This window comes from Psychrosphaera haliotis (assembly GCF_009728465.1).
GTDB classification, from domain to species: Bacteria; Pseudomonadota; Gammaproteobacteria; order Enterobacterales; family Alteromonadaceae; genus Psychrosphaera; species Psychrosphaera haliotis.
On record NZ_WOCD01000003.1, the window covers coordinates 1,038,087 to 1,153,429 of the forward strand.

A 115,343-nucleotide genomic window follows, 5' to 3' on the forward strand; every position below is an offset into this window, starting at 1 on the left:
GGCGTAGTCTGTATTAACCCCATGCCTACTTTCACCTTTATCAAATTGTTTGACTGACAAATTTAAAAGATTTTCTAATGCACCATGTGCATCTGATGCGATTGGCACTTCCATATCAAATTTACGGTTTCTCGGCAAAACTCTGGGCATAGTTATTTAAACTGTCGGCATGACTTTCGTTTAATTGTTGAGCTAGTTCCCAAAGAGGCCACCTTAATTCATTGGTTTCTTGAAGGCTTTCCGACATTGACAAGTAAGGGAATACCTTTTGAATTGAGCTTTCAAACTGTTTGTATCCAAAATCTTTAACCCACGTCCTTTCTTCTGAAGCTCTTTCATTATCAACAATGAAAAAGCATTTCATCGATTTTGGTTGTCCTTGTTTCCAAGCTCCAAGGTTTATTGCCAGTTGAGTCGTGTATAAAAATACATATAACCTGAGAAAGTCGGTAATTGAATTGAGAAAATACTTCGGTTTAGAGTTTAAGAACGCCAGATCTTTGGCAAACACTTCACTTAAAAAAGGAAGAAATGGGCGCTCTGAAGCCTTGTCAGTTACTGAACCAGAGACGGTCCCTTGCACTACAAATTTATTAAATGTAGCTACAATTTCTCTTTCCAGAAAATTTAGTTTTGTTTCTGGTTTTTCTGCGATGTAAAAATCTTGTAATAAGTTTAGGAAGAATTGCCCCAACCTAGAGGCTGGTGATTTAGATTTTTCTTCTTTTAGTTTAAATAACAATAGTTCTGGAGATATCTCATACAGATCATCTTCTTGAAAATACATAGACTGAATTTCGTTCCAAAACTCTGGCTCATCAAGCTTGAGTTTAAAAGATTTTTCGCATTCGTTTTTGAATTTTTCTAATGAATTGCCCGTTACATTGATTCGGTAGCTGTACTTAACAAAATAACCAAGGACATTATTCCAATCAAAAGAGTTTGCTCCTTGTTGCTTATTCGCAATAAGTGGGTACCCTTTTGCAACTGCATTTCCAGGTTTTAAATCCGCTTTTAATTTAAACATCCATTAAACTCCACTTACTTCTATGTATTCATCATCACTGTTGGAAAGTTTATAACGGCTAGCATTTTTAAATATCAAAAGAGAGTTTGAATCTGCTGCAATATCTTTCACCTGATCAACTAGTTCATCTAACAAAACGACTGTGTTTTTATCATGCTTATTTGGTCTATAACCCTTAACAATATCTTCCATAAGATTGAGTAAATTAATGTTCACTGGTATTTCGACTGATTTTTCATTTAACTTAAGAAAAACAGAAAAGCTTGAAGATGAAAACTCAGTGGCAGATTTAATCCTATCAAGATCAGGTTTCAGTTCGATTTCTGCGACAACCTGAAAGCCATTGTGGACTGATATTAGAAATTGACCTTTGTCTAAATTATTTGCATTTCGATTGTTGTATTTTCTTATCGAATCCACGACAGTATTTCGATAAAAGGCAATAAGTGAAGTTCTGTCTTTAGGATCGCCAGAGTAGTTATTATGACGGTTCCACACCGATGAATATCTATCCAGTAAGCTTTCAGAAAAATCTTCATAGAATTTTGTGTGGTACTGATTGCTAAAGTCCGTGTTTTTTAGCAAGTAAAAAAGTCTCAAATATGAATATGGCTTTGGCTTATTCGGTTTTCGAAGACCAAAAACAGATTTTAAGTCCTCTAGGTACTGTTGGAAATTCGAATCCGGGAGCCCTAGGCTATGAGCCAAAACAAACTTATCAATATTATTCGTTCTGTGATTAGCTGGATCAAACTCAATAATTTTTGAAGATAGTTCGTTGTCAGACTCTTCAAATAGATTGTCATACAAGTAACCAGGCGTATTTGGGTTTCCATTACCTAGTAGTAAAGTGTGAAGAAAATCTAATAAAGTTCTGGCTGTTAAAAACTGATCTTTCATTAAGCGGGCTTTAAACAGCACATCAATAATTCGCTCTTGTACTTCAGGTATACAAAGCAATCTGTAGTTAGCGCAAAGCCTTTTATTTGGTGATAAAGATTGCACTTCTTTATCGAAATATTGTCTGATTAAGTTGTTTTCAGGGGAAGTAATCTTCTTTAGTATTTCTCGCACAAAAGCAGATGCATGACCATTTTGACTTAGCTGAAATTTAGGGTAGCTTTCAAAATTTAAAAATATGTGATCTTCCGACGTCTCTTGTCCATCTAAGAAGTGTTTTATGGACTCTACAATTTTTGTGTTATTACCATCTTGAGCATAGTTACCTAACATCCCAATATTTATTCCAATGACTAATGGACGTGTTGATAATTCGAAGTTTTGAAAAAGGTTATCTAGCGTTTGTATGGCATTAGAATTTGGATCAAAGCTATGAGTAGCGTCTAAATGGAAGTCTGCTCTATTCGAGTATTCTTGACTATATCTTGTCAATATTTCTGACTTTCCATCACCACTGCTGCCACAAAGAAATATAATTTTTTTATCACTAGAGGACAACGAAGTTAGGCTTTTCTTAAAGTCTGATTCGATATCTGTTTCTATGTATAAATACTCTTTTACTTCATCAAGAGAGTTTGAAATGGCTTTTTCGCGTTCAGTAGAGACTGCATATGGGGAGGACTTTGATAGTACGCTCAAAACTTCCTGTAACCTCATAAAAAACTCCCTTTTTTAATTTAAGTCTAAAAGTGTACTACTTATGCAGTCGATACTGAATATAAATAGATAACTATCGGATTAGAAAACACTTTTTAGAATAACATCATTAGGTTCCAAAATTCGAGAAAAATCAGTTTCTAAATGAGGGATTTTTAATATCCAATGTTGGAACTTTAAACAGACACTCGTTCAATCAACACGTAACCTGCCATATGAATATATAATTTACAATGAGGTTTACGACAATCTTGGAGGAAGAGAGAATTTTTAAAAGTGTAGTTCTCGAAAAGAATGGAACCTATAATTTCAATTGATGGTGCTAGGTCAGTGTGAGTAAGCTATCTATTCGCTCCATAAGCATTTATATCGAGACTTAGACTTCTAATCGATTAATAATAGTCTTTTTTTTAATATAGCGTTGAGCCATTTTTCGTTCTCTCGGCCAGGCCTATTGTCACTAGTAATCCAAATATCTTCTATTGCTATAGCTGGTAGACCTTGAAGTAATTGCTGAAGAGAAGCTTCATTCATATCAGTAAATTTACGCCCATTTTGAGATCGTTCACTGTCCCCGTATTTAAAACTCACGTACATAACTCCACCATCTACTAAATGTATTTCTAGATTTTTAATAGACGATTTCAAGTTTGATTTAGGAACATGCAGGAGCGACGCACAACACCAAATTCCATGTGCCTGAACAGAATTAAGGTAAGTATCAAATGTTGATACTTTTACTTGTTGTTGAATCAACTCGCTGGCTTTTTTTGTTAGCTCTTCTGAAGCATCAAATGCATCAACTATATAGCCATTCTTTTTAAAATAAAGAGAGTCCCTGCCACTTCCGCAACCAGCATCAATAATCAATGTTCCAGGTACGACATGAGGTAAAAAGCGCTGGTAAATATTTTCCATATCTACTTCTACGGTAGAATCAAAAAATGCCTGTGCATTCAAATTATAAAACTCGTTACTCACGTGCGTTTCCTTGTTAATTACAGCAATTATTACAAACTATGGGCTTTTGGGAATTAGTTTGAGCCAGAGCTAACCTGTACTTTGCCATTGTTCATTTTAAACTGCAAAAAGATGTTGTATCAAATACTGAAACAACCTCGCAATATTAAGTACTTTTGATTGTTTTTTTGCCTTCGTTACTCAATAAAAATTTAAAAACTTTTTACTGAGTAAGTATTGGTTATTTATATCGAATATAGTGATTGAATATAAAATAAATACCTACTAAAGGTAATATTGAAAAATAAATTTTGCTAAGAATCATTTCAACATCTATGGTTATTCAACGGCTAAAAACAACCTAGTTGGCCGTTGCAGTAGTTTCTATAATTTAGGGTACTACAGGGAAAGGCAATGAGATATTCAACGTTAAAATACATCTCCATATTCGTCATATTTTTAGCAATATCTGGAGCAACAAAAGCCAGTGTTATTCTTGACGTATCTGGTAACGGCGACTCTGGTCAGAGCGTTTCAGCTGGTGAAGCGGTAGCAGTGTCTTTTTCTACTACTGCACAATTTAATAACGTATCTATTACTGCACCTATCGAATGTTTTGCTTGTATTGGCAGCATCTGGCTTCACCCCACGGCACTTGGTTCCACAGCACCATTAACTCCTATATCAGCTTTTGCATTTAATTCATCAAGCAACAACCCGTTTATTGTTGGCGTTAATTTATTGCCTGATGATTACTTTTTAATACTTTCTATAGATAGCGGATTTGCCACTTGGTTAGGTAGTAGCGTGCCCAACGTAAATGCAGCCACGTCTATTACAAGTGGGCCTACGTTTTCGTCTTCACCCACCGGTTTTGTTCCAACTTCTACGTTTAACATCCTTAATTTTAACAGTGCACTGCATTTCACTGTCAGTAACATTTCGGCGCCATCTAATGTGTCCGAACCTACTGGCCTCGCCTTACTATTTACTGCGTTTATTGTTCTAACGGTTCGAGCCCGAAAGAAGACCCGTTAGACAATTTTACTCAAGCAATATTCAAAAACTTTTCTAGTCGTACCTACTAACTTTAACTTAGAGGCCATCAACATGGACTTAAATGGTTGGGATTCAGCTTATGCTGTAAATCTTAGTTACGTAAACGCAATATTGAGTAAGCCTGCAAATATTGTGTCGCAGTTTAATCAAAAGCAGGATGCTATTAACATCGCAGGTTGTTTTAGTGGCTGGGAAATCGTCGCAGGTGGCTCTGGTCAATTATTGCATTTAGAGTTAAAAATTGCGTCAGGTACATTAACCGGTTTAGGAAATACGGCAGACTTAGCAAAGGTAAGCGCTAAGTTTGAAGTGAATTTGTCATTTTTACCTACGGATTTACCTAATAAAACAAAATTAGTTTTAAATCTAAAATCTGTAGGAAAAGAAGATGAACCTTCCAAGCCCGGCGTTATAAAGCCATTAAACGGCTCCGTCATTGATCCTAATGGAGAGTTATCCTTCGCACAAAAATCCATTTTATTGCCAATGTTGGCTCAGTTTTTAGTAGATAACGACGACAATATTACCTTTGCTTTTGCCAATGTAAATGCGGTGTCACCCGACAAATCGAGCTCTTGGTTAGCCCCAACTTCCTGCGCTTACAATTACTATAAAACAGGCAATGGTCAGTTATTTTTAGTTGTCTTTGCCGTAACAAACAACAAAAGCCCCTCAGGCCTAAAATTAGAGGTCGACTCAAACTTGGTGAGCGGAACTGGCAATGCCTATTACGGAATTTCACAAGCCATGTTTTTAGAGCACGTTGTTCTGCCAAGTATGACTAAGGTGTATCCCGGAAATAAGCAAGACGCGTTTAGTTTTGACGCCAAAAACAATGCAATTATTAACAAAAAACACATTTCATTGCCTGGAAAAAAGTCTGGCGCAATTACTTACTATCCTATTATTACGTCTTTGAAAATAACCCTTTCCGCATCAAAGATAAAAACAGTCGCGTCTGGTTCATGCGACCTAAAAATGGGTATGTCTATGACGTTTTCAGTAACGAGCAATTGCTCATCCTCATTTGACGGGAGCTCGGGTAAATTAACCATAAAAAAAGATGCTCATCCTTCCACTAGCCATGATGCACATATTCCTTGGTACGACTACTTAATGGGACCAATACCCGATTTAATTATGGCGATTGTCGTTCCTATTGTTGCTGATGGCATTGCCTCGGGGCTCGACGCATCAATTAATACCTCTTTTTGTGAGATAGGCCCATTACTTTTAGATTGGCCCGGCATGACTCACTTTGAAATAGCCGGCGGAGAGTTAAATGCCGGTTTCCAAATGTTTGGCAATGTTAGCTAAACAAAGACCGCCACTACATAAAAGGATAAACAACATGAATGTAGATAGCACACAAAAAGTTTCATTGATTGAAGGGCTAGCCAATACCGATGTAATACACATGAGGTTTCCGCATTTAACCAGTAACCCACCTAGAAAAACATTTGCAAAATCGATGGCTCTGCTTGGCAGTGGCGCAATTGCAGATACTTACAATTGGGATACGGTTTATGCCATTAAGTTTCCCGATGCAAATATTGGGTTAGCAAAAGAAGGTGCGACTCCTAAAGACTTTTCAACCAGTGCAGACGGAGCAACGGCGTCAGGAACATTTAATCCATGGCAACTTTCAGGCGGTGCAGGGATTTTGCTTCACATGACTATTCCAATTGACAAAGGCAATACAGTTTATCAAAACACAACCTATCCAATGGACGGTGCTGTAGCCACTATTGAACTGGAGTTAAAGGCTTTAGCGGGAGTCAGTGGCAATAATGGTACGCCCAATGATGTCATTCCCGATGCGACTAAACCAGTCAGTGTTACTAATTTAACGAATGTACCCGGCGATCCTTCTTTTATCGTAAAAGCCGTGATGTCTGGTCTAATAGAAAAGTGGCTAACGGACAACTTAGTTGACTTTAAACATGCATTTTCAACAGTGACTCTAAATGAAACCGCCGACAAAGATCAATTTCAATGGATGAAACCAACAGGTTTAGGTTGGGCTGTATCCGCACAGGGCTCATTGGCTGACAATGTATTTGGCATGTTGTGCATGACAGAAAAACGAGCCGTTCCCAATAGTATGCAAATTTCCCCTAACGCTATTCCATCGGGCCAAAGGGCAGGCTTTTTAATTGCGCAAGACCGCGTTTTAGAAAAACTAGTTAAACCCGGCGTAAACTCTTTATTTGAAGGTTCTGTAGTGGGTGACTTTGAAGTGGTGAATGATGGAACAATGCTTAGAAATGTGAATACCGTATATATGGATCCGGTAAAGCTTGGCGCTGGCACTTATAAACCAAAACTTGAACCTGGGCATTTTCAACTAACGTTAGAAGCCAACGAAATTAAAATGGAATTGATAAAAGCGGAAGTAGATTTTAGTCCCGGTATTAAAATCATGATGGACTACACAGCATTTTCCTCTATGGAGCTCGCGCTTAATTCAAAGGGCGAACAAATCATTGTTTATAAAGAGGCCTCGGCACCAATCATTGATCACAATGTAGAGGTTGCTGCATGGGTCACATGGGCGACAGTCGCAGCATCTGTATTAGCGGCAGTAGCCACACTTGGATTTGGCTCATGGGCTAAAACGGCTATTGAACGTGTGGTAATTAGAGTTATAGCCGTTGTTATTGTACTTATTGTGGGTGAGTTGATTGCCAATATTGGCACTATTATTACGGCTGTTGCCGAAGGAGAAAAAGACAAAATACCACCCGTTACATTGATGGTAGCTAGCGCGACCGATCCCATTGTTTGGCCAGATTCTAAGAACTTTTTAATTACGTCTGCCGGGCTAAACGTTTCAATGCAGTTTGGTGGCAATCCACAATTTTCATAAATCACAATTTTAATAGGGGCATGTTATGGAGCAACAAGTAAAAGGTAGAGAATTTGACGCGCTGTTAAATCCAGCAGAGTTAATTACCGAGTTCAAGTTTCCTTCTTTATTGCAAAAAACAGCCAAAACATTTGTGGCCCCTAAGTTAACATCTACGGCTAATGCTATTGCACGCACCTATGGTTGGGATACAGCTTTTGCCATTAGAATGCCAGATGCGAATGCAGCTATTATTGCCCAATCAAGCTCGCCTAAAACATTTTCACAAAAGGCTCCTGATGGCTCTTGCTCAGTAAATGGCGATTTTGATGACTGGCAAATAAGTGGTGGCGCAGGCATCGATATTCACTTTTCGACACCAATTAAAACAGGTTCATTAAACTATAACGGTAAACAATATTCTCTTGAAGGCGCAGAGGTGCATATTGAAGTTCAGTTAAATTATCTCCCATCAAAAGAAACGAACAGTAAGCAAACTGCTATGAGTAAACAGAGTAGCAGTGAAAACAATGTAGATTTAGTCACTCGCTTTAAAGCCCCTGAAAACGAACAAGTAGTCAGTGTGATCAATTTTACCGCCCCCAACATTTCAGATTTTGTCGCGAACGCGCTAGCCGCCTCTACATTGCAGCTATGGTTCAATAGCAATTTAACACTTTTCACTCATGTTTTTAGCGCTGTTAACTTAAATACAAAGGTCGACAAAAAACAGTTTCAATGGCTAGCTCCCACTTCTACTAGTTATGCATTTTGCGCAGGCTCCACCGCCAACGACTCTATTTTAGGCGTGCTGTGCATGACAGAAAATCGATCAAGCGCAGGCATTGCGTCACAACTATCGCCCAATGCCATACCTAAAGGGGCGAGGTCAGGCTTTTTAATCTCACAAGAACGGTTTTTAACTGAGATGGTATTACCTGGATTGCCTTCCGCATTTCCAGGCTCAACGCAAAGCGACTTTGCACTTTCGGACGACAAAAGCAGCGTAATAAACACAACCAATATTAAAACAAAAACGGTAGAGCATGCAGGCACGACCTACCACCCAGAAGTTACGTCATTAGAAGTGTCAATTAACGAAAATGAAATTGTTGTGCACTCCATTACTCGTGTTGATATCGCCTTGGGTACATACGCTGAAATTACGGTAACGAGTTATCAAAATATTGAAATTGCCGATAAACCAGATGGTTCACAAACCTTGGTATACAAAGAGTCTAGACCGCCAATTAAAGACCATACAACAAAAACAACCACCTCCGGCGTCGCACAAAAAATAATATTAGAACTGGCGTTAATTATAATCGGTGTGATTTTGACGATTGTGACTGAGGGCGCATTTTTAGTAGTGGCTTTAATTATTATTGCATTGCTTATAGGTTTAATTGACGCAACTCCTACTCTCATTGCTGACGCAGTAGGAAATAAAGTAAGCAATGACTCGCCATCTCTTGCGCTATTGACTTTAAATTGCACAAGCCCCACTTGTTGGCCAGGAGGCAATACATTTAAATTAACGTTCGCAGGAATGAATGACTCTTTGCAGTTAGGTGGAAACCCCGGTTTTATTTAGGTGTTTTTCTATTACCATTATCACTTCTGAATATGGTTTCACTTGCGACATCTTCAGAAGTTGATCATGATTTTGGTTAACGTAAAAAACCTGTTCTGGAGCTAAGTCTGCAGTTGGCATTAAGTCGCTGACCCATGATGGCTCCGAAGCTAACACGCTATAAAACTGTGTTTCGTTTGTGTTTTTATATTCGTCGAGTAGCACTCTCCACTCAATAGCATTGTTATGAAAATCTGCCTCAGAAAGTTGAAGCAACGTCATTAGTCCTTGAAACCAGTTTGAAATCTTGTCCGACTCTACATCATAGGGCGCATCAAGTAGAAAAACCGTTATTGCACAGTTCTTAATTTTGCTAATGGGCTTGGGGATTTTCTTATTTTCATAGTCCAACAATAGTGTAGGTAGGCAATTAGTCGCAATAAAACCACCTAAACAATGCCCGATAAAAATCAACGAGTTATATTCGATTCTGCATGCATGTGCTAACGCAATTTTACAATTGGCTAGCACTTGTTTAAATGACTCTGCTTCTTTATTTCTGTAAAACAAGAGGTCAACAGGATACTCAAGCAAGGCAATATTTGAGTTTGGAAACAAGTTTAAAAGTTGATTACAAAATGCTGAATAAATAATGTTGCTACACTGGTTTTTATTAGCCGCTTTGCATTTAGAGTTTTTAGTTTTCACCACTTTATATGCCGTGCCACCTAACCCCTGAATAAAGACAACTAGCTCCTTGGCTGTATCCAACTTTTGTAAATAATGAAGCGAAATATTCGATTTTGAATCGACTGATGCAGTGCAGCACATATTTTTAGTTAACAAAAATCGCTGTCCTTATATAAAAAGCGCTCTGGTCCACCGCGATCTGGAATCATATTCGGTTGTTTATTTTGAATGCAACTCCAATGAAATTGAATGCGATTGTCAGGTAGCGCAGTCCCTAACTGGATAGCTTGCGCCCAACTTGAAATCACCTCCAGAGCATGTTTATTGCTTAATATGTGTGTTGCTCCATTTCCGTAAAAATGAATAAATAAGCTATTGTCAGAAACCGCCTTAGGCATACACTGAAGGTTTTTTAGGTATTTTATTTTGGGTTGCGCAACATTGTCTTTTTGCAACAATGAGATTAATGCCTCTTGTTCTCCAATTCCGTTCCATACGCCGTTAAAAAAGAGCCGCTGCCTCTGTTTATAAGCCTCGTTGAGTAAGCTTTTTGAGCGCTCTGTGCTCCTAATTAAAAACACACCGGTATTTAGCGGCATTTCCAACAAACACTTCTCTTTTGTCCAATTAAGCTCAGACAAAAAACACTGGGGCATTGAGATATAAAGTCATAATCGTCGTCACATAATGACCTTAAATCGATATGCATATTGGCGATGAGCGTATCACTGTCGGCCCACACAACCCATTCGTAGTTTTCTAATGCCTTAAGAATTAGAGGTATCTTAGCCCAACATATATCACAGGTATCATCTCGCTCAATTTCATCGATGTAGTCAATGTGATGTTGAGCACAGTAGGCTTGGTGATTTTCCATGGATATCTTGCCTAACTCACTGTATTTGTAGGTATGCTGAACTTGAGGCTCTACATTGAAACTAATGAAGGCCAATCTCGAAGGGTTCATGTGCGTGAACTAATGAAACAAAGTTTGGTATTGTTGAATTGTTATAAATTTCGGCTGAAATGGTGCTAGTGATGCTTTTAATGGCTCTGGAACGTCACCAGCACAGTGCAGTTCAGATGGTTTGGCTAGCTTGTTCAATTCCGTCAAGGCGGGACCTATTTGTAAAAGGTTTTGTTGAAGTTCATCAATGGTTTCGACAGCCAATTCTAAACTAATTTGAGTGTTTCCAGGGCTGTTAAAAGTGCGAAGTTTATCGTTATTTAGTTTACTAACAATCGCATTTACTTGGTCGCTGTTTTCAGCATCAAATGAAAAGTTACATTTTAATATAGTATTCATTGTTTTATCCTTTAGTTTGCGTAAAGGTCCCTACTTTACTGCGTTAGGACGGTTCTTACTCTATACTTTACCCTCACACACAAGTTTAGTTTAATCATCGCTAGTTGTAATAATTTAGAAGTAAGCGCTGTACTGATTGCAAAAGCTGCGCATTCTGTGTCCACCTTTTTATTAAGGAAGCAGAAAATGAAAAAAGGTCTTATCAAATACATATCCACCCTAACTATTATTGTAGTATCAAACTCCGTTTTTGCTGAAACAGAGCCAACACAATTCAAAGAAAAATTTTTAACGATGTCATTAGACTATTACTATTCATCTTGGACACCTACAGGTATTGACGGTGTCGATTATCAAACCATTGAGTTAAATGTTGCTGTGGCAGAGCTTAATTTTGAAGCCTCTATTGCAAAAGTGAATAACAAAATAGGCTTTCAATTACCTATACCCAAAACAATTAAGTATATGTGGACCCCTGAACAAGATGCTCAACAGGCGTTTTTATTGCAATCTAATGAGAGTGCAACGGGTGATGAAGCATTGGAAAAGTTATTCGTTGATCTTCCACTTTATAAGTTCTCTGACACAACTGAATTACAATTTCAGTACGACAAAGGTACATTTTTATCTTCACTTACCTTGGAAGAAGATAAGCAGTACCTAGAGTTTGGAGGGAGTGAAACCACTATTTTGGAAGGCTCTGTGTTAAATCAACAAACTGATTTTGAAAAATTCACTGGGTTAGCGGAGTTTAACTTTGGCGACAACGTATATTTAGCGGGTGGGTTATTTGCTATTCAATACAAAAAACCCTACTCACTCACCATTGACGGAATTACTGACTCACAAAAGATCTACGATACTAAGTTTGAGGCCCAGGGTTTTGCATTTCAATTTAAAAGCGAATTAGTAAATACCAATGACTTTAAAGTTAGAATTAAAGTACTAATGCATTATGGCCCCGGTGATATCAAGTTTTCTGATACAGAGTTATTAGCCGACAATTTTGAAGACTTTGAAGATACGGCTCTCATTTTTATAACAAGTCACATTAGTGGTGAGGCAGCCATAACTGGTAACTTGCATTGGGATTTTTACCTAGGTTATGACTATTATGACTTTCATAAAGCTCAAGTAGGTCCTGACGGCTCTATTTCATCTAGTAAATTTGCTGGCCAACTAGATTTAAATATAGATAGTGTTTTTTATGCCGGAACTGGTCTTAAGTATTACTTCTAATACGTTTTAACTTACTAAAGTTTAGGAGCCTGAACCAAGGCTCCTCTTTTAATTCTTAATCAGTCTCTATCATTGTCGCATTCAGCTAGCTCTGCGTGCTCTTCTGGCATTTGATTAGTTACCCATTCAAAAGACTTTGACAATATACACAGCTCAATGACTGCGCCCACTAAAGATACAAGTGCAATTAATAATTCATAGCCTAAAGGGGTTAAAGCTGAACCTTCTAATACTGAAAGGAGTGTTGTAACTATTGTAGTTAAAGCCATTGGCACAAGGAAAATCACAAAGTACAGTGGTAACGCATATGGTTTGGTGGCCGCCCAAGAAGTATTAAAGTTAAAGTAACGTCCAACGGCTGCACCTGGCAAAATAAAGCTGATTCTTGAAAACACGTAACCAAACACAAATATTCCTGCCCAAACCAGCAGATTAAAGCCTAAGTACTCGGTTGTTGGTAATTCAATACTTGCAATATTTGTCACCAATGCCCCTAAACCAACGGCTAAAATAGTACCCACTATAAGTGCAAAAGTTAGTTTTAAGCCGGCCACAAAAAAGTCTGCTTCAGACTTTCCCCAGCGGAACGTTGATAATTGCGTTACCTCATCTTTCGGACACAAAAATATTCGATGGCAAGCCACACCAGCTAACACACTAGCGGCGGTCATAAGTATGAATGAAAAGAAATTTAAAAAGCCGTTTTCGTTAGTTACCGATAAGACGGTAATTAACATAGACACTAATAAATATGGCCAGCCCAAACGTAAAATTAGGGCAGCATTTTCAAAAGGTAAACGGAAGCTACTTTTTAGTATTTGAAAAACAGGCAGTGACTTTACTGCGTTGTCATTAGTATGAGTATTCATAACATCCTTGTTTTTATGCTGTTAGAGATTGCTGTTAAATGCTGCCGTTAAATTGCTAAAACGGCAAATACTCACTGGACTATAAACAAATTTTTATGCTTTTTCACCTAACAAATGAACAAATTCAATACCTTGAGGCAAGCTAGTTAACACGTTTTTTGTCGCACCTAGTTGGTTAGCTTGGCCTTTTACTTCCGCTAAAGTAATGCGTTTAATTGGGTGTTTGTTTGGGTTTAAACCGTGCAGCGCCATTAAACTTAAAGCACTTTGCAGTGGCGACAAGCTTGGATTGTAAGCGCAGTTTTCAGCATATCGGCCAATAAACTTCGTTCCGCCATCGCATTCAATCATTACCGCACTTGGGTTTTGAGTGTAAGGCGCATACGACGAATTTACGGCGCGCAGTAAGTCTTTATCAATTGCGTCAAAAACAATACCGTTGTCAATGCTATCAAACAGCATCACATTGCTGCCTAATACTTCTGGCGAAAACGGGTCTGGCAACAAGTCATCTAAGCTGACATTTTTACCTGCAATGTTCATTGGCATTAAACGCGCGTCTCTGACTTCATTAATAAACTGTCGGCAAAATCCACAAGGTGCAGCGTTTATGATCATCGCGGTAATTTTTGACTCGCCATGATGCCAAGCGTTGTTTATTGCGGCTTGTTCTGCATGCACAGTTAAGTTTAGTGCCTGCCCTGCAAATTCTAAATTCGCCCCAAAATAAAGGTTAGCTACAGCTTCCTGGCTAAGCTGGTCGTGGCTAGTTTGGCTTTGGCTTTGGCTCTGGCTAAAATCGTTTTGCTTAAGTTTCGCCTTGGGCAATGGCCCCTGCGTGAAATTTGGAAATAGGCGCGATAGCAAAAAATTCGCAAACCGGTAACAGCAGTTTTTTTATTTGCTCAAAAGAAACAGCATGTTGTTGCATTAACGATAAAACTTGATGGGATTTTAATACACCGCCTTGAATGGCGATCATTTCGTGAAGGTCTTGTAACTCACATTGGCTTAGTGAGCTTTTTTGGTCTGTTGCGTTGCAATGATTCATAAATAAAATGACGTTGCTTAAGGCACAGTACTATAAATAAAAATGCCTAAGGAGTGAAGTGAAAGTTTACCTAAAAGCACTGACCTTAATGCTTTCGAGGGTTTTCTGGGCAATTTTAAATAAAATTTGTACCTAGCTTGAATGTAGTAGATTGAGGCAATAGATAACAAACAGCCTTTATATTAGTACTGCTTTTTAAAATAACCTCACCTAGTTAATGGTAGCGCGTTACTCCCTGTGCTGAACTTAAGGCTACACGAGTTTAAAACTGAGTGTTTTCACTTCCTAAACATAAAATAAAGGTTACAATTTATTAAGTTTTGCTTAACAAACCTTTTACCAGCTTTATCAAAAAGCTAGATAATAACCTTGGAGTCGGTGTGAATTTTATTAAACGTTCGGTCATGTTGTCAGTTTCACTTGTTTTAAGTGCGGCAGCCAATTCAGCCATGAGTGCGGCAGCCAATTCAGCAGAGAATTCAGCAAAGAATACTGCAGCCATTTCAACTGAGAACTCAGCAAAGAGTGCGGTAGAAGGTTCGGCATGGTCTGAATTTGTAAAAGTAGCCGATTACATTGAGATTAAAGCTGATCGCGTGGGTGGTTCTGAACAAGAGAAACAAACCGCAGAGTGGATTGCGTCGGAATGGAAAAAGGCGGGTTATGACGTCACAATGCAGCCATTTAGTTACAAGCGCCGTTCTAAAACCTACAACTCGCAAAACTTGTCTATTGATATTAAAGGTCAGTCGGACAAGCTATTAGTGGTTGCTGCGCATTACGACTCTGTTGGTGTGAAGTCTGGCTCACAAGGGTTAATTGATAATGGTTCAGGTGTGGCGGCATTGTTGTCATTAGCAAACTTGCTAAGTGATGGCACAACGTTACCTTACACAGTTCGCTTAATTGCTTTTGGTGCAGAAGAGCGTGGTTTACAAGGTTCAGTAGCTTATGTAAACAGCAACGATACCAGCAACATGATAGGCATGATCAACTTAGATACGATTATTGGTGGCGACAAGTTGTACGTACACAGCGCACATTCAAAACCTTACCGCTGTGACTACATTAAAGAAACCAACTACGTAAGTGGCACTGAGCTGCGTGAAGGTATTAGAACGGTTTCAAAACAACTATATCCAGACACGCCTCATTTACTGCATCAAGAATACAAAGGTTACCCAGAAGGTGAAACAGGCGCTTGGTCTGATCATTCTCCGTTTGCTTGCAGCGGCGTAACCACAGCTTACATTGAGGCCACTAACTTTGCATTAAAAGGTAAGCGCGGTAATGACGGTTATTCACAAGTGGCTGATAAGGCTTATTGGGACTGCTTTGATGAGAAAAACTTAACCAGTTGTAACCGTGATGATGAAAAAGCCTGGGGCGAAATTTGGCACACTAAATTTGATAAAAAGAGTGCACTATTTCCAGTGATGAAAGATCACTTAAAAACCCAGCAGCAACAAAACGTGAAGGTGCTACTGGAGTTTGTGAAACAAGCGAATAACTGGGTTAAGTAAACTCTCGTTTAAAGCTGTCTTTGTAACGGCGAGACAACATCAGTGTTTTGCCGTTTTTTAGTTTAACTTCGCTATCACCACTCGCTTGTGGCGTAATAGACTCAACCATATCGAGTCGAATAGCGTGCGAGCGATGGATTCGGCAAAAACCGCGTTCACTCAGTTGCTTAGACAAGGCGGTGAGCGTGCTTCGAATTGGGTAAATACGCTGATTAATGTGTAAATTAACGTAATTGCCCGACGACTCTAACCACTCCACGTCTTCAATATTTATAATAAATTCTTTGCCTAACTTTTTTACCAACAAGCGGTCTAAGTTCATGGCCGGTTTGTCGCTATTGTCTTCGCCCTGAGCAATCGGATTAGCTTCACCTTGTAGCTGAGCAACAATAAACTGATAACCTTTAATAACAATCACAAAAAAGATAAAGCTCCACAGGTCTTTTCGATACTCATAAATAAGTTCAAAACCCACTTGCCCAAAATCATAATCGCGACTGGCCAGTGCATAAGCTATCTCGCGCATGCCAACCATTAGCCCAACATGACTGAGTGAAAACAGGACTGATATCACCAAATAAAACAGTATCGACCGTTTAATGTGCTGCCATTGAAACGGGTATTTTTCCAACAAATAAACAATGGCAGGAAACAAGAGTAGCGAACTAAAGCCACTTGAGTATTCCCAAACAAAGGGCTCCCAAAGACTAAATGGCAACTCGTCATATACGCGGCTTTTTTCCATGATCACCGAGGTTGCCAAAACGGTGGCATTTATTAAAAAATAGGCAAATAATGCACTAACTTCATACCTTAATTTATAACGCTGAAAGTGAGATAAGTAGTTCATTTATTATGTTCACAAGTGATTGACCTTATTACGATATATGATTCCGCCGTATTATTCCCGATATTCTGCAAGTAATTCGTCACACTCAGCCACCGTTTATCCCTGGAGCCCGTCACCAAAGACCTAAAGCCTTTTATACCAACAAAGCTATGACACACTGATGTTATAAAAAATAGTACATGGAGCGAGCACTTAATGATAACTAGCATCAACAATCTAACCAAGTTTATCAAATATTACTTTGTACCAAATCGTGTCGATTTGCTCACGCGACGTTTCGATTTAGACTGGTTACGAGTAGGCGTGTTTGGGCTCCTGATCTTTTTTCATATTGGTATGCTTTACGTTGAAAACTGGGGCTACCACTATAAAAGCCAATACCAATGGCAAGGTTTAGAAATGGCGATGTTATTGGTTTCACCCTGGCGAATGGCAATTTTGTGGTTGATATCGGGCATCGCGATTCGTTTTTTGTTGGTGAAGGTATCTATTCGTCGTTTTATTTTTCTGCGTTCAATTCGCTTGTTATTGCCTTTGTTGTTTGGGATCTTGGTTGTTGTGCCACCACAACTGTATGTTGAGATGACTCAAAAAGCCGGACTCGAGATGTCATACTGGCAATTTATGCTGGAATTTTTCTCTGCGGACACCACATTATTTAACGACTTTCAGGCCGGAATTTGGCCTCATATTGATGTTAATCACTTGTGGTATTTGCGCTCGTTATGGCAATACTCACTGGCGTTAGTTTGTTTACTGCCGATTCTTAATGCACGCTGGCTTGAACAACTTTTTGCTTGGGTATTGCGTCAACATTGCGTTGTGGCCATTGCAGTTATGACGCTGCCTATTTTTTTATTACAAACATTCTGGGATCCCGACCAGGTTCGTTACCCGCTTGGCTTCACCTTTATGCTTTACGGATATGTGATTGGTTGGTCACCGCTATTTTGGCAACGCATAAAAGCAGGTTTGCCTCAGTTACTTATAATCACCCCTTTGGTTTTGATTAGTTTTGTTTGTTTTTACCAATTGATGTGGCTGCCTTATGGCGACACGTCGCATCCTGCATTACAAACGTTGGGCCTTGTTAGTTATAGCCTTTCTCGAGTTCTGGGCGCACTAACGTTATTGTCGCTGGCGTATACCTACATGAATGTTAAATCGGACAAACTTAACTATTGGTCAGAAGGCGTGTACACCTTTTATATCTTGCACCAAAGCATTTTGATTGTTGCTGCCTATTGGTTATCAAGTTTTGATTTGGGCTTTTTGGGCGCGGTGTTTGAGCCTATAGCAGTGATAGTTATGACAATAGCGGGATGTTTAGGCAGTTATGAAGTGATCAGACGAAGCAGCCTTCTTCGCCCCTTATTTGGTATGAAACAAGCGGTGGCTTATTCAGAGAATACCAGAACATTAGGGTACGTTAGCGCCAGCGTATTAATTTTACCCCTAGCGCTAACCTTACTGCTTTAGCTAATTTGATTTGGTGCTTAAATACCTAGTACTTGGTATTTACCGGTTAGTTGGTATTTACCGGTTAGTTGTATTTAATTGGTATCTAGCTGTATTACTTGCTAGGTAGTTCAAAAGTTAGCTTAAATGTTACCGGAACTGATGTTGCGATTGACGGTAAGCCAGCAATTTTTTGCAATGCAGCAATGCCTTTAACTAAGTCAAACTCTGCAGCATTAACTAACACTGGCTTTGTATTGTAGATAGTCACTGTGGTTTCACTTGTTTTAACAACATCTGAGTGAGCGACTAAGTCTTGTTTTTGACCATGAAGCTCAACGGATACAGGCACATGACGGTGAAATGATTCGCCTACCTTTAAGTTTTTAAGCGCAGATAAAGAAACTTCTGTTTGTACTAATGCTTGCGCGTATTTTTCTACATGAAATAACATCGACTTCATACGTTCGTTACGAATATCAATGCCCGTTTCTACGCTCGCTAAGTCAATAGTGACGCTTGCTAAACCTTGTTCGTTTATCTCACCTGACAAAGACTTAAATTCGTGAGCTTCAATAACAAAGCCACTTTTAATTGAAGTGAATACCAACTTAGATTTTTCAGGAACTAATGTATAAGACGATTGAGCGTGAGCCGAAGTGAAAAGCAAAAGCGCAGCGATGATAAAGTGTTTCATAATGGTTCCTTATTAGAGTTCTTTACTAGCGCTCATTGATAGAACTCCGTACGAGAACTAATAGTTAAAGTTCATAACTGAAGCCCAGGACTAGAGCTCTGTGTTTTGTGATGAATAGTTCTTGCGACGAATAATTCAGATTCAGAGGATACTAGCGCTCCGCCACAAAAGATCAACCCCAAAAGCATTTAGTGCATTTTTTAACCACGCCTGTATGCTAACTTTCACGCTTTGCTTTTTAATCGCTCAATAAGGACATTGTTATGCGCTCAGCACGCCTAAAACGAGAGGCACTCGTTACATTCGCATCTAAACTAAACACGCTATTGTTGTCGGCACTTTTATTATTAAGTGCCTTTACTTCGTTTTCCTCAATTTCAGCCACCAGCTCTGATAAAAATTACAGCGCCCGTATTAACGGCGTCACCGACTTTTTAATAGAACGAGCTCAAGGTACGGCCTTATATTTATACGAGCAAAGCATTCGCGAAAATGAAAATTTACAGTGTTATTTCCCCACCACCTACGAAACACTAAACAGCTATCAACAAGGCACGTTAAAAATATTCATCAGCTCTAAAGCCCAGTGGCAAAACACCATGCAAAATGACATGGAGACTTTATTGGTTCGAAGTTTTGCCAAAGAGATTGAAGACAAAGTGGGATTTGGCAAAAAGCAGGTGCCTATCGCCAATACGGTGATAAATATCATGCAACAATTAGAGCTAAAATATACCACTAAAAATGGGGCTACGGCTTATACTCCGCTTACGTTAAGCATGTTAGATGCCGACGCTAATTCAACTAAAATACAGAAAGCGTTTTACCAGCCCTTTGAAGAACTAATAGCAACTTTAAAAGTATTTGAAGACTACACACCCAACGAAAATGGCCAAATATGTGACCTTCCTCGCTTTAATTACCTACAGTTTGAAAACAAAATCAAAGGGTTAACTTCATTACCTAATCGCCTGCAAGTCTGGCTAGAACATGTGAAAAAACACAAAGCAGATTTACGACCTTCAACCCAGCTACTGACTCAATATCCTTCTACAGATAAGGCATGGCAGGCAATTTGTAAGATTGCCAATACCAAAAATCCAGCTTCTTGTGCCAACGTTGACGACTTTGTTTCGCAATTAACCACGCTGTATAGTTTACCAACTGATTTTGACCCGGCTCTTTATTTACAAAATGACATAGCCGTATTGCCCAACAGCGGTGAGTTTGCAAAATTACTGGCTGATTACAAAAATATGATCAAGCCTATTCAGCAGTTATACAAAAATATCAAGTCGATACAAGCAAAGGCCGACGGCACCAGACCTTCCACCTCAGAGTTAGCACAACAAGCCTTGGCTTTAATAAAAAAATGGTGGGCGGTGCAACATGGAAACAACGCTGGCGTAAATACTGACGCTCATAATCAAGCACTGTGGAAGCTCTCAAAACATATTCAGTTTTTTGCTTTATTGAGTGACGCGAATACCGCCGATGAAGTTAAAGGTATCTTATCGACCTTCGCCTTGCCTCAAACTGGTTTTTGGCAAAAGCGAGACTCGCACTCTCACTTAATGGTCACCTCCTATTTTGGTGCCGCTTATAATACCCAATCAGCAACGGTTGATGAGGCTAATAGTAAAAATCACAACAATGGTTTTTACGTGCCAGTTGGTTTGGAATACACCTTTGACAAAGATTGGCTAGGCCTTAACGAGGGAGCCGTAAGCCTAATGGTATCGCCCTTTGATTTTGGTTATCCAATCAACTTAAAATTGAATGGTATTGAGCAAGACTTTGAAGTGGATGAGATTTTTGCGCCGTCGATTTCCATTAGTTATGGATTGCAAAAGTGGCCATTGGTATTAGGTGTGGCTTACCAAAAAGGCGCTAAATTTAGCGCCGATTCAGAAAGTGAAAATAGAACGTTGTTGTTTGTGGCATTTGATATGCCGTTGTTTAACTTAATGTAACAGCTACTCTAATTACTACAATGAGTACTTGGCGCTGAATTGCAGGTACATGGATTCAGCGTTTTGATCTGCCATTTCAAAGCTACCTACTTCAACTCCAAGTGCTAATTTAGGCGTGTAATTTTTAAATACGTTTACACCCCAATGACTGCGATCAGCATCTGACTCTTCAGTGGTAATGTTGCCGTAAAATGCTGAACTACGCGTGTCGTCGTTCCAGAAATGACGGTAAGCCACCATGTAACTTGTGGACTCTTCAACTTCTTCGCCTACTAGGTCTTTAGCTGCCGTTACACCTACATAACGTCCTACATTACCCGTGTGAATTTGGAAGCGGAAATCGTCTTTGCCTGTGGTTTTAATTTTACCTGCTACTGATACACCAAAGGCGCTTTCACTGTTGTTCATTTCCGTATTTAGCTGTCTAAATAAACCCGCCACTGACACATTACCCCAGTCACCTTTGAAGTTATATTTAGCCACAACATCTGGCATTGCATCTTCGTTTGGATTACCGCCGTAGCTTTCTGGGTTTTCTAATGCAAATTGCCAGTTGCCATTGGTATAACGAACCTGGTTATTTCGCACAAAGGCTTCACCCACCATTGGGCCTGCAAAGTCTGCAGTTTCAGCAAGTGCTGAGGTATTCATAAAAGTGGTCCACGTTTGGCCAATCAATACGTCTTTGTATTTAATAAACGCATGGCGTAAACGAGGGTGAGATGAATTAGAAATTATTTCATTACCGCCGCCACCATAAAAGTCCATTTCAATAAAACCGGTTACGTCACCGTTGGTGTAAGTGGTATTAATTCTTGATTCGTTGGCAAACATTTTAAACTGCGAAGCGTCTTCTGGTAAAACAGAACCCGAGCCAATCCAAAAGTCTCGGTAACCTACATCGCCGTCTACATATCGGCCGTCGATTTTTATAAAGCCGCCAAACTTAATTTTTTGATCGTCGCCTAAGTCAACTTCAAAGGCTGCGTTTGCAGCTGCACTGCAACCAAGTCCTAACCCTAACATTGACACCAAAAGTAGTTTGTTTGTGTTTTTCATCTTCCTTCCCCAAGTTTATTTATTATTTTGAGGAGCAAGACCCAACACTCACTTGCCTCCTCTTTACTGCATTACAGTATGTTATGGCTATATAAAGACACAATTAGTCTTTAGTCTATTCGACTATGGTCTAATACCTTTTTTAGACCTAAACCTTTAAAACAGTTACGATGAATTTAGGTGATAGTTTAAACAAAGGTAATTGACATGACTGCTAGCTTGTATCCCGTTGCGGATTTCGAATATAAACACGACAACGCACTTTCAATGGAAGAGTACAAAGTGCTTTATCAATCTTCTATCAATCACCCAAATGAGTTTTGGGGCGAACAAGGTTTGCGCCTTGATTGGATGAAGCCATATACCAAAGTAAAAAACACCTCATTTAAAAAAGACAACGTTTCCGTTAAATGGTTTGAAGACGGCACATTAAATGTCAGTTCGAACTGTATCGACCGTCACCTGCCAACTCGCGCTAAAGACACCGCCATTATTTGGGAAGGCGACTCTCCTGGTGTGGATAAACGTGTGAGCTATCAAGAATTGCACGACGAAGTTTGTAAGTTGGCCAATGGCCTGAAAAAACTCGGCGTTAAAAAAGGCGACCGTGTCATTATTTATATGCCAATGGTGCCTCAAGCTGCGTATGCCATGTTAGCCTGTGCTCGAATTGGCGCTGTGCATTCAGTTGTTTTTGCAGGTTTTTCTCCAAACGCCATTGCCGACAGAATTATAGATTGTGGTGCTAGCGTTGTTATCACCGCCGATGTAAACAAACGTGGTGGCAAGCCATTACCACTTAAGGAAAACGTTGAAGAAGCGCTTGAGCGTGAAGACGTTAATTGCATTCAGCACACTGTGGTATTTAACAACGGTGCGCCAATTAACCCACTAGCAAACACACAAGTATGGTGGCATGACTTAGTTTCAAACTGCGCCATGACTTGTGAACCAGAAGAAATGAACGCTGAAGATCCTTTATTTGTGCTTTACACCTCGGGCTCTACAGGTAAACCAAAAGGCTTAGTTCACACTTCTGGTGGTTATTTAGTGTGGGCGTCAATGACCCATGAAAAAATATTTAACTACAAACCAGGTGAAGTGTATTGGTGTGCCGCCGATGTTGGTTGGATTACAGGCCATACCTATATTGTTTACGGACCGTTAGCCAATGGCGCAACAACGGTTATGTTTGAAGGCGTTCCCACGTACCCAGACGAACGTAGAATTGGTCAAATTATTGATAAACATCAAATTAGTATTTTGTATACCGCACCTACCGCTATTAGAGCGCTAATGTGCAAAGGCGATTTAGCCGCACAAGATTCAACACGCGACTCACTAAGATTACTTGGTACCGTTGGCGAGCCAATAAACCCTGAAGCATGGCAATGGTATTACGAAAAAGTAGGCGAGAAAAAGTGTCAGATTGTTGATACGTGGTGGCAAACTGAAACGGGTGGCGCGATGATCACGCCGCTTGCTGGTACTACTGATTTAAAACCGGGCTCAGCGACGTTACCGTTTTTTGGTGTGCAACCTGCACTCGTCGATAGCGACGGCAATGAATTAGAAGGCGAAGCCGAAGGTAATCTTATCATTAAAGATTCGTGGCCTGGACAAGCGCGCTCTATTCATGGCGATCACGAGCGTTATGGACAAACTTACTTTTCAGCTTACGACAATGTGTATTTCACAGGCGACGGCTGTAAACGTGATGCCGATGGGTATTACTGGATTACTGGCCGCGTAGATGACGTGTTAAATGTGTCTGGCCACCGCTTAGGTACTGCTGAAATTGAAAGCTCGTTAGTGGCGCATGAAAAAGTAGCTGAAGCTGCCGTTGTGGGTTATCCGCACGACATTAAAGGCCAAGGTATTTATGTTTATTTAACGCCTATATCGGGTACTGAAATAACGCCTGAACTGACTAAGTCAGTACGTGATTGGGTTCGCCATGACTTAAGCCCAATTGCCACGCCAGACATGATTCAGTGGTCACCTGGCCTACCAAAAACGCGTTCTGGTAAAATTATGCGTCGTATTTTACGTAAGGTAGCTGCAAATGAGCACGATCAATTAGGTGATATTTCTACCTTGGCAGATCCGAGTGTGGTTGATAACATCATTGAAAATAGACTAAATAAATAGCAGTTTTTGCTTAGATTCGGCTCAAATACGGCGCACTTATGGCTCACTTTTTAATTGCAGATGATCACCCTTTATTTCGTGAGGCACTTATTGGTGCCTTGCGTTTGCAATTTGCTGACTTAGAAGTGGCCGAGTCGGATTCGTTAGAATCTACCATTCAACAAATTGATCAAAACCCTGATCTTGATTTGGTGCTATTAGACTTACACATGCCGGGCAGTGGTGATCTGTACGGCATTATTCGTATCCGCGAAGACTTCCCTGACATTCCTGTCGCCGTTATTTCTGGCTCTGAACAGCTTGATGTGATTTCAAAAGTAATGGGCTTTGGTGCCATGGGATTTATTCCTAAGTCATCACCGTCGGCGCAAATTGCTAATGCCATTAACTGTATTTTAGAAGGCGATAGCTGGTTACCAGAAGGCATGGCTGGGAAAATTAAAGCGCTAAGCAAGGACGATCTTGATTTAGCCAATAGAGTTGCTGAACTCACGCCACAACAATACAAAGTGCTCTATTTATTACACGAAGGTTTGCTTAACAAACAAATTGCCTACGAGTTGCAGGTAACGGAAGCGACCATCAAAGCTCACATTACCGCAATATTCCGCAAGCTCGGAATTAACAGCCGCACTCAGGCGGTATTGCTTGCTGAGAAACTCCAACTAAGTCCTGTTGAGCCAGCGTAGCCTTATACCTGCATACCTATCTGCACCTACATACCTTATCTATACCTACATACATACCTATACAGGTCTGTCCAAAGACAGCTAGCTAAATAGCTATTCTGCGTCGCGTTGTGCTTTTTGAATAAGGCTTTTTAACCACGACTTTAATGGCGCCGGTTTTAATGGTTTTAACATGTGTCTCACCCCAAATGCATCGCACTGCGCTTTTAACTCTTCGTCTTTCATGGCTGTCACTAATGCAGCTGGAATGGCATCTTGAAAGTGTGAACGAATTGACTGAATAAGCTCTAAGCCGGTTATGTTTGATGGCACTAGCTGATAATCCACCAGCAATACATCGGGCTTAGTACAGCTTGGGTTTGTGCTATCTGGTGCGCAACTGGCTAAAAAGTCACTTACTTGCTCAACACTAGAAAAACACAAACACTGGCATTGCCATTTCTCGAGTAAGGTTTTAGTGGCGTCTAGATTTTGAATTTCATCGTCAATGCAAATAACGTTAAGTTGATTAAATTGACTCGATTCTAATTGCTCAAATTGATTGATTTGCGTGGTTAAACTTTCTGATCCAAGCGGCACAGTAACGCCAAAACACGAACCTTTACCAACCGTAGATTGCATTTTTATTGGCGACTTAAGTTGTGAACTCATTCTTTCCACCACACTAAGTCCAAGCCCTAAACCTTTGGCGCTACCAGTGTGCGTGCGGTAAAAGGCGTCAAATACACGGCTGTGTTCAGACGCTGAAATGCCCTCACCTGTGTCCCATACTTCTATTCTTATGCCTTGGCCGGCTTTTCGTAAGCCAATTAAAACCTTACCTGAGCCGGTATACTTCACCGCGTTCGATAAAAAGTTTTGTAATATTCGACGTAAATAAGTGGCATCACTGTGAACCGTCACATCTTGCCAATGTTGCACAAACTCCAATTGTTTGTCAGCGCATTGTGCCGAAATCTCATCACATAACGGCTTTAATACTGTACTCAATTTAAAGTGACTAAAGCTTGGTTTAAGCGCGCCTTGCTCTAGTTTCGAAATTTCCAATAGCGTTGATAGTAAGTCTTCCATTGCCGACAGCGACTGATCCACTTTGTTTAACGTACCGTGTTGTTCTTGATTTAATTCGTCTTCACTTAATGACGACAAGTACAAACGGGCGGCATTTAAAGGTTGTAATACATCGTGGCTGGCAAGCGCTAAAAATCGAGTTTTAGAGGCATTGGCTTCATCGGCTTCTTGTTTGGCTTTTTTCAGCTCTACGGATATCTCACTAATTTCATTAACACGTCGCTGTACCGTATCCGTTAAATTAATGTTGGCGTCTTTGAGTGCTTTTTCCGTTTCTATAAAGCCGGTAATGTCGTTAAAACTGGTAACAAATCCTCCATTTGGTAATGGATTGCCCACCATTTCTATAACCTTTCCATCGGCACGACGTCTAATAAAGGTATGGCTTTGACCGCTTTTTAAATGCGACAAACGCTTACTAACCAGCTCATCAACTTCGCCATAACCACATTCACCGCGCTCGGCGTTAAATCGAATAAGCTGCTCTATTGGCAAGCCTACTTGCACCATATGATCAGGGTAATCAAATAACTCCAAATAACGTTTATTCCAGGCTACCAAATTTAAGTCATTGTCCACCACGCTAATGCCTTGGCTTAGATTTTCTAACGAGCTAAATAATATGGCTTGGTTATTTTTTAAGGCTTGCGTGGTGTCATCAAAAAAGTTAACCACGTCTTCTACGTCCAGCTGCTTGCCCGACAGTACAATGTTAACCAATGACTGCGCAGATGAGGCACCTAACACACCACCAAGCATACGTTCGCAGTAATTCACAAACTGATGCGTAAGTTCATCGTTGTCATCCAGCGTTAGCTTGTTTTCCTGTTCATATTCCAGCAACAACTGTTCGCTGCGCTCATTGCCTAAAAAGGTCATCAATAAGTCGTTTAAGTCTTTTACTTTGGCTTGCGTATGACGAAGTTTTTGAGCTGACAAATCAGCTCGTTTATTTGGATGAACAAACGCCGTCGCTTGAATTTTATCGATTAAACGTTCATTGGCGAATATTGAAAATAAGTAATAACCCAGCGAATTGGCGATTAAAGAGATGATCACACCTTGGCTAATAACCGAGCTGTGACTGCCTGCATCATAAGAAGAAGCGAGCGGCATCAATAGGAACATTAACCAACTTAAAAAGCCCATTAAGAGTCCAGCGTAAACTCCGTTTGCATGTCCTTTTCGCCAATATAAGCCACCTAAAATTGGCGGTAACAATTGGATTACCAAAGAAAAGGCGATGAGACCGATGTTGTGTAACGAGGTTTCTTTGGCCCAGACAAAGTAATAAGCAAAAGACAAAAATAGAATAGCGCCAATGGTGACTTGTCGTAACTGAACAATACGGTGTTGGTATTTTCCCTCGGCCAATATTTTTTGTTGTTCACGTTTTAAAACTAACGGCATAAATACGTCGTTGGTGATCATCGTACTTAACGTTAACGTGGCCACAATGATCATGGCACTGGCGGCAGAAATACCACCAATAAATACCAATAATGTTGCCCACTCATTACCTGCAAATAGCGGTAATTGCATGGTAAAAATGTCTCTACTAACGCCGCTGTCTGCTAAAAAATGATTCCCTGCGGTGGCAATAGGCACAATGGCAATAATCGTCAGCAATAAATACAGCGGGAATAACCAACGTGCCGTGTTCAGATTTCGTTTATCTGAGTTGTCCACCACCATGACGTGGAATTGTCTTGGTAAACACAAAATGGCGGCAGCAGCCATAAAAGTTTGTACCAAAAAGTCGGTTGTGATCATTGTTGACCACTGCCACTGCGAGGTTACTATTTCTGGGTTTAGTGTGGTGCTTATTGTGTTAGTTGTCGTGTTACTTATCGTGTTACTTATCGTGGAGTCCGTTAATAACATATAGGCGATAACAGCAGAAATAACTAAGCCAATTAACTTAAAAATGGACTCAAAGGCGATGGCAAATATTAATCCAGAGCGATATTCCGTTACGTCGGCTTTTCTGGCGCCATACAAAATCGAAAACAACGCAATAACAAAAGTAGCGACAAAGGCGGAGGTGGCTTGCTCCGATTGAATAGAAGAGATGACTGAAAACGCACTAAAGCTAGCGTTAATGGCTTTTAGCTGCAGCGCGATGTAAGGAATAATAGCGAGCGTTGCAATGATAGTGACAATGAGCGCCGTTTGTTGGCGTTTGCCGTAACGTGACGATATGAAGTCGGCAACGGAAGTGACATTCTGCTTTTTACTCACCGTAACCAGTTTTGCCAAAATAGGATAACCAAAGGTGAATAATAAAATTGGTCCTAATAAAATAGGAAGAAACTGCCAACCTTGAGTTGATGCGGTTCCAACCGCGCCAAAGTAGGTCCAACTGGTGCAATAAATACCTAAGGCTAAACTATAAATGACTGGGTGATGCGTTACTTTTTGCGATAACGCGCCACCTTTGTCGCCCCATCTGGCCAGCATAAACATGATGCCAACGTAAACAATGGAAGCAGCAAATATAGCAAAAGTCATATTACATCCTTTAAGGTTAATGACGTTAAATCGCGTTGAGACATCATTGCTAAATAAAGCTCCGCTGTCGCTATCGCATCACCTAGAGCGTTATGCGCTGTATGATTTGGTAAATAGAAACGTTGTCGAAGATTTTTTAACGTTAGGTCTCGCGGTTCAATAATAAAGCCTTTTTTACGCAGTGACTGATTTGCTAATAACAAGGTATCAACCATGACAAACGGCGGTTTAATGCCGTATAAATGCAAACAAGCTTTTGTTAAAAAGTGACGTTCTATTTTATTAAAATGCACCAACATTACTTTACCAGCTAACTTTAATAACAGGTCGTTTACAACGAGCTCTAAGCTTTCTCCCTGCTGGCTTTCTTGCTCCGTAATTTGATGAATACAAACATTATCATGTTCTAACTGTTGTTCAACATCAATAACTTGGTGATATCGTTGTGCCAGTTTAATTTGATTGCCTAACATGTTTACACAACCAACACTGAGTAGCTTATTGCGATTTGCATCTAGCCCCGTTGTTTCAAAATCTACCGCCACCATTGGCAATTCAATTAAAGGCGTAGTTAAGTCTGGTAGCGGCGTTGATAAATACGCCCTAATGCCCGCATAAATATCGGTTTCTAGATCAGCTAAGTCTTCGTCGGGTAACGTGTGAGCCAACATGTCTTTAAATTGCTCGTTTAGCGCTTGCCTCTGTTGTTCAAACTTTTGTTTTTGCGGCGTAAAAAAGTTCTTCAAATTCATCACTAATACACCACTTGCCTTGAATCTTGTAACTCTTTAATAACCCTAAACGCGTCCTTCAAATGGCTTCGCTGCAATCTTGATATGTCTTTGGGCGACAAAAAGTTACTTGGTTTTTTCTGTTGTTGTATTTGCAATGCGTTAAGTTCTAAACGCAACTGAATAAGAAATTCGTATGCCGCTATCAGACTTCGCCCTGCTTGTTTTGACAATATGTGACTGCCTTTTGCGGCCTGCAGCCGTTCAAGGGTGGAGTTTTCTTCAATGCCTAATGCTAAGGCGTAAATGCGAGCTAAATCAACAATAGGCGCGATGGCATTGTGTTTTAAGTCCATGGTGGATTTGTTTTCACCTGAAGAAATAAGAACAAAGTCTCTGAAAAAACCCAGAGGCGGTTTATTGCCTATGGCGTTGCGGCTCAAATGTGCAATAAACAGTGTGCTCTGCTGAGTCATTTTTAATACGCGATGTTTGATATTCAGCAACAGTGTTTTGTCACCATAAACTACATCTAAATCAAAAAATACGCTGCTATTTAACAAGGCTTGAGGGCTTGGTGACGATACCCACTTTTCAAAATATTGTTGCCACTGTTTGGCGCTTTGGCACCAATTGGGATTACTCGCCATAATATTGCCTGGGCAATAAATAAACCCGCATTCGTTTAAGCCATCACAAACATAGTCCGCCAGCTCAGCAAACCAACGCTTGTCTGCTTCAGTGGCGTCATCACTATATACAATGGCATTGTCTTGATCGGAAAAGGCCAATTGCTCACTGCGCGCTAATGATCCTGCACACAACCATGCAAACGGCACGGATGGCGAACCCAGTTTCTGCTCCGCCAATTGAATTAAACGTGTGGTGATGCCTCTCGACAAGGCACTAATACTTTTAGCAATGGGGGCCGCTGCAATACCAAGCTTAGTTAAATTAACCTGCAGTTGAGGCAACATTTGACCAATTCGAGCTAACTCAGAAACCGACGTTGCTTTACGGATTGCACTGGTTAAATGCGCGGCATTTTGCCCTTCTTTATGCATTAAGTCAGTTAGCGTTAACATACCGTATAACTTACCAGACTTAGTTACAGGCAGATGATGTATGCCCTGCTCTATCATGGTTAACAAACCATCAAAGGCTATTTGTTCGGCTTCAATGGTTAGCATGTCTGTGGTCATGATTTTATTTACCGACGTGGTTAATTCTAAACCTGCAGCAACGGCTCTTGAGCGAATGTCTTTGTCGGTAATGATGCCTACATGAACGTCTTGCTTGGTGATCACTAAACTTGAGTAACCCAGTTCTGTCATTTTAATGGCCGCTGACTGTATAGACTCCAGATGTGCAATGGTGGCCGCAGGCGTATGAGCAAATTCTTCAACCGTCATGCTGTTTAATGGCGACGCGCTCAGCTCATTAAGCTGCTGGGCTGCAACTGAGTCGTGTATGCGTTGATTAGGATCTTTTAACCAGTGTGACAAAATGTCAGGATAATCGGCCAATACCATTTTCATTTCATTCAAAGGCACGCTGTAAACTAAAGAGTCTTGGTCCACCAGCCAGCTTTTTTGCTGATTAGAAAAGTCCACATTATTGATGACGATCACATCGCCTTCGCCATATTTAGAACGAATAGCGCCTTTTACTTTTTGTTGGACTATGCCTTTTCGGACCACCACAAAAACACCACATTGCCGTGCGCTTGTAAACGCCGTTTGTAAGCTGTCGTGCTGCCTTAAATAATTTATAGAGAAGAGTGAAACCAAGGAAACAAGGGCGGTTTTTGGTAACTGATCAAAAGGGGGAATTTGCCCAATAAAGTCAATTTGTTCGCTAAGATCAACACTCATGTCTGTCCCTTTGAAATTATTTTTGTTCTTTAGCCTACTGTTTTAGGCGCTTTGCGAGCAAATGGCAACGAATATCTGACCACCTTAGACTAAAGTTTAATACCTTTGTTGAACCCCTTCTTGCTAAGTTAGGCTCAGTCATTTGTATATCGATTAGATGTCAAACAGCAATTGGGTGGGCGACGGTTGATGTACAAATTCTAACTTTGTTTAACAAAGATTAATTTGGAGCATGTCGTGGAACATAAAACAACATATTGGCAGGAAAATCTGCGCTTAATATTTATATGCCTCATCATATGGTTTGTTGTCTCATATGGATTTGGCATTTTGCTGGTTGAACAACTCAACGAATTTAGACTTGGTGGTTACAAACTTGGATTTTGGTTTGCACAACAAGGATCTATTTACACATTTGTTGGTTTAGTTTTTTGGTATACAAGGCAAATGAATAAACTTGATGCCAAATACAAGGTGGAGGACGAATAATGGAAGAATTAAAACTCTATACCTACATTGCGGTTTTTGGGTCTTTTGCCCTTTATTTCGCAATTGCATGGTGGGCTCGCGCGGGTTCAACTAGTGACTTTTATGTGGCTGGCGGCGGCGTAACTCCACTTCAAAACGGCATGGCAATTGGTGCTGACTGGATGAGTGCGGCGTCATTTATTTCCATGGCTGGCTTAATTGCCTTCTTAGGATACGGCGGTTCGGTATTCTTAATGGGTTGGACCGGTGGTTATGTATTGTTAGCCATGCTTCTTGCTCCATACATGAGAAAGCACGGTAAGTTTACCGTACCTGAGTTTATTGCTGACCGTTACTATTCAAGAACCGCACGTATTGTTGCTGTTGTTTGTTTAATTGTAGCGTCGCTTACTTATATCATTGGCCAAATGAAAGGCGTTGGCGTTGCGTTCTCTCGCTTCTTAGAAGTTGATTACGACCTTGGCTTATACATAGGTATGGCCGTTGTTTGGGTTTATGCCGTGCTTGGTGGCATGAAAGGCATTACTTACACGCAAATTGCACAGTACTGTGTACTGATTTTTGCTTACACTATTCCTGCCGTGTTTATTTCATTGCAACTGACTGGTAATCCAATTCCGCAGCTTGGTTTAGGTAGTACCTTGGCCGATGGCAGTGGCATGTATTTATTAGACAAACTTGATTTAGTGGTCACTGATTTAGGCTTTAAAGAATACACCACGGATAATATGGGCGGCACTTTAAACATGTTCGCTTACACCTTATCGTTAATGATTGGTACAGCCGGTTTACCGCACGTAATTATGCGATTCTTTACGGTGCCTTCTGTAAAAGCAGCACGTTCATCTGCAGGTTACGCGTTAGTATTTATCGCTCTGTTATACACAGTAGCACCTGCTGTTGGTGCAATGGCTCGCCTTAACCTTATGAACACGGTAGAGCCAGTTGCTGGTCAAAACTTAGAGTATGCCGAGCGTCCTCAATGGTTTAAAGACTGGGAAAAAACAGGTTTATTGCAGTTCGAAGATAAAAATGGCGATGGCAAAATCCAATACACAGCAAATGCTGAGACTAATGAAATGACCAAGGTTGATCGTGACATTATGGTATTGGCGAACCCTGCTATAGCAAATCTTCCTAACTGGGTTATTGCACTGGTTGCCGCAGGTGGTATTGCAGCTGCACTATCAACCGCTGCAGGCTTATTGCTAGCGATATCCTCCTCGGTTTCCCATGACTTAATGAAAGGGGTGTTAACACCTAACATTTCTGAAAAAGACGAGCTCATGGCCGGACGAGTCGTGATGACCATTTCCATTATTGTCGCAGGTTGGCTGGGGTTAAATCCACCAGGCTTTGCTGCCGGTACCGTTGCGTTGGCCTTTGGTTTAGCCGCATCGAGTTTATTCCCGGCATTAATGATGGGTATATTCTCTAAAAAGATGAGTGGCACTGCTGCCGTAGCAGGCATGTGTGCAGGTCTAGGTGTAACTATGCTGTATGTATTCCAACATAAAGGATTCATGTTTATACCAGGCACTTCATTTTTAGGTGGATTAGAAGAAAATTGGTTCTTAGGCATTTCGCCTAATGCCTTTGGTGCTGTAGGCGCTATCGTGAACTTTACCGTTGCATTTATCATGCTTAAGTTTACCGGGCCTGCACCACAAGAAATCCAAGACATGGTAGATAACTTCCGTGTCCCTCATGGAGCTGGAAAAGCGCACGCACACTAAACATGTGTTTTTACCCTTTGGCTTCCCATTTGACTCTACATTTGGGAAGCCTTTTTTTATTTCTATATTTACTAATTATTCCCGTTTACAATTCAAGCATAATAACGAGGTTAAAATATGAATAAACACACCAAAATGGCGTTATACGTGGCTCCAATCTTAATATTAGGCGGTTATATATTGTCTGACATGTGGGTGGAAAACCAAGCGGCTAAAGACAAAGTCATTGTATTGCAGCAACAAGGTCCTTGCGATGTGATTGAGCAAATGTGCATATTAGAGTCAGGCGACTTACAGCTAAATGTGTACGACAAAAACGGCGAAACTTATGTAAATTCAACCTTTGCGTTAGATGCCGCCACGTTATTTACCGTTGACGACAATAATATAGTGACCGAATACCCTCTTCTACAAGATAACAATGCGTTTTACTGGAAGCATAAAACCACCTTGAACCAGCAACTTACTAAAGCCGGCGACACACAAAAACTGCGCGTTATTGCAGAGATTAAAGGTGGCAAATACATCAGCGAATTCACCACCAAAAAAAGCTAAATTAACTAGATTATTTAACCAGTTCCACTTTGTATAAGTCTTCGCGTCTGTCTTTGAGGTTTCGAACTGTACCTTCGCTATGAAGAATTTTCAATTTATCCATATCTAAGTCGCTGAACAGTAACATCTCAGTATTTGGCGTTGCTTCGTTTAGCGTCGCATCGTGCGGGAATGAAAAGTCTGAAGGTGTTAAGACCGCTGACTGCGAATACTGAACATCTAAACTTTCCACTTCAGGTAAATTACCCACTGAGCCTGCAATCACTACATAACATTCATTTTCGATGGCTCGAGCTTGAGCGCAATGTCTAACTCTAAGGTAACTGTTTTTGGTGTCTGTCCAAAATGGTACAAACAGAATATCTAGGCCTTGTTTGGCTAATATTCGCGACAACTCCGGAAATTCAACGTCATAACAAATTTGTATTCCTACTCGTCCTGCATCCGTTTCAAATACTGCGATTTTATCGCCACCTTGGATAACCCAGTCGTTTTGTTCATGCGGTGTTATATGAATTTTTCGTTGCTCGTCTATTTTTCCGCTGCGATGACAGAGGTAACTGACATTATAAATTTTGTCGTCTTCGGCCAGTGGCATTGAACCGGTAATTATATTAGCGTTATATTCTACGGCCATGCGCGACATGGCGTTTTTAAAGGTTTCGGTAAACTCAGCTAAATACCGAATCGCTTCTGTTTGATTGCTTTGTTCCGTAAGGCCCATTAGTGGCGCATTAAAAAACTCTGGAAACAAGATAAAGTCGCTTTGGTAGTCAGAAACCGTATCTACAAAGTACTCAACTTGTTTGAGCAATTCTTCTACTGATTCTACACAACGCATTTGCCATTGCACCGCACCCACTCGCACAATAGATTTTGTAGATTCTATTACGGTATCGGTAGGCTCAAACATGATGTTGTTCCACTCTAATAAAGTGGCATAACCAACAGAGCCCTGATCTTCAGGTAGATATTTTTTTAATAGTCGTTTTACTTGGAAGTCGTTTGATAATTGAAAGCTTAAGATAGGGTCGTACAACTCTTTATGATCGACTTTTTCAATATACTCCGTTGGCGACATTTCACTACTGTAATTGTGATACAGCGGAATTCGACCACCCGCTAAAATAGCCCTCAAGTTGTACTGTCGGCACAGCTCTTTTCTCGCATCATATAAGCGTCGTCCCAACCTCATTCCTCGGTGAGTTGGTGATATCACTACATCTAATCCGTACAGCGCGTCTCCTTCTTCGTCAGAAAAAACACGGTCATGACCATCAACAATATCTTCGTAAGTGTGTGGATTGGAAAAGCGCGCATAGTCAACTTGAACGCTGAGCGCGATGCCCACTAATACGCCATCATCAACAATACCAATTTGCCCTTCTGGGAACTGATCTATCAATCTAAAAATAGTATGTGACGGCCATGCACCTCCAAGGTCTGGATAAGCACGATCCATTAAAGTCTTAATTTCTGGATATTGACCTTTGGTAAGGTTACAGATCTCTAAATGCGTTTTCTCTGCCGCCATTATAGCTCCAATTAAAAAATTTTATCGATTGCTCCAATAATAGAACAACTTTCTTTAGATCCTTAAATAAAACTCAGATCTTTCAAATATATATGGAGATATTATTGAAGAAATAAAGGCCTTAAATGTGTCCAGTATTTTTACACATAAATCTGTTTATTTTTAACACACCAGTGTGGTCAAGGGATTGCCATTTGGCGCTGATATTGCTTATCGAAGTATAACTTTAAAGATAAATAGTTATTTGCACAAACAAGGACATAATAATAATGAAAATGTTAAAAACACTACTAACCACAGTAGTAGTATTTTTTGTTTTATCACTGCAAGTTAAAGCTGACGTAATTTTAACGGGTATGGGTGGTGAAAACGGACTCGGTGAAGTAGCTACACCGATGGTTGACGATGGTTCTAGTAATGAGTTGAACTTACCGTTTTCCGTTAACTTCTTTGGTGAAACTTATGAGTCGTTTTTTGTGAATACAAACGGAAACTTAAGTTTTGTTGGCGGATTCAACGGCTTTCAAGGGTCTTCTTTTGACCAAGCAACCCTTCCTATAATTGCGCCATTTTGGGGCGATGTGAACATCAACTGCGGTGGTGGAGAGTTTGAAGGTGATAGCTCTTCAACTGGCGAATGCGGAAACATATATATAGGTGCTCCTGCTGAAGGTGTTGTAGCGGTAACGTGGCACGAAGTTGCTGAATTCGGTAACTCTGAATCAGGTGAGCGAAATACTTTCCAAGCAGTTTTGATTGATCGCTCCGCCGATACTGGCACAGCGGGTGACTTTGATCTTGAGTTTCGTTATGAAACATTAGAGTGGAGTGACAATGCCCAAGCTGGATTTGCCGCTGGTAACGGCTTCATTGACGAGTGTCGAGGTGGTGATTGTGAATGCCCAGGCGGTGACTGTGATTGTCCTTTTGGCGATTGTGAATGCCCTCCTGGAGAGTGCGAACCTAACATCCCTCAAAGTGTTCCTGCTCCTCAAATGGCAGAAGTTACGCAAGTAGAAACTAGGTTAGAGGATCTGCCTGTACTAGAGGAAACACCTGTGCTTGAAGAAGTGGAAGTGGAAATGACAACGTCATATTCATTACCGGGTGCATTGACTGATGACGTAGTTGATTTAGCGAATACATCAAATACTGGCGAAGAAGGTATTTGGAGCTTTTCATTCCGTGATGGTCAGTTCTTAGAGCCGGGCGTAACTCCTGAAAACCCAATTATGCCAATTTCTGAAGGTGAAGATGGTTGGGCATTTGACTTTGACGTTGATTTTGACGAAATCGTATTTATCGACCCTGACGTTGCCGTTGGTTACGACTACTTTGTTGATAGCGGCTCTAACTTTGCGTCAGTTATTTTACCTGACGGTTTTAATGCTAACTACGAGCTTTGGTTAATGGGTGCAAACGGCTGGGAATTTTCTCAGTTCTTAGATGCAAACTTCCGCCACTTCTTTGGACCTGATGGTGTTTCTCAATTCCGTATTTTAGGTATTGATACGTCAAATATGGTTGACCCTACTGACCCTACTGCGTTTGTTACTGGTCTATCATTCATTAATGCTGGTAATCAACAAGTTCGCCAAGTAGCTCTTACTGAGTTTGTTCCTGATGCTACCAATGTTGATGAGCCTAACCCACTAATGCTTTTATTGGTTGGTTGTGGTTTTATTGCATTACAACGCAGAAGAAAACTAAAAGCAGCGTAATTTAACGTTGTTAACAGAAAAGGAACTTCGGTTCCTTTTTTTATGCCTGAAATATAAGCGGTTCCACAATTTGCTTAATGAAAATAATGCAAACTCTCACTATAAATGCTAAAAACACCTCACTGACTTTACTTCGTCAAACAACAAAAATTACCCACCGAAGAGGCTCACATGAAATTTAAATTAAAGCACTTTGCATTTACGGCCATTGCCGCTAGCTTTTTAGTTGCTTGTTCTAAAGCACCAGAACAAAAACCGATGCGTTAGGCTCACCATTAACTGTTGAATACATTGGCGACAAATCACGACTAGATATTTATCATCCGGTTGAATTAACTGCCGACTTAAGCCACTTGAGCAAAAAGCAGCAAGAAATGCTAGGCGTTCTAATTGACGCATCTGAAATTATGGATGACTTATTTTGGATGCAGGCATTTGGTGAAGATAAAGCCTCGTTTTTAGACAAAATTAAAGATCCAAAGGTTCGTGCGTTTGCTGAAATCAACTATGGACCTTGGGACAGACTAAACGGCGACAAGCCATTTTTATCTGGTTACGCTGAAAAATTCCCTGGAGCTGAGTTTTACCCTGCGGATATGAGCAAAGCTGAATTTGAAAAGCTTAAGTTAGCCGACAAAGATGGTTTATATTCAATTATTGAGCGCAACAAAAAAGGTAAGCTTGAGATTGCTCCTTATCATCAAGAGTATCAAGGTGAAATGCGTCGCGCGGCTTCGTTGTTAATAACAGCAGCTTCTTATGCAGAAGATGAAGAATTCAAAAACTATCTAACCATGCGTGCAGAAGCGCTTGTTACTGACGAGTATCAAGCATCAGACTTTGCTTGGATGGATATGAAGAACAACCCAATTGATGTTGTCATTGGCCCTATTGAAACTTATGAAGATCAGCTGTTTGGTTATCGTGCCGCTTTTGAATCTTATGTTCTTGTTAAAGACATGAGCTGGAGCGAGCGATTAGCAAAATACGCAGCTTACTTACCAGAATTACAGCAAGGTTTGCCTGTACCTGCAAAATACAAAGCTGAAACGCCAGGATCAGATGCAGACTTAAACGCCTATGACGTGATTTATTACGCGGGCCATTCAAATGCCGGTAGTAAAACAATTGCGATTAACTTACCAAATGATGAAGAAGTTCAGCTTAAAAAAGGCACACGTCGCCTGCAGTTGAAAAATGCTATGCAAGCTAAGTTTGATCACATATTAGTGCCTATTGCAGAGCAACTAATTGTTCCAGAACAACGTAAAAACATAACGTTTACGGCGTTTTTTGCAAATACCATGTTCCATGAAGTTGCCCACGGATTAGGCATCAAACAAGTTATTGGTACAGGTCAAACTGTACGTGGCGCGTTAAAAGAACATGCCTCAGCACTTGAAGAAGGCAAAGCGGACATTTTAGGTTTGTACATGATTCGCCAATTACTTGAAAAAGGCGCTATTGATGAGGGAACACTTGAAGATTATTACACTACCTTTATGGCGGGCATTTTCCGTTCAGTTCGTTTTGGTGCGAGTTCAGCTCACGGTAAAGCAAACATGGTTCGTTTTAACTACTTTAAAGAACAAGGCGCATTCAGCCGTGACGAACAAGGCTTTTACAGCGTAGACATTGAAAAAATGAAAACGGCGATTGACGGCTTATCTAATATTATCTTAAAGCTACAAGGTGATGGCGATTATGACGGTGTTGCGAAATTAGTAGCCGAAAAAGGACTAATTAACACAGACCTTCAGGCTGATTTAGCTAAATTGACCAAAGCCAACATCCCTGTGGATATTACCTTCAAACAAGGCAAGCAAGTATTAGGGCTTTAATCACCCAAATCTAATTAGTTTACCTATTTTCTAAGCCTTCCTCGTGAAGGCTTTTTATTGTCTAAAGCCTTTATTATCTGAAAGGTCTAATGTCTAAAACTCGTTCTGTTTAAAACCTTTACAACTTGAACAAAAAACAAACACCAAGTGTCTGAAATATTTACACTTTTATTTATCACATTTGTTTTTAACAAAAAACTAAATTTAAACCGATTTAAAAACAACAACTTAGTTACGAATCCTGAACCTTAATATCTGTGGCCTAAAATTTGCTCAGGTGATACCAGACAAATTCAAACAATCACATTTACTAAAGGGATTTTCATAATGAAAAAACAATCGCTTTCCTTACTTGCAGGTTTAATTATTGGTGCCTCGCCAATGTTAGCAACTGCTGATCCTATTCTTACAGGTTTTAACCACGTAGGTTTAGATGCCAATATTTCTGAAGACTTTGGCAGCGAAGTTCATGGCCCATATGGCGGTTACGCTTATACGCACCAATTTTTAGGTAACTATTTGATGAATGGCACTGAATACAGCCATTTTAATATTGGTGTAAATGGATCAGTTGGTTTAATAGAAGCAAGCGAAGGATTTGGTTGGGGTGTTGCAAATTTTGATGCTGCGTTTACACCTTTTTTAAGTTCAATTGATACATTCTGTAATGATTGCGGCTCTATTTATATGGGCATGAGCGATGACAGAACTACAACAGCTATAACTTGGTCTAACGTAGCTCAAGCTATGGGTGACAGCGATGCCAGAAACACTTTTCAAATGGTTGTTATAGATCGTAGCGGTATGCCAATACCGGGCAACTCGGGTGGATTGGGCGGTATAGGTCCACAGGACCTACCTTTAGTATCGGATTTTGATATTGAATTCAGATATGGTGAGCTTTCTTGGAATGGTTTAAATGGCGGCGCTGGCGATACAGTTGCATTTGCGGGTATTGTGCCTGATGCTAATGATATTTCTAGTATCGTTCACTTACCAGGTTCAGGCACACCAGATGTAAATGAGTTAGCTAATACTACAAATGTTGAAGGCGGAGAAGCTGGCGTTTGGCGTTTTGAATATCGCAACGGTGAACTTCAAGATCCTGGTTTTAGTGCACCAGCTCCAACTGGTAGTACAGGTACTGGTACCGCTGATGACCCTTTTATGCCAATTGAAAACGAATCAGATCTTCCTGGTTGGGCGTTTGAAATAATCGTAGGTCCAGAAGAAGTTGTATTTATAGACCCTGAAGTGGCTATTGGTTATGACTACTATGTCGACAATGGTGAAAACTTTGCGTCAGTTATTTTACCGACTGGTTTTGACGATAACTTATTCGATCTATGGTTATTAGATGCAAATGGAGACTGGATACTTCAAGGCGACCTATTAACTGGTGGTGTTGAATACTTCTTTGGTCCGGATGGTGTATCTGCGTTTAGAATCATGGGTATTGATATTACAGGTATGCTTGATCCTAATGACCCAACTGCTTTTGTAACGGGTGTTTCATTTGTTGATAATGGTTCAGGCCAACCTCAACAGCAATCTATTCGCCAAGTAGCAATTGCACAAGAAGTTAACGATGTGAGCGAACCAAACGGTTTAGCTTTAATGCTATTAGCATTAGGTGGAATTGTTGCAATGTCACGTCGTAAAAAGAAATGCATCGCATAAGCTACATATAGTTTATTTCGCCAAGTAATTCCTTATGAGTTACTTGGTTGCGAGACTAAATTGAAGTATAAAGGGGCTTGTCCCCTTTTTTAATGGATTAAATATGAAGTACACATTCATCACTCCCCTACTTATCGCTATTCTAACCTTTAGCAACTTTGCATTTGCAAGCAATCAAGCAAACGATTCTCAACCACGTGGGTTCGGAAATTGGCAGTTAATTTGTGATAAAAAGCCTTGTTTTATTAATCAGTCTTTAATTGCATCAAATGGCAAAAAATCTGGCATTGTTGGATCTTTAAATATTACTCGCATTCAAAATGACAGAACCATGTTAACTATTAAGTTAAGTAAAAATGCCCTTCAGAGCGCAGGTATTGGAATAAAGGTTGATAACCATAAAGACACCCGAGTAAAAATATTGGGTTGTGACGCAAAAGTTTGTCAAACCAACGTTTTAGTTGATGAGCAATTGCAGTCTGAGTTTGAAAGTGGCAGAGCGCTGCGCATTGTTTATTTTGACAACAACACCAAAAAGCAAGTCACCTTACCTTTTACCCTTAATGGATACTCTGAAGCCTTTAAGGCGATGAATTAGTCTAGTATTTTTAATTCCTGTAATAAATTTGTTCAAAGTTCTGTAATTTTTGATTAAATTATCGTAGCTTGTTTTTTGGACATAACAATTACAATAAGGTTTTAAAATGGACAACGCATCAACTTCGGTAATGCAGCGAATTTTAAATAAGGTAGAGATCTGGGGTAATAAATTACCAGATCCCGCTGCATTATTTATCTCTTTACTGGCAATAGTTTGGGTTTTATCCTGGGCGCTTTCGGGAATCGATTTTAACGTAATAGACCCTCGCTCTGGCCAAGATCTGGTTATCAATAATCAGCTTGCTGGGGATGCAATGACCCAGTTTTTCTCTTCTATCGTGACCAACTTTTCACACTTCCATCCCGTTGGCGTTGTATTAGTAGCAATGCTAGGTATAGGCGTTGCCGAATACTCTGGATTTATCAATGCTGGCTTAAGAGCATTATTGTCAGTCACTGCTAAATGGCTTTTAACGCCAATGATTATTCTTATTGGTATAGTTAGTCACTCTGCCGTGGATGCTGGTTATGTATTAGTAATACCTCTTGGTGGTGTTATCTTTTATGCGGCAGGCCGTCACCCATTAGCTGGTATTGCAGCTGCATTTGCTGGTGTATCCGGTGGTTTTTCTGCTAACTTTGTTCCTTCTGCTTTAGACCCAATGTTGCAAGGCATATCGCAGGCCGGCGCTCAGTTATTGGATCCTACAATTACGTTAAATCCATTAAATAATTACTTCTTCACTACTGTCTCCTCTATTTTAATTACCGGTTTAGGTTGGTTTATAACCGATAAAATCGTCGAGCCTAAGCTTCAAGCAAATAAGTTAGACGGTGACCTATCTGATTTACCTACTATGGATCCTCTTACGGACAAAGAACGCAAAGCATTACGTTTTGCACTAGCGTCTATTGTTGCTAGTTTTGTGGTGCTTTTTGTTACAGCGTCTTATGAGACATCTCCATGGCGAGCAGAAGATGGTTCATTAACCTCTTTCACCGCACCTTTAATGAAGTCAATTGTGCCATTAATATTCCTATTGTTTTTAATACCGGGCTTAGTCTACGGCGTGGCTATTGGTAGCATCAAAAACAGTAAACAGTTTATTGAGGGTATGAGTAAAGCAATGTCTGGCATGGGCTATTATTTGGTCATCATGTTTTTTATTGCACAGTTTATTTATGCTTTTGGGCAATCTAACTTAGGTATATTACTAGCGGTCAAAGGCGCTGGTTTCTTAAAAGCGCTTGCGTTACCTGGTGGCGTAACCATTGCGGGCATTATTTTCCTAACCGGATTTATTAACTTATTTGTTGGTTCAGCATCGGCAAAGTGGGCACTGTTAGCGCCTATATTTATACCAATGTTAATGCAGTTAGGTATTTCGCCAGATTTAGCACAGGCGGCTTATCGTATTGGCGACTCGAGTACTAATATCATTACTCCTTTAATGCCGTACTTCCCATTAGTGGTGGTATTTTGCCAACGATATGTTAAAAACGCCGGAATAGGTACGCTAACCGCCATGATGTTACCGTTCTCTGTTTGTTTCTTAATTGCATGGACACTGTTTTTATTAGCTTATTGGGGCCTAGACATTCCTCTGGGTATACAAGCTAGCTACGACTATGCGCCGAGCAATTAAACAAGGCCTATAGTTTAATCCGTTAACTATATAAATATTAGGTGCTTTTCAATTCTTGATTAGCGCCTTTTTTACTCTCTAACTTCTTTTAATGTTAAAACTTATAGCGCATGGAAAAAGTCATATTCCTAGGTTCTAATGAAGGCGTACCTGGAGTTTCATTGCCCTTACCTCTTGCTCGGATAGGATAGAGCTTGTCTTCATCCCAAACATTATTGATGGCAAAAACGAAATTTAGGTTTTTATTGTAGGCCCACTTTGCAGAAAGGTTTCCCCAATCTAATCCAGACTCTTTTGAGTTAGTCCAAGGCGCCCACCAGCTGTTCAGAATGACATGCTGATAAGATAAACTCACCTCGTCACTTGCTCGCCAAAACCCTTGATACCGGAAAATGCCTTCAGGTAAGCCATTAGCTTTTAAATTGTTTTCTGATCCTGCAACCGGTGACTTCATTCCTAACTCAAACCCATCGGCACTAACAACGTCGTGTGTGCTATAGGATATTTGATGCCGCCAGTTATTTCGCTTCCAGTTAGCTAATGCTTCTAGCCCTCTAATCTTAAGTGTCCCTGGTTGATTCGCATAATAAAAAACGCCTCCCCAATTACCAACAAAGTCAGAGCCAATAGCTGCACCGGGTGTGCCATTACGAGTTGATAAGGTGAGTATGTAATTGTTGATTTCATTGGAAAAGGCCGTGACTTCATAACTTAGATATTTATCTATCACCCCTTTAACTGAAAACTCAAAACTACGAATTGTTTCAGCACGTGGTGACTCAGCATTGGTCACTGCTCGTCCAGTAGTAGAAGATGTCATGCCGGAACTTTCTAAATACATCAGGTTATTTTCAGACAATAAACCATCGCCTAAAAAGCCTCCCGTGTAGTGAACCCCAGGCGGACCGTTAAAACCTCGTTGATAAGTAAGCCGGTATACGTTTCTACGAGGTTCATGTTGATATGTCAAACTCATTCGAGGTGTAAATTGCTTACCCCAGTTGTGGTTATAGTCATTTCGAAAACTAAGGTTCGCCTGCCACGACGAAGACCAAATGGCATTTAGTTCGCCTAGTATGGCTTTATTGGTGTAGCTACTAGGAAAGAGCCATTTGTTGGTTTTGTTCACATTGGTCGACAAGTCCGATGTTTTGTTAACAATAAAATTGTCGCCCTGCCAATTTTTACTACCCGTTTTTATATGCTCCAGCTCAGCCGCCAATAACCAACTTATCCCTTGATTATTCTCCCGTGTATAAAGCCTAGCTTGAGCAAAACTACGTTGCTCATTAGCCCCTGCCGTTGTTTGCCCAGAATAGCGGTCGTATAGGGCATAATCATCATTTTGAAAATTTGCTAATAACTTTACCGTGAGTTCATTATTTAATGGGTAATAAATATCGCCGGCAATAATAGACAAGCGTTGCTCAACTTGGTCTCTATCTTTAGTCCAGTTATATAAATCCCTTTTTTGTTGATGGTGCTGAAACCAAAGAGTCCAATCAAAATCAGACACCCTAGCTAGCATTCTAATTGACTCAGCATTATTCAATTTTGTGCCTCGGTCTGCCGCAACTGAAGGGTGTGAAGAGTCACCTTCCATAACCTCATTCGCCCAACCTTTGTGAGGTAGGGAAAAACCGTCTAGCGCTTGAGCGGAACCAATAAATTGATAATTAAGGCCATTGTGTTTTATGCCCGTCATGCCACTCACTGATTGCCATCCTGCCTCTCCAGCCGCAATATTTACTTCACTTTCTTCCACTAGCTTGGTGATAACATTAATTACGCCCATTTGCGCGCCCTGACCAAGAGTGACACTGCCTGGACCACGAATAACTTCAATTCGCTCTATATAATCCAAACCAATTCCGTTTAATACATTATCTGCAGGGCCCCAAAACCAGTCAGCATTTATTCTCACACCATCAATGAGTAACAGAACCTTACTGTTGTTATCAGGCGCGAGGCCTCTAAATGAAGCAATGGTGTCGTCTTTGTCTTCTGCTTTAAAATATCCAGGTACATAAATATTAAGAAGGTCACTTAAGGACCGTCCATTCGCTAATTCAATATCACTTTGGCTAATAATGGTGACTGAGGATGGTACAAAGTTTTGCCTCGATTCTGTGCCAGCACTTACGCTTACTTTAATGTCCAATAGCTCTTCTAAACTCATTTCAAAATAGTCTATTTTGTCTGCTGCAATTTGCGCTTTGCTTGGCTCTGCTTTAACTACTAAAGAAATGGAAAATAAACATAGTACAAATGTCATAGACAGTATTAGGAAAACAGTTTTTAATGAGAGGCGAACGGTTTTTATCATAAAGTTTCGCTAAAAAAATACGTTAACTTTAATAGTAGGAAATGATTGCCGTTTTACAAATTTCAATATCGGTACAGCGGCTCGACCAGTATTAGCTCATTGATAGTTATGCACTTTCTGAAAAAATAAATGTTCTTTTTTTAAACAGCTGAGTCTGCTAGATTACATCTAATTATAACTCCTTGGTTATCAGCTCTTTTATGGGCGTTAGTCTAAAAATAAGGACATATCATGAGAATTTCACAGACCGTTTGTTTATTGGCTATCGCCTTGGTCGCAGAAAATGTAGCGGCTGATACTTTAGTACATGCTGGACGCTTAATTAAAGCGAACAACTCCAATGTCAAAACAGAAGTCACGGTAGTCATTGATGGCAATAAAATAAAAGCTATTGAAAGCGGTTATAAAAAGCCGTCAAACGCAGACACTGTCATTGATTTAAAAGACTACACCGTCATGCCAGGGTTAATGGACATGCACACTCACATTAGCTCTCAACATAATGGATTAGCAAGCTATCTTGAAGGTTTTAAACTTAATGAAGCTGACTATGCATTAAAAGGTGTGGTTTACGCTCAAAAGACTCTAGATGCTGGCTTCACAACGGTTAGAAATTTAGGCGATAGTTACAACGTGACTGTGGCGCTAAAAAAAGCGGTAAGTAGTGGCATGATTAACGGACCGAGAATTTACACAGCAGCAAAATCTATTGCCACTACTGGCGGACACGCAGATCCTACCAATGGTCGAGCGATGAGTATTACCGGCGATCCGGGTCCTAAAGAAGGCGTGATAAATGGCATTGCAGAAGCACGAAAAGCAGTAAGACAACGCTACAAAGATGGTGCTGACTTAATAAAAATTACCGCAACAGGCGGTGTACTTAGTGTAGCAAAAAGCGGTCAGAACCCGCAGTTTATGACCGATGAACTTGAAGCCATTGTTGAAACTGCAAAAGACTATGGCATGACGGTTGCCGTTCATGCGCACGGTAAAGAAGGGATGAAGCGCGCCATTGAAGCTGGTGTAGATTCGATTGAACATGGCACATTCATGGACGATGAAATATTTAAATTAATGAAAAAGCATAATACCTACTATGTGCCAACGGTAATGGCTGGAAATTGGGTCGCAGAAAAAGCAAAAATTGACGGTTTTTTCCCTGCATTAGTAAGACCTAAAGCGGCAGCAATAGGACCACTCATTGAAAAAACATTTGGCCGGGCTTATTTAGCTGGCGTTAACATTGCGTTTGGTACTGACTCCGGCGTTTCAGCTCACGGCGATAATGGTTTGGAGTTTGAGCTTATGGTTAGAGCAGGCATGAAGCCTATTGATGCAATTAGAAGCGCGACGTTTCATGGTGCTAAACTTCTCAACATCCTTGACGAGGTAGGCACTATTGAAAAGAATAAACTTGCTGATATTGTGGCCATCAAAGGCAACCCGCTTAAAAATATAGCACTAATGAAAAACGTCAACTTTGTAATGAAAGACGGCAAGGTTTATAAATTTGAAAAATAGGAAAAACCCTTAATAAATTGGCTTAACTTTCCAATCAAGTAATGGTGTTTTATCGGACTCTGAACAAATCCAAATAGTTACCCGAACAGTGTCCTTTAAAACCCCCTCTTCACTCTCAATTGCTTTCCAGTCTGATTTAGTAAAAGCTTGGCCACTTAACCTAAACATGCTTAACAGTTCACTCTCGTTCTCGAATGAAGCTTTAAAGTGCTCAACAGTGCCATAACTGGTATTTAGGGTTAGGTTTATTACACTTTCCCCCCTCGTATATGTGCTCACTTGGCCATCCCAAGATGTTAAATTATCTGGATTACATTTTACAAAACTCGGTACTTTTAACCTTTTATCTGGTTCAATAGCATGACTAGAGTAACTGCAAGTCAGTGCCAAGAGGCTACAAATCATAACAAGGCTTTTATTCATCTGGCTTCTTCAAATTTCTCAATTAAAAAAAGGCACCGAAGTGCCTTCATATTTTATTATAAAAATATAGCCTTATAGACCACGGTATGTAATTGACTGTTGATCAGCTCGAAGCGATTGACCAAAAGAAAATTCATACATACACGCATCGTCTGTATAATCCATAAAGTTATTTATAGGATCAGAGCCCGCTGCATTTTTGCCTTTTGTACAGCTATCGCGACCTGTTGGACAACCATATGCAGGACTCTTTTCTGCTGGTGTATCGCTAACGTAGTCACCACTGCCACTGCATCCACCTTGGAAGGTATGGTAAAGACCAAGCCAGTGGCCTACTTCGTGCGTACCAGTATCACCTTGGTTATATGGTGCGGCACTGCCTCCTGGCAAAGTTTCAAATAAAACCACTACACCATCATTCATTGGTCTTGAAGCATAGTCAGATGGGAATGTTGCCCAACCCAGCAAGCCATCGCCCATATTATTTGTATAGAAATTTAAATCGCCCGCATCACCTTGGCGAAGTGTTGATTTCATTGCGGTTTCAGCTTGTGTGCCATACCCAGCTGTAAACCATGCATTATTTACAACTGTTTGACTGCTCACTAAATTGAATGTAAATGGGGTATTTGCGTATGCGTTGTTCAATACATTCATTTGTGATGAGATATCACCTGCAGACAAACCGCCATTACCATTTGAATCAGTGATAATATGGAAATAAACATCAATAACAACCGACCCTACTGCGCGAGGTTGGTCTCCGCCATTGTCACCACCGCCACCTCCACCAGGTTTGCCTTTAGCGGCCGAATTAGATCTTAAGTTTTTGAAATGCTTTTCTTTCATTTCAGCTTCTTTTTGTGAAGGGTGCTTAGTACCGCATCTTAGAAATGAGGCATTTTCATTTGCGTGGTCAAACGCTTTGTCATTAGCTGCGTGTAACGTCGCAGAAGAACCTGATGCTAAAGCTAATGCGACAAGTAATTGAATGGATTTTGTTTTCATGTTTTACCCTTTTTTTTTTCATTATTATTGATGTGAGTTCGCACCAGGTAAATAACACCGAGACCGATGCAGCTCAAAAATCATACTAGCCAATAATCGAAAAAAGGCAAACCTTTTCACAAACTTAGATAGAGTGGAATAATAAACCATGAAAAAACTCAACTTGAGTTTGTTTTTCTAACTGTAATAAAACTGTAATCTGCAGACTCTACAGAGATATCTACTTCCACCTCTTCGTTAAAGTAAGTGGCCCCACCAATAATTAATCCCTTTGCTAGTGGTTCTAAGCTATTTTCTGAGATATATCTCATTTTTATATGAGTTGGTGATTCTTCAATCGTCTTGAATTCTGGTAGTTGAGCGTCAGGGTAAAGCTTTTGCACTTCCACGTGAATGTTTGAATCTAGAATCGACAACACTTCTATCACCGATTTTTTTCCTCGCACAGCCTGGGGATGATACTCCGCTAATTTAGGAAATAAATAGACGCCAAAGCTCTCGACTAATTCACCCACAGGAATGCCAGTATGAGCAGAGAGTGTCGTAACAATAGCAACAACTTCACCCGGAGAATAAAAGCCAACTGAGGTATAAATTGCTTTAGACTCTAGGTTTGCTTCTTCGAGTACAGTTTCTGTTAACTCCAAACCCACTTCTTGTTCCATCATTTCAATTAAATTCGTGAAAATAACGCCTAACATATAATTCCTCCGCTCTAAGTATTTATGAGTGTAGACGAAATAAAATTAAAACATTAATCGAGCCTGTCAGATTATTGATGTGTTAAACTATGCTTAATTAGAAAAACATCATTCAAAAAAGTTGAAGTAGCGAACACTATGCAAGGTAATTTATTTGTTGTTTCGTCACCAAGTGGTGCCGGAAAGTCCAGTTTAATTTCAGCGTTATTAGAACGTCATAACGATATGAAAGTATCGGTGTCACACACCACTCGCCAGCCTAGACCGGGCGAAGAAAATGAAGTTCATTATCACTTTACAAACGTTGAAGCCTTTAAAGATTTAATATCAAAAGACGGCTTTTATGAATGGGCAGAAGTGTTTGGTAATTATTACGGCACTTCTAAACAAGCAATTCAGGATCAGCTAGACCAAGGCATTGATGTATTTTTAGATATCGACTGGCAAGGTGCGCAACAAATGCGTGAAATTCGCCCGGACATCATTACTCTGTTCATTTTGCCTCCTTCTAGAGAAGAATTAGAGAGCCGTTTAAACAAACGTGGCCAAGACAGTGCCGAAGTTATTGCTAAACGCATGTCACAGGCACAAAGTGAAATGTCTCACTATAATGAATATGACTTTTTGTTAATTAATGATGATTTTGAAGAAACACTTAATAACTTTGAAAAAATAGTGCTAACTCATCGCTTAAAAACAAAGAATCAGTACAGTAAAAACAGTCAACTGCTCACTCAGCTATTGGCTAAAAGCTAACCTTGGTGTAATATTACGCCCCTTAATATTTTTTTGCCTCATTGGAGATACTGAATGGCTCGCGTAACTGTTGAAGACGCTGTTGAAAAAGTAGGAAATCGTTTTGATTTAATTTTGGTTGCTGCTCGTCGTGCACGTCAATTAGCAACTCAAGGTAAAGAGCCTCTTGTTGACGCTGGCAATGATAAGCCAACTGTTACTGCACTTCGCGAAATTGAAGCTGGTTTAATCACCAACGACGTAATGGATCGCCAAGATAACGAAGCTGAAACAGTTCGTGAAGCAGAAGAAATGGCAGCCGTTGCTGCAATCGTTGGTAACGAATAAGTAACAAACGAGCAATTTCTTTATAGCCAACATGTTTTTTTAACGTGTTGGCTTTCCTTCCTAATTTTCTTTAGTTTATACTCAATTCCTATCTAATCGTTTTTTACTGAGTCGTTCGGTGTATTTATTTGAAGGTTTAAAACAACAAATTTCGGCCTATTTGCCGCCAGAGCAAGTTGCTATTGTGCAACGTGCCTATGTAGTTGCGCGTGACGCCCATGATGGCCAAATGCGATCCAGTGGTGATCCTTATATTACTCACCCTGTCGCTGTGACTGTTTTACTTGCAAATATGAAGCTAGATCATGAAACATTATCTGCTGCTTTAATGCATGACGTTATTGAAGACACACCTGTTTCTAAAAAGGATTTAGCCGATGAGTTTGGCGATACTATTGCTGATTTAGTTGAAGGTGTATCAAAACTCGATAAGCTTCACTTTAAAGACAAAAAAGAATTCCAAGCTGAAAACTTCCGCAAAATGGTTATGGCCATGACGCAGGATATTCGCGTTATTTTGATCAAGCTTGCTGACCGAACCCACAACATGCGAACGCTTGGGGCTTTACGACCAGATAAGAAACGTCGTATTGCCAAAGAAACCTTAGAAATATATGCCCCAATTGCCAATCGACTTGGTATTCACGAATTTAAAAACGAACTAGAAAATTTAGGCTTTGAAGCACTTTATCCAATGCGTTCTAGAGCCCTAGAAAACGCAGTAAAGCAGGCTCGTGGTAACCGTAAAGAAATCATTCATAACATCCAGTCAGAAATTGAAACTCGCCTAGCAGAAGTAGGTATTCCTGGTGATGTTAAAGGCCGTGAAAAGCACTTATTTAGTATCTATAGAAAAATGTTAAACAAAGAATTAATGTTTAACGAAGTCATGGATATCTACGCCTTTAGAATAATGGTTGATGACATAGACACGTGTTATCGAGTGTTTGGTGTAATGCACAATCTTTACAAGCCAATTGAAACCAGATTTAAAGATTATATTGCGATTCCAAAATCAAATGGTTATCAGTCTCTGCATACGTCTCTTATTGGCCCTCATGGTATTCCCATTGAAATCCAAATTCGTACCAAAGAAATGGACGATTTGGCGGACAAAGGGATTGCAGCTCACTGGGCATACAAAGGTGCTGGTGATAAAACTGGTAACTCAGCACAACAACGCGCACGTCAATGGATGCAAACCTTACTTGAGCTGCAACAAAGTGCAGGTTCGTCATTTGAGTTTATAGAAAACGTTAAAACGGAAATGTTCCCAGAAGAAATTTATGTATTTACCCCAGACGGGAAAATTCATGAGTTACCAATGGGCGCAACACCTGTAGATTTTGCTTATTCAGTTCATACCGATGTTGGTAATACTTGTGTTGGCGCTAAGGTTGATCGTAAACCACACCCTTTAAGTCGACCATTAGATACCGGTCAGACGGTAGAAATTATTACTTCGCCTAATGTGAAGCCTAACGCCAACTGGCTAAACTTTGTAGTCACTGCCAAAGCCAGACTTGGTATCAGAAACTACCTAAAACATCAGCGTGCCAATGAAGCCATAAACCTTGGCCGTCGACTATTAAAGTCTGCATTAGGTGAAACACAAATTGAACAAGTAGAACCAGAAGATATGATTAAGCTTCTGGGCGACTTCAATTTAAATACCATTGAAGATCTATATAGGGAAATTGGCTTAGGTAACTTAATGGGATTAACCATAAGTAACCGCTTACTTAACTCTGATAAAGAACAAGCCAACAAAGTTGATCATACGCCTATTGCTGGTGCAAAAGGTATGTTGGTTACGTATAGTAAATGTTGTCACCCAATACCTGGTGATGAAATTGTTGCTCACGTTTCACAAGGTAAAGGCTTAACTATTCACAGAGAAGACTGTCCCAACTGTCGTAACTGGGAAAAAGACGCCGCTAAATTCTTTAAAGTAAAATGGGACGATGCTTCCGATAGAGAGTACGTAACCACTTTAAAAATAGAATTGATCAATCATCAAGGTGCACTTGCAAAAGTAACGCACTTAATCTCAAAGAGTAACTCCAACGTAGAACATATATTTACAGAAGAAAAAGAATCAAATATATATGCGATTACGGCTGATGTGACGGTTAAAAACCGAGTTCATTTAGCACGAGTTATCAAAAAATTAAGAACTATGCCGGACGTCCAGCGGATAAGCCGCAAGTAGTTCAGTCAACAGGATTTCACCATGACACGTATTGTTATTAACACAGATGCGGCACCTGCCGCTATTGGCACTTATAATCAAGCCATTAAAGTAGGCACCACGGTTTACCTATCTGGTCAAATTCCACTGGTTCCAGAAACCATGGAAGTTGTCTCAGAAGACTTTGAAGCGCAAGCAGAACAAGTTTTTAGAAACCTGAAAGCAGTTTGTGAAGCCTCTGGTGGCTCAATTGAAGATGCCGTGAAGCTCAACATTTTCCTAACGGATCTTGGTCAGTTCGCCAAAGTAAATGAGATTATGGCGAAATATGTGGCCGAACCATTCCCAGCAGAGCAGCAGTTCAAGTTTCAGCGTTGCCAAAAGACGTGCAAATTGAAATTGATGGTATTTTAGAGCTATCTGACGTTTAAGCATTATTAGGAATACACATGACACCAGAGCGCTTTAAACGTATTACTGAAATACTCGACAAACGTCAGCCTGATTTAACGGTTTGTATGGAACAAGTCCATAAGACTCATAACTTATCAGCCATTATAAGAACCGCCGACGCCATTGGTATTCATAATATCCATGCGATATACACGACTGAAAGCCGATGGTTATCTGGTGGTCGTGCTTCGGGCAGTCAAAAGTGGGTAAAAGTGACTGAACAACCTGACACAGCAACGGCAATAAAACAGTTTAAAGCACAAGGCATGCAAGTCTTGGCCACTAATCTATCTGATAGAGCTAAAGACTTTCGCGAAATTGATTATACAAAACCTACTGCGCTTATTTTGGGCCAAGAACGTGACGGTATTTCAGATGAAGCACTAGAGCTCGCTGACCATCATGTTGTAGTACCAATGTTTGGTATGGTTGAGTCATTAAATGTAAGTGTCGCTGGTGCGTTAATTATGTATGAAGCACAGCGCCAACGCTTAGTGGCTGGTATGTACGACAAACCAATAATTAGCGAAAAAATACGTCATCAAATGTTATTTGAAGGCGGGCACCCAATTTATGCCGAGTTATGTGTAAGAACAGAAACACCTTATCCGCCACTGGATGAAGACGGCCAAATTGATGCACCAAAATCTTGGTATACAGAATTAAAAGATAAATATAATCTATTACCTGCGGATAAAAAGTCACGTCGTGTTGATTTTACGCATACGGATCAGACATTTGAGTTTGAACCAAACTCTATTGCCGATAAATGTAACTAATGGAATAACATGGCGCTAACGTCCTTATCTTCAGTGCCAATTACCACGCTTAAAGGTGTTGGCCCAAAAGTCGCAGAAAAACTAACAAAACTAGGCATTCATAATATTGAAGATGCCCTGTTTCACCTACCTTTACGCTATGAAGATCGTAGCCGTGTTTACCCAATCGCAAATACCGTAGTTGGCACCCATGTGGCAGTGGTAGGGCAAGTCACATCTTGCAATATCCAGTTTGGCCGAAAACGCATGTTAGTCGTTAAAATTGGCGATTCGACTGGCGGCATGACGTTACGTTTTTTTAACTTTTCCGCAGCCCAAAAAAACTCATTAGAAGATGGCACTTGGATAAAGTGTTTTGGTGAGATCAGAGGCGGCAAATTTGGACCAGAAATTCTTCACCCTGATTACGTTAAAATAGACGGCCCTGACGACATAAATGTAGACGAGTCTTTAACGCCCGTTTATCCAACTACTGAAGGCGTAAAGCAAGCTTCTCTTAGAAGTATTACCGAACAAGCCCTGTCTCGATTAGAAAAGTATAGAGTTGAAGAGCTGATCCCTTTTGAAAAACTACCAAATAGCTATTCATTAGTTAAGGCGCTGCAAATTTGTCATCGCCCGCCTATTGATACTGACGTTTCATTATTAGAATTGGGGACTCATCCGGCCCAGCAACGTTTAGCGTTTGAAGAATTATGCGCATACCAGTCTAGTATGTTGCACCTAAAAAAAGACACTCAGCAAGTGTCGGCGGTGCCATTTCCAAAAGATAACAACTATGTAAATCAGTTTTTAAGTTCACTGCCTTTTTCGCCAACTGGTGCTCAACAACGGGTTGTTGCAGATATTACCAACGACCTTGCAAAGCCATTGCCAATGATGCGATTAGTGCAAGGTGATGTAGGCTCTGGTAAAACTTTAGTGGCCGCATTGTCGGCATTGACCGTTATAGCCCAAGGTTATCAAGTGGCTTTAATGGCACCCACTGAAATATTAGCAGAGCAACATGCCCACAGTTTTAAGGCTTGGTTTGAACCACTAGGGATTAATGTTGCTTGGTTAGCCGGTAAGTCAAAAGTAGCCGAAAAACGAGCGGCATTAGAAGTCATTGGTGATGGCTCAGCACAAATGGTCGTAGGTACTCACGCCATTTTTCAAGACCAAGTAGAGTTTTCAAAACTCGCCTTAATCATTATTGATGAACAGCACCGCTTTGGCGTGCATCAAAGGCTGTCATTAAGAAACAAAGGCGCTATTCATACTCAAGGTACAGTGATGTATCCGCACCAACTAGTAATGACGGCAACGCCAATTCCAAGAACCTTAGCAATGACAGCCTACGCTGACTTAGATTGCTCCATTATTGATGAGTTACCACCTGGTAGAACGCCTATAACGACCGTTGTAATGCCAGATACTAAACGAGATAAAGTAATTGAACGCGTTGAACACGTTTGCCTTACTACGGGCCAGCAAGCCTATTGGGTTTGCACGCTTGTAGAAGAGAGCGAAGCATTACAATGCCAGGCTGCTGAAGATGCCGCCGTAGAATTAAAAGAGTTATTACCAGAACTAACGATAGGCTTGGTGCATGGCCGCATGAAGGCCGATGAAAAACAGGCTGTTATGCAAGCGTTTAAGAATGGTGATGTTAATTTGCTGGTTGCAACTACCGTTATTGAAGTAGGTGTTGATGTTCCAAATGCCAGTCTTATGATTATTGAAAACCCAGAACGACTTGGTTTAGCGCAATTGCATCAACTCCGAGGGCGTGTCGGCCGGGGTGCTTTACAGTCTCATTGTGTTTTACTTTATCACTCACCGTTATCTCATACTGCGCAGCAACGTTTAGCTGTATTGAGAGACTCCAACGACGGCTTTGTTATTTCAGAAAAAGATTTGGAAATAAGAGGCGCGGGTGAAATTTTAGGCACACGCCAAACAGGAGTCGCGGCATTTAAAGTCGCAGACTTAGAGCGAGATGCAATATTATGTGAACAGGCTATCTTAGTAGCGCAAGATCTATTATTGTTACGTCCAGACAAAATTAATCTTCTAATTGTTCGCTGGTTAGGAGAAAAACAGCTGTATGGTAATGCTTAAGGTTGATATATTCCAACATATAAACAATACTTTAAGTTCGTTGTTGAAATAGTTCACGTTAAATAACAATATTATAAATATAATAAAGTAGAGGTTCATGAAAAAAGTTCTTATTGTTGAGGACAGTTTACCCATAGTGGCACTGCACAAGAACATTGCCATCAAAGCGGGACTTGAGCCAGTTATAGCGATGACATTTAGTGAAGTAAAAGCGTTATCAAGCCAGTTTGATGATTTTTTCTGCGCTATTATTGACTACAGCTTACCTGATGCGCCAAATGGCGAGGCTATAGATTTTATTCTAGATGCAAAAGTACCAAGCATAGTAATGACGGGCATGCTAGATGATAATATACGTGAGCATATTCTCGGGTTACCTGTTATTGATTATATTACAAAAGAAAGTAAACAAGCCTTTCATTACCTCTTGTCTCTGTTAAAAAAGCTTCAGACCAATAACAAAATAAAAATACTTGTCGTTGACGACTCTGGCAGTGCTCGGGCCTACGTTCGTGGCTTATTACTCCGTCATAATTTTGATGTACTGTTAGCAAATTCCGGTAAATCCGCACTTAATGTTCTTAAAAATAATCCTGATATTAAACTGATCATTACTGATAAAGAAATGCCAAATATGAATGGTATTGAACTGTGTAATGAAATTAGAGCAACTCATACAAAAGATGATGTAAGCATTATTGGCATCTCAGCAAATAGTTCGCAATCTCTCACGGCTAAATTTATAAAAAATGGGGCCAATGACTTTTTACAAAAACCATTTTGTTTGGAAGAGTTTTATTGCCGAGTAATACAAAACATAGAGTATATTCAAAGTATTGATACAATCAGAAAACAGGCTAATACTGATTATTTAACTGATTTGGCTAATCGTCGTTATTACTTTAATAGCGCTCAACCAATTATGGATAGTTTGGATACAAGTACAGTCGCGATGATGGATATTGATGATTTCAAGTCCATTAATGACAATTATGGCCATGACGCTGGTGATATTGTTTTAAAAACTATTTCGAGTTTAATCAAGTTACACTTTGAGCCTAAATACCTAGCAGCTAGATTAGGTGGTGAGGAGTTCAGTATTTATTTTCATGACTTAGAACTCGAAAAAGCGGTCAATATGCTAGAGAATTTTAGGCAGGAATTAGAAAAAACTAAAATTAATGTAGGAAGTGAGCTCATCAGCTGTACTGTTAGTATTGGTGTGTGCCAAGATAAAAAAGATAAATTAGATAGTTTACTTATACTTGCAGACCAAAAGCTGTATAGCGCAAAAGAAACCGGCAAAAATAAAGTGGTCTTTTAATAACACCACTTTCATCTTCATTAAAAACAGTCAAATCAATCTAAAATAAACTTACTCTGTCTCTGCGCCTTTTTTACTTTCCAATAAGGCTTTTAGGTCAGACATTTCTTTTTCTAATAAATCTAATTTTGCACGTGTTCTTGCCAATACTTGGGTTTGAACATCAAACTCTTCTCTACTGACAACATCTAACTGCGACAATTTATTTTGTAGAACCGTTTTTACTTTTTCTTCTACGTTGTCCGCCATTGTCTTAACACCTGCAGGTAATGAATCTGCAACTTGTGAAGCAAACTGCTCTATTTTTTTAGCGTCAATCATCTTTAACCCTTAATTATTTTGCTTGGCTTATTGTAATTGCTGGAATAAAAAAGGCCAGCATTGCTGACCTTTAATTGTGAAACACACTAAGTCTTTTATAAATACTTAGGTTGTTTTACGCATTTAATTTACCAAGTGATCATTGCTTGTAAACCGCCGCCTACGTCATCTAATTCAGGCGATGCTTGCAAACCTAAATCAAATTGAACGCCACCTAGGAAAACACCAGCACCAACCGTAATTAGGCCATCACTTTCATCTGTAGTTGAATTACCAACTTTATCAGCAAAATTATGGCGGTAGCCCGCTCTCAACTCTAAAAAGTCATAAGCATTTATTACTGCACCAACACTACCATACTGACTACCACGGAAAAATTGCTCGCCATTGGCAAACTGTGGTCCTTTAGATTCCGTTAAGTCTAAATCGGCAGCTAAACGAATCCAGCCGTGGTTATAACTTGTTCCAATTCTAACTTGGGTTTCAACTTCGTATATTAACGACTCTTGTCCTGCTTTAAGTGATTCTTGACGTGACTCAATGTCTTCACCAACAATATTCTTAACGGTAACGCCAATACGCCACTTATCCATTGAGTCCATAGATAAAATTGCACCTAAGTCAGCGGTAACAAAATCTTTTGAACTGCGGTACTCATCGCCATCAATATCATCTTCATCAAAATCAGATGATGCTGATTGATAATCAAAAAGCTCTAAACGAACCGTTTTAACCGTTGCACCAACACTCAGTTTCTTTTCTGAGTCTAACTGCCAATTTGAAGCTAATGTTACGCCGGCTTCCGCCCAACCAATCGCCGCAAAACGAGCTTTAGACTCTAATGAATCTTCATCAAAGACAATGGTTTGTGTATCTTGATCAAAAATGTCGCCATATTCGTTTTGTATCGTCGTTTGTTGAAGTTTAGCTTCTTCTGCTAAGACTTCCGCTTCCACGAACAATACTTCTGCTTCATCAGCCAACTCTTGGGCTGCATCAATATCATCTTGTGTCGCAGTGCCGCTGTTTTCGAGTTGCTCTACGTCTGATTGAAGTTGGTCATAACGAGCTTCTAAACGAGTAGCTTCGTCGTAAAAAGGACGAACGTCGCTAAGAAGCGTCTGACCTAAATCTGTATATCGGCGCAATAAGTTAATATCACTAGAAGAGATATCCCCCGTGCCACCTACATCAAACTTCGCCATTGCATTAAATGAAACTGCTACACGCTCAAATGCCATCCCAAAACCAAGGTTGACACCAAAGCTGCCTTGCAAACCAGCTCCGTCTAATTGTTCAAAATCGTTAACAATGCGGTTGGCCGTGTTAATGGTATTTTGTAGATTTTGAGGATCACCTTCTAGTAAGTCTGAATCATCCAAATCTTCAAAGTTATTAACTTCGTCTTCCAGACTTTCAAAAAGATCTAAACTATCACCGTCATCTTTTGTATCCGCAACGCGTCCTGTTCCATTTAAAACAAGAAAAAAGTCATTGTCAGTGCCTACTGCTGTGCCTAATAATGCTGGGTTATAATTAGCCGCAGAAGACCAATGTGCATATGTAAGGCCTGCGCCACCGCTTCCTAGGTTTCTTGCTGATTGTATAAAACTGTCTACTGCTAGTGCAGACGAGCTGAATAAGCCTAAAGTAATGGCCAAAGATACTGCTGATTTTTTCATGATAAATCCTCTTTTCATAGATGACAGCGTTTAATCCACTTCATTGTAGTCGATTTATTGGTCACTACATAAGCTAAAATTTATTATTCTTTCCCTAGAATTCTCTAATGCGAAAGTAGGCTTTACTTTGGTATGATTGCGGCCTTAACTACAAGGTGACCAAATTAATGCGTTTAAACCCCGAACAAGACTCTGCTGTTAAATATGTGAACGGACCGTGCTTAGTATTAGCCGGTGCTGGTTCGGGTAAAACTCGTGTCATTATCAATAAAATTACTCACCTCATTGAGCAGCATGGCTATAGTGCAAAACATATTGCTGCCGTTACGTTTACCAATAAAGCCGCAAAGGAAATGCGTGAGCGAATCGCCTCTTCAATGGATAAGAGTAAAATAAAGGGCTTAAGAATTTCGACGTTTCATACTTTAGGTTTAGACGTCATCAAAAAAGAAATAAAAACTCTTGGTTTTAAGCAAAATTTCTCGTTATTTGACGACCAAGACTGCTTTTCATTATTAAAAGAACTCACAGAGCCAGAGTTAAAAGAAGACAAAGAAAGTATTTACCAGCTGATCAATCGCATTTCCAGTTGGAAAAACGATCTTATATTGCCTAAACAGGCCATGGCCGAAGCAACGGACTCAGAAAACGCGCTTTATAGTGAACTTTACATGCGCTACCAAAACCAATTAAGAGCGTATAACGCGTTAGACTTTGATGATTTGATTTTAATCCCTACCCTGTTATTCAAAAACAACGATGAAGTAAGAGCAAGGTGGCAAGATAAAATACGCTATTTACTGGTTGATGAATATCAAGATACCAATACCAGTCAGTACGAATTAGTAAAGTCTTTGGTTGGTAAGCGTGCCCACTTCACTGTAGTTGGAGACGACGATCAGTCTATATATTCTTGGCGTGGCGCAAGACCTCAAAACTTGGTTCTTTTAAGCAAAGACTTTCCAAATTTAAACTTGATCAAACTAGAACAGAATTACCGTTCCGTTGGTTGTGTATTGCACGCGGCAAACGTGTTAATTGATAAAAACCCCCACGTGTTTGATAAAAAGTTAAAAACCAATATGGAATACGGCGAGCCAATTCGCATTATTCAAACTAAAAACGAAGACAATGAAGCAGAACGCGTTATTGCTGAAATCATTGGCCACCGTTTTACCAATAAAACAAATTATGGCGATTACGCTATTTTGTATCGTGGTAATCACCAAGCACGTATTTTTGAGAAAATGCTTACCTCTAACCGAATTCCCTACAAGATTAGTGGCGGTACGAGCTTTTTTTCTAGAGCCGAAATTAAAGACATCATGGCGTACTTGCGTCTGTTAGTTAACCAAGATGATGACAATGCCTTTTTACGGATCATTAATACGCCGCGTCGCCAAATTGGCCCAGCAACATTAGAAAAACTGGGATTACTCTCAAACGACAGACATTGCAGTTTATTTGAAGCGGCCTTTGATAATGCCTTTTTAGGTATGATTAATGGACCATCAAAAAGTGCGATTCAGTATTTCACTCGCTGGTTTGTTGAATTAAGTGACCAAGTTTTGCGTAGCGATCCAAAAGAAGCCGTTAAAGATCTTATGAAAGGCATTCATTACGAAGACTGGTTGTTTGAAACTAGCTCGTCGCCTAAAGCTGCTGAAATGCGCATGAAAAATGTGAGTGAACTATATAGTTGGGTAACACAAATGCTCGACGGTGATGACGAGCACGAGCCACTTACTCTAGCGGAAGTTGTGAGCAAACTGACACTTCGCGACATGATGGAACGCAACGAAGAAGAAGAGGCAAATAATCAAGTTCAGCTTATGACTATGCATGCCTCCAAAGGTTTGGAATACCCATATGTATTTATGGTAGGTATGGAAGAAGGTTTGTTGCCACATCAGTCAAGCATTGATGAAGACAATATAGAGGAAGAACGTCGACTAGCATACGTTGGAATAACTCGCGCACAACAACGCTTATTTTTAACCTATGCAAAAGAGCGTAGACAGTATGGCGAAACAATAATGACAGAGCCGTCACGGTTTATTGAAGAGCTTGATCAAAAAGATCTTCGCTGGGAGAAGCTAGGCCAGGTCGTTCCAGAAGCTGTAAGAAAAGAAAAGAATAAAGCGAACATTGCTAACCTTAGGGCTCTACTTAAAAAGTAATCTCATTCACTGGTGCGATTAAAATACATATGCCACCCTGCACCGACTTAGGTGCAGACACAAAAAAGGCTCCTATATAGGAGCCTTTAATCAAATAATTTAACAGCGAGTTACTTAGAGCCATCAACCATATAGGTGATTGCTAACTTTATTTCATCGTCTGAACACGCAACACAACCACCTTTAGCCGGCATTGCATTAAAGCCGTTGATAGCGTGTTTTGCTAATACTTCCATACCTTGAGCAACACGAGGTGACCATGCGCCAGCGTCACCCATTTTAGGCGCGCCCATAATACCTGCACCATGACATGCTGCACATGCACTTTGATAAACCTGTTCGCCTGAACGAGGGCCACTTGGTTTAGCAGCAACAGGTTCCGCACCTGCAATATATACTTGGCCAACCGGCATAAGACGTTTTTCAATTTCAGTTTTTTATCAGTTGACGCGTTTGCTGTCATTACTGCAAATACTGTCACTATGGTCAAAAGCATTTTGATCATTTTTAATTCACCTTCTTGGGATAGAATTTTATACTATGCACATTCTACCTATTGATTAAGCCCTTGCAATATATAACCTTAGTAAATCACTATAAATTTTAGATAGAATTCAAATTTAACATTAAAAATATAGCAGTGATCTTTCTATTTGTACTAAAATGATCGCACTAGTTTGCATGCAGCCTAAGTAAACTAGGGCACTATGTGAACAATAAGAAAGGATCCTAAAAAAAGATCAGTTTTTTTCTTAAATTTACTGGATCAATTTAATATTCGCGTGTAAATTAACAATCCGCTCGAAGTTGATCGATTTTGAGCTTTCTGAATGCCTTCTATTTTTCTCTGGTATTCGCTGTAGAACAATAATAATAAAAAGCGGAACACTGCGTAGTTTTTCAAGATAATGTTCCTGTTGGCCAATAAGTTTATTAACAAACTGTTTGCCAAGGTTTATTGTACTTATCAACTAAGTTATCCACAGGAAGTGATAGTTATTAACACTTGCTGACTTTCTGCACACCTCATATATATGGCGACTTTGCAATCTTTATGGCATTCTTATTCACCTATTTATCCAAAGCGACTCGGAAATAATCCACATGACAAAACAAGACTTATCATCAGCTTATAAGCCTCTGGTATTAGTTGACGGCTCTTCGTACTTATTTCGTGCATATCACTCTCCACCGCACCTTACCAACTCAAGAGGCGAAGCCACTGGCGCCATCTACGGCGTAGTTAACATGCTTAAAAGTCTTGTGAAGCAATATTCACCTGAAAGAATGATCGTGATCTTTGATGCCAAAGGCCCAACGTTCAGAAATGAAATGTATAGTGAATACAAAGCTAACCGCCCTCCTATGCCGGATGACTTACGTTATCAAATTGAACCTTTACACAAAATCATTAAGGCGATGGGTTTACCATTAATCGCTATTGAAGGCGTTGAAGCTGATGATGTAATTGGCACGATAGCGGATGAGCAATCAAAAAAAGGCAATGACGTTTTAATTAGTACTGGCGATAAAGATATGGCCCAGTTGGTTAACCCTCATGTCACATTGATCAATACCATGACAAATACAGTTATGGATCCCGATGGCGTGGTAGGTAAATTTGGAATTCCGCCAGAGTTAATAATTGATTACTTAGCTTTAATGGGCGACAAAGTAGATAACATTCCTGGCGTACCTGGTGTTGGTGAAAAAACAGCGGTGGCGTTAATTCAAGGTTTGGGCAGCATAAAATCTATTTATGAAAATCTTGATAAAGTAGCAGGTCTTGGCTTCCGTGGTTCAAAAACCATGTCTAAAAAGCTTGAAGAACATAAAGACCAGTTATTACTTTCGTACGAATTAGCCACGATTAAACTAGACGTAGAGCACGGTATTAGTGACGAACTAATGCATTTAGAACAGCCTAATAAAGAGCAACTTGCTGAGCTATTTAAAGAGTGTGAATTTAAACGTTGGTTAAAAGAAATTTTATCCGGTGACGATGCACCAAAAGCGTCAGCACCTACTAAAGGCAAACCTACAAGCCAAGCTGAATCGACTGAAACTGAAGAGTCAGAACCAGTTGCTTCAATTACGGTTGATCATAGCCAATACAAAACTTTGTTTACTATGGACGAATGGCAACAAAGCCTAACCGAAATAAAAGAAGCGGGTTTAATTGCTTTTGATACCGAAACAACATCGCTTGATTATATGGAAGCACAGCTTGTTGGGTTTTCATTTGCTTATGAATTAAATGGAAAAATTCAAGCGACTTACGTGCCTTTAGCGCATGATTATGAAGATGCTCCTGAGCAAATTTCACTAGAAGACATTTCTGCGAGCTTATCAGAGATGTTAGCTGATAAAACCATTAGCAAAGTAGGTCAGAACTTAAAGTACGACATTAATGTGTTAGCGAAATACAATATGGTTATCAACGGTATTGTTGGCGATACTATGTTGCAGTCTTATGTTTTTAACAGTACCTCTACTCGACACGATATGGATAGCTTAGCGCTTAAATATTTGGGTCATAAATGTATTTCATTTGAAGAGATTGCAGGTAAAGGCGCAAAACAAATCACCTTTAATAAGGTTCCGTTGGAGCAAGCTTCACCTTACGCTTCTGAAGATGCAGACATTACGTTACGTTTGTACCAATACTTTACAGAACAACTTAGAAAAGAGCCGATACTAAACTCTATATTTAGTGATATTGAATTACCACTGATGCCTATTTTGTCAAAAGTAGAACAAAACGGTGTGCTTATTAATGCCGACCATCTTCACGACTTAAGTGCAGAGTTTGCTGGCAAGCTTCAATCATTGGAGCAACAGGCTCATGAAGTTGCTGGCGAAGTATTTAATTTAGGCTCTCCAAAGCAACTACAAGAAATCTTATTTAACAAATTAGAACTTCCAGTTATTAAGAAAACGCCAAAAGGTGCGCCTTCTACTGCAGAAGATGTGCTTCAAGAGTTGGCTCATAAATATGAATTGCCAAAACTCATTATTGAGTATCGTGGTTTAAGTAAGTTGAAGTCCACTTACACAGATAAACTACCAACAATGATTAAGTCTGCAACTGGGCGCGTGCATACGTCTTACCATCAAGCCGTTGCGGCCACTGGTAGATTAAGCTCAACGGATCCAAATTTACAAAACATTCCAATTCGAAATGAGAATGGCCGTCGAATTCGCCAAGCTTTTATCGCGCCTGAAGGTAAAAAGATTGTTGCGATTGATTATTCTCAAATTGAATTGAGGATCATGGCACATTTAAGTGGCGATAAAGCGTTACTTGACGCCTTTGCAAACAATTTAGATATCCATAAAACAACAGCGTCTGAAGTATTTGCGACACCATTTGAAGAAGTCACTACGGAGCAACGCCGAGCTGCTAAAGCCGTAAACTTTGGGCTTATTTACGGTATGTCTGCATTTGGTTTAGCAAATCAGTTAGATATTGCCAGAGGACAAGCTCAAGATTACATCAATAAATACTTTGAACGTTTTCCTGGTGTAATGGAATACATGGAGACCACCAGACAAAACGCGTTAAGTAATGGTTATGTTGAAACCGTATTTGGTCGCAGACTGTATCTACCTGACATTAGTGCTAGAAACAATATGCGCAAAAAGGCCGCTGAACGCGCTGCTATTAATGCGCCAATGCAAGGAACGGCTGCCGACGTAATTAAAAGAGCAATGATGGCGGTTGATAAATGGATTGTTGAAAATGCTGCAGATGACGTAACTATGGTTATGCAGGTGCACGATGAACTCGTTTTTGAAATTAGCGCAGACAAATTAGATTCAATATTGCCTCACTTAATAAGTGAAATGGAAAATGCTGCGGATTTAGACGTGCCACTCACTGCTGAAGCAGATCAAGGTGACAATTGGGACGAGGCACATTAGTTAATTGCATAAAAAAGCGTGAAAGGTATTTAAACCATTCACGCTTTTTTGTCATTCAAACTGTAATTAATTTACAAAAACGTAAATCCACTTTCAAATATCGCTGTTCAATAGGTAAACACGGCTATAAATATTAATATTTGTTAAACAAGTCGATGAATTTTACTTCCGCTACAAAAAGCTAACTCTCTGTTTGCATTAACTTTTGTACACTATTTAAGCAACATCCTTGCAAAGCCTTATTATATATAACTAAAAAACTTTTAAAAAAATTAGAGTATATACTTTACTTTAGAATCTGAATGGTTATTATAGTTATGTCTCTCGAATGAGTTGACCCTGTTGATATTTGACATTTAATAGCCTCTCCCCTTTCGCTATGACCGATGCTCGTTGAGCGTCGGTTTTTTTTTGCCGTAAATTAGTTACAAAAAAAGAGCGTTTCCGCTCTTTCTTTAAAATCACTGCATATTAAAACTAATTTTTAATTAGTCCGCTTTTGGCGTGTCTAGGTCTGGCTCGTTAGATGCAGATTGATCTGAAACTTCAATTGCTTCCGCACTTGTCTGATCATCGGCTGCTTCGCCTTTAATCTCGCCTTCAGTTTCGCCAGCTTTAGGCTCAACAAGTTCTGCGGCATTTAACCACTTATCCAACATACGAGATAATTGCACAATGCCTTGCTTTTTCAGCGATGAAAATAGCTCAACAGTCACATCACCCTGGAAGGCTAAAGAAGCTTCACGAATTTTAATAATTCTGCTTTTTGTTTACCTGACTTATATTTATCAGCCTTAGTTAACAAGACTAATATTGGTAACCCTACTTCTACTGCCCAATAAATAAGGTTCTGATCCAGTTCCTTCATTGGGTGACGAATATCCATTAAAACTACAAGACCCTTAAGGCACTCACGCTTTTCAAGGTATTCATTTAATGACTTTTGCCATTTAAGTTTCATTTGCAATGGTACTTTTGCAAAACCATATCCTGGTAAATCAATTAAACGACGGTCTTCTTCCTCAAGATTAAACACGTTGATTAACTGAGTACGACCTGGCGTTTTACTCGTTCTTGCTAAACCAGTTTGTTGCGTTAATGTATTTAACGAACTAGATTTACCTGCATTGGATCTTCCAGCGAACGCAACTTCATAACCAGTATCTGGTGGAAGGCGACGAATGTCTGGTGCAGACGTAAAAAATGAAGCTTTTCTGTAATTAATAATCGATTTTGACACGGATAATCCTCTCGCTGTGAAACTGAACGTTAGAAATTCAACAACTTGTATCAAATATAACGTCGAAGAATCTTTCACATTGTGGCATTTGGTGTAGAATATGGCTAATTATACTCTTTGCGTGAACTGCTTCATAGCCAAAGGATTTAGAATAACTTAAATAATAGAGATACTAATATGAGAAATATTGCATTATCACTTACTATGCTATTCGGACTCATCGGTTCAGCTCAAGCTACAGACGGCGATGTTGAAGCAGGTAAAACTAAATCAGCAACCTGCGCCGCTTGTCATGGCCCTGATGGAAACGCCACTATTGCCATGTACCCAAAAATTGCAGGCCAGCACGCTGGTTATATATATAAGCAATTAAAAGAATTTAAACTTGCTATGGAAACAGGTGGCAAAGAAGGCCGTATGAACGCCGTAATGGGCGGTATGGTTATGCCACTTTCTGATCAGGACATGAAAGACTTGTCGGCTTACTTTGCGTCACAAACGATGACAGCAGGTTCAACTCCGGAAGACGTAATTCCAGCTGGACAAGCTTTGTATCGCGGCGGTGATATGGAACGTGGTATTCCTGCGTGTCAGGCATGTCATGGACCAAGAGGTGTAGGTCAGAGCCTTGCTGGGTTCCCAAAAGTTTCTTTCCAGCACCCAGAGTATATCAAATCTCAACTTGAACTTTTCCGTTCAGGTGAACGTGCCAACGACAAGAATGGCATGATGCAAGACATTGCAGTGAAACTTACAGATAAAGAAATCGACATTATCTCTAAGTATATGGCTGGTCTTCACTAGTCTTTTACTGTTGAAAAAAGCACCTACGGGTGCTTTTTTTATATCTGTAATCCGAAACCTGTTTTAAATCACCTTTCTAGTAAGGTTTTTTCTGATCTAAATACAGATTTTTACCGTAATATCTTAGCTAACTCCCGTCCTATATAAGAAAATCCCTATAAAATTGTAAGACATTGACCATTTTTTCTATGAGTTATTTCTTAAAAATACAACCGTATATTTACTAAGTCATTGTTTAATATAAAGTTCATTTTTTAACCAACATACAAATGTAAAAAAATGTTAATTAATGCTTGAGTAATCGATCAGGTCAGGTAAATTATACCTCGTTGCCACGTAACGGATAACAAAACGGATTAGCCCCAAGGAAGTGGGAGTGGTAGTAGTAGTATTAGTATTATTAGAATTGCCCAGTTGGCAAACACGGATGAACCAAAAAAGTACCAGTGAAGGTCAATAAAAATATAAATACATACATGGAATGTTAAATAAAAAAAACACGGATAATTAGCATTAGTGACAAGACAAGGTGTCGTGCGTTCGGAAGGATTTCGAAATAAAATAGGAGAAGTGTCAGATTTTTATTTGAACACTTGCTAGAATTAGAGGCGATAGCGGTCACACTGTCGCCTTTTTTATTGCCTAAAATTTGGCAAGTCAGTAGAATCCGCAATCCAAACTTCTTTCATCTATTTATCCTTAACGTGGGGACTCCATGACTCGTCAAAAAAAGAGCAGAAAAATCGGTAGCATTGGCACCAGAAAACAAGAATCTCGTCCTGCTGATACTAAGCAACCACGCCGCAGCAAGAAGCCCAAAGGCCAACCATCTGGCAACAGGAATAGCCTTATTGAGGAAAACGTTGTAAGCACGCCTCAAAATCAAGACAAAAACACGAATCCAAAATTGGGCAGTAAAAAACCAATCAGTTTATTGCCACAAGATAAGCCGACAGTAAAAGAGCCTAAAAAGATTGATCATTCAAAGTCGAAACCTTCTGCTAAGTTAACAAAAGCAGAACCTGAAGAATTAACTCCGCAACAAGAGTTAAACAACATTGAAGCGGATGAGCGCTTAATAGCTCTTGTAGAGCGAGTTCAAGACGGTGAGTTGTTATCAGGTAAAGAAGCTAAATACTTTAACAAGCAGATGGAAAGACTAGACGAGCTACTTGAAATCCTAGGCATTGACCCAGATTCAGATGAAGAAGAGGAAAGTAATGAGCTTGATGCTCTAGAAAACCTTGGCGCTTCTGAGTGGGACGACTTATTAAAAGACGAGAAATAATTAACTATGTGGTACGCGATAATCGCTCTAGCTGTTTTAGTTGTTGCAGGCCTGGCTTTTTATGCCGGCCAACTTTTGTGGAAAGTTAAAGCCCAAAAAGAAGCACAGCTAGAAGAGCAAAAGAAAAAGCTAACCTATTTAACTGACAGCATTTCTCACATTGCCAAAGCGATGCACGCCAAACAGTGTGAGTATTCTGAAGGTGTATTGAGAATCTGGGTTTTATTAGATCACTACAACTCAGCTCAACAAGAGCCAAAAGATTACAAAACTATTTATCCTGGTTTTGCAGGCTTGTATGACGTGGTTAAAGATATGCCTACTCATGAAGCTAGAAAAAAATTCAGTAAAAAAGAAATTTTTGAAATGGACTCAAAGCGCTGGCAAGCTGAAAAAGACCTTGAGCAACAAATTGATACTGATCTAGAAATACTATTAAAAGAGTTTTAAGAAAGTATTCCGTCCTAAAATAGGTTCAAACTTCTTTCAGGATAAATAATAAATAAAAGGGCACTCGATGCCCTTTTTCATTGATACTTTAGGACTTTTTCCTACGCGCTTTTCCTAGCCAATTTAGTTAGTTTCACAAGCTCAACTCGAATGTCATCCATTGCCCTGCACTCTCTTCTAAACGTGACAAAAACCAGTCGCTCATCAGCTTTGATATAACAACCTTCGGTATGTACCGACAACATTTGAATGTGGTTGTTTACGCTTACACCCATAGAGTTAAGAATATCAATCATTGCCACTTGGTGATCTTCATTCATGTGCTCCACAACTTGCAACTCTTGCTCTTCGGTCCAAGGTTTAGAAACTGCCGACCCATTCGTTTTGCTCTAACCAAAAAATCTTACCAAAACCGCCAATATAACGAACACGCTTTACTTCTAATTTCCAAATAGCAAAGTCATGTGCCTTTTCATAACTTTTAGATTCAGGGAAGTGAGTAACAAACTGTTTAATCATTTCTTTCTGTTTGGTATTGGTTACTTTGTGACAATCTCCAACTAGCGTTGCGCGGGCATTTTCGTTTTGGTCGCCTTCCGCCGCTGCTACAAATACCGTCAAACTCACTTTTGAGTCTTGAGCCATATTTTTTGAATGCTGGGCAATATCACTAATATAGAAATATGCGTTACCTTCGCTATCTAACATAAACGGAGTTACCGAGCCAAAAGGATAGCCAGCCATATTCTTTGATATTGTTGATAACACACCAGACGTTGCATGTCTGACTAATTGTTTTGCTTCGCTTAAAGCTTGTTCTCTCATTGTTAGTGCTCCGTAAATTCAGAAAAAATAATTGGGGTACGTGAATCAGGATGCTGAATAACACGCATTGATGTTTTATATGCCTTGGTCAATCGTTCTTCAGTAAGTACCGATTCCGGTGTTCCGGTGTGTTGCAGTGTTTGTTGGTCTAATAACCAGACTTGATCAGCGTAAGTACTTACCAAGTTCAAATCATGTAAAACCACAATTGCGGTATTGCCCGCAGAGGTGAACTTTTTAACTAGTTTTAATAGTCGATGCTGATGTCGCACGTCTAATGCAGAGGTTGGTTCATCAAGTAACATCAACTTCTTAGTAGATTGTCCTTCAAGTGCATCAAGTTGTGATAAACACCTAGCAAACTGTAAACGTTGCAACTCTCCACCAGAAAGCTGGCTGGTATTTCGGTCTAAATGAGTATCCAGCTCTACATAAGATAAATACTGAGATACTTTACTCAGCTGTCGACTCTTCGGCTCCACTTTATGAAATCGTCCCATCGCAACAATATCCACTAAACCAAAAGCAAAAGGGATCTGGTGTTTTTGAGTCATCACCGCTCGGTGTTGAGCCAACCATTCCAAACTGGCGTTTTTGATATTTACTTTGTTAGCGTTTAGAGGTTCGAAATGCACATCGCCTTTATATTTTATTTCTCCCGCTAGGCTATTCAATAGTGTGGATTTACCTGCACCATTTTCTCCAATAATAGCAATGAGATGCCCCGCTTCAGCTTCAGCGGAAATATTTTTGATAAGTGTACGCTTGCCAATATCCACAGAAAGATCACTAATCTTAAGCATGTTTGCTCCTTTGCTGAATAAGTAGATATAGAAAGAATGGCGCACCGATGAGGGCGGTTATAATTCCAATAGGTAATTCCGCTGGTGATATGACGTTTCGAGCAGCCCAATCCGCTAACAATAACCCTGCTGCGCCAATAGCCATACTTAACGGCATCACATAGGTAATTTTAGGGCCGACAATCATGCGACTAATATGAGGAACAATTAAGCCTATAAACCCAATCATGCCCGTCATTGATACTGTCGCTCCAACTCCAATAGCAGTAAAGATGACGGTTTTATGCTTTAACTTGGATACATCCAAACCCAAATATTTAGCTTCTGATTCTCCAAGCAATAACACGTTCAACTTTTTGTTTAATGAATACAGCCCAACGATACTAATTAACATAAGCGGCAGAGCGTTAAACAACGTAGACCAAGTAGCGCCAGCCAAAGAGCCCATAGTCCAATAATTAATAAGCCTTAACGCGCTATCATCTGCATAAAAACTAACGAGGCCAATAACCGCAAATGCCAACGCGTTTAGAGCAACACCAACCAAAATTAAATTGGTTACATTAATTGCACCACCTCTTGTTGAAAGCATTGCCACCAAGGCTGTTACAGAAAGTGCGCCTATAAAGGAAGCTATAGGTAACCAAAACGCCACATCAATATTGTACTGATAACCAATACCAATCATCATTACCGCAGCCACAGCAGCTCCTGCCGTAACGCCTATAATTGAGGGATCTGCTAAGGGGTTTCTGCACAAGGCTTGTGTTGCCGTACCGGTTTGCGCCAATACCAAACCAACTAGCATGGCCAAACAAAATCTGGGAAGTCGAATTTCGGTAACAATATTAATTTGTAGGTTAGTGAATTGTTCAAACGAAACTAGGGTGCAGCCAAGCTATCGCGAGTTGCCAGTCCCAGCCTGCGGGCCCAAAGCCTAAAGATAACAATGCGCCTAGCAAAATAAGTGCACCACTACTTAACATTGCTGTTACAAACAATCGCTGTTGGGCATTGTAAAATTGAGCTACGTTTTCCATTACAACTCTCGAGTAAAGTTTTCAATCGCTGTTAATGACTGAGCTATTCGCGGTGTAATTGCTAAACTAAGCAAGCTATCAAGGACTAAAACATTACACGATTGCGAAACTGTCAGAAGTGACAAACTTGGATGCTTACAAATCTCACTTTTTCCGCCCATTGAAGCCGCTACATGACTTGGTACTAATAGAAAATCAGGTTTCATCAGCACCAATGACTCTAAACCCACTGGTTTAAAACCTTTATGACTGTCAACTGGGTTGGTAATTCCCAATGAGTTAAACAGGAAAGTAGGTACTGTTTCTAAGCCTGCAACTACAGCACCTCGGTCACTTAAGGACAACAATGACACTGCGGTTAATGACTTGTTGGTTGAATTGAGGCTTTTACGCTGAGTCATATTTAAAACGTCTAGTGAGGCCTGAATATCACTGATCATTTTTTCAGATTTAAGAGGTTTGCCTAAACGCTTACCCAGCTCTTTTATGAGGTTAAAAAGCGACTCAATATCAACGGGCTTTTTAAAATGGGTCACAGTAACACCCGCTTGCTTAATGAGTGTTAAGGCCTCTTTTCTACCAGCGCCTTCCAAAACTAACATTTCCGTTGGCTGTAAAGACAATACCCCTTCTGCGGCTAAATCACGGTAATACCCAACTACAGGTTTTGTTAATGCCTCTGCTGGATAATTGCTTGATGAATCGATGGCAACAACTTCGTCGCCGCTATTTAAGGCAAAAACTATTTCAGTAATAGTTCCGCCAGCGGTAATAATCCTTTTTGATTCAGAGCCCTGTGCGTTCAAAGCTGATAGTGCCCAAACACTTATTAATATTGTTTTTACAATTGCCGCTTTCATTTCATTCCTCCGTTATTTTCGAAAAGAATAAAACTTAAATTACACAAATGCAAATCATTCTCATTTGCATTTAATCTTGTTTTTGATTTGAAAGTGGTTTAGCCTTACCTCAATCGCAAATGATAATCATTCTCAACAAGGAAAATAATGAACAAAATAACTTCTCACGTTTCTGCAGTATCTTTAGCCGTTGTTGCATCACTCTCTGGTACGGTAAGTGCTAATACTGACGCACCTAGTAAGGAATTTGAGGGTGACACTATTGTTGTTTCAGCAACAAGAAGTGAGCAGTCTTTAGGTGATGTACCAGCGAGCGTGTCAGTGGTTGATGCAAGTGATATCGAAAAATTTGTATTTACCGACTTAGGAAACCTATTCAAATATGATCCTTCGATTACGGCTACTGGACAATCAGGCGAAGCACAAACGTTGAATGTTCGAGGCATGGGCGGTAACCGACTGGTTTATGTAAAAGACGGACGTCGTGTAAATGATGGTTATGCTGGCGGCGGCGGTTTTCTCGTAGGTCGTGGTTATTTTGATACTGACTCTGTTGCACAAGTTGAAGTTGCAAAAGGGGCAGCCTCTTCTTTATATGGTTCCGATGCGTTGGCGGGAATTGTTGTGATCACCACAAAAGATCCTAGCGCTTTACTTGCCTCAAACGATTTTTATGCTGACTTAAACATTGGTTATGACTCAAGTAACAAACAACTTAAGTTAGGAACAACCGTCGCTGCCGATTTAAATAATTGGAAAACAAGTGCCGCCCTTACTTCAAGAAAAGGCGAAGAGACCCAAAACTTTGCAGAGACAATTCCTGGCTTCGACAGTGACGCTTTATCAATCTTGCTTAAAACCGAAAATGAATTAACGTCAAATTCAAATATAAAATTCGTTTTTGACCGGTATGAACAAACTTATGAGCAAACTAATTCTGTAAATCTTGATACAACGACAGACAAAAATACCTCTACAGCCATATCAGCTGAGTACTTTTCTTCTTTAGAAACATCATTCTATGATCAAGTCAGACTTTTAGGTTATGTAAGCCAATACGAACAAGGCAGCGACCAAAGTAGAGCAAGTAGTCGTGGTTATACAGATTTTAACGACTACCGCTTTGAACAAGATATATGGGGGCTTCAAGCACAGTTTGACAAAACTATTGAAACTTCAGGATCAAACCATAGTTTGACCTACGGCATCGAGTTTGATCAATACAATACTGAACGTCCTAGATACAAAACACGTGTTTTAGCGGACGGCACGGTGGACTTTACAGACCAACAACAAAAAGCCTTTCCTGGCGCAGACACCGACCTTCTTGGGGTATATGTACAAGATCAAATAAACTTTTCAGATAGTCCAATTTCATTAATTGCTGCATTGCGTTTTGACAGCTATCAAATGTCGGCAAAAGATAATGCCTTATATGATGGTTCTGAATTTAAAGATGTAGATGAACAAGCTATCTCACCAAAATTAGCCGCAACCTTTAAGCTAAACAATGTCGTTAATTTATACGCTCAGTACATGCAAGGTTTTAAAATTCCACCTCATGATCAAGCGTACCAAAGCCATGGCGTTGAACCGTTTTATCAAATATTACCGAATGCTGACTTAGAAGCAGAGGAAAGTGAATCAATCGAAGTAGGCATGAAAATTAATACTGATGATGTGAAAGTTAGCCTAGCCTTCTTTGACTCTAGTTTTGAAAACTTTATTAATACTCAAATTGTAAAAACTGAACCAACCTATATCCCTGGAGTTAATAAAGCGTTTTATCAGTACCAGAATATTGATTCTGTTTCGATTGATGGCTGGGAGCTTTCGGCATCCTATTGGATGAATGACCAGTGGTCGGCCAAGTTAAACTTAGCTGATACCAGTGGTAAAAATGATGAAACAGGTAATGCATTAACCTCTATTTCACCATTATCAGGAAGCCTATTAGTCACTCACTACCAAGACAACTGGCAGCACACTTTGGCATTAAGAGCCGCAAAGGCAATGACCGACGTAGAAACAAACGGTGAAGGTGAAAAGACAGCGCAAAGCAGTGGTTATGGCGTACTTGACTGGTACAGCCAAGTTGAATTAGACCAATGGCGAGTATCTATGGGTATTAGTAATTTGCTAGACAAAGAATATGTTGATTATCAGAGTATTGCTGGCCAGTCAGAGCAAGCAACCTACGAACAATACACGCAACCAGGGAGGAGCCTATCGATTAATGTTAACTATGCATTTTAATTCGCACGATTAATAAGCACATGATAGATTTGGTAATCTAAGCCACTTATACGAGTAAGTGGCTTTCTTTTTTTTGCTGAGCATTTCATATTAAAAAAGGATTTACCGTGAAACTTCTTGCTGTACTGATTATCTCTACTCTGCTTTTAGCTTGCACAACGCCAACCACTATCCACTTAAATGTAAAGTATCTTGAGAAAGAGGCACAGCAAAAAATTGTCACTGATCTAAACACTGCAGGGTTTGAAGTTGTGACAAATAAAGTCGATTTCCCTGGCGACAACTTACAATCCACGATTATTTACTCGCCCTTTCTTAAAAATTCAGAATCAGTAAATGACGTAATATCCACCATTAAAAAGCATGACTATAATGTTGTTCAGGTTGATATGTTGGCCAACTCAAATCACTGGTATACCAAAGACTCGATTGGTCTTTACTTGCTTCCTACTGATTTTAAACCCGCTACACAATCTATTAGCGACAAAATAATTGGTGACTATGTTACCCATGACTGTGAGCACGACGCGTCACTTTCCGTTAAACAGTCTGGTGAATGGTCGTATCAATATTCAGGCGGTGACGATGCGAAAGGCAACTGGTCAATACTAGACTCTACTTACTTATTTATTGAAAGAGATGAACCTTGGATTAACTTATATTTTAAGTTTAGCTTTAGCCAACAAGCTGACATGTTGAGCTCTGTAAGTATTACTAAGCTGAATCCTCTGAACGACTCTAGTTATATAGTTAAATGCGGTTTTATCAAAGGAATTAGACAATAAAAAACCCCAACGCGTTTTCAGAGTTGAGGTTTCAGAGTTGAGGTTTTAAATTAAGGTTTCAGAGCTAAAGTTTTGCCGTTGAGGTTTTACATTGAGACTTCAAACTTCAACCTGTTAATTATTAACTCTTGATTATTGATTATTTAACTTGGCAATAAGTTTGTCTTTTTTTACCCAAACATCATTTAACCAGCCTTGAAAACGAGCTTTAAATGCATCGTCATTAAAGTAATCACCAACAATTTCGTCGCTAACTTCGTGTACTTCTACTTTAACTTGTACACGCTTTAATTTACCCAACAGCATATCTTGGCCAGGCACAGCATTGTCTGGGTAGTTTAATGTAACGTTTAATACACCAGAAAACAGGTGACCCATAGCCGCTAACGTAAATGCAATTCCACCCGCTTTAGGTGGCAATAAGTTATCAAAATCGCTACCACTGCTTACGTGCTTACTTTTAGAAAAACGAGTGCCTTCTACAAAGTTAATGATGGTTGTTGGAATGTATTTAAATTTAGCGCAAGAAGCTTTGGTACTTTCAATATCTTGGCCTTTTTTCTCAGGGTGTTTTTTCAAATAACTGCTGCTAAAGCGTTTCATGAACGGCATGTCCATCGCCCAACAAGCCATACCAATAAACGGCACCCATTTAAGTTCATTTTTTAAGAAAAAACGAGGTGTTGGTAATTGATGTAATGCAACTTGAGCTAAGACTAAAATATCTACCCAACTTACATGATTACAAATTAGTAAGTACCAACTTTTCTTATTAAAATTGTCGTCCGACTCTATTTCCCATTTAACTGGGTTTGTGAAGTTTATTGCTAATAAGTTACACAACGCCCAACCACGAAATAAGAAATTATTAATAAAACCTACGGCTAGAGAAACAGGTTTTAATGGTATAAAAAATTTTACCAAACCAAATAAAAATATAGAGCCGCCTAGTACTATGGTGATACCAAAAAATAGCGGAATTGTGATGAAAATTAAGATCCATCCTGGTAAAAATGACAACATATTAAATCCTTACTGCGTTACTTCTGATTGCTGCTTTAGCTGTAACATGGTTTTTTCTTTTTCTGTCCAAACAACATTGATCCACTGATGCAGTCTCTTTTTGTATTCCGCATCGTTGGCATAATCACCAATCAAATCTTTTGTAATGTCATGAAGGTTTACGTGTAAATACACGTCTTTAAGTCGGCCAGACAGAAAGTGATAAAAGGTAGGGATTTTTTTCCCTGGATAATAGATTGTAACATCAATTACCTTATGAAGCTGTTCACCCATAACGGTTAAAACAAAACCTACACCACCAGCTTTAGGCTTTAGTAGGCTCGTGAATGGACTATTTTGAATAGCATGCTTTTCTGGTGTGAAACGCGTACCTTCAATAAAATTCATTACCGACACAGGCTTATACTTAAATCGCTCACAGGCTTTTTTAGTTGTTTCTAAGTCCTTGCCTTTAAGGTGTGGATACTTAGCTAAAAAGCTTTTTTTGTAGCGACGCATGAATGGAAAGTCTAACGCCCACCAAGCTAACCCTAATACAGGAACATACAATAATTCTTGCTTTAAGAAAAACTTTAAAAACGGCACTTTGCCGTTAAATACACGTTGAAGAATTAATATGTCAGTCCATGACTGATGATTGGCTAGAACCAAATACCACTCTTTTTCAGACAGTGTGGTTTGCCCACTGATATGGATTTTATAGTCACCAAACAGCTTTTGAATGCCTGTATTAACAGATACCCAACTGCTTGCACAAAAATCTAGGCCAATAGAAATAAACCGTCTTACTGCGAAAATTGGAATGAGCTTAAACACTGCTAGTAAAATAATTGGAATAAACCAAAAAACAGTATTTACGCAATATAATAAAAATGACAAAAACGCTCTAATCATTATTCCCTCAACTAGTCTTCAAAATAAGTGTAACCAGATAACCCGGCTTGTAATTCTTCAATAAATTGCTGTGCTTGTTCAGCATCAATACTGGCATTCTCAATTTGTTGCTCATAACTGCTCATCAGCTTTTCACTATCAAATTGAACATGTTGCAATACATCCGCTACATTTTCACCTTTTAAAGATTGTGAAAATTCATACCCTTTTTCATTATCAGGGTTTAACTCAACGTGTACTGAGTCTGTATCACCAAATAAGTTATGTAAGTCGCCAAGAATTTCTTGGTACGCGCCAACCATAAACATACCAATTAGGTAGTCGTTATTATTAGTATAAGGCGGCAATGGCAATGTACTTTCAATACCCGCACCATCAACGTATTGACGTATCTGGCCGTCAGAATCACAGGTGATGTCTTGTATTATTGCGCGGTTTACCAACGGCTTGTCTAAGTATTTTATCGGCATGACTGGGAACAACTGCTCTATTCCCCAAACATCTGGTAAAGATTGAAATAATGAGAAGTTAACAAATAACTTATCAGCCAGTTTTTCGTTTATTTCATCTAACACTTCATGGTGTGAACGAGAACGAGGGTCTAACTCCTCTCGTACCATACTTAATATTTTAAAATACAGTTGTTCTACTTTTGCCCAATGCGTAAGGCTAATTAAACCAACAACATACTGTTGATGGGCATCTGCAAACAAATGAACAGCATCATGAAACGACTCTAACGCGTGGCGTTTGTCGATCATAGAATAAGAACGCCAAAGCTCTGAAATAATCGCTGGGCAATCTTCCGATGGCTCGCTAACCACATCTGGTACCGGTGCTTTTTCTACATCAATCACATCTGTAATCAACATAGCGTGATGCGCCGTCATCGCTCGGCCAGATTCAGTAATAATATCAGGGTGAGGTAAATCAAATTGCTCACAGGCTTCAACTATTGGATTAATGACATTTTTAGCGTATTCCGCCATTGTGTAATTCATTGAACAGGCACTTCTTGAACCTGTACCTTCATAATCCACACCTAAACCACCACCCACATCAATAATGGTAATTGGCACGCCCAGCTGTCTTAATTCAACGTAATGACGAGCGCATTCACGAATGGCATTATGAATATCACGAATATTGGCAATTTGAGAACCAATATGAAAATGAACTAAGTTAAGGTGTTCAATTTTTCCAGCTAACGTAAGGCTTTCAACAACTTGTAATACCTGATTGGCAGACAAACCAAATTTACCCTTTTCGCCACCGGTATTTTGCCACTTGCCTTTACCAATTGAATTTAAGCGAATACGAATACCAATTGTTGGCATAGCGCCTATGCTTTGTGCCGCTTCGATTAGCGCTTCCACTTCTGTCATTTTTTCAATAACAACGTGGACCTTGTGGCCTAATGCCTGGCCAATACAGGCCAAACGTAAAAATTCACTGTCTTTGTAGCCGTTACAAACAATGGTTAGTGGTTTTTCAGAAACCCCTAAAATCGCCATTAATTCTGGCTTACTGCCGGCCTCTAAACCTACTTTGTTAGACGGGTGTGAAACTAGCTTTTTAACCACTGAAAACTGCTGGTTTACTTTAATAGGATAAACCGCAGTGTACTTGCCTTGATAGTCGCGTTCTTTTTTCGCTTTAGTAAAGGCGCTAACTAATGAGCTTGCTCGATGCGTTAAAATATCGGTAAAGCGAACAAGAATAGGCAAGGTTAAGCCTTCGTCTTTTAACTGATCAGCCAGTGTTGCTAAGTTGATCGTTGTTGCGCCAGGTTTGCTTAGGGGATTAACACACAGCTCTCCGCTGTCATTAATATCAACATAGCCTTCACTCCAACGCTTAACGTTGTATGTTTTTTTTGCAAACTGCACTGCTGGATTAGCCATTAAGTATCCTCGATAAACAGAGCTCACGGTCGAATCAATAAAGCAAAGGCTCGACGTAAAATAGATTAGGCATTTTAGCCTATATTTAGCTGCAATCAAAAAGTAAAAATTGCGCTAATGGCAATAATCAACGAAAATAATGTCGTAAATATTCGCTTTTAATTGTTTTGGAGACATGAGTGAGCAATCAGCATACATCTACACCGTCGTTAATGAATGACGAATGGTGCAACGAAATTAATAACGGCGCAGCGATTGGTTTAAAAATCAAACGTAAATTGGCCAGCAAACAGTCTGACTTTCAGTTAGTAGAAATTTTTGAAACTGAAGAGTTTGGCAACCTAATGATGTTAGATGGCTGTACTATGGTATCCAGTCGTGAAAACTTCTTGTATCACGAGATGATGAGCCACCCGGCTATGTTTTCCCACGCTAATCCAAAAAATGTTGTCATTATTGGTGGCGGTGATTGCGGCACTTTACGTGAAGTGCTTCGTCATAAAGGTGTAGAAACGGTACATCAAATTGATATCGACAAAGTCGTTACCGACATGGCTGAAGAGTTTTTCCCTGAGCTATGCGAATCAAACAGTGACCCTCGTGCTCACATCATGTTTGATGATGGCATTAAGTACATGGCGGAAGCCGCTGATAACTCTATCGATATTATTATTGTAGATAGTACCGACCCTGTTGGACCTGGCGAAGGTTTATTTAACCATGCCTTTTATAAGAACTGTTTACGTGCTCTGCGCACTGACGGTATTTTTGTTCAGCAAAGTGAGTCACCACTTCTTCACTTGCCGCTACTATTAGACATGCGTCAGGCTATGTTAGATGTTGGTTTTAGTGCACTACAGCACGTTAACTTTCCACAAATGATTTATCCATCGGGTTGGTGGAGTGGCACATTAGCTAAAAAGTCTGGTGAGTTTACTGGCTTTAGAAGCGACGACGCGAAGGCACTCGCAACAGATAAAGCATTGCAATATTACAACGAAGATATGCATGTAGCGTCTCAGGCTTTGCCAAACTTTGTAAAGCGCGCGTTTGCTGAACAAAAATAAACACCACTCTCAGCTACTGCAACTGGTAACTGGTAACTGGTAACTGGTAACTGGTAACTGGTAACTGGTAACTGGTAACTGGTAACTGGTAACTGGTAACTGGTAACTGGTAACTGGTAAAAAAGATAATCAAGCGGCTTATTAAATTAGCCGCTTTTTTTGTGCCTTTTGATGACCGAATTTGGGGTTTCTGAGGCTACTTAGGTTAATGAGGTGTCTGGGATTACTGAGGCTCAGTCCAAACTGACTGTGAATAATGTTCATAGTGAAGTAAATATCGCTCGCCGTTTAGTTCGTAATCAACTTGATGTCTGTCCATTCCGTAGTCATCCGCGCGTACTTCTGCCCCTATGTCGCCAATAAACTGAGCTGCAAATTCACTAAAGTCATCCCAGTCAGGCTCTGGCGAAATACTAATATGCGTAATGTTTGTCTCATCAGCCTTTTCCAATGAGTAAGTAAATTTAGCCACCAGTTTGGTTTTCCTCTTTATCAACAATAATAAAAGGTAAGGTTCTCATTTATAAGACCTAAACTCGACGATGTAAGGTCTACATCAAACTTAACACTGAACAATGAACAATGAACAATGAACAATGAACAATGAACAATGAACAATGAACAGAAACTTAGATATTGAATGAAAGTTTAGATAGTGAATAAACCGTATTACCTACGTATACTAAAGTTAGTTTATCATTTTAAAATTAAGCCACCAGCATGGACTTACAAAAACTCACTCAACAACTTGATGATCTTAGTCAGTCACCTCCCTTTGAAAAATGGAACCCGCCGTTTTGTGGTGATATCGACATGGAAATTAGAAAAGATGGCCGTTGGTTTTATATGGGCTCGCCTATTGGCCGCATTAAATTGGTGAAATTATTTGCGTCAGTTTTATTAAAAGAAAACAACGAATACTTTTTAAAAACCCCCGCGGAAAAAATTCGGATTCAAGTAGAAGATGCGCCCTTTGTTATTACAGAGTGGGAAATAAAAAATACTAACGAAGGCGATGCAATACTCGTCACCAGCAACATTGGACAGCAAGTTGTACTTGGCGATCTACACCCATTAATTAATGAAACAGTCGATGATGAGAACGCTGAACCGAAACTCTATGTTGAGCTAAATAGAGGCTTGCGAGCAAGAGTTCATAGAAACGTTTTTTATCAGTGGGTATCGGATCAGGACAGTCCAGTTGTTGAAGAAAACGAGCAGCTGTTTTTACGCAGTGCAAAGCAAAATTTTCTACTCGGGTAGTAGGTTACATACGGTTACCTGTACCTTTTCACCTCATAACTACCTAACAAATAAAATATTTTTTCAAATTTTTCTGTACCAATAAGCGTTTACAAAATTTAATCAAACGGTAATACTCAATGCCAATTAAATGGACTTAAGCATCAATTATAACGATCTCGTTGGACTAGATTTGATGCCATTCAAGGATGAATAATGGCTTTGTTTCGCAAGCAGGCAATTGAACACCAGCACAGTTACTTGTGGGGAGAAGTCTCACTAACGCAAAGCGTGAGAAATAACACTGTGTTCTATCTCTTTGTATCCTTATTCTTCTGTATAGGTATATTTTTAACCGTTGGCGAGTACAACCAAAAAGAAACTGTTACAGGCCTATTAGAACCAAGTACTGGCATTTCTGAAACTCGATCCCCTAGATCTGGCGTAATAAAACACCTTTATGTTGAAGAAGGCTCATATGTATCCAAAGGTGATCCTCTATTTCAAGTCATTAATGACACTTCTATCGTTCCAGGCTTAAGCCATAATCATGTCAGACTTGCGCATCTAAATAGAAAAAGAGAGATACTTAGTCAGTTAATTTTGAACAAGAACACTTCGCTTAAAAACTACGTAAGTTCTAATAACAGTAAAATAGCCGGTGTAGAGCAAAAATTAGTACTACTTAAAGCTGAGGCTATGCTTTTAAGGCAAGAGTTAGCTTTGTCGGAAGCGGAAGCTAATAGACAAAAAGAATTAAGAAAGAAACAGTTAACAACTAAAACCAGTGAAAACCATGCAATTGAAAAGTGGCTGTCGGTTAAATATAAAGTAAGTAACAACCGTTTTTCGACACTAGATTTAGAGAGCACACTGGCGTCACTTCATAACAATGAACTTGAGTACTCAAGCACTAACAACGACTATTTATTTGAATTAGAGGCTCAGCTTCTTGGAATTGAAGAGGAAATAACTCAGCAGCAAGTCACCCGTTCAATTGTTGTTGTTGCACAGAGTAATGGCGTTGTATCAAGTTTAAACCTAACAGTTGGAATGCCAATATCACAGAATGAATATGTGATGAGCATAATCCCCGACAATGACAAGCTCATTGCTAGGCTCTTTATTCCTACCCGAGCTATTGGTTTTGTTTCCCCAAAGCAAAATATAATTATTAAACTCGACGCGTTTCCGTATCAAAAATATGGTCCCATCTCCGCTTCTCTTACGTCTATTTCTAGCAACGTTTTGCCTGGCAATAAAAGCCACCATGTACTCTCGCTATCAGAGCCAGTTTACAAGTCAATTGCCAAGCTTGATAAACAGTTTATAAAAGTAAATGACCAAGAGATTAATCTTCAGGCTGGCATGCTCTTTTCGGCGGATATTATTATTTCTAAACGCACCTTAGCAGAGTGGCTGTTTGCGCCTATTATTGGAGCGTTAAAATAGTGAAACTGATACTGCAAGCTGAAGCCGCTGAATGTGGTTTAGCATCCATTGCCATGGTTGCATCGCATTACAAGATAAATCACTCTTTATATAGTCTTAGAGAGCAGTTCCCTCAGTCACTAAAAGGGCTTAATTTACAGCAGATAATTGATATATCGTCAGAGATTGGTTTTAACTCTAGGCCATTAAAGTTAGATATTGCGGAGCTAAGTCAACTTTCTCTACCTTGTATTTTGCACTGGGATTTAAATCACTTTGTCGTTCTTTATAAAGTAACAAAACAAGAAGCGATTATTTTTGATCCCGCAAAAGGAAAAGTAAAATATAGCATTGATGAACTCGCCAAACACTTCACCGGCGTCGCTCTAGAGCTTTCACCCAACACTTCGTTTATAGAAAAAGAACGAAAACCAGTCATTGCATTTCGAGATCTCAACATTACTTTCAAAGGCTTAAAGACGAGCTTCGTTCAGCTCTTTGTTTTATCCCTTATGTTACAAGTTTTTGTATTAGCCATGCCCTATTACATGCAGACTGTCATTGATGACGTTTTGGTAAGCTACGACAGCAACTTGTTAGTTGTTTTAGCGTCTGCGTTCGCTTTTGTTGTCACTTTTAAACATCTATTCTCACTCTTACGCGGGCACTTAATTATTCACTTAGGGACAAGCTTAGGAAGACAATTTACCGAACTACTTTTTAATCATTTGATAAGGCTTCCCCTTTCTTATTTTGAAGCACGCCATGTTGCTGACATCGTGTCGAGATTCGGCTCAATTGAGCAAATAAAAAGAATGTTGGCGCATCAATTTGTCGAAGCATGTATCGATGGAATAATGGCGACGCTGACTCTGATTGTTCTCTACTTATACGAACCAACTTTAGCCACAGTGTCCGTCGTCGTTATCATACTTTATCTTGTTTTGAGGTTGGTTTGGTATTCACCTTTTAAAAGAGTATCGGAAGATGTAATTCGATCATCAGCCACCGAACAGGCGCACTTTATGGAGACAATAAGAGGCATACAAAGCATAAAACTAATGGCGCTAGAGCCTAGTCGAACAAGCCAATGGTTAAATAAGTTTGTATCCGCTTTAAATAGCAGAGTAAAAGTTGAAAAGCTGCAGCTTCACTTTGGACTTATAAATGGTTTTCTATTTGGCATAGAAAACGTGATTATCATTTATTTAGGAGCAAGCTTAATTATAGATGGCTCAACGTCACCGGCCTTCACACTAGGAATGCTAATGGCGTTTATTTCCTATAAAACACAAGTCACTAGCCGTTTTTCGGCGTTAATAGATACTTACGTCGACTTCAAAATGCTGAGCTTACACTTTTCTAGAATTTCAGATATCGCGCTTTCAAAGAAAAATACAGAGCTTCCAAAGTCAATAAACCACACTTCTAATATCCAAGGCCCTGTGGAAATATCCCAATTGGCGTTTAAATATCCGCAAGCGAATGCGTTTCTTTTTTCTAACCTAAGTTTGTCTATTAAACAGGGAGAATCCATCGCCATTGTTGGAAAGTCTGGCTTAGGTAAATCTACTTTTATGAAAGTCGTCATCGGCTTACTAAAACACTCCGAAGGACATGTTTTATTTAACGGTGACCCTTTAGAAAAAGTTGGTTTAAGAGCTTTTAGAACGTCTACTGCAGCTGTGATGCAAAACAACCAACTGTTAACTGGCTCGATTGCTGAAAACATTGCCAACTTCTCCTCAAAAATAGATATGAAAAGAGTTAAAGAGTCAGCTGATATTGCATCAATTCATCAGGATATCTTAGCTATGCCAATGGGTTACGACTCATACATTGGTGAAATGGGCGGTGCTCTATCTGGTGGACAGACGCAACGAATTTTATTGGCTAGAGCCCTATACCGACAACCCAGTATTTTATTTTTAGATGAGGCTACGTCGAATTTAGATGTTGCCACCGAACAAATGATAAACCAAAGGCTAAGTGCCCTTGAGATTACCACCCTTTTTATTGCTCATAGAGTTGAGACGATAAAACAAGCCGATCGTGTAATTGAGCTAACACCAACGTTACTCAAAGATGTTTCACGAGATTACTTTTAACCAAATCCAACACCCAATAAAAACAAGGAAAAAATGATGCTATTGATTAACCCAGATCATCTTTCAAAGCGAGAAAAGGAAGTTTACTCGCATATCATTCAAGGTAGGAGCCAAAAGGAAATCGCAGACAAACTGTATATTTGCATTAGGACGGTTAAGTTTCATTGTGGAAACATCTATCAGAAGTTGAAGGTGAAAAATAAGATTGATCTTATTAAACAAATAAACCTGATGGAACAAAGTGACATAAAACAAATAAGAATTGCAGAATCTGGACCTAAGTTCAGGTGATTATTGAATATTTTGTTCTATTGTTAATAGTGTTCGGGACATTAAAGCGGTTTTAAAAATGTTTCAAACTAGAAGAAGGAGTCGTCATGCTGTCGCTCCTAATTCAATTAACTAAAAATCACTTAGCACTTTAGGAATAGTCATGGAAACGCAATTTTTTGAGGATGGAAATATAGCTACTTTAGGTGTTGAGTCTTTACCTTGTCAGAAGGTATTAACTTACCAACTTAATGGCATAGGTGACTTACCTAAAGTGAAAGTCAAAGATACTTTGCTAGACGCTATATTAGACTCAATTTATTCATCTGTGTTTCATCAAGTATTACCTATTGGTAGCGTAAAAATAAAATCAATTCAGCACCTCAATAAACCGATGAGTTTGGCTGAGGGTTCTAACCAAAGTGGTTATCAAAATCACTTGGCAGTAAAGGTAAAAGAAACATCTTTAAGTATAAAACGATTCATGAAAAACGCAGAACAAGAATCTATGTCTGCAGCTGATAGAAGGCTTGAAGCATTTAAAATAAAGCAGTCATTTTTAGAGATCAATCAATACTTCCAATCACATGAACGTTTCGTTTTATTTATAAATAGATCGTTAGCGAATTGTGCTCAGCAGTTTGCATTTTGTTTTGTACACCGTATTACCCATGGCAACATAAACAATGATGCACTAAGTATTGAAGGTAGATGGCAAAACAATAATACCTCTAGCTTTCACAACGACTTTGCGGAGAACAGTTTTACGTCTTCGTCGTTAAATGAACAAAAGGACGTAGCACTTTCCTTGTTCTTAAGATGGGTTTGTTACTACAACTCATTTAACAACACTAAAATCGAAACCTCTGAGTTATCTCAATATTTTTATGCTATTTACAACAAATACTTAGAGTACTATGTGGTATCAGTGTTAGGAGTTAGTCCAGATGAGTTACCACTGAATACCTTAGCAAGAGCCGAGTTAACATCTGGCTTAATAAAGCTATATCAGCACAATGCTTCTGAGTTAGATATTGCTAAGTTTATTACTCAGATTTTATCGGATATAAAACAGCAAGGGTCGGCATCATACAAATTGCTTAACTCGGCAATAACGTCTGAAAACCAACACTACACCCCGTCTAGTATTATTACAAAGTGGGCCATCATAGGGCTGAGAAAAGTCTATTTTAATGCACTTTTTCAAAACAACAATATCAGACAATCACTTGCTATTTTCTTATCCAAAAGAAAATTAGACCAGGTTTTAGAGCTATCAAATCACTATGAAGATTGTGCTGCCTGGCTTTTTGAAGCCAAAGATAGTTCGGTTCACACGGTAATTTTCTCTAATAAAAGTTACTGATTTATTTTGTTCCAGTTACTCAGTCTTATGTTGTTGAGCACTTTGATAAGGGTCACAAATATTCATTTATAGATGCGAAAGAGTTGCTGCTTTATATACAAACGCAACCAAAGTTAGATTTTAACTTACCGGGATTTTTAGCCTGGCGAGGACTAATTTATATGCTTACAGAGCTATTGGAATTGGAAAGAGGCCAGCTTGCATAGACTTGAACGGAACACGCAAGCTGGCAATTAACCGCAATTTTCATTGCACTTAACTTACCAACAATTGTTGGTTCGTACAGTATACATATGAATTTATATTTTAAAGGATCAGTTTTATGGAAAAATTATTAGGCCTCAAACCCATTGTTCAATGGAGCTATATTGTTGCAACAATTATTGCAACATTAGCCACGTTCTCATTGGCTTTGGCAACAATGCAGCTCTTCGATACTAGATCGATAGATTACTTTTCAGAGGTACAAAGAGGAATTACTCAGTTTGGAATGACCGGTTATGTATTTTGGTTAATTCTCGCTGCACCAATCATAGAAGAGTTTCTAACGCGGACAGTTACAGTTCGTATTGGCGAAGTACTATCGGCGCCTGTAATAGTAATAGGACTGTTCTCTGCTCTTGGTACAACGTCTATTAAGATGTTTACGTTTGGCTCACCAATAATGCATTTTATTATAGGAATAGTGCTATTTGCTTTGTACATGAAGCATCGCTCTTTACCTACAAACATCTTTTATTCGAGTTTACTTAATGCATTAGCATTAATAATTCTATTCACTTTTAGTCAAATACCTAGCCCTGCAGTGTAGTGCAGGTATAACAATGGCAGCTTGTTTTGACTTGAACGGAACGGCAAGTTGCTTTTAACCTCGCCAATAATGGCAAACTTAACTACCGACATATGTCGATAAGGAAATAAAAATGAAAACATTATCAAACAAAGAAGTATCTCAAGTAACGGGTGGAATTTGGGTAGGCGCAATCGTGCTTTTATATGAAGAGCTTTTTACTGCTGCGATTAAAGAAATGTTTGAAGGTGGGATGCAAGCTTTAGGTGAATTAGAAAATCGTGGTCCAGGTACTCGCCCTTAATATTTAACCCTAGTCGTTAAGTAACTTAAAACAAGCAGAATTTTGCGGTTGCTTGTTTGTTCTTTTACTTTTTTACTTTTTACTTTTTTACTTTTTTACTTTTTTACTTTTTTACTTTTTTACTTTTTTACTTTTTTACTTTTTTACTTTTTTACTTTTTTACTTTTTTACAAAAGCTTAGCTATCGCCTCATAAATTTCAGCAGCTCTTGCTGGCGATAAATTACCTCTAATATCCCCTTTCCCTAACGTGCTTGTGACTCGTATTTGCTCTTTGGCTATATGGACGGGCGGTTGTGCTGCGGCGGTTTGTTGGCCAGCAGAAATGCTTTGTTGATTGTCTAAGTTGGCGGCGGTTGGTATTTGTGTGGCACGATCTATTACATTGGCGGAATCAGTGCGTCCGACATTGTTTGACCTTTGAACGCGGGTTTGTTCTATGCCCGCTGTGACGGGTGTGGTTAACCCGAACTCTGCCATTTATACATCTCCAACTTTCGCTAGTGATGATTTAATTATAGTTAAAAATTAATTAAAGAAATAAAAAAACCGAGCAAATGCCCGGCTTTTACAAGTGATTTTTTTAGACTTTGTGTTTTAAAACTGACTTTTTAAAACAACTACAATCAGTTACAAGCCTTAGCTCATCCCTAATTTCTTTTCTAAATAGTGGATATTAGTTCCACCATTTTGGAAGTGCTCATCAGCCATGATGTCTTGCTGCAGAGGTACGTTTGTTTTAATACCGTCAATTAGCAATTCATTAAGTGCATGCTCCATGCGTTTGATAGCAATACCGCGGTTTTCACCGTAAGTAATTAGCTTACCAATCATTGAGTCATAGTTTGGTGGCACTTTATAATTTGTATAAATGTGAGAGTCCCAACGAACGCCTAAACCGCCTGGTGAATGGAATCGTTTGATTTCACCTGCACAAGGAATAAAGGTTTCAGGATCTTCTGCATTAATACGACATTCAATGGCATGCCCACGAATTTGAATATCATCTTGCGTAAATGACAATGGTTGACCTGCAGCAATGCGTAATTGCTCTTTAATTAAGTCTACGCCCGTTACCATTTCTGTTACTGGATGCTCTACCTGAATACGAGTATTCATTTCGATAAAGTAGAATTCACCGTTTTCATACAAGAACTCAAACGTACCGGCGCCGCGATAACCAATTTCAATACAAGCTCTAACACAGCGACCACCAATAAACTTACGAAGTTCAGGTGTAATACCTGGTGCTGGCGCTTCTTCAACAACTTTTTGGTGACGACGCTGCATTGAACAGTCACGCTCACCTAAATGGATTGCATTACCTTGACCATCAGCCAAAACTTGTACTTCAATGTGACGTGGATTTTCTAGGAATTTTTCCATGTAAACAACGTCATTGTTAAAGGCTGCACCCGCTTCCGCTTTAGTCATCTTAATAGATTCAACTAAATCTTCTTCTTTGCGAACCACACGCATACCACGACCGCCGCCGCCGCCTGCTGCTTTAACAATTAATGGGTAACCAATTCTGCGTGCAATGGCTCTGTTGGTATCGGCATCGTCGCCTAATTCACCGTCAGAACCAGGTACACAAGGCACGCCTGCTTTTTTCATTGCTTCAATGGCAGAGACTTTATCGCCCATTAGACGAATGGTATCGCCCGTTGGCCCAATGAAGATCAAACCACTTTGCTCAACTTGGTCAGCAAAGTCAGCGTTTTCTGCTAAAAAGCCATAACCAGGGTGAATAGCCACGGCATCTGTTACTTCAGCCGCGGCAATAATTCTAGGAATATTAAGGTAACTATCCATCGCAGATGGCTTACCAATACAAATGGTTTCGTCTGCAAGAAGAACGTGCTTTAAGTTTCTGTCCGCAGTTGAGTGTACCGCAACGGTTTTGATGCCTAATTCTTTACAGGCACGCAAAATACGCAGGGCAATCTCACCGCGATTCGCGATGACAACTTTATCAATCATGATCAGCCCTTATTATTCAATGATGAATAGTGGTTGTTCAAATTCTACTGGGTCTTCGTTATCAACAAGGATTGCTTTAACAACACCCGCTTTGTCTGATTCAATTTGGTTCATCATTTTCATTGCTTCAATAATACAAAGTGTATCGCCAACTTGAACTGACTGGCCTACTTCAACAAATGAAGGAGAAGAAGGTGATGATGCACGGTAGAAAGTACCAACCATTGGAGAAACAACCTGATGACCTGATGCAACTGGAGCTGCTTCAGGTGCGGCCGCTGCCGCCGGAGCTGCTGCTGGTGCTGCCTGAGGAGCTTGTGCTGTCGCAGGAGCATAATGCATTGGCGCTGCTACTTGCACAGGTGTGCCAGAGATACGGATTGACTCATCACCTTGAGTGATTTCAATTTCGCCAACGCCAGACTCTTTCACCATGTCGATCAGTGTTCTTATTTTACGAATGTCCATTTTTTCACCTATTAATCTTTAAAATTTATTTATTATTAGTAATCGTATTAACCGCTTGGTTAAGCGCGTATTGGTATCCCTGCGGACCTAAGCCGCAAATCACACCAACCGCTATATCTGATAAGTAGGAATGTTGTCTAAAAGGCTCTCGTGCATGTACGTTAGACAGGTGAACTTCGATAAATGGAATATTCACTGCCAATAGCGCATCTCTGATGGCAACACTGGTATGCGTGAAAGCGGCGGGATTAATAATGATAAAATCAATTTTTCCCTGCGCTTGCTGAATTGCATCTACCAATACACCTTCGTGATTTGACTGTACATGCGAAATGGCAACCAGTTTCTTTTGACGCTTCATGCGTTAGTGACGCAACAATGTCGTTTAACGTGGCATTGCCGTAAATGTTTGTTTCTCTGCTACCTAACATATTTAAGTTAGGGCCATTGATCACTAAAACTGTTCCAATTGTTGACATCTTGTCGCCTTCTATACTCATTTCTACCTCTTCTCGAGATCTGACTAACTTTTATGGTGAAAACCATATAAAACTACAGTTCCGGAAGAATTAAAAGCCATTATAGAGAAATAAACACAATTAACAGCAAAATACTGGTCTAATGACCGACGTTAGCTGAGCTGACGGGCTTGCAGGCCTTTGTTTGAAGCGTTTTGCAAAGCAAGTTGGAAGAATTCAAGTAACGAATTAGACGTCTATTAACCAAAATAGTTCTATTTGGAGTGCCCTGTGGGCAGAAAAAAGCCCCACTTTTATCAATAAAAGCAGGGCTTCATGGTTTTAGACAAACTCATTTATATTGAGTTTTATTTAGCGAACCAGCTAAATGCTTTTTAAGTGCGCCAAAAATGTGGTTGCATTCATATAGCCAGTGACGCGTTGAGTTGTTAACTCTCCACCACTAGTATTAAAAAACAGAATAGTTGGCAAACCTAAGATATCGTATTCAGTAAGCACTTCTATATCTGCATCGTTGTTGGCCGTCATGTCGATTTGTAAAAGAACAAAGTCAGCCATTTTGTCTTGCACGCTTTTATCTGAAAATGTAAACGCTTCAAACTCTTTACATGCCACACACCAGTCAGCGTAAAGGTCTAACATCACAGGCTTGCCAGCTACATTTGCTTGAGCAATTTGCTGTTTTATTTCGCTCATGTTCGACACTTTTATAAACTCAACTTCATGTGACTCTGCTGATGCTGATGCCACTGGAGTCGGTAATATTGGTTTAATGATTAACACAAAGCCCAATAAGAAGCTAAATAACGAGACTACCCAAAAGCTGCTTTTTGCCGTGTTAGACGCTTGACCTAAATACTGGCTATGGAAATAGCCGGCTATTACGATTAGCAAAATACCCGCAAGTAATAGTACCCACTCTAAATCAACAAATCGTTCTAATAGAATGAGAGGAATAGCTAATAAAATAAAGCCAAACAGATTCTTAACTACATTCATCCAGTTACCCGCTTTAGGAAGTAACTTACCACCTGATGCGCCTATTAGTAACAAAGGTAAGCCCATGCCTAAACTAAGCACGTACAAGGTGACAAAACCAATGAGCAAATCGCCCGTTTGCGCAACGTATAGCAATGCGCCTGTTAACGGAGCCGTGGTACAAGGCGAAGCAATAAGACCACTTAATAAGCCCATTACAAATACGCCCACTAAATTGCCTGATTTTTGATTGTTACTCACTTGAGTTAATTTGTTGGTCCAAGACTGAGGTAACTGAAGGTTATACCAGCCGAACATCGCCCCAGCGAGCAATACAAAAATGACAGACACGGTAATTAAAACAGCAGGATGTTGCAGAGCAGCTTGGAACTGCACGCCCATGCTAGCAACAACTAATCCCAATAGTGAATACGTGATTGCCATACCTTGCACATAAATGAACGCAAGCCATAAACCTTTTTTAACGGTCATATTACTTTGCCCAGCAATGATGCTGGATAAAATTGGGAACATTGGGAAAACACAAGGCGTGAAGGCCAAACCTACACCCAAACCGAAGAAAATAAGTAACGTCCATAACAAACTCTCATTCGCTAATGAGTCTGCTAGTGAGTTTTGTTGAGAAGTATTTGCTATTGAAACTGAACCGTTTGTTGATAAACCAGGTGCTGAAACCGAGTCTGATGTTTCCGTGCCATTGTTCGAGTTATTAGTGCTGTTATTGCCAGTGCTGCTAGCTGCTTTTAATGCGGCAATCTCGTCAGCAGAAATCGCAGTTAAAGGAATACGTTTAACGGTTGGGTTGTAACAAAAGCCTGCTTCAGCACAACCTTGATATCTTATATTCAAATAGCCGTTTTCAGCTATTTCGCTGAAGCTAACGTCTATTTTTGATTGAAAGAAGTAAACATCCACCACCCCAAAAAACTCATCTTCAATTTGAGTACCGTCTTGCTTAACTGTTTCGGCAATTGTGCTGTTGTCTGCTTGGAACTGAAACTTGTCTTTATATAAATAGTAACCGTCTGCTATGGTCCAGTTTAAAACAACCTTGTTATCAACCTGTTTAAAGTCGAACATAAAGGCTTCATCTACTGGTAAGTATTCCGTTTGTTGGCCAAACAAGCCTTTTAGTGGATCCGCCGTAATTGCAGCGTGACTAACGCTGGTAAATAAAGACAAACTGGCGAGGGTAAAAGCAAAAATCCAATTTGTAATGGTACTACGTGTGTTAAGCATTTATTTGTTACCTTGTGATGTCATTTCTTGTACCCAATTTAAATAGTCACGATTGCCGTGATTTACATCAATAACCAGAAACTCAGGTACTTCGTATGGATGATGTTCGTTTACATAAGACTCGATTGCCGCGATATTTCTTTCACTTGTTTTTAAAAACATTTGAACTTCTATATTTTGTTCTAGTTTTCCTTCCCATTTATAAAGGGAAACCACTGATGGAATTAAATTGACGCACGCCACCAAATCTTTATCGAGTAAGCCCTCAGCTAAAGAATGAGCGGTGGGTAAATCCGGACTAGTGACTAAAATTAATTTAACGGTCATTTTATTATCTCGTTCAATGTATTACGTAAACCTTAAGAAAAAATTAACAAATGGTTACATACTATTGTTCAACTTTACTTGAATACCGTCGTATTGTCCCATACTTAACTAGAGTTAATATTGAATTTTTATTAGGAAAAATATGCCACTGTTTTTTATTTTTATCATCATTCCATTAATTGAATTAATGATCCTTCTAGAAGTAGGTAGCATTATTGGTAGTGGCTGGACGTTCATCATTATTATAGCCACCGCTATTTTAGGCACTAAGTTAGTTAAGCAACAAGGTGTGCAAACGTGGACTAAGATACAGCAAGAGTTGGCAACTGGTTCACTTCCTGCCCAAGCAATGTTTGACGGCATATGTATTTTAGTTTCGGGTGTATTATTGATAACACCTGGTTTTATGACTGATATTTTTGGTTTGCTTCTGCTTACACCACCATTTAGAAAAGCCGTTTATTTGCAAGTAGGCCATAGAGTGCAAGTGCGCGGCGCCGGTTTTAATGCATCAGGGTTTGGTCAAGGTGGAGGTGGGTTCTCAAACCAGTCAACAGGAAGGACTTTTGAGAATGAAATGGATCAAAACACTCATCAAGATACGGGTGATTCAAGTTCAAATAGCCAGCAGGGTTATATTGATGAAAACCCTCAACAGCCAACAACTATTGATGGCGAATACAAGAGAAAGGAATAAACGCCAGCAAAACCTTGTCTGAGTCGTTAAGAAAAAAGGGCCTAAAAAGGCCCTTTTTGTTGCATCTAGCCAAAGTTCCAACACCCAAACAGAAACAACAAATCCACCTTATTCTACAACTTTCATGAAGGCAAACATTTTTATCCCAAAATGGGATATTCGCTACACGCACCTACTGTTCGCCCATGAACAAACTCTGGTGTGAAAAAAACTCACGCTTTCGAACCTATTTAAAAGAAATTAGAGAAGTCTCAGGTCAAACCCAGACACAACTCGCCAGTAGCTTAGGGAAACCACAAAGTTATGTTTCTAAATACGAAAGCGGAGAACGAAAGTTAGACTTCTTGGAAACAATTGAAGTTGTTGAAGCCTGTGGCAAGTATGATTTGCAGGAATTAGTTACATTGTTATCTGACAAATCTCAAAAGCTAAAATAGAAACCTCGCAGCCTTTAAAGCAAAACTAAAAGCGCGTGAACCGTCTGACTTACATAACCCCTATTATTCCCTAATTTTTCGTTATTTTTTTCAATTTTTCACTTGGGTTTTTTAAACCCACCCTCATATATTCGCCAACAACTAATTTTTAGTTTGTTTTAAAGCCTCCCAACCCTAAAACAGGGACTTTAAAACCTATTACAACCATAAACTTGGAGATAATGACAAATGAGCATTCGTCCTCTACATGATCGTTTAATCGTTAAACGTAACGAACAAGAAACAAAATCAGCCGGCGGCATCGTACTAACGGGCTCTGCAGCTGAAAAATCTACTCGCGGTGAAGTTATTGCTGTGGGCAACGGTCGTATTTTAGAAAATGGCGACGTTCGTCCGTTAGATGTAAAAGTTGGCGACACGGTTATCTTTAGCGATGGCTACGGCGTAAAAACTGAAAAGCTTGATGGCGAAGAAGTATTAATCATGTCTGAGTCAGACATCTTGGCAATCGTTGAATAATAGGAGTTTAAGATTATGGCAGCAAAAGACGTAAGATTTGGAAATGACGCTCGCAAAAAAATGTTAGCAGGCGTAAACGTTTTAGCAGACGCAGTAAAAGTAACGTTAGGTCCTAAAGGTCGTAACGTAGTATTAGACAAATCATTTGGTGGTCCAGCTATCACTAAAGATGGTGTATCTGTAGCTAAAGAAATTGAACTTGAAGACAAGTTTGAAAACATGGGCGCTCAAATGGTGAAAGAAGTTGCTTCTAAAGCCAATGACGAAGCCGGTGACGGTACTACAACTGCAACAGTTTTAGCTCAAGCTATTATCAACGAAGGCATTAAAGCCGTTGCCGCTGATATGAATCCAATGGATCTTAAGCGCGGTATCGACAAAGCAGTAAAAGCGGCAATTGAAGAGCTTAAAGAGTTATCTGTACCATGTTCAGATTCAAAAGCGATTGCACAGGTAGGTACTATCTCTGCAAACTCTGACAAAGAAATTGGTGACATCATTGCTGAAGCAATGGAACGTGTTGGCCAAGAAGGTGTTATCACTGTTGAAGAAGGTCAAGCATTAGAAACTGAACTTGACGTTGTTGAAGGTATGCAGTTTGACCGTGGTTACCTATCTCCATACTTCATCACTAACCAAGAAAATGGTTCGGTTGAACTAGATAACCCGTTCATTCTTTTAGTTGACAAAAAAGTGGGCAATATCCGTGAGCTACTTCCTACACTGGAAGCCGTTGCTAAAGCCGGTAAGCCACTACTAATTATTGCTGAAGACCTAGAAAGTGAAGCCCTAGCAACGTTAGTTGTTAACAACATGCGCGGTATTGTTAAAGCATCTGCTGTTAAAGCGCCAGGTTTTGGTGACCGTCGTAAAGCAATGTTACAAGACATTGCGGTATTAACTGGTGCCACTGTGATTTCTGAAGAAATCGGCATGGAATTAGAAAAAGCACAACTTGAAGACCTAGGTACTGCCAAACGTGTTGTTATCACTAAAGATGATACAACTATTATTGATGGTGCTGGTGAGCAAGAAGGCATTGATGGCCGCGTTGCACAAATCAAAGCGCAAATTGAAGAGTCTTCTTCTGATTACGACAAAGAAAAGCTTCAAGAGCGTTTAGCTAAGCTTTCTGGCGGTGTTGCGGTTATTAAAGTTGGCGCAGCAACAGAAATGGAAATGAAAGAGAAAAAAGACCGTGTTGACGATGCATTACATGCTACTCGCGCTGCGGTTCAAGAAGGTATTGTTGCCGGTGGTGGTACAGCACTTGTTCGTGTTGCCGCTAAACTTGCTGAGCTTAAAGGCGACAACGAAGACCAAACTCACGGTATCAAAATTGCGTTACGCGCAATGGAAGCACCACTTCGTCAAATCGCGTTCAACTCTGGTGATGAAGCATCAGTGGTTGTAAACAAAGTTAAAGAAGGCGAAGGCAACTACGGTTACAACGCAGCAAACAGCACTTACAGCGACTTAGTTGAAGAAGGTATTCTAGACCCAACTAAAGTAACTCGTAGCGCACTACAGTTTGCAGCATCAGTTGCGGGTCTTATGATCACAACAGAAGCAATGGTAACGGATGCACCTCAAGATGCATCAGCTGGTCCTGCAATGCCTGATATGGGCGGCATGGGCGGTATGGGTGGAATGGGCGGCATGATGTAGAGCAATCTACACCGTTTCATAGAAACTCACTAAGTTTCAGGAAGCCCGCAAAGCTATGTTTTGCGGGCTTTTTTGTTGACATTTAGTAACATTACGTTTCAAAATAGCTCTCAAAGTTTAATATATTTCTGGGTATAAAGTGGGGGTTCAAAAGTTTTCACTCTATAAAATTTGTGGAATATTCTTAAAGATCCCCCACTTTATACCCAGATGTGAGGTTTAGTATGTCGTTAACCGCTCTTGAAGTTAAAAATATTTCGTGCCCAGATGATAAGAAACAAATAAAAAAACATGATGCTAATGGTTTGTTTTTAATAGTAAAAAACAATCAAAGTAAACTTTGGCGAATGCGATTCAAGTACGCTACTAAGCATCAAGAACTCGCTTTAGGAAAATACCCCACCATAACCCTACATGAAGCCAGAAAAATGGTTGATGAGGCTCGTATTTTACTTGCTAAGGGAGTAAACCCTTCCGAAGAAAAGCGAGAAAGAAAGCGAGCTGTAAATGTTGGTGATAGGGCTTTTAAAATTGTAGCTATGAAATGGTGGGAACAACAAAAAGACTCTTGGGCTGAGGATCACGCTAAAAGAACTAAACGTTGGATTTTAGAAGATTCAAAATCAATTGGAGAATTGGCAATAGACCAGATAGATGCAGGGCACATCACAGAATTAATGCTCAATATTGAAGCTTCTGGGACGCCTAAAAAGTGCCCAGTCATTCTTTCTATCATAAACCGAATTTTTGGTTATGCACTTGCTCATAGACTAACTAGAACAAATCCAGCACAGGGATTGCCCTTAAGTGACATTATAAAACCCTTACCTAAAGTTAAGCATATGCCAGCTATAGTAAAGCCTGAAGAAACTGGCAAAGCTCATAAATGACATTGATAACTCCGAAGGCGGAACATTCTGCACAGTAGAAGCCTTAAAACTCCTCCCTCGCCTATTTCTCCGCCCTAATGAGCTACGTTGTTTAAAGTGGCAATATATAGATTTTGCTGATCGGATTATAAGAATCCCCGCCGAAGAAATGAAACGAAGTAGAGAGCATTTAGTCCCATTAGCTGACCAAGTTATTGAACACTTAAAGCAAATAAAAGAAGTTACAGGCTACTCAAAATTTGTGTTTCCTAACTCTCGTGATGCATCTAAACCTATCAGTAAAAACGTTATGACTAACCGATTAAGAGACTTAGGATACTCTGCTAATGTCGTTTCTGCACATGGATTTAGAAGCTCTGCATCAACTATTCTTCATGAGAAAGGTTGGAATCATGAAGTAATCGAAGCTCAATTAGCTCACTTAACTGGAACAGCTACATCTCGTGCCTACAACAGATCTATTTATTTAATAGAAAGACGAAAAATGATGCAAGAATGGGCTGATTATCTTTTTGAAATATCTACTTTTAAGCTTTAAGCCCATATTTTTTGTTTAACTATTGGATATAACTTTTTATTTATATACTATCCAGTTATACGCATTAATAAATGGAACTTATTATACTTAAAGAGTTTTCATTTATTTTTTAATTAATCAATTTTAAGAAAAATAATATGTTCACTTCTATTGCAAACAATTTGTTAACCAGTATTAATATTCGAGGCTCAGAATTAACTTTTTTTGCTCATTCTGGAAAAGTTATTGGAAAGGACCAAAGCATTCATACCCATACCACTGTTACTGGTGGTGGTGCGAGGTTTGCAGGTAATGTGGCAGTAATAAATGATACTACAGCCACAACATCATCTTATTCACAAGATGAGTTTTGGTTGAAAGATGGAGAAAGTAAACCCAAATTAATATCAGCATTCAACCATAAGATTATGGAAGGTCATTACGTTACGGCAGTTTATGTCAGTAATAAAGAATTGGAGACTGGCACGTTAGTAGCAATACAAAATCATTCTGAAGGAAAAATTACCCAATTTGACCCTATGGATAAAGCCTTGAATAATGGCTACATTGATAGAGCAAGCGAAACACTAGCAGGTATACTTTTCTATTTATTGTCTATTATTTCCTTGTTCACATTTCATTTCGTGAATGAATACGGTTTTGAGCCCTATGTATTTTTTGCCTATTTTGTAGTTTCATCGCTTTTTGTTAAATTATATAAAGAATCTAAGTACGGTAAGATAGAAGATCAAGGTAATGAGCTAGAGCAACATATTGCTAAAATCAGTAAAAATATAGATGACGAATTCTGGAAATTACAAAAGGAATTGGAACAACAAAACGAAATAGCAAATAAAGATGAAGTCGTTTTATCTATGAGTAATGAACTTGAAAAGCTTCAAAAATTAAAAGAATCAAAAGTTATAAATGAAGAAGAGTTTAATTTATTAAAACAAAATGTTATGAATAAAGTAAGTTAAAGTGTCTGTTCTTCTTTTTTACTTGTTGGGCTACTAGTTAGTCCAACTCTTTTACCAACATAGCTATACGTTGACGTGAAAGGTTAATTTTCCTACCGATCTTAGCGTTAGACCAACCTAATATTTTATAGTCCTTGATCAACTCTCTCAATCGCTCTTTTTTTCTACAATTTGTCGACCCTTTTTTTGGCCCGCTAGTGACTTTATTAACCCTTAATGATTCATATGCTTCATGCCGTATCAATATTGCTTGAAGCTGTCTCAAGCTAGCCTCTTCACTGTACTCAATACCTTTGCCTTTATAAACAACTATGTCACACTCTCTTTCCGTTGTAGTTGGCTCCAAAGCTCGAAGCATCGCCGTTATGTACCCCTTACAATCTCTGAAGTCCTCAATAAAAACATTTTTAACCTTTTTAGATGTAAATTTTAAATGGCTATTAACGAGATAATGTATCTCCTTAGCATAGTCTTGCCATTTATTGTACAGGTTAAATTTCATATATTGCGGCCAAGAAAAGTTGATTGTCTTATCTAATATAGATTCAAGAAAAATTGGCTTCGTTGGTAAAGCTTCCGTCCACTTATACTTATCAGAATTAAATTCTTTAATTATGGTTCTTCTGTCTCGGTAGTAGTTACTTTTCGCCATTCGATTATAACGGTTACTAGCTAAGTGGAACCTGCAATAATAGTGTGAGGAGTCATGCAACTCACGCCAACACAAGCAGCAATATGTGCATTTTTGAATTGGTTGTCTTTGGTAACTCTTTCTAGATAATAATCTGATCGTTTTCAATAAGAAATAAATGTCTTTTGAGAAGTTGAAGCCCGCACCAAACGCTTTTCGACTTTTTTCCGAGGGTTTGAAAAGCTCAACAGCAGCACTATAATTATTAATACATATTAACAAGTCTCCTAAACTAGCTACACCTTCACTTTTATCCAATGTTAACTTTTTTAAAGACTGTTTAAACTGAGTGGAAAACGTTAAGTCGCTCAATAATTCAGCGATAAATACCCCATCTTCTGATTCTCTTTTCCGCAGGTATATAATTTTCCCATTCAAGATTAGCTCCTGTACGTCTCTTAAAATACGATTACAAGCGTCAGAAAATAGTGCCATATTTGTCAACAGTAATTATGTGTACTTTTGAATATATCGTACTTCAACCAATTACTTCAATATGCTTCAGAACATTTCACATAGATAAGGTTTTATATGAACAATGAAATTCTGAATTCGAAAGAAGTAGCAAAAATGTTGGGAATTAGTAGAGCAACTTTGTGGCGTTTACGAACGAATAACGACTCCCAATGCTCTAATCCATTTCCAAAGCCAATTCAAATAACAGTTCGTCTGATTGGATGGGAAAAACATGTACTAGATAACTGGCTCAAAGAACAACGAAAGCAGCTCCATTAAGCTGCTTGATGACTCAGACCCGACGCACCTTCGGAGGTGCAGGTCTCAGAGTAACTTTTCCAGAAAACGATATAAATAAGGGCATTAAAGCGATTTCATACCGAAATCGAAATTTCCAATTTAAGCCTTAAAACCATTGTAATCATAATGATTTCTATGAAATCAAATAGGCACGTATAAATGAACAAATATAAACACGTTCAACAAAAAGCGATAACGGTTCGCTTTCCGTTATCCGACTATTTAAAAATCGAGCGAGAAGCTGAGGAGCTAGGTTCAAATTTAGCCGACGTCATGCGCAAAGCATGGCTAGCGTATAACAGTTCACAAGATTTTAAAACTGATCTTAAAAATTCAGAGATTAGATTAACTAGCAAACTTTTTGAAATTTGTTGCGCGGTTCAAGGATTATCAGAACAGGAACGAAAAGACGCTTTTCAAGAACTAAAATCACGACTTTCGGGAGGTGTAAAATGACTTTGCTAGGGAGATATCAAGACTGGAAACTTATGGGTTTAACTTGGCTTGGTTTAACACTTTTATTAAGTTCCATTGCTATAAATTATACTTGGCATTTGGGCACACGTTGGCCTCCGTTAGCAGACCATTTGTTTCAGTGGCTCAAGATAGTTAAAGGGTATGTAATTAACGAACTTTCTGCCTTCAACAATTACACTAACTATCTAGCTAATAATGAGCTAGTAGTCCACTTTTGGATTCACCTAATAATGCCAATTTTAGCAAGTAGTCTTGTTGGAGGGTTCCTTGCTTTCAAGTTCGTTTATGTCGAAGGGGGACTCGATAAATATAGATTTAAATCTGGCGTTAAGTTGCTGCCAAATAAACAGGCTGTCAAATACCACAAAAGAAAGTTAAGACGCCACAACCTAGATTTTGCATTACCTCTTCACCCATTAATTTATTTACCGGTGCCTGAGCAGTTAGGCAACATATTTATATCAGGATCACAGGGAGCTGGAAAAAGTACCGTTCTGAAGCCTATTCTAAATGCAATATTTCAATATAACCGACACGCGTTAATTTACGACGCCAAATTAGAGTACACGCAATTATTTTATAAAAAGACAGTTATCCTAATCAACCCTTTTGATTCAAGGTCATCATATTGGAATATCGCTGAAGATATCGATTCGGAGTTATCAGCTAGAAATGTCGCTGAAGCTTTTATCAAGGAGTCTAAAGATCCCTTTTGGAGCGATGGTGCTAGAGAAGTTTTAGTCGGTATATTTCTATCACTCAACAAAACAATTTCCGATTGGAGCTGGGAAGACTTGAATTCTTATTTGTCTATTAACACGGACAAACTGCAAGAGTTATTAAGTTGTTATCACCCAATAGCCAAAGTGTTCATAGAAAAAGACAGCAAAATGACGCAAAGTTTACTTGCCTATATGTCGAGCCAGCTTAGTTGGATTAATGTTGTCTCAGACTATTGGAAGGTAAAGGACTGCAATAACTTTTCTATCAATCGTTGGAGTGAAGCTGAGCAAGCTGAACGCCAAGTAATCATTCCAAACATTCCCAATTACAGTCATGTTTCATCTCCTATTTTCGGTGCTTTATTGTCTCTTGTTTCTAATAGATTATTAAGCCAAGAAGATAATGATAGACAGTTTTGGTTCGTACTTGATGAGTTAGCCGATTTACCTAAGACAAAATCGTTAATAGACTGGCTTTCTAAAGGTCGCTCAAAGGGAGGGCACACCGTCGCTGCTACACAAGCTCAGCAACAAGTTCGAGCCAAATATGGCGACGATGCAGAAACTTTACTTAGCTTATTTTCGAACACTGTTACTTTACGTACCAATTCATATGAATCAGCTTCTAAGTTATCAAAAAATATCGGCAATAGAACCGTTGAATTACAAACTAAAAATTACGATAAAGATGGGAATGTCAGTTTATCAACGCAAGAAAAAGAATTACCAGCAGTCACTCCAGAGCAAATAATGCACTTGCCGAGCCCAAATTCAAAAGGGGTAACTGGCTTTTTAACTCTTGCAGGATATAAAGCGTCTTACCTTTTAACTTGGCCTTATCCTCAATTAAACAAAATAGCTGACGGTTTTATAGCTAAATCTATAAAACATAGTGAAACATGCCCAAATAGGCGAGGTACGAGAGGGAGAAGCAAATCATGCTAACCATAGCTCCCATTTCAAACATTAGCTATTACGCAAACCTTGCAGCTGAGGACTATTACCTAGACAGTGGAGAGCCAGAAGGTGAATGGGTTGGCCTTGCTAGTCGTATATTAGGACTAAGTGGAACAGTTAATAGCGAGCAATATCAAAATATATATCGAGGACTTTCACCATCAGGGGAAAGCGCTCTAAGACAATTTAATACTTCATCAACAGCTAAACAACGTGCTGGCTATGATTTGTGTTTCAGTGCGCCTAAGTCAGTTAGCTGTGCATGGGCAAGCTCAAATTCTCACTTACGTCACAAAATTCAACTTGCTCATAAACAAGCTGTTTTGCAGTCAGTTGCTTTGATTGAAGATAAAGTTGCTGTTACTAGGACAGGCAAAGGAGGATTAATTCAAGAACAACCTATTGGCATTGTGGCGAGTTGTTTTGAGCACAGTACTAGTCGAGCTCAAGACCCGCAGCTCCACACACATTGCCTAATTGCAAATATCGCGGCTCGCACAAACAAGACTTGGGGGACATTAGATAGCAAACATTTTTATGACTGGAAAATGGCTATTGGGGCGGCATATCGTGCAGAGCTAGCTAAAAACCTGCATGAGTTGGGGTTTAGTATTGAACAAGACAATGATAGCTTCAGGCTTATTGAAGTCCCACAGAACATCTGTGACTTCTATTCCAAACGCACTAAAGCAATCAAAGCAGAGCTTGAAAAATATGGCGCAATGAACAGCTCTAGCAAGGCTGGAGATGTCGCTACGTTGATGACACGCCAGAGGAAAGACACTATATCGCGCAAAGATTTATTTAAGCGCTGGCAAAACGAGTTAACTCAGCTTGGGTTTTCTGAAAGACAACTGAACATAAGCTTAAACACTGAAAAAAGTATTTCGTTATTTGAGCTAGAGCACACTGACATTCTGACCGTAGAATCACTCAGTGAGCAATTGATTGATTCTAAGTCTTCATTTACTGTTCAAGAAATATATAAGCAAGCGTTTATTAACGCTCAGTATACTGTCGACGGTATAAAAACCGCCAAAAATATTGCCAATGACTTCATTAATGATTCATCGACTATTGAACTTGGTTTGGATTCGAAAGGTAGACAACTTTATACGACTAAAGCCGCCTTAGAACTAGAGAGAAAGATGGTAAATACCGCGAAGAGTTTGGCTAACCAACGCGCATTTAAAACTTCAACTAACACAATTGAAAATGCTATTTATCACAATAGCTTTCCATTATCTGACGAACAAAAAGAGTCTATATATTCAGCTTGCGAACCGAACAACTTGAGGATTATTCAAGGTTCAGCAGGCGCGGGGAAATCTGCGTCTATGAATGCAGTCCGTTTCTATCTATAACGAAAGTGGATACAAAGTTATTGGCGCTGCCATAGCTAAATCCGCAGCGAATAACCTTGCGGAAGAAGCAAACATAGAAACATTTACTATTGCCAAATTATTAAAGGATGCGAAGAAACTAAAATTAGACAACACAATATTGATGATCGATGAAGCAGGACAAGTCAGTACGAAGGATATGCTCAAGTTAATCAAATTGACCAAAGAGAATAATTCAAAATTAATTTTGGTAGGTGAAGATAAGCAATTAGATGCAATTGAGCATGCAGGAACACTTCGTTATTTATCTCAACCTGAGGTAATCGGCACTACAAGAATTGAGTCTATTCGACGACAAAGCGAAGATTGGGCTAAACAGGTAGTTGTAGATTTTCGAGATGGTAATTCAGAAAAGGCCTTATTTGAACTCGACAACCGAGGACTTTTAAATATATGTGATGGCTCAAAATTTACTAAGCAGTTCCTAATCGAGAAATGGAGTCAATATAACGATAATAATCCCGAAAAAGATTCAATTATGTTGGCTCAACGTTGGGATGACGTAATGGACTTGAACAACCTCGCTCGTCAAGAATTACAAAAAATCGGTAGCCTTTCGACAAAGGAAGTTGAATTAGATTGTACTGTTAGTAACAAAACTTTTTTGCAAAAGTTCGCTATTGGCGAACGAGTCAGGCTAACAAAAAATGATTATAAACTCGGCTTAACAAATGGAGATATGGGCAAGATAATAGATATCTATCCGTTAGAAGATGGTAGTTACAACCTTAATCTACAACTCTATTCAGGCAAAAGTATAAAAATTAACTCAGAAGAATACTGTGACAAAAATGGAAATCTTAACCTGATACAAGCATATGCAATGACGGTTTATTCCAGTCAAGGGTTAACTATTGATGGAGATTCTTTTGTTTACTATACAAGTGGAATGGATCGTTCAAATACGTATGTGGCTTGTTCAAGGCACAAGGATAATTCTCACCTATTTATTAATAAAACCGAAATCAACGAGCTAATCAGTGACAGAAACAAAATCGTTCATAAAGATAAAGCTTTTATGCACGTACTAGCTGAAAAAATATCGAACAACGAGCGCAGCTTTTTAGCTACAGAGTTAGCGCCAAATATACAAACTAAAAACGTAGAAATTGAAATATAAACAATAGAGGTAAATTAGAAATGTCTGAACCAATCATGAAAATCACTGACGGATCATCTGAGGCTAAGGTCTATTTCGATCAAATAGGTATTTCAATTATTAGTGGAATAGTAACTGTTGGTATAACCCATAAACAATTATCAAACTACTTTGCAAATGTAGATCAAATCAATAGCGGCTTTATGACAGGCAATAGAAATAGCGAAAGAATCAACTTTATTCTTGGAGGAGCGGCAATGTCCATAACTAATGAAGATTTCGAAGCATTTAAGCTTAAGCATTCAAAATTCTTAGAAAGATCTGATCGTTAGCTAAATCTACTATTACCGCTAAATAAAACCAAAGAAGTGACCGAATGTGTTACTTCTTTACCCATTTATTCATCACTATTCTATTTTTTCTTGTTTACTCCCTAATTTTCTCATAACCTATCCTTTATCAAATTTGAGGGCTCAAAATGTCTAGCGAAATTCTCACTATCAAGGAGTTAGCCGAATACCTCAAGCTAACCGAAAAAACAGCATATAGACTCGCCGCTGAAGGAAAACTGCCGGGGTTTAAAGTCGGTGGTTCTTGGAGATTCAAAAGTGAAGATGTTGATGCATGGATAGAAGAGCAAAAGGATAAAGAATGACAAAAGAACAACAAATTGAAAATGCTCTTGTCTCAAAGTTAGAAGACCTTAAATATACCTATCGTCACGACATCCGTGATAAGGCTTCTCTGGAGCAAAACTTCCGTGAAAAGTTTGAAGCTTTGAACTACGTAAAACTTACTGATTCCGAATTCGCCCGACTTCGAGATGAAATAGTAACAGCAGATGTGTTTACTGCTGCCAAAACGCTGCGCGAACAAGGTTACTTTCAACGCGAAGATGGAACACCTTTGCATTACACGCTAGTGAACATCAAAGATTGGTGTAAAAACGAATTTGAAGTAATCAACCAATTACGTATCAATACAGACAATAGCCATCATCGATACGATGTCATTTTGCTAATTAATGGCGTACCTGTTGTACAAATTGAACTTAAGAACCATCAAATCGTTACCCGTCGAGCGATGGAACAAATAGTCGAGTATAAAAACGACCAAGGCAACGGGTATGGCAATACGCTGATGTGCTTCATGCAGCTATTTATCGTCAGCAACGAATACAACACCTATTACTTTGCTAACAACCGCAATGAACACTTTAGCTTTAATGCAGATGAACGTTTCTTACCTATTTACCAATTAGCAAACGAAGATAATAAGAAGATTGCACATCTCCATGATTTCGCTAATGACTTTCTTGCCAAGTGTACTTTAGGACAAATGATTAGCCGCTACATGGTGTTAGTTCAGTCCGAACAAAAGCTTTTAATGATGCGCCCTTATCAAATATATGCCGTTAAAGCGATTGTAGATTGCATCCACCAAAACCGTGGAAATGGCTACATTTGGCATACTACTGGCTCTGGTAAAACTTTGACTTCTTTTAAAGCATCAACACTTTTAAAAGATAATCCTGATATTGAAAAATGCTTATTCGTTGTAGACCGTAAAGATCTGGATCGCCAAACCCGTGAAGAATTCAACAAGTTTCAAGATGGCTGTGTTGAAGAGAATACTAATACTGAAACACTTGTACGTCGCATGTTATCTGAAGACTATTCAGACAAAGTAATAGTTACAACTATTCAAAAGCTAGGGCTAGCACTTGATGAAACAAGTAAACGAAATCAGAGTAAGCTAAAAGAAGGTAAGCAAACTTATAAAGAGCGTTTAGAGCCTCTGCGTGACAAACGTATTGTCTTTATATTTGATGAATGTCACCGTTCACAGTTTGGAGATAACCATAAAGCAATAAAGAGCTTTTTTCCTAACGCTCAACTGTTTGGCTTTACTGGCACACCAATCTTTGAAGAAAACTCTACCTATACACAAATTGATGGAACAGTAGGCACATTCAAAACCACAAAAGATATATTTGAAAAAGAGCTACACGCTTATACCATTACTCATGCCATCGAAGATAAAAACGTATTAAGTTTCCATATTGATTACTTCGGTAAAGATGAATCAAAAGCAATCGAAGACGGTAAAAGTAAGAAGGTTAAGAAGCCCAAAAAAGTCACACCTCCACCAGAGGCTGTCGTTAAAGAGATTCTAAACAAACATGATGCTGCAACAAGTGAGCGCCGTTTTAACGCTGTACTAGCTACCGCATCGATTAATCACGCTATCGAGTATGTTGAACAGTTTAAAATTCAACAAGAGCAACTACAAAGTGAAGACGAAAACTATAAACCGTTAAATGTCGCTTGTGTTTTCTCGCCTCCTGCACAGCCACCTAAAAATGCAGAAGAAGCTAAAGAGGCAGATACCAAATCAGCAGATAAGAATGTAAAAGACATTAAACAGCTTCAAGAAGATTTGCCTCAAGAAAAAGCAGATAACCAAGTAGAGCCAGAGAAGAAAAAGGCGGCATTAAAAGCGATCTTAACTGACTACAATAACCAATACGGTACAAATCACACAATTAATGAATTTGATCTTTACTATCAAGATGTTCAACAACGCATCAAAGATCAAAAATACACAAATGCGGATTATCCACACAAGAATAAAATCGACATTACAATTGTTGTTGATATGTTGCTTACTGGGTTTGACTCTAAATATTTAAACACCTTGTATGTCGATAAAAATCTTAAATACCATGGATTAATACAAGCTTTCTCTCGTACGAATCGCGTACTTAACGACAGCAAACCTTGGGGAAATGTCCTTGATTTTCGAGGCCAAGAAGACGAAGTAGAAAATGCTATATCTCGTTTTTCAGGTCACAACCCAGAAAACGAAGACAAAGAAGTATGGTTGGTCGATCCTGCACCTGTAACCATCGAAAAATATCAAAATGCAGTCGAGAAGCTTGAAACTTTTATGAAAGAAAAAGGCTTAGATTGCACTCCTTCAGACGTAGTAAATCTTAAAGGCGATAATGCAAAAGCAGATTTTATCAATCACTTTAAAGAAGTACAGAAGCTTAAAACTCAAATTGATCAATACACTGAGTTAGAAGAAAAACAGCAACAGACAATTGAGAAAGCACTACCAACTGATATTTTACGAGGATTTAAAGGGCAGTATATAGAAACGGCTCAAGACCTTAAACGTAAACAAGACCAAAACAATGGTGATAAAGGCGACATAGACGACAAAGTTCAACAACTAGATTTTGAATTTGTCTTGTTTGCTTCGGCAGTTATTGATTACGACTATATTGTTGGCTTGATCGCTAAATCGACACAAGAACCAAGTAAACAGAAAATGACGCGTAAAGAAGTCATCGATATGATCAGCGCCAATGCCAACTTAATGGAAGAGCGCGAAGATATTATCGACTATATCAATAGCTTAAATACTGGTGAAGTACTTACTACAAAGCAGATTCACGAAGGTTACCAAAATTTCAAAGCAGAAAAGTCTGCGAATGAATTAAATGAAATGGCAACAAAGCACAAACTCACGCCCGAGGCACTTCAAAACTTTGTAGATACAATAATTAGTCGAATGATCTTTGATGGTGAATTATTAACAGACTTATTAGAGCCATTAGAGTTGAGCTGGCGAGAACGAGGCAAAGTGGAGCGTGACTTAATGGAGGACCTTATCCCTCATTTACATAATTTAGCCCAAGGGCGCGAAATTTCAGGACTCACGGTTTATGAATGATCTAGATTCTAAAGTATTTTTTCCTGAACTAAGGTTTCCTGAGTTTCAGTTATTGGGTGGTTGGCAATATACAAACGCAAATAAGCTTTTTAAACAGGTTAGTAATAAAAATCACAATTCAGATCTTCCGATTCTAGCTATTACCCAGGAGTATGGTGCAATCCCTAGGGAACTTATCGATTATAATGTAACCGCTACAGAAAAGAGTATCAAAAGCTATAAAGTTGTTGATGTAGGCGACTTTATTATCAGCCTCAGGTCATTTCAAGGTGGAATTGAATATTCGACGTACAAAGGTATATGTAGTCCCGCATACGTTGTTCTTAGAAAAACAGAAGGGGTTAACGAAGAGTTTTTCAAGCATTACTTCAAAACGAAGCGCTTTATTCGTGATTTGACAAAAAACCTCGAAGGCCTGCGTGATGGTAAGATGATCAGTTATAAGCAATTCTCAGAAGTTTTTTTACCCTGTCCAAAGCCTGAAGAACAAAAAAAAGTAGCCAATTTTTTATCATCTTTGGATGGGTTAATTCAAAGTGAAATAGCAAAGTGCGATAGCTTAAAAATGCATAAAAAAGGTTTGGAACATAAACTCTTTGCAAAGAAGGCTGCCCTTCCTGAGTTACGCTTTGCAGAATTTGATGGTATGTGGGAAGAGTCTACGGTAGGTCAAATTGCAACGGTCAAATCAGGCGGAACCCCAAACCGTTCCAACTCAGAGTATTGGGAAGGAGATATTCCTTGGGTTTCTACTACACTCATAAATTTTAATTTAATCAATGAGGTAAATGAGTTTATTACAAAGACCGGACTAGATAACTCCTCTGCTAAAATCTTTCCAGCAAACACAATATTGATGGCTATGTATGGGCAAGGAAAAACAAGGGGGCAAGTTGCTAAACTAGGTATGGATGCCTCTATTAATCAAGCATGTGCAGCATTAACCCTAAACAAAGAAGTATCTACAGATTTTGTATACCATAGCCTTGCAGCAAGTTACGAAGAAATAAGAAGCATAAGTAATGATGGCGGGCAAAAAAACCTGAGTGCAACTCTTATTAAGAAAATACCTTTTTATTACCCTGATGTGAAAACGGGTGAACAACAAAAAATATCTGATTGCTTATCATCTGTAGAGAAACTTATTTTATTGCAAGAAGAAAAAGTTGAAGCTTTGAAGTCATACAAAAAAGGCTTTGTGCAGAAAATATTTCCTTCTCGGGAAGAGGAATATGCATGAATGAACTAAATTTTTCGAACCTTGATGATGCCGCTGTACATATACGTAATTCGTTAGACAACGGAATTCCACTGCCAAGAAATAGAGTCAAAAATATCAATCAAATATTGCTTTTTGCTTATAACGGAACGGGTAAAACTCGATTGTCTATGGCTTTTAAAGACGTAGGTAAGTTAGACGATAATAGAGACACTTTGTATTTTAATGCGTTTACAGAAGATTTGTTTCGTTGGGATAACGATTTAGAAAACGACCAACAGCGAGTTTTAAAGATTAACCAAGAGTCTCGTTTTTTCAACGGACTACAAGAATTAGAAATGGAAAACCGCATTCGGCCTTTGTTACAGCGTTATGCCGACTTTGACTTTTTTATCGACTATGATGACTGGGTCATTAATTTCACCCGTGATGTTGAAACAGGTACGGGCGCAGAAACAATTGATCATATTAAGGTATCTCGTGGCGAGGAGAATATCTTTGTCTGGTGCTTTTTTCTTGCAGTTGCTCAATTAGCAGTTGATCAACAAGTAGCCTATGACTGGGTAAAATATCTTTATATTGATGATCCTATTTCATCATTAGATGATAACAATGCTATTGCTGTAGCAAGTCATCTGGCACAATTATTAAAAAATGCTAACAGAAGAATTAAAACAGTTATATCTTCTCACCACACACTATTTTTTAATGTGATGTGGAATGAGCTTAACGAGAAGAAAAAGCTACAGCCTTACTTTTTAAGTTATGACAAAGAAGCGCAGCTTTATAAACTTCGTTATACCAATAGTACGCCTTTTTTCCATCATGTAGCCTTGCTTGAACAGCTTCATCAAGCCTCTGAAACAGGCAATTTATATACGTATCACTTTAATATATTGCGCAGCATTCTAGAAAAAACAGCGACTTTTCATGGGTTCAAAAACTTTTCAGCTTGTATTGAGCAAGGTGATGATGATCCAGACGGTGTATTACACGCACGTATAGTCAACATTTTAAGCCACGGTAATTATTCTTTATTCGAACCTATGGAAATGACTTACGAAAATAAAAGTCACTTCCGCCGTATATTAAATAACTTTTTAAATAATTATAGATTTAACCCTGAGCTGTTCCCCGAAACCAGCGGAGTCACAAGAACCCGTAGCGAACCAAGAGCAGACTGAACAGCTAGTAGAGACAAACTAATATGACTCAAGAAGAATTAAAAGATTTAGGTAAAACACTTTGGGATATTGCCAACAGCTTACGCGGTGCAATGAATGCAGATGACTTTCGTGATTATATGTTATCGTTTCTGTTCTTACGTTATTTATCAGATAACTATGAATTGGCAGCAAAAAAAGAGTTAGGCCGTGATTACCCTACGCTGGCTGAAGACGATAAACGAGCGCCATTAGCTGTTTTTTATAAAGAACTTTCTGAAGAAGATAAGTCTTTCTTTGAAAAACAAATGCGTCGCAAACTTCATTACGTGATAGAGCCAAATCATCTGTGGACGAGCATTGCCGAAATGGCTCGTACTCAAGACGATGAATTGTTGCGTACATTAGAAGCGGGCTTTAAATACATCGAAAACCATAGCTTTGAAAGCAGTTTTCAAGGTTTATTCTCTGAAATTAACCTTAACTCTGAAAAGTTAGGTAAGAAGCCTTCTGATCGTAATGCAAAGCTCTGCACTATTATTACTAAAATCTCTGAGGGCATAGCCAAGTTCTCAACAAAAACAGATATCCTTGGCGATGCATACGAATACTTAATTGGCGAGTTTGCTGCTGGTTCAGGTAAAAAAGCGGGTGAGTTCTACACCCCCCAACCTATATCGGATATTTTATCTCGTATCGTCGTATTAGATAGCCAAGAACCTGCAACAGGCTTAAAGAAACGGCTTGATAAAGTAATGGACTTCGCTTGTGGCTCAGGTTTCGTTAATATTGAATGTTAGAAAGCGCCTAGGCTCAGACGGCATAGGGAAAATATACGGACAAGAAAAGAACATCACCACTTATAACCTTGCTCGTATGAATATGTTGTTGCATGGAGTTAAAGATACTGAGTTCGATATTCATCATGGCGATACCCTATTAAATGATTGGGATATGCTCAGTGAGATGAATCCAGCTAAAAAACTCAAATGTGATGCGGTGGTCGCCAATCCACCGTTTAGCTATCGCTGGGAGCCTACAGAAGCAATGGGCGAAGATTTTCGCTTTAAAAGCCACGGCTTAGCACCTAAATCTGCTGCTGATTTTGCTTTCTTACTTCATGGTTTTCACTTTTTAAGTGACGAAGGCACAATGGCAATCATATTACCACATGGCGTGTTATTCAGAGGCGGAGCTGAGAACCGCATTCGTACCAAGTTACTAAAAGACGGTCATATAGATACTGTAATTGGCCTTCCTGCCAACTTATTCTTCTCTACTGGGATCCCTGTATGTATTTTAGTACTGAAAAAGTGTAAGAAGTACGATGATGTTTTATTCATAAATGCTAGTGAGCATTACGAAAAAGGTAAGCGTCAAAACAAGTTACGTGACGGAAAAGATGGACAACCTAACGATATTGAAAAGATTGTAGATACTTATCAATTCAGAAAAGAAGAAGATCGTTATTCTCGCCGAGTATCGATGGGTGAAATAGAGAAAAACGACTTCAACTTAAATATTTCTCGTTATGTCAGCACAGCTAAAGCTGAAGCAAAAGTAGATCTAAAAGCAGAACATAAAAAGCTGGTTAGTATAGAGAGTGAAATAACTAGAGCTTTAGAAGAGCACAATGGATTTCTAAAGGAGCTAGGACTAGATCTTCTACCTACTGGTTCAACGGAGAAGTAGGTCATATAAAACCCTGCTGGGGTATAATGCGGGGTATCCCATATTTCTATCTTCTAAAAGTCTATATTTTACAATGGCACGAGAGGCTTATGGGCGGCATGATGTAATTTCATAGAAATTTATTAAGTATCAAAAAAGACCGAAAAGTAATGTTTTGCGGTCTTTTTTAACTTCCCACAAGAGCCCAAAACGTTCCACTAATTTCAAGAATGCTGATTCTAAACAATTCAGCAGCGCACTTATCTGCACAATATACTGAAAGTGGACACCCGATCTCTTTGGATTTATACATAAACGCAAAGAAAAAAATAACTCCTCATAACGTTTTCCTATTACCGATACATCCTCCCACCGATTGCTGTTAAAGCATCAAAAACCAATTTATACTAGATAACGACCAATCAAAATATCGATATCTCTTTTGCAATCTGCAATAAATATTAGTTATCACATCCAACTAATTTATCTTAAAACCAACCATAACCTGTTCTTTTAATAGGTAAATATTACAAGTTTAGAATAAAAAATTGACATCAGTTTTAAATGGTGGTCTTATAAATTTGCTTTAATTACAAGCAAATAAAACAAAGGATTGTTCATTATTTCCAGATTTGAACAGAAGTTACTTTGCCAATTTAAATAAAACTAAAAGGTACTGAACTTGAATATAAAAAAATCTATCCCTCCAATTTTAATAGCTTTAACAACTATGTTTTACATTGGTACTGTTAATGCTTTACCTGCTTCCGAATGTAAAGTCATCTATGAAGACTGCATGGATTCTTGGTTTACAAGCCAAGGCACCTGTGCTGGAAGATATATGGATTGCCGATCCGCACCTGGTGAATAAACACGACATTACATCTATATAATAAGGACTATGAAATGAAAAAATTTAAAAGTATCGTTCTCATCTGCTTAGGCAGTCTTTGTATATCTACAGCAAACGCATTACCAGTCGCGGAATGTCAAGCAATGTATAACGACTGTATGGATTCTTGGTTCACTACTCAAGGAGGCTGTTTACGACAGTATATTGGGTGTAGAGGTTTAGTTGGTGAGTAGGAAGTACTACTTGTGTTTATAAATTTAATAAAAATAAAGGAATATTTATGTTTAATAAAAAAGTTTTACCAATTTTGCTTGTTTTTAGTGCAATAGCCCTATCAACCTTCACATATGCTTTGCCTGTTTCTGAATGCAGACCTAAATATAATGACTGCATGGATAGTTGGTTTTCAACAGCTGAAGCATGCTATGGAGATTATAAACTCTGCAGAAGCTCACCTGGCGGCGATTAAGCTCGTCACCAGTTCGTATTAGGCGAAGAGTAAAGGTTAATCTTTTGCTCTTCGCTTTTATAAATTTAAGCTAGGAATATACATATGGATGCGTCAAGTTCTATTCAATATAAACTCCATGATTACAAATTACCCTCGTCTACTCGTTTTATAGTGAGTTTAATAATTTTTATTTTATTTGCTAAAGTATTTAATCTTTTTTCTTTCGCGTACACGTTCGATTTAAACTGGTTACAGATTCAAACTTTATCAAGTTTAGGTATACCCAAAGAAGATCACTTAGGCATGGTCTATGATTTTAGCCAAAAATCATACTTCTTTGTAATGATGAAATTCGGACTAAGAGACTTACTCCTATATACGGTGGAAGTTATTAGTCTTATACTGCTAACTATAGGTTATGGCCAACTTTTAGACTCCAATATAACAATAAAACAACTAGTAGCTGTAGGTGCATCCATCAAGCTACCTTACGGAGTTTATTTGTTGTTTGCCTCGACTTCTTTTTATTTTGTAGGTGAAAAAATCACAAAACAGCTTCAATATTACACAGACATTTCTTTTAATCGTTTCCTCATTGACAACTACCCTCACTCTGAGTTGTTAACTTCTTTTTTATCTCTAAATATTACAATTGCCCTTGGCATAGGTGTCGCTTTATATGTGCTATCAAAAATAAATGAGCAACGTTTACTGTCATTATCAAACTTGTTACTTGTGGGCATGCCTATTTTAACTATTGCAAGCATAAAGTATTTGATAGGTTAAAACTTATAACTATGACATATAAAAAATTGACTCTATTTTCCATTGGCTTAGTGCTGCTTTATTTAGTTTTGGTAAAAAGTCACAGCCAAGAGAAAAACTTCAATGTTATAAATTTGCATAAGGTTGGAGTTACAGATGTAGCCGGCTCTGTTTATACATCGGGAAATATCACTTTTACTGACAAGGCGACGTTGACTTCCGAAATAGTTGCTAAAGTAAAGAGCATTTATGTAGAAGAAGGTGACACTGTAAAACAAGGACAACCTTTAATTCAGTTATACGCTGATGATATTAAAAAAGAAATCGAACAGCAGGAAGTAGTTGTTGCCAATAGAGAAATACAATCTAGAAAAAGTCTAGCTTTATTAAATAACTCAAAAAACAATTGGACACGAGTAAACTCATTGCACAATAAAAAGTTAAGCAATGACTATGATCTAGACGAAGCAGCATTGGATCTAGAGCTAAGAAAAATTGAATATGAAGAGTCAAAAAATTATTTGTCTCAAGCGTACGTCGCTCTATCTATTGTGAAAGAAAAAGCTTCAAAAGCGCTAATTGAATCACCTATTAATGGAGTCGTTTTTTCTTTGTTGATTAAAGAAGGTGAAGTCGCAATAGGCAGTGCTATGAGTATTGCAGGTTCAGAGTTAATTGTTATAGCTGATCCAAAGTCTTTTATTGTAGAAGCTCAAGTACCTGAATATGACATTGCAAGAGTACAAATTAATCAACCAACTAAGGTTTATTTA

General features: G+C 39.2%; 101 protein-coding genes and 5 pseudogenes (2 of these 106 cut by a window edge). 63 read left to right on the forward strand and 43 right to left on the reverse strand.

Features of this window, described 5'->3' with window-relative positions; translation table 11 throughout:
- The 4 genes from dptG (GNP35_RS16050) to GNP35_RS09565 form a co-directional block, all read right to left on the reverse strand.
- A protein-coding gene (dptG, locus tag GNP35_RS16050; RefSeq protein ID WP_269139938.1) for a DNA phosphorothioation-dependent restriction protein DptG crosses the window boundary here: on the reverse strand, positions 1–150 show its beginning. The gene continues 285 nt to the left of window position 1, outside the view; 150 of the gene's 435 nt are visible here — the first part of the coding sequence; its start codon is at positions 148–150; its stop codon lies off the left edge, out of view.
- Positions 122–1,027 carry a DNA phosphorothioation-dependent restriction protein DptG gene (gene dptG / locus GNP35_RS16055; RefSeq protein ID WP_269139939.1) on the reverse strand — a complete coding sequence of 302 codons (906 nt, stop codon included), beginning with the start codon at positions 1,025–1,027 and terminating at the stop codon, positions 122–124. Before dptG (GNP35_RS16055) ends, dptG (GNP35_RS16050) begins: the two co-directional genes overlap by 29 nt.
- Positions 1,028–1,030: 3 nt before the next feature.
- Positions 1,031–2,644, reverse strand: coding sequence for a DNA phosphorothioation-dependent restriction protein DptF (gene dptF, locus GNP35_RS09560; protein ID WP_155695867.1), 1,614 nt, complete (start codon positions 2,642–2,644; stop codon positions 1,031–1,033).
- A 384-nt stretch (positions 2,645–3,028) separates the two neighbouring features.
- A complete protein-coding gene (locus GNP35_RS09565) occupies positions 3,029–3,625 on the reverse strand; it encodes a class I SAM-dependent methyltransferase (RefSeq protein ID WP_330997760.1) in 597 nt (198 codons plus the stop codon).
- Between the two features lie 393 nt (positions 3,626–4,018).
- Between GNP35_RS09565 and GNP35_RS09570 the strand changes: the two genes are divergently transcribed.
- From GNP35_RS09570 to GNP35_RS09585, 4 genes are all read left to right on the forward strand, one after another.
- Positions 4,019–4,642, forward strand: a complete 624-nt coding sequence (locus GNP35_RS09570; protein ID WP_155695868.1) for a hypothetical protein — start codon at positions 4,019–4,021, stop codon at positions 4,640–4,642.
- Between the two features lie 72 nt (positions 4,643–4,714).
- The gene (locus GNP35_RS09575; RefSeq protein WP_155695869.1) at positions 4,715–5,980 is read left to right on the forward strand and encodes a TULIP family P47-like protein; all 1,266 of its coding nucleotides are present in this window, start codon (positions 4,715–4,717) and stop codon (positions 5,978–5,980) included.
- 34 nt (positions 5,981–6,014) lie between these two features.
- Positions 6,015–7,532, forward strand: a complete 1,518-nt coding sequence (locus GNP35_RS09580) for a TULIP family P47-like protein (protein WP_196492478.1) — start codon at positions 6,015–6,017, stop codon at positions 7,530–7,532.
- A 25-nt stretch (positions 7,533–7,557) separates the two neighbouring features.
- The gene (locus tag GNP35_RS09585) at positions 7,558–9,105 is read left to right on the forward strand and encodes a TULIP family P47-like protein (protein ID WP_155695871.1); all 1,548 of its coding nucleotides are present in this window, start codon (positions 7,558–7,560) and stop codon (positions 9,103–9,105) included.
- Here GNP35_RS09585 and GNP35_RS09590 read toward each other — a convergent pair.
- Genes GNP35_RS09590 through GNP35_RS09605 form a run of 4 tightly spaced genes read right to left on the reverse strand, consistent with a single transcriptional unit; the run spans position 9,079 to position 11,080 of the window.
- Positions 9,079–9,930, reverse strand: coding sequence for a hypothetical protein (locus GNP35_RS09590; protein WP_155695872.1), 852 nt, complete (start codon positions 9,928–9,930; stop codon positions 9,079–9,081). The genes GNP35_RS09585 and GNP35_RS09590 overlap by 27 nt on opposite strands.
- Positions 9,924–10,415, reverse strand: coding sequence for a putative nucleotide-diphospho-sugar transferase (locus GNP35_RS09595; protein WP_230961357.1), 492 nt, complete (start codon positions 10,413–10,415; stop codon positions 9,924–9,926). Before GNP35_RS09595 ends, GNP35_RS09590 begins: the two co-directional genes overlap by 7 nt.
- Entirely contained in the window at positions 10,364–10,741 is a 378-nt protein-coding gene (locus GNP35_RS16565) for a glycosyltransferase family protein (RefSeq protein ID WP_155695874.1), read from the reverse strand. Before GNP35_RS16565 ends, GNP35_RS09595 begins: the two co-directional genes overlap by 52 nt.
- Positions 10,742–10,750: 9 nt before the next feature.
- Positions 10,751–11,080, reverse strand: a complete 330-nt coding sequence (locus GNP35_RS09605; RefSeq protein ID WP_155695875.1) for a hypothetical protein — start codon at positions 11,078–11,080, stop codon at positions 10,751–10,753.
- Positions 11,081–11,266: 186 nt separating this feature from the next.
- On the opposite strand from GNP35_RS09605, the gene GNP35_RS09610 reads away from it, so the two are divergent.
- Positions 11,267–12,319 carry a hypothetical protein gene (locus GNP35_RS09610; protein ID WP_155695876.1) on the forward strand — a complete coding sequence of 351 codons (1,053 nt, stop codon included), beginning with the start codon at positions 11,267–11,269 and terminating at the stop codon, positions 12,317–12,319.
- Positions 12,320–12,378: 59 nt separating this feature from the next.
- Here GNP35_RS09610 and GNP35_RS09615 read toward each other — a convergent pair whose 3' ends face one another.
- From GNP35_RS09615 to GNP35_RS09625, 3 genes are all read right to left on the reverse strand, one after another.
- The gene (locus GNP35_RS09615) at positions 12,379–13,188 is read right to left on the reverse strand and encodes a hypothetical protein (RefSeq protein ID WP_155695877.1); all 810 of its coding nucleotides are present in this window, start codon (positions 13,186–13,188) and stop codon (positions 12,379–12,381) included.
- Positions 13,189–13,281: 93 nt separating this feature from the next.
- The gene (gene cdd, locus GNP35_RS09620; RefSeq protein WP_196492480.1) at positions 13,282–14,016 is read right to left on the reverse strand and encodes a cytidine deaminase; all 735 of its coding nucleotides are present in this window, start codon (positions 14,014–14,016) and stop codon (positions 13,282–13,284) included.
- Complete coding sequence (locus GNP35_RS09625; RefSeq protein WP_155695879.1) at positions 13,997–14,239, reverse strand: hypothetical protein; 243 nt, start codon at positions 14,237–14,239, stop codon at positions 13,997–13,999. The genes cdd and GNP35_RS09625 overlap by 20 nt, the downstream gene beginning before the upstream one ends.
- A 380-nt stretch (positions 14,240–14,619) precedes the next feature.
- Between GNP35_RS09625 and GNP35_RS09630 the strand changes: the two genes are divergently transcribed.
- Positions 14,620–15,762 carry a M28 family metallopeptidase gene (locus tag GNP35_RS09630; protein WP_155695880.1) on the forward strand — a complete coding sequence of 381 codons (1,143 nt, stop codon included), beginning with the start codon at positions 14,620–14,622 and terminating at the stop codon, positions 15,760–15,762.
- Here GNP35_RS09630 and GNP35_RS09635 read toward each other — a convergent pair.
- The gene (locus tag GNP35_RS09635; protein ID WP_155695881.1) at positions 15,755–16,612 is read right to left on the reverse strand and encodes a LytR/AlgR family response regulator transcription factor; all 858 of its coding nucleotides are present in this window, start codon (positions 16,610–16,612) and stop codon (positions 15,755–15,757) included. The two genes, GNP35_RS09630 and GNP35_RS09635, sit on opposite strands and share 8 nt — an antisense overlap.
- A 195-nt stretch (positions 16,613–16,807) precedes the next feature.
- On the opposite strand from GNP35_RS09635, the gene GNP35_RS09640 reads away from it, so the two are divergent.
- Entirely contained in the window at positions 16,808–18,091 is a 1,284-nt protein-coding gene (locus GNP35_RS09640) for an acyltransferase family protein (RefSeq protein ID WP_155695882.1), read from the forward strand.
- A 94-nt stretch (positions 18,092–18,185) separates the two neighbouring features.
- On the opposite strand, the gene GNP35_RS09645 is transcribed toward GNP35_RS09640, so the two are convergent.
- Entirely contained in the window at positions 18,186–18,767 is a 582-nt protein-coding gene (locus tag GNP35_RS09645; RefSeq protein WP_155695883.1) for a YceI family protein, read from the reverse strand.
- A gap of 263 nt (positions 18,768–19,030) precedes the next feature.
- On the opposite strand from GNP35_RS09645, the gene GNP35_RS09650 reads away from it, so the two are divergent.
- Positions 19,031–20,740: a hypothetical protein gene (locus GNP35_RS09650; protein ID WP_155695884.1), complete on the forward strand. Its 1,710-nt coding sequence runs from the start codon at positions 19,031–19,033 to the stop codon at positions 20,738–20,740.
- Positions 20,741–20,755: 15 nt separating this feature from the next.
- On the opposite strand, the gene GNP35_RS09655 is transcribed toward GNP35_RS09650, so the two are convergent.
- A complete protein-coding gene (locus GNP35_RS09655) occupies positions 20,756–21,799 on the reverse strand; it encodes a DcaP family trimeric outer membrane transporter (protein ID WP_155695885.1) in 1,044 nt (347 codons plus the stop codon).
- Positions 21,800–22,006: 207 nt separating this feature from the next.
- On the opposite strand from GNP35_RS09655, the gene acs reads away from it, so the two are divergent.
- Both acs and GNP35_RS09665 read left to right on the forward strand, forming a co-directional pair.
- A complete protein-coding gene (acs, locus tag GNP35_RS09660) occupies positions 22,007–23,950 on the forward strand; it encodes an acetate--CoA ligase (RefSeq protein ID WP_155695886.1) in 1,944 nt (647 codons plus the stop codon).
- A 38-nt stretch (positions 23,951–23,988) separates the two neighbouring features.
- Positions 23,989–24,639 carry a response regulator transcription factor gene (locus GNP35_RS09665; protein ID WP_155695887.1) on the forward strand — a complete coding sequence of 217 codons (651 nt, stop codon included), beginning with the start codon at positions 23,989–23,991 and terminating at the stop codon, positions 24,637–24,639.
- Positions 24,640–24,732: 93 nt separating this feature from the next.
- Here GNP35_RS09665 and GNP35_RS09670 read toward each other — a convergent pair whose 3' ends face one another.
- The 3 genes from GNP35_RS09670 to GNP35_RS09680 are packed head-to-tail and all read right to left on the reverse strand — an operon-like array spanning position 24,733 to position 30,826.
- Positions 24,733–28,221 (reverse strand): PAS domain-containing hybrid sensor histidine kinase/response regulator, encoded by a 3,489-nt coding sequence (locus GNP35_RS09670; protein WP_155695888.1) that lies wholly within the window; start codon positions 28,219–28,221, stop codon positions 24,733–24,735.
- Positions 28,218–28,973 carry an exonuclease domain-containing protein gene (locus GNP35_RS09675; protein ID WP_230961407.1) on the reverse strand — a complete coding sequence of 252 codons (756 nt, stop codon included), beginning with the start codon at positions 28,971–28,973 and terminating at the stop codon, positions 28,218–28,220. The genes GNP35_RS09670 and GNP35_RS09675 overlap by 4 nt, the downstream gene beginning before the upstream one ends.
- A 2-nt stretch (positions 28,974–28,975) precedes the next feature.
- Positions 28,976–30,826 (reverse strand): DUF294 nucleotidyltransferase-like domain-containing protein, encoded by a 1,851-nt coding sequence (locus GNP35_RS09680; protein ID WP_155695890.1) that lies wholly within the window; start codon positions 30,824–30,826, stop codon positions 28,976–28,978.
- A 237-nt stretch (positions 30,827–31,063) separates the two neighbouring features.
- On the opposite strand from GNP35_RS09680, the gene GNP35_RS09685 reads away from it, so the two are divergent.
- The 3 genes from GNP35_RS09685 (at position 31,064) to GNP35_RS09695 (ending at position 33,606) form a co-directional block, all read left to right on the forward strand.
- The gene (locus tag GNP35_RS09685; RefSeq protein WP_330997761.1) at positions 31,064–31,315 is read left to right on the forward strand and encodes a DUF4212 domain-containing protein; all 252 of its coding nucleotides are present in this window, start codon (positions 31,064–31,066) and stop codon (positions 31,313–31,315) included.
- Positions 31,315–33,051: a sodium:solute symporter family protein gene (locus tag GNP35_RS09690; RefSeq protein ID WP_155695892.1), complete on the forward strand. Its 1,737-nt coding sequence runs from the start codon at positions 31,315–31,317 to the stop codon at positions 33,049–33,051. Before GNP35_RS09685 ends, GNP35_RS09690 begins: the two co-directional genes overlap by 1 nt.
- 117 nt (positions 33,052–33,168) lie before the next feature.
- Entirely contained in the window at positions 33,169–33,606 is a 438-nt protein-coding gene (locus GNP35_RS09695) for a hypothetical protein (RefSeq protein WP_155695893.1), read from the forward strand.
- A 10-nt stretch (positions 33,607–33,616) separates the two neighbouring features.
- Here the strand turns inward: GNP35_RS09695 and GNP35_RS09700 are convergent, their stop codons facing one another.
- A complete protein-coding gene (locus GNP35_RS09700) occupies positions 33,617–35,140 on the reverse strand; it encodes a bifunctional GNAT family N-acetyltransferase/carbon-nitrogen hydrolase family protein (protein WP_155695894.1) in 1,524 nt (507 codons plus the stop codon).
- A 269-nt stretch (positions 35,141–35,409) separates the two neighbouring features.
- Between GNP35_RS09700 and GNP35_RS09705 the strand changes: the two genes are divergently transcribed.
- The 5 genes and pseudogenes from GNP35_RS09705 to GNP35_RS09725 all read left to right on the forward strand — a co-directional run bounded on the left by GNP35_RS09705 (position 35,410) and on the right by GNP35_RS09725 (position 42,628).
- Positions 35,410–36,861, forward strand: a complete 1,452-nt coding sequence (locus GNP35_RS09705) for a nidogen-like domain-containing protein (RefSeq protein WP_155695895.1) — start codon at positions 35,410–35,412, stop codon at positions 36,859–36,861.
- Positions 36,862–37,157: 296 nt separating this feature from the next.
- Positions 37,158–38,702 (forward strand): annotated as a pseudogene (locus tag GNP35_RS09710) (dipeptidyl-peptidase 3 family protein); the annotation flags it as partial.
- Between the two features lie 327 nt (positions 38,703–39,029).
- Positions 39,030–40,382 (forward strand): nidogen-like domain-containing protein, encoded by a 1,353-nt coding sequence (locus GNP35_RS09715; protein WP_155695897.1) that lies wholly within the window; start codon positions 39,030–39,032, stop codon positions 40,380–40,382.
- Positions 40,383–40,485: 103 nt separating this feature from the next.
- A complete protein-coding gene (locus tag GNP35_RS09720) occupies positions 40,486–40,980 on the forward strand; it encodes an invasion associated locus B family protein (protein WP_155695898.1) in 495 nt (164 codons plus the stop codon).
- 106 nt (positions 40,981–41,086) lie between these two features.
- A complete protein-coding gene (locus GNP35_RS09725; protein WP_155695899.1) occupies positions 41,087–42,628 on the forward strand; it encodes an AbgT family transporter in 1,542 nt (513 codons plus the stop codon).
- Positions 42,629–42,722: 94 nt separating this feature from the next.
- On the opposite strand, the gene GNP35_RS09730 is transcribed toward GNP35_RS09725, so the two are convergent.
- Positions 42,723–44,954, reverse strand: a complete 2,232-nt coding sequence (locus tag GNP35_RS09730) for a TonB-dependent receptor plug domain-containing protein (RefSeq protein WP_155695900.1) — start codon at positions 44,952–44,954, stop codon at positions 42,723–42,725.
- A gap of 231 nt (positions 44,955–45,185) precedes the next feature.
- Between GNP35_RS09730 and GNP35_RS09735 the strand changes: the two genes are divergently transcribed.
- The gene (locus tag GNP35_RS09735) at positions 45,186–46,478 is read left to right on the forward strand and encodes a metal-dependent hydrolase family protein (protein ID WP_155695901.1); all 1,293 of its coding nucleotides are present in this window, start codon (positions 45,186–45,188) and stop codon (positions 46,476–46,478) included.
- A gap of 9 nt (positions 46,479–46,487) precedes the next feature.
- Here the strand turns inward: GNP35_RS09735 and GNP35_RS09740 are convergent, their stop codons facing one another.
- The 3 genes from GNP35_RS09740 to GNP35_RS09750 all read right to left on the reverse strand — a co-directional run bounded on the left by GNP35_RS09740 (position 46,488) and on the right by GNP35_RS09750 (position 48,610).
- Complete coding sequence (locus GNP35_RS09740) at positions 46,488–46,901, reverse strand: hypothetical protein (protein WP_155695902.1); 414 nt, start codon at positions 46,899–46,901, stop codon at positions 46,488–46,490.
- Positions 46,902–46,973: 72 nt separating this feature from the next.
- A complete protein-coding gene (locus GNP35_RS09745) occupies positions 46,974–47,909 on the reverse strand; it encodes a zinc metalloprotease (RefSeq protein WP_155695903.1) in 936 nt (311 codons plus the stop codon).
- Positions 47,910–48,067: 158 nt separating this feature from the next.
- The gene (locus GNP35_RS09750; protein ID WP_155695904.1) at positions 48,068–48,610 is read right to left on the reverse strand and encodes a heme NO-binding domain-containing protein; all 543 of its coding nucleotides are present in this window, start codon (positions 48,608–48,610) and stop codon (positions 48,068–48,070) included.
- A 138-nt stretch (positions 48,611–48,748) separates the two neighbouring features.
- On the opposite strand from GNP35_RS09750, the gene gmk reads away from it, so the two are divergent.
- The 7 genes and pseudogenes from gmk to GNP35_RS09785 all read left to right on the forward strand — a co-directional run bounded on the left by gmk (position 48,749) and on the right by GNP35_RS09785 (position 56,543).
- Positions 48,749–49,366 carry a guanylate kinase gene (gene gmk, locus GNP35_RS09755; protein WP_155695905.1) on the forward strand — a complete coding sequence of 206 codons (618 nt, stop codon included), beginning with the start codon at positions 48,749–48,751 and terminating at the stop codon, positions 49,364–49,366.
- A 54-nt stretch (positions 49,367–49,420) separates the two neighbouring features.
- Entirely contained in the window at positions 49,421–49,693 is a 273-nt protein-coding gene (rpoZ, locus tag GNP35_RS09760; RefSeq protein ID WP_155695906.1) for a DNA-directed RNA polymerase subunit omega, read from the forward strand.
- A 118-nt stretch (positions 49,694–49,811) separates the two neighbouring features.
- On the forward strand, positions 49,812–51,905 hold the full coding sequence (gene spoT, locus GNP35_RS09765) for a bifunctional GTP diphosphokinase/guanosine-3',5'-bis pyrophosphate 3'-pyrophosphohydrolase (protein WP_330997762.1): 2,094 nt from the start codon (positions 49,812–49,814) through the stop codon (positions 51,903–51,905).
- Between the two features lie 21 nt (positions 51,906–51,926).
- Positions 51,927–52,315 (forward strand): annotated as a pseudogene (locus tag GNP35_RS09770) (RidA family protein).
- Positions 52,316–52,333: 18 nt separating this feature from the next.
- The gene (gene trmH / locus GNP35_RS09775) at positions 52,334–53,116 is read left to right on the forward strand and encodes a tRNA (guanosine(18)-2'-O)-methyltransferase TrmH (protein WP_155695908.1); all 783 of its coding nucleotides are present in this window, start codon (positions 52,334–52,336) and stop codon (positions 53,114–53,116) included.
- Between the two features lie 9 nt (positions 53,117–53,125).
- On the forward strand, positions 53,126–55,219 hold the full coding sequence (recG, locus tag GNP35_RS09780) for an ATP-dependent DNA helicase RecG (RefSeq protein WP_155695909.1): 2,094 nt from the start codon (positions 53,126–53,128) through the stop codon (positions 55,217–55,219).
- 97 nt (positions 55,220–55,316) lie between these two features.
- Entirely contained in the window at positions 55,317–56,543 is a 1,227-nt protein-coding gene (locus GNP35_RS09785; RefSeq protein ID WP_155695910.1) for a diguanylate cyclase, read from the forward strand.
- A gap of 51 nt (positions 56,544–56,594) precedes the next feature.
- Here GNP35_RS09785 and ubiK read toward each other — a convergent pair whose 3' ends face one another.
- Positions 56,595–56,864, reverse strand: a complete 270-nt coding sequence (ubiK, locus tag GNP35_RS09790; RefSeq protein ID WP_155695911.1) for a ubiquinone biosynthesis accessory factor UbiK — start codon at positions 56,862–56,864, stop codon at positions 56,595–56,597.
- Between the two features lie 128 nt (positions 56,865–56,992).
- A complete protein-coding gene (traF, locus tag GNP35_RS09795; protein WP_196492481.1) occupies positions 56,993–58,546 on the reverse strand; it encodes a conjugal transfer protein TraF in 1,554 nt (517 codons plus the stop codon).
- Between the two features lie 167 nt (positions 58,547–58,713).
- Here traF and rep point away from each other — a divergent pair, with 167 nt between their 5' ends.
- Entirely contained in the window at positions 58,714–60,726 is a 2,013-nt protein-coding gene (gene rep / locus GNP35_RS09800; protein ID WP_155695913.1) for a DNA helicase Rep, read from the forward strand.
- A 110-nt stretch (positions 60,727–60,836) separates the two neighbouring features.
- On the opposite strand, the pseudogene GNP35_RS09805 reads toward rep, so the two are convergent.
- A pseudogene (locus tag GNP35_RS09805) lies at positions 60,837–61,154 on the reverse strand (c-type cytochrome); the annotation flags it as partial.
- A 676-nt stretch (positions 61,155–61,830) separates the two neighbouring features.
- On the opposite strand from GNP35_RS09805, the gene polA reads away from it, so the two are divergent.
- Complete coding sequence (gene polA / locus GNP35_RS09810) at positions 61,831–64,650, forward strand: DNA polymerase I (protein ID WP_155695915.1); 2,820 nt, start codon at positions 61,831–61,833, stop codon at positions 64,648–64,650.
- A 599-nt stretch (positions 64,651–65,249) separates the two neighbouring features.
- On the opposite strand, the pseudogene yihA reads toward polA, so the two are convergent.
- A pseudogene (gene yihA / locus GNP35_RS09815) lies at positions 65,250–65,878 on the reverse strand (ribosome biogenesis GTP-binding protein YihA/YsxC); the annotation flags it as partial.
- Positions 65,879–66,067: 189 nt separating this feature from the next.
- On the opposite strand from yihA, the gene GNP35_RS09820 reads away from it, so the two are divergent.
- The 3 genes from GNP35_RS09820 (at position 66,068) to GNP35_RS09830 (ending at position 68,432) form a co-directional block, all read left to right on the forward strand.
- Positions 66,068–66,694, forward strand: a complete 627-nt coding sequence (locus GNP35_RS09820; RefSeq protein ID WP_155695916.1) for a c-type cytochrome — start codon at positions 66,068–66,070, stop codon at positions 66,692–66,694.
- Positions 66,695–67,409: 715 nt separating this feature from the next.
- Positions 67,410–67,982 (forward strand): Der GTPase-activating protein YihI, encoded by a 573-nt coding sequence (gene yihI, locus GNP35_RS09825; RefSeq protein ID WP_155695917.1) that lies wholly within the window; start codon positions 67,410–67,412, stop codon positions 67,980–67,982.
- 6 nt (positions 67,983–67,988) lie between these two features.
- Positions 67,989–68,432: a DUF2489 domain-containing protein gene (locus GNP35_RS09830; protein WP_155695918.1), complete on the forward strand. Its 444-nt coding sequence runs from the start codon at positions 67,989–67,991 to the stop codon at positions 68,430–68,432.
- 101 nt (positions 68,433–68,533) lie between these two features.
- Here GNP35_RS09830 and GNP35_RS15700 read toward each other — a convergent pair whose 3' ends face one another.
- Genes GNP35_RS15700 through GNP35_RS09850 form a run of 6 tightly spaced genes read right to left on the reverse strand, consistent with a single transcriptional unit; the run spans position 68,534 to position 71,960 of the window.
- Positions 68,534–68,752, reverse strand: coding sequence for a DUF2470 domain-containing protein (locus tag GNP35_RS15700; protein WP_230961358.1), 219 nt, complete (start codon positions 68,750–68,752; stop codon positions 68,534–68,536).
- Positions 68,753–68,792: 40 nt separating this feature from the next.
- Positions 68,793–69,257 (reverse strand): HugZ family pyridoxamine 5'-phosphate oxidase, encoded by a 465-nt coding sequence (locus tag GNP35_RS15705; protein ID WP_230961359.1) that lies wholly within the window; start codon positions 69,255–69,257, stop codon positions 68,793–68,795.
- 2 nt (positions 69,258–69,259) lie between these two features.
- Positions 69,260–70,060 carry a heme ABC transporter ATP-binding protein gene (locus tag GNP35_RS09840; RefSeq protein WP_155695919.1) on the reverse strand — a complete coding sequence of 267 codons (801 nt, stop codon included), beginning with the start codon at positions 70,058–70,060 and terminating at the stop codon, positions 69,260–69,262.
- Positions 70,053–70,913 (reverse strand): FecCD family ABC transporter permease, encoded by an 861-nt coding sequence (locus GNP35_RS09845; protein WP_330997783.1) that lies wholly within the window; start codon positions 70,911–70,913, stop codon positions 70,053–70,055. Before GNP35_RS09845 ends, GNP35_RS09840 begins: the two co-directional genes overlap by 8 nt.
- A gap of 19 nt (positions 70,914–70,932) precedes the next feature.
- Positions 70,933–71,100 carry a hypothetical protein gene (locus GNP35_RS15710; protein WP_230961360.1) on the reverse strand — a complete coding sequence of 56 codons (168 nt, stop codon included), beginning with the start codon at positions 71,098–71,100 and terminating at the stop codon, positions 70,933–70,935.
- Complete coding sequence (locus GNP35_RS09850) at positions 71,100–71,960, reverse strand: heme/hemin ABC transporter substrate-binding protein (protein ID WP_155695920.1); 861 nt, start codon at positions 71,958–71,960, stop codon at positions 71,100–71,102. The genes GNP35_RS15710 and GNP35_RS09850 overlap by 1 nt, the downstream gene beginning before the upstream one ends.
- A 147-nt stretch (positions 71,961–72,107) precedes the next feature.
- Between GNP35_RS09850 and GNP35_RS09855 the strand changes: the two genes are divergently transcribed.
- A complete protein-coding gene (locus GNP35_RS09855; RefSeq protein WP_155695921.1) occupies positions 72,108–74,216 on the forward strand; it encodes a TonB-dependent hemoglobin/transferrin/lactoferrin family receptor in 2,109 nt (702 codons plus the stop codon).
- 107 nt (positions 74,217–74,323) lie between these two features.
- Positions 74,324–75,001 (forward strand): hypothetical protein, encoded by a 678-nt coding sequence (locus GNP35_RS09860; protein WP_155695922.1) that lies wholly within the window; start codon positions 74,324–74,326, stop codon positions 74,999–75,001.
- A 132-nt stretch (positions 75,002–75,133) separates the two neighbouring features.
- Here the strand turns inward: GNP35_RS09860 and GNP35_RS09865 are convergent, their stop codons facing one another.
- The 3 genes from GNP35_RS09865 to speA are packed head-to-tail and all read right to left on the reverse strand — an operon-like array spanning position 75,134 to position 78,822.
- Positions 75,134–76,024 (reverse strand): acyltransferase, encoded by an 891-nt coding sequence (locus GNP35_RS09865; protein ID WP_155695923.1) that lies wholly within the window; start codon positions 76,022–76,024, stop codon positions 75,134–75,136.
- A 9-nt stretch (positions 76,025–76,033) separates the two neighbouring features.
- On the reverse strand, positions 76,034–76,918 hold the full coding sequence (locus tag GNP35_RS09870; protein WP_155695924.1) for an acyltransferase: 885 nt from the start codon (positions 76,916–76,918) through the stop codon (positions 76,034–76,036).
- An 11-nt stretch (positions 76,919–76,929) separates the two neighbouring features.
- Positions 76,930–78,822 (reverse strand): biosynthetic arginine decarboxylase, encoded by a 1,893-nt coding sequence (gene speA / locus GNP35_RS09875; protein WP_155695925.1) that lies wholly within the window; start codon positions 78,820–78,822, stop codon positions 76,930–76,932.
- Positions 78,823–79,034: 212 nt separating this feature from the next.
- Here speA and speE point away from each other — a divergent pair, with 212 nt between their 5' ends.
- Complete coding sequence (speE, locus tag GNP35_RS09880; protein WP_155696099.1) at positions 79,035–79,889, forward strand: polyamine aminopropyltransferase; 855 nt, start codon at positions 79,035–79,037, stop codon at positions 79,887–79,889.
- 223 nt (positions 79,890–80,112) lie between these two features.
- Here speE and GNP35_RS09885 read toward each other — a convergent pair whose 3' ends face one another.
- Positions 80,113–80,361: a DUF3630 family protein gene (locus GNP35_RS09885; RefSeq protein ID WP_196492482.1), complete on the reverse strand. Its 249-nt coding sequence runs from the start codon at positions 80,359–80,361 to the stop codon at positions 80,113–80,115.
- 248 nt (positions 80,362–80,609) lie between these two features.
- Between GNP35_RS09885 and GNP35_RS09890 the strand changes: the two genes are divergently transcribed.
- The 7 genes from GNP35_RS09890 (at position 80,610) to GNP35_RS09920 (ending at position 87,400) form a co-directional block, all read left to right on the forward strand.
- Positions 80,610–81,152: a DUF1285 domain-containing protein gene (locus tag GNP35_RS09890; RefSeq protein ID WP_155695927.1), complete on the forward strand. Its 543-nt coding sequence runs from the start codon at positions 80,610–80,612 to the stop codon at positions 81,150–81,152.
- Between the two features lie 195 nt (positions 81,153–81,347).
- The gene (locus GNP35_RS09895; RefSeq protein WP_155695928.1) at positions 81,348–82,583 is read left to right on the forward strand and encodes an HlyD family efflux transporter periplasmic adaptor subunit; all 1,236 of its coding nucleotides are present in this window, start codon (positions 81,348–81,350) and stop codon (positions 82,581–82,583) included.
- Positions 82,583–84,670: a peptidase domain-containing ABC transporter gene (locus GNP35_RS09900; RefSeq protein WP_155695929.1), complete on the forward strand. Its 2,088-nt coding sequence runs from the start codon at positions 82,583–82,585 to the stop codon at positions 84,668–84,670. Before GNP35_RS09895 ends, GNP35_RS09900 begins: the two co-directional genes overlap by 1 nt.
- Positions 84,671–84,706: 36 nt before the next feature.
- Positions 84,707–84,961 carry a helix-turn-helix domain-containing protein gene (locus tag GNP35_RS09905; RefSeq protein ID WP_230961410.1) on the forward strand — a complete coding sequence of 85 codons (255 nt, stop codon included), beginning with the start codon at positions 84,707–84,709 and terminating at the stop codon, positions 84,959–84,961.
- Positions 84,962–85,103: 142 nt separating this feature from the next.
- Positions 85,104–86,306, forward strand: coding sequence for a hypothetical protein (locus tag GNP35_RS09910; protein ID WP_155695931.1), 1,203 nt, complete (start codon positions 85,104–85,106; stop codon positions 86,304–86,306).
- Positions 86,307–86,628: 322 nt separating this feature from the next.
- Complete coding sequence (locus GNP35_RS09915) at positions 86,629–87,117, forward strand: CPBP family glutamic-type intramembrane protease (RefSeq protein WP_155695932.1); 489 nt, start codon at positions 86,629–86,631, stop codon at positions 87,115–87,117.
- A gap of 112 nt (positions 87,118–87,229) precedes the next feature.
- Positions 87,230–87,400: a hypothetical protein gene (locus GNP35_RS09920; RefSeq protein ID WP_155695933.1), complete on the forward strand. Its 171-nt coding sequence runs from the start codon at positions 87,230–87,232 to the stop codon at positions 87,398–87,400.
- A 167-nt stretch (positions 87,401–87,567) separates the two neighbouring features.
- Here GNP35_RS09920 and GNP35_RS09925 read toward each other — a convergent pair whose 3' ends face one another.
- The 6 genes and pseudogenes from GNP35_RS09925 to cutA form a co-directional block, all read right to left on the reverse strand.
- On the reverse strand, positions 87,568–87,879 hold the full coding sequence (locus tag GNP35_RS09925; protein ID WP_155695934.1) for a hypothetical protein: 312 nt from the start codon (positions 87,877–87,879) through the stop codon (positions 87,568–87,570).
- Positions 87,880–88,038: 159 nt separating this feature from the next.
- Positions 88,039–89,382 carry an acetyl-CoA carboxylase biotin carboxylase subunit gene (gene accC, locus GNP35_RS09930; protein ID WP_155695935.1) on the reverse strand — a complete coding sequence of 448 codons (1,344 nt, stop codon included), beginning with the start codon at positions 89,380–89,382 and terminating at the stop codon, positions 88,039–88,041.
- A gap of 12 nt (positions 89,383–89,394) precedes the next feature.
- Positions 89,395–89,850: an acetyl-CoA carboxylase biotin carboxyl carrier protein gene (accB, locus tag GNP35_RS09935; RefSeq protein WP_155695936.1), complete on the reverse strand. Its 456-nt coding sequence runs from the start codon at positions 89,848–89,850 to the stop codon at positions 89,395–89,397.
- A 25-nt stretch (positions 89,851–89,875) separates the two neighbouring features.
- Positions 89,876–90,350: pseudogene (gene aroQ, locus GNP35_RS09940) on the reverse strand (type II 3-dehydroquinate dehydratase).
- Between the two features lie 342 nt (positions 90,351–90,692).
- Complete coding sequence (locus GNP35_RS09945; protein WP_155695937.1) at positions 90,693–92,567, reverse strand: protein-disulfide reductase DsbD; 1,875 nt, start codon at positions 92,565–92,567, stop codon at positions 90,693–90,695.
- On the reverse strand, positions 92,568–92,894 hold the full coding sequence (cutA, locus tag GNP35_RS09950) for a divalent-cation tolerance protein CutA (protein ID WP_155695938.1): 327 nt from the start codon (positions 92,892–92,894) through the stop codon (positions 92,568–92,570).
- A 142-nt stretch (positions 92,895–93,036) separates the two neighbouring features.
- Between cutA and GNP35_RS09955 the strand changes: the two genes are divergently transcribed.
- The 7 genes from GNP35_RS09955 (at position 93,037) to GNP35_RS09980 (ending at position 98,602) form a co-directional block, all read left to right on the forward strand.
- Positions 93,037–93,591, forward strand: coding sequence for an FxsA family protein (locus GNP35_RS09955; RefSeq protein WP_155695939.1), 555 nt, complete (start codon positions 93,037–93,039; stop codon positions 93,589–93,591).
- 185 nt (positions 93,592–93,776) lie between these two features.
- Positions 93,777–94,028, forward strand: a complete 252-nt coding sequence (locus GNP35_RS09960; protein ID WP_155695940.1) for a helix-turn-helix domain-containing protein — start codon at positions 93,777–93,779, stop codon at positions 94,026–94,028.
- A 228-nt stretch (positions 94,029–94,256) separates the two neighbouring features.
- Entirely contained in the window at positions 94,257–94,547 is a 291-nt protein-coding gene (locus GNP35_RS09965; RefSeq protein ID WP_155695941.1) for a co-chaperone GroES, read from the forward strand.
- Positions 94,548–94,562: 15 nt separating this feature from the next.
- The gene (gene groL, locus GNP35_RS09970) at positions 94,563–96,215 is read left to right on the forward strand and encodes a chaperonin GroEL (RefSeq protein WP_155695942.1); all 1,653 of its coding nucleotides are present in this window, start codon (positions 94,563–94,565) and stop codon (positions 96,213–96,215) included.
- Between the two features lie 224 nt (positions 96,216–96,439).
- Positions 96,440–97,105 (forward strand): tyrosine-type recombinase/integrase, encoded by a 666-nt coding sequence (locus GNP35_RS15715; RefSeq protein WP_230961361.1) that lies wholly within the window; start codon positions 96,440–96,442, stop codon positions 97,103–97,105.
- 1 nt (position 97,106) lies between these two features.
- Positions 97,107–97,643 carry a tyrosine-type recombinase/integrase gene (locus GNP35_RS15720; RefSeq protein ID WP_330997784.1) on the forward strand — a complete coding sequence of 179 codons (537 nt, stop codon included), beginning with the start codon at positions 97,107–97,109 and terminating at the stop codon, positions 97,641–97,643.
- Between the two features lie 137 nt (positions 97,644–97,780).
- The gene (locus GNP35_RS09980; RefSeq protein WP_155695943.1) at positions 97,781–98,602 is read left to right on the forward strand and encodes a hypothetical protein; all 822 of its coding nucleotides are present in this window, start codon (positions 97,781–97,783) and stop codon (positions 98,600–98,602) included.
- 37 nt (positions 98,603–98,639) lie between these two features.
- On the opposite strand, the gene GNP35_RS09985 is transcribed toward GNP35_RS09980, so the two are convergent.
- Positions 98,640–99,671, reverse strand: coding sequence for a hypothetical protein (locus GNP35_RS09985; RefSeq protein ID WP_155695944.1), 1,032 nt, complete (start codon positions 99,669–99,671; stop codon positions 98,640–98,642).
- A 153-nt stretch (positions 99,672–99,824) separates the two neighbouring features.
- Between GNP35_RS09985 and GNP35_RS16570 the strand changes: the two genes are divergently transcribed.
- The 15 genes from GNP35_RS16570 to GNP35_RS10055 form a co-directional block, all read left to right on the forward strand.
- Entirely contained in the window at positions 99,825–100,028 is a 204-nt protein-coding gene (locus GNP35_RS16570; protein WP_155695945.1) for a helix-turn-helix transcriptional regulator, read from the forward strand.
- A 180-nt stretch (positions 100,029–100,208) separates the two neighbouring features.
- Positions 100,209–100,505 carry a hypothetical protein gene (locus GNP35_RS09995; protein ID WP_155695946.1) on the forward strand — a complete coding sequence of 99 codons (297 nt, stop codon included), beginning with the start codon at positions 100,209–100,211 and terminating at the stop codon, positions 100,503–100,505.
- Positions 100,502–102,193 (forward strand): type IV secretion system DNA-binding domain-containing protein, encoded by a 1,692-nt coding sequence (locus tag GNP35_RS10000; protein ID WP_155695947.1) that lies wholly within the window; start codon positions 100,502–100,504, stop codon positions 102,191–102,193. The genes GNP35_RS09995 and GNP35_RS10000 overlap by 4 nt, the downstream gene beginning before the upstream one ends.
- Positions 102,187–103,569, forward strand: coding sequence for a MobF family relaxase (mobF, locus tag GNP35_RS10005; protein WP_155695948.1), 1,383 nt, complete (start codon positions 102,187–102,189; stop codon positions 103,567–103,569). The genes GNP35_RS10000 and mobF overlap by 7 nt, the downstream gene beginning before the upstream one ends.
- On the forward strand, positions 103,547–104,728 hold the full coding sequence (locus GNP35_RS10010; RefSeq protein ID WP_155695949.1) for an AAA family ATPase: 1,182 nt from the start codon (positions 103,547–103,549) through the stop codon (positions 104,726–104,728). The genes mobF and GNP35_RS10010 overlap by 23 nt, the downstream gene beginning before the upstream one ends.
- Before the next feature lie 20 nt (positions 104,729–104,748).
- On the forward strand, positions 104,749–105,039 hold the full coding sequence (locus tag GNP35_RS10015; protein WP_155695950.1) for a hypothetical protein: 291 nt from the start codon (positions 104,749–104,751) through the stop codon (positions 105,037–105,039).
- 146 nt (positions 105,040–105,185) lie between these two features.
- On the forward strand, positions 105,186–105,362 hold the full coding sequence (gene mads1 / locus GNP35_RS10020) for a methylation-associated defense system helix-turn-helix domain-containing protein MAD1 (RefSeq protein WP_155695951.1): 177 nt from the start codon (positions 105,186–105,188) through the stop codon (positions 105,360–105,362).
- Positions 105,359–108,448 carry a type I restriction endonuclease subunit R gene (locus GNP35_RS10025; protein WP_155695952.1) on the forward strand — a complete coding sequence of 1,030 codons (3,090 nt, stop codon included), beginning with the start codon at positions 105,359–105,361 and terminating at the stop codon, positions 108,446–108,448. The genes mads1 and GNP35_RS10025 overlap by 4 nt, the downstream gene beginning before the upstream one ends.
- Positions 108,441–109,688 (forward strand): restriction endonuclease subunit S, encoded by a 1,248-nt coding sequence (locus GNP35_RS10030; protein ID WP_155695953.1) that lies wholly within the window; start codon positions 108,441–108,443, stop codon positions 109,686–109,688. Before GNP35_RS10025 ends, GNP35_RS10030 begins: the two co-directional genes overlap by 8 nt.
- Entirely contained in the window at positions 109,685–110,851 is a 1,167-nt protein-coding gene (locus GNP35_RS10035) for an AAA family ATPase (protein WP_155695954.1), read from the forward strand. The genes GNP35_RS10030 and GNP35_RS10035 overlap by 4 nt, the downstream gene beginning before the upstream one ends.
- Positions 110,852–110,874: 23 nt before the next feature.
- A complete protein-coding gene (locus GNP35_RS16060) occupies positions 110,875–111,630 on the forward strand; it encodes a type I restriction-modification system subunit M N-terminal domain-containing protein (protein ID WP_269139940.1) in 756 nt (251 codons plus the stop codon).
- The gene (locus GNP35_RS16065) at positions 111,599–112,522 is read left to right on the forward strand and encodes an N-6 DNA methylase (RefSeq protein WP_330997763.1); all 924 of its coding nucleotides are present in this window, start codon (positions 111,599–111,601) and stop codon (positions 112,520–112,522) included. Before GNP35_RS16060 ends, GNP35_RS16065 begins: the two co-directional genes overlap by 32 nt.
- Before the next feature lie 1,112 nt (positions 112,523–113,634).
- Positions 113,635–113,823 carry a hypothetical protein gene (locus GNP35_RS10045; protein WP_155695955.1) on the forward strand — a complete coding sequence of 63 codons (189 nt, stop codon included), beginning with the start codon at positions 113,635–113,637 and terminating at the stop codon, positions 113,821–113,823.
- A gap of 84 nt (positions 113,824–113,907) precedes the next feature.
- Positions 113,908–114,591: a hypothetical protein gene (locus GNP35_RS10050; protein WP_155695956.1), complete on the forward strand. Its 684-nt coding sequence runs from the start codon at positions 113,908–113,910 to the stop codon at positions 114,589–114,591.
- An 11-nt stretch (positions 114,592–114,602) separates the two neighbouring features.
- On the forward strand, positions 114,603–115,343 hold the 5' portion of the coding sequence (locus tag GNP35_RS10055; protein WP_155695957.1) for an efflux RND transporter periplasmic adaptor subunit. 471 nt of this gene lie beyond the right edge of the window; only the first 741 of its 1,212 coding nucleotides appear in the window; it begins with the start codon at positions 114,603–114,605; the stop codon falls past the right edge of the window.

Bases quoted from the DNA above. Each gene is read 5' to 3' on its own strand.
- dptG (WP_269139939.1), bottom strand. From the start codon at position 1,027: ATGTTTAAATTAAAAGCGGATTTAAAACCTGGAAATGCAGTTGCAAAA.
- dptF (WP_155695867.1), bottom strand. From the start codon at position 2,644: ATGAGGTTACAGGAAGTTTTGAGCGTACTATCAAAGTCCTCCCCATAT.
- GNP35_RS09570 (WP_155695868.1), top strand. From the start codon at position 4,019: ATGAGATATTCAACGTTAAAATACATCTCCATATTCGTCATATTTTTA.
- GNP35_RS09575 (WP_155695869.1), top strand. From the start codon at position 4,715: ATGGACTTAAATGGTTGGGATTCAGCTTATGCTGTAAATCTTAGTTAC.
- GNP35_RS09580 (WP_196492478.1), top strand. From the start codon at position 6,015: ATGAATGTAGATAGCACACAAAAAGTTTCATTGATTGAAGGGCTAGCC.
- GNP35_RS09585 (WP_155695871.1), top strand. From the start codon at position 7,558: ATGGAGCAACAAGTAAAAGGTAGAGAATTTGACGCGCTGTTAAATCCA.
- GNP35_RS16565 (WP_155695874.1), bottom strand. From the start codon at position 10,741: ATGAACCCTTCGAGATTGGCCTTCATTAGTTTCAATGTAGAGCCTCAA.
- GNP35_RS09605 (WP_155695875.1), bottom strand. From the start codon at position 11,080: ATGAATACTATATTAAAATGTAACTTTTCATTTGATGCTGAAAACAGC.
- GNP35_RS09610 (WP_155695876.1), top strand. From the start codon at position 11,267: ATGAAAAAAGGTCTTATCAAATACATATCCACCCTAACTATTATTGTA.
- GNP35_RS09615 (WP_155695877.1), bottom strand. From the start codon at position 13,188: ATGAATACTCATACTAATGACAACGCAGTAAAGTCACTGCCTGTTTTT.
- GNP35_RS09625 (WP_155695879.1), bottom strand. From the start codon at position 14,239: ATGAATCATTGCAACGCAACAGACCAAAAAAGCTCACTAAGCCAATGT.
- GNP35_RS09635 (WP_155695881.1), bottom strand. From the start codon at position 16,612: ATGAACTACTTATCTCACTTTCAGCGTTATAAATTAAGGTATGAAGTT.
- GNP35_RS09640 (WP_155695882.1), top strand. From the start codon at position 16,808: ATGATAACTAGCATCAACAATCTAACCAAGTTTATCAAATATTACTTT.
- GNP35_RS09645 (WP_155695883.1), bottom strand. From the start codon at position 18,767: ATGAAACACTTTATCATCGCTGCGCTTTTGCTTTTCACTTCGGCTCAC.
- GNP35_RS09650 (WP_155695884.1), top strand. From the start codon at position 19,031: ATGCGCTCAGCACGCCTAAAACGAGAGGCACTCGTTACATTCGCATCT.
- GNP35_RS09655 (WP_155695885.1), bottom strand. From the start codon at position 21,799: ATGAAAAACACAAACAAACTACTTTTGGTGTCAATGTTAGGGTTAGGA.
- acs (WP_155695886.1), top strand. From the start codon at position 22,007: ATGACTGCTAGCTTGTATCCCGTTGCGGATTTCGAATATAAACACGAC.
- GNP35_RS09665 (WP_155695887.1), top strand. From the start codon at position 23,989: ATGGCTCACTTTTTAATTGCAGATGATCACCCTTTATTTCGTGAGGCA.
- GNP35_RS09670 (WP_155695888.1), bottom strand. From the start codon at position 28,221: ATGACTTTTGCTATATTTGCTGCTTCCATTGTTTACGTTGGCATCATG.
- GNP35_RS09675 (WP_230961407.1), bottom strand. From the start codon at position 28,973: ATGAATTTGAAGAACTTTTTTACGCCGCAAAAACAAAAGTTTGAACAA.
- GNP35_RS09680 (WP_155695890.1), bottom strand. From the start codon at position 30,826: ATGAGTGTTGATCTTAGCGAACAAATTGACTTTATTGGGCAAATTCCC.
- GNP35_RS09690 (WP_155695892.1), top strand. From the start codon at position 31,315: ATGGAAGAATTAAAACTCTATACCTACATTGCGGTTTTTGGGTCTTTT.
- GNP35_RS09695 (WP_155695893.1), top strand. From the start codon at position 33,169: ATGAATAAACACACCAAAATGGCGTTATACGTGGCTCCAATCTTAATA.
- GNP35_RS09700 (WP_155695894.1), bottom strand. From the start codon at position 35,140: ATGGCGGCAGAGAAAACGCATTTAGAGATCTGTAACCTTACCAAAGGT.
- GNP35_RS09705 (WP_155695895.1), top strand. From the start codon at position 35,410: ATGAAAATGTTAAAAACACTACTAACCACAGTAGTAGTATTTTTTGTT.
- GNP35_RS09715 (WP_155695897.1), top strand. From the start codon at position 39,030: ATGAAAAAACAATCGCTTTCCTTACTTGCAGGTTTAATTATTGGTGCC.
- GNP35_RS09720 (WP_155695898.1), top strand. From the start codon at position 40,486: ATGAAGTACACATTCATCACTCCCCTACTTATCGCTATTCTAACCTTT.
- GNP35_RS09725 (WP_155695899.1), top strand. From the start codon at position 41,087: ATGGACAACGCATCAACTTCGGTAATGCAGCGAATTTTAAATAAGGTA.
- GNP35_RS09730 (WP_155695900.1), bottom strand. From the start codon at position 44,954: ATGATAAAAACCGTTCGCCTCTCATTAAAAACTGTTTTCCTAATACTG.
- GNP35_RS09735 (WP_155695901.1), top strand. From the start codon at position 45,186: ATGAGAATTTCACAGACCGTTTGTTTATTGGCTATCGCCTTGGTCGCA.
- GNP35_RS09740 (WP_155695902.1), bottom strand. From the start codon at position 46,901: ATGAATAAAAGCCTTGTTATGATTTGTAGCCTCTTGGCACTGACTTGC.
- GNP35_RS09745 (WP_155695903.1), bottom strand. From the start codon at position 47,909: ATGAAAACAAAATCCATTCAATTACTTGTCGCATTAGCTTTAGCATCA.
- GNP35_RS09750 (WP_155695904.1), bottom strand. From the start codon at position 48,610: ATGTTAGGCGTTATTTTCACGAATTTAATTGAAATGATGGAACAAGAA.
- gmk (WP_155695905.1), top strand. From the start codon at position 48,749: ATGCAAGGTAATTTATTTGTTGTTTCGTCACCAAGTGGTGCCGGAAAG.
- rpoZ (WP_155695906.1), top strand. From the start codon at position 49,421: ATGGCTCGCGTAACTGTTGAAGACGCTGTTGAAAAAGTAGGAAATCGT.
- trmH (WP_155695908.1), top strand. From the start codon at position 52,334: ATGACACCAGAGCGCTTTAAACGTATTACTGAAATACTCGACAAACGT.
- recG (WP_155695909.1), top strand. From the start codon at position 53,126: ATGGCGCTAACGTCCTTATCTTCAGTGCCAATTACCACGCTTAAAGGT.
- GNP35_RS09785 (WP_155695910.1), top strand. From the start codon at position 55,317: ATGAAAAAAGTTCTTATTGTTGAGGACAGTTTACCCATAGTGGCACTG.
- ubiK (WP_155695911.1), bottom strand. From the start codon at position 56,864: ATGATTGACGCTAAAAAAATAGAGCAGTTTGCTTCACAAGTTGCAGAT.
- traF (WP_196492481.1), bottom strand. From the start codon at position 58,546: ATGAAAAAATCAGCAGTATCTTTGGCCATTACTTTAGGCTTATTCAGC.
- rep (WP_155695913.1), top strand. From the start codon at position 58,714: ATGCGTTTAAACCCCGAACAAGACTCTGCTGTTAAATATGTGAACGGA.
- polA (WP_155695915.1), top strand. From the start codon at position 61,831: ATGACAAAACAAGACTTATCATCAGCTTATAAGCCTCTGGTATTAGTT.
- GNP35_RS09820 (WP_155695916.1), top strand. From the start codon at position 66,068: ATGAGAAATATTGCATTATCACTTACTATGCTATTCGGACTCATCGGT.
- yihI (WP_155695917.1), top strand. From the start codon at position 67,410: ATGACTCGTCAAAAAAAGAGCAGAAAAATCGGTAGCATTGGCACCAGA.
- GNP35_RS09830 (WP_155695918.1), top strand. From the start codon at position 67,989: ATGTGGTACGCGATAATCGCTCTAGCTGTTTTAGTTGTTGCAGGCCTG.
- GNP35_RS15700 (WP_230961358.1), bottom strand. From the start codon at position 68,752: ATGAATGAAGATCACCAAGTGGCAATGATTGATATTCTTAACTCTATG.
- GNP35_RS15705 (WP_230961359.1), bottom strand. From the start codon at position 69,257: ATGAGAGAACAAGCTTTAAGCGAAGCAAAACAATTAGTCAGACATGCA.
- GNP35_RS09840 (WP_155695919.1), bottom strand. From the start codon at position 70,060: ATGCTTAAGATTAGTGATCTTTCTGTGGATATTGGCAAGCGTACACTT.
- GNP35_RS15710 (WP_230961360.1), bottom strand. From the start codon at position 71,100: ATGGAAAACGTAGCTCAATTTTACAATGCCCAACAGCGATTGTTTGTA.
- GNP35_RS09850 (WP_155695920.1), bottom strand. From the start codon at position 71,960: ATGAAAGCGGCAATTGTAAAAACAATATTAATAAGTGTTTGGGCACTA.
- GNP35_RS09855 (WP_155695921.1), top strand. From the start codon at position 72,108: ATGAACAAAATAACTTCTCACGTTTCTGCAGTATCTTTAGCCGTTGTT.
- GNP35_RS09865 (WP_155695923.1), bottom strand. From the start codon at position 76,024: ATGTTGTCATTTTTACCAGGATGGATCTTAATTTTCATCACAATTCCG.
- GNP35_RS09870 (WP_155695924.1), bottom strand. From the start codon at position 76,918: ATGATTAGAGCGTTTTTGTCATTTTTATTATATTGCGTAAATACTGTT.
- speA (WP_155695925.1), bottom strand. From the start codon at position 78,822: ATGGCTAATCCAGCAGTGCAGTTTGCAAAAAAAACATACAACGTTAAG.
- speE (WP_155696099.1), top strand. From the start codon at position 79,035: ATGAATGACGAATGGTGCAACGAAATTAATAACGGCGCAGCGATTGGT.
- GNP35_RS09890 (WP_155695927.1), top strand. From the start codon at position 80,610: ATGGACTTACAAAAACTCACTCAACAACTTGATGATCTTAGTCAGTCA.
- GNP35_RS09895 (WP_155695928.1), top strand. From the start codon at position 81,348: ATGGCTTTGTTTCGCAAGCAGGCAATTGAACACCAGCACAGTTACTTG.
- GNP35_RS09905 (WP_230961410.1), top strand. From the start codon at position 84,707: ATGCTATTGATTAACCCAGATCATCTTTCAAAGCGAGAAAAGGAAGTT.
- GNP35_RS09910 (WP_155695931.1), top strand. From the start codon at position 85,104: ATGGAAACGCAATTTTTTGAGGATGGAAATATAGCTACTTTAGGTGTT.
- GNP35_RS09915 (WP_155695932.1), top strand. From the start codon at position 86,629: ATGGAAAAATTATTAGGCCTCAAACCCATTGTTCAATGGAGCTATATT.
- GNP35_RS09920 (WP_155695933.1), top strand. From the start codon at position 87,230: ATGAAAACATTATCAAACAAAGAAGTATCTCAAGTAACGGGTGGAATT.
- GNP35_RS09925 (WP_155695934.1), bottom strand. From the start codon at position 87,879: ATGGCAGAGTTCGGGTTAACCACACCCGTCACAGCGGGCATAGAACAA.
- accC (WP_155695935.1), bottom strand. From the start codon at position 89,382: ATGATTGATAAAGTTGTCATCGCGAATCGCGGTGAGATTGCCCTGCGT.
- accB (WP_155695936.1), bottom strand. From the start codon at position 89,850: ATGGACATTCGTAAAATAAGAACACTGATCGACATGGTGAAAGAGTCT.
- GNP35_RS09945 (WP_155695937.1), bottom strand. From the start codon at position 92,567: ATGCTTAACACACGTAGTACCATTACAAATTGGATTTTTGCTTTTACC.
- cutA (WP_155695938.1), bottom strand. From the start codon at position 92,894: ATGACCGTTAAATTAATTTTAGTCACTAGTCCGGATTTACCCACCGCT.
- GNP35_RS09955 (WP_155695939.1), top strand. From the start codon at position 93,037: ATGCCACTGTTTTTTATTTTTATCATCATTCCATTAATTGAATTAATG.
- GNP35_RS09960 (WP_155695940.1), top strand. From the start codon at position 93,777: ATGAACAAACTCTGGTGTGAAAAAAACTCACGCTTTCGAACCTATTTA.
- GNP35_RS09965 (WP_155695941.1), top strand. From the start codon at position 94,257: ATGAGCATTCGTCCTCTACATGATCGTTTAATCGTTAAACGTAACGAA.
- groL (WP_155695942.1), top strand. From the start codon at position 94,563: ATGGCAGCAAAAGACGTAAGATTTGGAAATGACGCTCGCAAAAAAATG.
- GNP35_RS15715 (WP_230961361.1), top strand. From the start codon at position 96,440: ATGTCGTTAACCGCTCTTGAAGTTAAAAATATTTCGTGCCCAGATGAT.
- GNP35_RS09980 (WP_155695943.1), top strand. From the start codon at position 97,781: ATGTTCACTTCTATTGCAAACAATTTGTTAACCAGTATTAATATTCGA.
- GNP35_RS16570 (WP_155695945.1), top strand. From the start codon at position 99,825: ATGAACAATGAAATTCTGAATTCGAAAGAAGTAGCAAAAATGTTGGGA.
- GNP35_RS09995 (WP_155695946.1), top strand. From the start codon at position 100,209: ATGAACAAATATAAACACGTTCAACAAAAAGCGATAACGGTTCGCTTT.
- GNP35_RS10000 (WP_155695947.1), top strand. From the start codon at position 100,502: ATGACTTTGCTAGGGAGATATCAAGACTGGAAACTTATGGGTTTAACT.
- mobF (WP_155695948.1), top strand. From the start codon at position 102,187: ATGCTAACCATAGCTCCCATTTCAAACATTAGCTATTACGCAAACCTT.
- GNP35_RS10010 (WP_155695949.1), top strand. From the start codon at position 103,547: ATGCAGTCCGTTTCTATCTATAACGAAAGTGGATACAAAGTTATTGGC.
- GNP35_RS10015 (WP_155695950.1), top strand. From the start codon at position 104,749: ATGTCTGAACCAATCATGAAAATCACTGACGGATCATCTGAGGCTAAG.
- mads1 (WP_155695951.1), top strand. From the start codon at position 105,186: ATGTCTAGCGAAATTCTCACTATCAAGGAGTTAGCCGAATACCTCAAG.
- GNP35_RS10025 (WP_155695952.1), top strand. From the start codon at position 105,359: ATGACAAAAGAACAACAAATTGAAAATGCTCTTGTCTCAAAGTTAGAA.
- GNP35_RS10030 (WP_155695953.1), top strand. From the start codon at position 108,441: ATGAATGATCTAGATTCTAAAGTATTTTTTCCTGAACTAAGGTTTCCT.
- GNP35_RS10035 (WP_155695954.1), top strand. From the start codon at position 109,685: ATGAATGAACTAAATTTTTCGAACCTTGATGATGCCGCTGTACATATA.
- GNP35_RS16060 (WP_269139940.1), top strand. From the start codon at position 110,875: ATGACTCAAGAAGAATTAAAAGATTTAGGTAAAACACTTTGGGATATT.
- GNP35_RS10045 (WP_155695955.1), top strand. From the start codon at position 113,635: ATGTTTAATAAAAAAGTTTTACCAATTTTGCTTGTTTTTAGTGCAATA.
- GNP35_RS10050 (WP_155695956.1), top strand. From the start codon at position 113,908: ATGGATGCGTCAAGTTCTATTCAATATAAACTCCATGATTACAAATTA.